At 66.0% G+C, this 114471-nt stretch carries 108 protein-coding genes and 1 pseudogene (1 of these 109 only partly in view); 44 read left to right on the forward strand and 65 right to left on the reverse strand.

The window, feature by feature from the left end:
• Positions 1–104 precede the first annotated feature (104 nt).
• From IB257_RS15710 to IB257_RS15750, 9 genes are all read left to right on the forward strand, one after another.
• Positions 105–1457 carry a class I SAM-dependent RNA methyltransferase gene (locus tag IB257_RS15710; RefSeq protein WP_370540113.1) on the forward strand — a complete coding sequence of 451 codons (1353 nt, stop codon included), beginning with the start codon at positions 105–107 and terminating at the stop codon, positions 1455–1457.
• A 246-nt stretch (positions 1458–1703) separates the two neighbouring features.
• Positions 1704–1892: a hypothetical protein gene (locus tag IB257_RS15715; RefSeq protein WP_006389355.1), complete on the forward strand. Its 189-nt coding sequence runs from the start codon at positions 1704–1706 to the stop codon at positions 1890–1892.
• A 129-nt stretch (positions 1893–2021) separates the two neighbouring features.
• The gene (locus tag IB257_RS15720; RefSeq protein ID WP_054450734.1) at positions 2022–2540 is read left to right on the forward strand and encodes an RDD family protein; all 519 of its coding nucleotides are present in this window, start codon (positions 2022–2024) and stop codon (positions 2538–2540) included.
• Positions 2541–2687: 147 nt separating this feature from the next.
• Positions 2688–3596, forward strand: a complete 909-nt coding sequence (locus tag IB257_RS15725) for a DUF2167 domain-containing protein (RefSeq protein WP_054450732.1) — start codon at positions 2688–2690, stop codon at positions 3594–3596.
• A gap of 144 nt (positions 3597–3740) precedes the next feature.
• On the forward strand, positions 3741–4613 hold the full coding sequence (locus tag IB257_RS15730) for a UDP-2,3-diacylglucosamine diphosphatase (protein WP_119450948.1): 873 nt from the start codon (positions 3741–3743) through the stop codon (positions 4611–4613).
• 127 nt (positions 4614–4740) lie between these two features.
• Positions 4741–6435: an acyl-CoA synthetase gene (locus IB257_RS15735; protein WP_119450949.1), complete on the forward strand. Its 1695-nt coding sequence runs from the start codon at positions 4741–4743 to the stop codon at positions 6433–6435.
• A 22-nt stretch (positions 6436–6457) separates the two neighbouring features.
• Positions 6458–6979 (forward strand): gamma carbonic anhydrase family protein, encoded by a 522-nt coding sequence (locus tag IB257_RS15740; protein ID WP_054450727.1) that lies wholly within the window; start codon positions 6458–6460, stop codon positions 6977–6979.
• Positions 6980–7052: 73 nt separating this feature from the next.
• Entirely contained in the window at positions 7053–7982 is a 930-nt protein-coding gene (gene hslO / locus IB257_RS15745) for an Hsp33 family molecular chaperone HslO (protein ID WP_054450725.1), read from the forward strand.
• A 91-nt stretch (positions 7983–8073) separates the two neighbouring features.
• Positions 8074–8808, forward strand: coding sequence for a pilus assembly protein (locus tag IB257_RS15750; protein ID WP_225588985.1), 735 nt, complete (start codon positions 8074–8076; stop codon positions 8806–8808).
• Positions 8809–8844: 36 nt separating this feature from the next.
• Here the strand turns inward: IB257_RS15750 and ftsB are convergent, their stop codons facing one another.
• The 4 genes from ftsB to IB257_RS15770 form a co-directional block, all read right to left on the reverse strand.
• On the reverse strand, positions 8845–9258 hold the full coding sequence (ftsB, locus tag IB257_RS15755) for a cell division protein FtsB (protein ID WP_054450721.1): 414 nt from the start codon (positions 9256–9258) through the stop codon (positions 8845–8847).
• A gap of 68 nt (positions 9259–9326) precedes the next feature.
• On the reverse strand, positions 9327–10613 hold the full coding sequence (gene eno / locus IB257_RS15760; protein WP_054450719.1) for a phosphopyruvate hydratase: 1287 nt from the start codon (positions 10611–10613) through the stop codon (positions 9327–9329).
• 4 nt (positions 10614–10617) lie between these two features.
• The gene (locus tag IB257_RS15765) at positions 10618–10902 is read right to left on the reverse strand and encodes a DUF1330 domain-containing protein (RefSeq protein ID WP_013392289.1); all 285 of its coding nucleotides are present in this window, start codon (positions 10900–10902) and stop codon (positions 10618–10620) included.
• 203 nt (positions 10903–11105) lie between these two features.
• Positions 11106–12758, reverse strand: coding sequence for a CTP synthase (locus tag IB257_RS15770; protein WP_054450715.1), 1653 nt, complete (start codon positions 12756–12758; stop codon positions 11106–11108).
• A 268-nt stretch (positions 12759–13026) separates the two neighbouring features.
• Here IB257_RS15770 and IB257_RS15775 point away from each other — a divergent pair, with 268 nt between their 5' ends.
• Positions 13027–13980, forward strand: coding sequence for a hypothetical protein (locus IB257_RS15775; RefSeq protein WP_225588986.1), 954 nt, complete (start codon positions 13027–13029; stop codon positions 13978–13980).
• Between the two features lie 72 nt (positions 13981–14052).
• Here IB257_RS15775 and IB257_RS15780 read toward each other — a convergent pair whose 3' ends face one another.
• The 9 genes from IB257_RS15780 to IB257_RS15820 form a co-directional block, all read right to left on the reverse strand.
• A complete protein-coding gene (locus tag IB257_RS15780; protein WP_192492558.1) occupies positions 14053–15843 on the reverse strand; it encodes an aminopeptidase P family protein in 1791 nt (596 codons plus the stop codon).
• Positions 15844–15857: 14 nt separating this feature from the next.
• Positions 15858–16682 (reverse strand): M55 family metallopeptidase, encoded by an 825-nt coding sequence (locus IB257_RS15785; RefSeq protein ID WP_054450710.1) that lies wholly within the window; start codon positions 16680–16682, stop codon positions 15858–15860.
• A 20-nt stretch (positions 16683–16702) separates the two neighbouring features.
• Entirely contained in the window at positions 16703–17797 is a 1095-nt protein-coding gene (locus IB257_RS15790; RefSeq protein ID WP_225588987.1) for a P1 family peptidase, read from the reverse strand.
• A 108-nt stretch (positions 17798–17905) separates the two neighbouring features.
• The gene (gene gsiD / locus IB257_RS15795) at positions 17906–18805 is read right to left on the reverse strand and encodes a glutathione ABC transporter permease GsiD (protein ID WP_054450707.1); all 900 of its coding nucleotides are present in this window, start codon (positions 18803–18805) and stop codon (positions 17906–17908) included.
• A gap of 7 nt (positions 18806–18812) precedes the next feature.
• Positions 18813–19733, reverse strand: a complete 921-nt coding sequence (gene gsiC, locus IB257_RS15800; protein ID WP_013392281.1) for a glutathione ABC transporter permease GsiC — start codon at positions 19731–19733, stop codon at positions 18813–18815.
• Between the two features lie 89 nt (positions 19734–19822).
• The gene (gsiB, locus tag IB257_RS15805; RefSeq protein WP_054450705.1) at positions 19823–21376 is read right to left on the reverse strand and encodes a glutathione ABC transporter substrate-binding protein GsiB; all 1554 of its coding nucleotides are present in this window, start codon (positions 21374–21376) and stop codon (positions 19823–19825) included.
• Positions 21377–21442: 66 nt separating this feature from the next.
• Positions 21443–23323: a dipeptide ABC transporter ATP-binding protein gene (locus IB257_RS15810; protein ID WP_192492559.1), complete on the reverse strand. Its 1881-nt coding sequence runs from the start codon at positions 23321–23323 to the stop codon at positions 21443–21445.
• A gap of 44 nt (positions 23324–23367) precedes the next feature.
• Positions 23368–24348, reverse strand: a complete 981-nt coding sequence (locus IB257_RS15815) for an isoaspartyl peptidase/L-asparaginase family protein (RefSeq protein WP_054450701.1) — start codon at positions 24346–24348, stop codon at positions 23368–23370.
• On the reverse strand, positions 24345–25220 hold the full coding sequence (locus IB257_RS15820) for a MurR/RpiR family transcriptional regulator (RefSeq protein ID WP_054450699.1): 876 nt from the start codon (positions 25218–25220) through the stop codon (positions 24345–24347). The genes IB257_RS15815 and IB257_RS15820 overlap by 4 nt, the downstream gene beginning before the upstream one ends.
• 189 nt (positions 25221–25409) lie before the next feature.
• On the opposite strand from IB257_RS15820, the gene IB257_RS15825 reads away from it, so the two are divergent.
• Positions 25410–25868, forward strand: a complete 459-nt coding sequence (locus IB257_RS15825; protein ID WP_054450697.1) for a GNAT family N-acetyltransferase — start codon at positions 25410–25412, stop codon at positions 25866–25868.
• 43 nt (positions 25869–25911) lie between these two features.
• On the opposite strand, the gene IB257_RS15830 is transcribed toward IB257_RS15825, so the two are convergent.
• The 3 genes from IB257_RS15830 to IB257_RS15840 form a co-directional block, all read right to left on the reverse strand.
• Positions 25912–26565: a CoA transferase subunit B gene (locus tag IB257_RS15830; protein WP_054450695.1), complete on the reverse strand. Its 654-nt coding sequence runs from the start codon at positions 26563–26565 to the stop codon at positions 25912–25914.
• Positions 26566–26576: 11 nt separating this feature from the next.
• Complete coding sequence (locus IB257_RS15835) at positions 26577–27275, reverse strand: CoA transferase subunit A (RefSeq protein ID WP_025137174.1); 699 nt, start codon at positions 27273–27275, stop codon at positions 26577–26579.
• 185 nt (positions 27276–27460) lie between these two features.
• Positions 27461–27910 (reverse strand): thioesterase family protein, encoded by a 450-nt coding sequence (locus IB257_RS15840; protein ID WP_054450693.1) that lies wholly within the window; start codon positions 27908–27910, stop codon positions 27461–27463.
• Between the two features lie 112 nt (positions 27911–28022).
• Here IB257_RS15840 and IB257_RS15845 point away from each other — a divergent pair, with 112 nt between their 5' ends.
• The 4 genes from IB257_RS15845 to IB257_RS15860 all read left to right on the forward strand — a co-directional run bounded on the left by IB257_RS15845 (position 28023) and on the right by IB257_RS15860 (position 32121).
• Positions 28023–29669 (forward strand): electron transfer flavoprotein-ubiquinone oxidoreductase, encoded by a 1647-nt coding sequence (locus IB257_RS15845; protein ID WP_054450691.1) that lies wholly within the window; start codon positions 28023–28025, stop codon positions 29667–29669.
• A gap of 74 nt (positions 29670–29743) precedes the next feature.
• Positions 29744–30604, forward strand: a complete 861-nt coding sequence (locus tag IB257_RS15850; RefSeq protein ID WP_192492560.1) for an NAD-dependent epimerase/dehydratase family protein — start codon at positions 29744–29746, stop codon at positions 30602–30604.
• A gap of 72 nt (positions 30605–30676) precedes the next feature.
• The gene (locus tag IB257_RS15855; RefSeq protein WP_175161941.1) at positions 30677–31780 is read left to right on the forward strand and encodes a cytochrome; all 1104 of its coding nucleotides are present in this window, start codon (positions 30677–30679) and stop codon (positions 31778–31780) included.
• On the forward strand, positions 31777–32121 hold the full coding sequence (locus IB257_RS15860; RefSeq protein ID WP_054450685.1) for an antibiotic biosynthesis monooxygenase: 345 nt from the start codon (positions 31777–31779) through the stop codon (positions 32119–32121). Before IB257_RS15855 ends, IB257_RS15860 begins: the two co-directional genes overlap by 4 nt.
• Before the next feature lie 9 nt (positions 32122–32130).
• Here IB257_RS15860 and IB257_RS15865 read toward each other — a convergent pair whose 3' ends face one another.
• The 5 genes from IB257_RS15865 to IB257_RS15885 are packed head-to-tail and all read right to left on the reverse strand — an operon-like array spanning position 32131 to position 38411.
• Entirely contained in the window at positions 32131–33906 is a 1776-nt protein-coding gene (locus IB257_RS15865) for an ABC transporter ATP-binding protein (RefSeq protein WP_175161939.1), read from the reverse strand.
• Positions 33903–34724 (reverse strand): ABC transporter permease, encoded by an 822-nt coding sequence (locus IB257_RS15870; RefSeq protein ID WP_192492561.1) that lies wholly within the window; start codon positions 34722–34724, stop codon positions 33903–33905. Before IB257_RS15870 ends, IB257_RS15865 begins: the two co-directional genes overlap by 4 nt.
• A gap of 7 nt (positions 34725–34731) precedes the next feature.
• Positions 34732–35676: an ABC transporter permease gene (locus tag IB257_RS15875; RefSeq protein WP_013392266.1), complete on the reverse strand. Its 945-nt coding sequence runs from the start codon at positions 35674–35676 to the stop codon at positions 34732–34734.
• Between the two features lie 6 nt (positions 35677–35682).
• On the reverse strand, positions 35683–37254 hold the full coding sequence (locus IB257_RS15880) for an ABC transporter substrate-binding protein (protein ID WP_054450680.1): 1572 nt from the start codon (positions 37252–37254) through the stop codon (positions 35683–35685).
• A 50-nt stretch (positions 37255–37304) separates the two neighbouring features.
• Complete coding sequence (locus IB257_RS15885) at positions 37305–38411, reverse strand: C45 family peptidase (protein ID WP_054450679.1); 1107 nt, start codon at positions 38409–38411, stop codon at positions 37305–37307.
• Between the two features lie 157 nt (positions 38412–38568).
• On the opposite strand from IB257_RS15885, the gene IB257_RS15890 reads away from it, so the two are divergent.
• Positions 38569–39450 carry a GntR family transcriptional regulator gene (locus IB257_RS15890; protein ID WP_054450677.1) on the forward strand — a complete coding sequence of 294 codons (882 nt, stop codon included), beginning with the start codon at positions 38569–38571 and terminating at the stop codon, positions 39448–39450.
• 159 nt (positions 39451–39609) lie between these two features.
• Complete coding sequence (locus IB257_RS15895; protein ID WP_125472906.1) at positions 39610–40944, forward strand: aspartate aminotransferase family protein; 1335 nt, start codon at positions 39610–39612, stop codon at positions 40942–40944.
• A 13-nt stretch (positions 40945–40957) separates the two neighbouring features.
• Here the strand turns inward: IB257_RS15895 and ltaE are convergent, their stop codons facing one another.
• The 6 genes from ltaE to IB257_RS15925 form a co-directional block, all read right to left on the reverse strand.
• The gene (ltaE, locus tag IB257_RS15900) at positions 40958–41968 is read right to left on the reverse strand and encodes a low-specificity L-threonine aldolase (RefSeq protein ID WP_119450962.1); all 1011 of its coding nucleotides are present in this window, start codon (positions 41966–41968) and stop codon (positions 40958–40960) included.
• Positions 41969–42006: 38 nt separating this feature from the next.
• Entirely contained in the window at positions 42007–42894 is an 888-nt protein-coding gene (locus IB257_RS15905) for a DMT family transporter (RefSeq protein WP_119450963.1), read from the reverse strand.
• Positions 42895–43047: 153 nt separating this feature from the next.
• Positions 43048–45027 (reverse strand): acetate--CoA ligase, encoded by a 1980-nt coding sequence (acs, locus tag IB257_RS15910; protein WP_054450671.1) that lies wholly within the window; start codon positions 45025–45027, stop codon positions 43048–43050.
• A gap of 217 nt (positions 45028–45244) precedes the next feature.
• Entirely contained in the window at positions 45245–46585 is a 1341-nt protein-coding gene (locus tag IB257_RS15915) for an MFS transporter (RefSeq protein WP_054450669.1), read from the reverse strand.
• Positions 46582–46989, reverse strand: a complete 408-nt coding sequence (locus tag IB257_RS15920) for a heme-binding protein (RefSeq protein WP_088139066.1) — start codon at positions 46987–46989, stop codon at positions 46582–46584. The genes IB257_RS15915 and IB257_RS15920 overlap by 4 nt, the downstream gene beginning before the upstream one ends.
• Positions 46986–48875 (reverse strand): propionate--CoA ligase, encoded by a 1890-nt coding sequence (locus IB257_RS15925; protein WP_192492562.1) that lies wholly within the window; start codon positions 48873–48875, stop codon positions 46986–46988. Before IB257_RS15925 ends, IB257_RS15920 begins: the two co-directional genes overlap by 4 nt.
• 287 nt (positions 48876–49162) lie before the next feature.
• On the opposite strand from IB257_RS15925, the gene IB257_RS15930 reads away from it, so the two are divergent.
• Positions 49163–49822: a C40 family peptidase gene (locus IB257_RS15930; protein ID WP_054450662.1), complete on the forward strand. Its 660-nt coding sequence runs from the start codon at positions 49163–49165 to the stop codon at positions 49820–49822.
• 156 nt (positions 49823–49978) lie between these two features.
• Here the strand turns inward: IB257_RS15930 and IB257_RS15935 are convergent, their stop codons facing one another.
• The 4 genes from IB257_RS15935 to IB257_RS15950 all read right to left on the reverse strand — a co-directional run bounded on the left by IB257_RS15935 (position 49979) and on the right by IB257_RS15950 (position 54339).
• Positions 49979–50302, reverse strand: coding sequence for a DUF2325 domain-containing protein (locus IB257_RS15935; protein WP_054451313.1), 324 nt, complete (start codon positions 50300–50302; stop codon positions 49979–49981).
• A gap of 193 nt (positions 50303–50495) precedes the next feature.
• Positions 50496–51440 carry a CysB family HTH-type transcriptional regulator gene (locus IB257_RS15940; RefSeq protein WP_054450660.1) on the reverse strand — a complete coding sequence of 315 codons (945 nt, stop codon included), beginning with the start codon at positions 51438–51440 and terminating at the stop codon, positions 50496–50498.
• Positions 51441–51534: 94 nt separating this feature from the next.
• On the reverse strand, positions 51535–53028 hold the full coding sequence (locus tag IB257_RS15945) for a CoA-acylating methylmalonate-semialdehyde dehydrogenase (protein WP_054450658.1): 1494 nt from the start codon (positions 53026–53028) through the stop codon (positions 51535–51537).
• A 93-nt stretch (positions 53029–53121) separates the two neighbouring features.
• Positions 53122–54339 (reverse strand): ABC transporter substrate-binding protein, encoded by a 1218-nt coding sequence (locus tag IB257_RS15950; protein WP_054450656.1) that lies wholly within the window; start codon positions 54337–54339, stop codon positions 53122–53124.
• A 223-nt stretch (positions 54340–54562) separates the two neighbouring features.
• Here IB257_RS15950 and IB257_RS15955 point away from each other — a divergent pair, with 223 nt between their 5' ends.
• Positions 54563–55483 (forward strand): LysR family transcriptional regulator, encoded by a 921-nt coding sequence (locus IB257_RS15955; protein WP_054450654.1) that lies wholly within the window; start codon positions 54563–54565, stop codon positions 55481–55483.
• A 51-nt stretch (positions 55484–55534) separates the two neighbouring features.
• Here IB257_RS15955 and lptF read toward each other — a convergent pair whose 3' ends face one another.
• Positions 55535–56638, reverse strand: a complete 1104-nt coding sequence (gene lptF / locus IB257_RS15960) for an LPS export ABC transporter permease LptF (RefSeq protein ID WP_054450652.1) — start codon at positions 56636–56638, stop codon at positions 55535–55537.
• A gap of 57 nt (positions 56639–56695) precedes the next feature.
• Between lptF and IB257_RS15965 the strand changes: the two genes are divergently transcribed.
• The 9 genes from IB257_RS15965 to IB257_RS16005 all read left to right on the forward strand — a co-directional run bounded on the left by IB257_RS15965 (position 56696) and on the right by IB257_RS16005 (position 65486).
• A complete protein-coding gene (locus IB257_RS15965; RefSeq protein ID WP_192492563.1) occupies positions 56696–58204 on the forward strand; it encodes a leucyl aminopeptidase in 1509 nt (502 codons plus the stop codon).
• Positions 58205–58226: 22 nt separating this feature from the next.
• Positions 58227–58691 carry a DNA polymerase III subunit chi gene (locus IB257_RS15970; protein ID WP_192492564.1) on the forward strand — a complete coding sequence of 155 codons (465 nt, stop codon included), beginning with the start codon at positions 58227–58229 and terminating at the stop codon, positions 58689–58691.
• A 46-nt stretch (positions 58692–58737) separates the two neighbouring features.
• Positions 58738–59136, forward strand: a complete 399-nt coding sequence (locus IB257_RS15975) for a hypothetical protein (protein ID WP_192492565.1) — start codon at positions 58738–58740, stop codon at positions 59134–59136.
• Between the two features lie 130 nt (positions 59137–59266).
• Positions 59267–59977 (forward strand): Bax inhibitor-1/YccA family protein, encoded by a 711-nt coding sequence (locus IB257_RS15980; RefSeq protein ID WP_054450644.1) that lies wholly within the window; start codon positions 59267–59269, stop codon positions 59975–59977.
• A 131-nt stretch (positions 59978–60108) separates the two neighbouring features.
• Positions 60109–61026, forward strand: a complete 918-nt coding sequence (locus tag IB257_RS15985; protein ID WP_192492566.1) for an aldo/keto reductase — start codon at positions 60109–60111, stop codon at positions 61024–61026.
• Positions 61027–61030: 4 nt separating this feature from the next.
• Positions 61031–62320, forward strand: coding sequence for an NTP/NDP exchange transporter (locus IB257_RS15990; RefSeq protein WP_175181239.1), 1290 nt, complete (start codon positions 61031–61033; stop codon positions 62318–62320).
• Positions 62321–62410: 90 nt separating this feature from the next.
• Positions 62411–63373, forward strand: coding sequence for a tripartite tricarboxylate transporter substrate binding protein (locus IB257_RS15995; RefSeq protein ID WP_054450638.1), 963 nt, complete (start codon positions 62411–62413; stop codon positions 63371–63373).
• Between the two features lie 31 nt (positions 63374–63404).
• Positions 63405–64385, forward strand: coding sequence for a succinylglutamate desuccinylase/aspartoacylase family protein (locus tag IB257_RS16000; protein WP_175181238.1), 981 nt, complete (start codon positions 63405–63407; stop codon positions 64383–64385).
• Between the two features lie 3 nt (positions 64386–64388).
• Complete coding sequence (locus tag IB257_RS16005) at positions 64389–65486, forward strand: pyridoxal-phosphate dependent enzyme (RefSeq protein ID WP_192492567.1); 1098 nt, start codon at positions 64389–64391, stop codon at positions 65484–65486.
• A 24-nt stretch (positions 65487–65510) separates the two neighbouring features.
• Here the strand turns inward: IB257_RS16005 and IB257_RS16010 are convergent, their stop codons facing one another.
• The 18 genes from IB257_RS16010 to IB257_RS16095 all read right to left on the reverse strand — a co-directional run bounded on the left by IB257_RS16010 (position 65511) and on the right by IB257_RS16095 (position 82360).
• Complete coding sequence (locus IB257_RS16010; RefSeq protein ID WP_054450632.1) at positions 65511–66419, reverse strand: LysR family transcriptional regulator; 909 nt, start codon at positions 66417–66419, stop codon at positions 65511–65513.
• Between the two features lie 18 nt (positions 66420–66437).
• On the reverse strand, positions 66438–67025 hold the full coding sequence (recO, locus tag IB257_RS16015; protein ID WP_054450631.1) for a DNA repair protein RecO: 588 nt from the start codon (positions 67023–67025) through the stop codon (positions 66438–66440).
• Positions 67018–67908 (reverse strand): GTPase Era, encoded by an 891-nt coding sequence (gene era, locus IB257_RS16020; RefSeq protein ID WP_054450629.1) that lies wholly within the window; start codon positions 67906–67908, stop codon positions 67018–67020. The genes recO and era overlap by 8 nt, the downstream gene beginning before the upstream one ends.
• Positions 67905–68666, reverse strand: a complete 762-nt coding sequence (gene rnc, locus IB257_RS16025) for a ribonuclease III (RefSeq protein ID WP_054450627.1) — start codon at positions 68664–68666, stop codon at positions 67905–67907. Before rnc ends, era begins: the two co-directional genes overlap by 4 nt.
• A 2-nt stretch (positions 68667–68668) precedes the next feature.
• Complete coding sequence (gene lepB / locus IB257_RS16030; protein WP_054450625.1) at positions 68669–69553, reverse strand: signal peptidase I; 885 nt, start codon at positions 69551–69553, stop codon at positions 68669–68671.
• A 22-nt stretch (positions 69554–69575) separates the two neighbouring features.
• Positions 69576–71369, reverse strand: a complete 1794-nt coding sequence (gene lepA, locus IB257_RS16035; protein ID WP_054450623.1) for a translation elongation factor 4 — start codon at positions 71367–71369, stop codon at positions 69576–69578.
• A gap of 199 nt (positions 71370–71568) precedes the next feature.
• Positions 71569–73062 carry a DegQ family serine endoprotease gene (locus IB257_RS16040; RefSeq protein ID WP_192492568.1) on the reverse strand — a complete coding sequence of 498 codons (1494 nt, stop codon included), beginning with the start codon at positions 73060–73062 and terminating at the stop codon, positions 71569–71571.
• 40 nt (positions 73063–73102) lie between these two features.
• On the reverse strand, positions 73103–74185 hold the full coding sequence (locus IB257_RS16045) for a MucB/RseB C-terminal domain-containing protein (RefSeq protein WP_054450619.1): 1083 nt from the start codon (positions 74183–74185) through the stop codon (positions 73103–73105).
• Complete coding sequence (locus tag IB257_RS16050) at positions 74185–74691, reverse strand: sigma-E factor negative regulatory protein (protein ID WP_054450617.1); 507 nt, start codon at positions 74689–74691, stop codon at positions 74185–74187. Before IB257_RS16050 ends, IB257_RS16045 begins: the two co-directional genes overlap by 1 nt.
• A gap of 12 nt (positions 74692–74703) precedes the next feature.
• On the reverse strand, positions 74704–75303 hold the full coding sequence (rpoE, locus tag IB257_RS16055; RefSeq protein ID WP_006389292.1) for an RNA polymerase sigma factor RpoE: 600 nt from the start codon (positions 75301–75303) through the stop codon (positions 74704–74706).
• Between the two features lie 492 nt (positions 75304–75795).
• Entirely contained in the window at positions 75796–77025 is a 1230-nt protein-coding gene (gene fabF, locus IB257_RS16060) for a beta-ketoacyl-ACP synthase II (protein ID WP_054450616.1), read from the reverse strand.
• 192 nt (positions 77026–77217) lie between these two features.
• Positions 77218–77457 carry an acyl carrier protein gene (gene acpP, locus IB257_RS16065; RefSeq protein WP_003813816.1) on the reverse strand — a complete coding sequence of 80 codons (240 nt, stop codon included), beginning with the start codon at positions 77455–77457 and terminating at the stop codon, positions 77218–77220.
• 215 nt (positions 77458–77672) lie between these two features.
• Positions 77673–78425 carry a 3-oxoacyl-ACP reductase FabG gene (gene fabG, locus IB257_RS16070; RefSeq protein WP_059374778.1) on the reverse strand — a complete coding sequence of 251 codons (753 nt, stop codon included), beginning with the start codon at positions 78423–78425 and terminating at the stop codon, positions 77673–77675.
• A gap of 4 nt (positions 78426–78429) precedes the next feature.
• Positions 78430–79365: an ACP S-malonyltransferase gene (gene fabD / locus IB257_RS16075; protein WP_054450614.1), complete on the reverse strand. Its 936-nt coding sequence runs from the start codon at positions 79363–79365 to the stop codon at positions 78430–78432.
• A gap of 98 nt (positions 79366–79463) precedes the next feature.
• Positions 79464–80450 (reverse strand): beta-ketoacyl-ACP synthase III, encoded by a 987-nt coding sequence (locus tag IB257_RS16080; protein ID WP_054450612.1) that lies wholly within the window; start codon positions 80448–80450, stop codon positions 79464–79466.
• Positions 80450–81517 (reverse strand): phosphate acyltransferase PlsX, encoded by a 1068-nt coding sequence (gene plsX, locus IB257_RS16085; protein WP_054450609.1) that lies wholly within the window; start codon positions 81515–81517, stop codon positions 80450–80452. The genes IB257_RS16080 and plsX overlap by 1 nt, the downstream gene beginning before the upstream one ends.
• A gap of 59 nt (positions 81518–81576) precedes the next feature.
• Positions 81577–81759: a 50S ribosomal protein L32 gene (gene rpmF, locus IB257_RS16090; RefSeq protein ID WP_013392223.1), complete on the reverse strand. Its 183-nt coding sequence runs from the start codon at positions 81757–81759 to the stop codon at positions 81577–81579.
• Between the two features lie 52 nt (positions 81760–81811).
• Complete coding sequence (locus tag IB257_RS16095; RefSeq protein ID WP_225588990.1) at positions 81812–82360, reverse strand: DUF177 domain-containing protein; 549 nt, start codon at positions 82358–82360, stop codon at positions 81812–81814.
• Between the two features lie 241 nt (positions 82361–82601).
• Between IB257_RS16095 and IB257_RS16100 the strand changes: the two genes are divergently transcribed.
• From IB257_RS16100 to IB257_RS16110, 3 genes are read left to right on the forward strand one after another with little or no spacing between them, the layout of a single operon-like run.
• Positions 82602–83204 carry a Maf-like protein gene (locus tag IB257_RS16100; RefSeq protein ID WP_192492569.1) on the forward strand — a complete coding sequence of 201 codons (603 nt, stop codon included), beginning with the start codon at positions 82602–82604 and terminating at the stop codon, positions 83202–83204.
• A complete protein-coding gene (locus tag IB257_RS16105; protein ID WP_119450973.1) occupies positions 83201–83911 on the forward strand; it encodes an SAM-dependent methyltransferase in 711 nt (236 codons plus the stop codon). Before IB257_RS16100 ends, IB257_RS16105 begins: the two co-directional genes overlap by 4 nt.
• Positions 83912–83914: 3 nt before the next feature.
• The gene (locus tag IB257_RS16110; RefSeq protein WP_175181237.1) at positions 83915–84700 is read left to right on the forward strand and encodes an N-acetylmuramoyl-L-alanine amidase; all 786 of its coding nucleotides are present in this window, start codon (positions 83915–83917) and stop codon (positions 84698–84700) included.
• Positions 84701–84712: 12 nt separating this feature from the next.
• Here IB257_RS16110 and msrQ read toward each other — a convergent pair whose 3' ends face one another.
• From msrQ to IB257_RS16130, 4 genes are all read right to left on the reverse strand, one after another.
• Positions 84713–85363: a protein-methionine-sulfoxide reductase heme-binding subunit MsrQ gene (gene msrQ, locus IB257_RS16115; RefSeq protein ID WP_192492570.1), complete on the reverse strand. Its 651-nt coding sequence runs from the start codon at positions 85361–85363 to the stop codon at positions 84713–84715.
• Between the two features lie 9 nt (positions 85364–85372).
• Positions 85373–86335 carry a protein-methionine-sulfoxide reductase catalytic subunit MsrP gene (gene msrP / locus IB257_RS16120; protein ID WP_175161954.1) on the reverse strand — a complete coding sequence of 321 codons (963 nt, stop codon included), beginning with the start codon at positions 86333–86335 and terminating at the stop codon, positions 85373–85375.
• A gap of 182 nt (positions 86336–86517) precedes the next feature.
• On the reverse strand, positions 86518–87168 hold the full coding sequence (locus IB257_RS16125) for an HAD family hydrolase (RefSeq protein WP_054450595.1): 651 nt from the start codon (positions 87166–87168) through the stop codon (positions 86518–86520).
• Positions 87169–87170: 2 nt separating this feature from the next.
• A complete protein-coding gene (locus IB257_RS16130; RefSeq protein WP_175181235.1) occupies positions 87171–88133 on the reverse strand; it encodes an RluA family pseudouridine synthase in 963 nt (320 codons plus the stop codon).
• Positions 88134–88634: 501 nt separating this feature from the next.
• Between IB257_RS16130 and IB257_RS31855 the strand changes: the two are divergent.
• Positions 88635–88682, forward strand: a pseudogene (locus IB257_RS31855) (hypothetical protein); the annotation flags it as partial.
• The gene (locus IB257_RS16135; protein ID WP_225589015.1) at positions 88666–91722 is read left to right on the forward strand and encodes an Rne/Rng family ribonuclease; all 3057 of its coding nucleotides are present in this window, start codon (positions 88666–88668) and stop codon (positions 91720–91722) included. The pseudogene IB257_RS31855 and the gene IB257_RS16135, both read left to right, overlap by 17 nt.
• Before the next feature lie 142 nt (positions 91723–91864).
• Here IB257_RS16135 and IB257_RS16140 read toward each other — a convergent pair whose 3' ends face one another.
• The gene (locus tag IB257_RS16140) at positions 91865–92761 is read right to left on the reverse strand and encodes a LysR family transcriptional regulator (protein ID WP_054450590.1); all 897 of its coding nucleotides are present in this window, start codon (positions 92759–92761) and stop codon (positions 91865–91867) included.
• Between the two features lie 175 nt (positions 92762–92936).
• Between IB257_RS16140 and IB257_RS16145 the strand changes: the two genes are divergently transcribed.
• Positions 92937–93872, forward strand: coding sequence for a dihydrodipicolinate synthase family protein (locus IB257_RS16145; RefSeq protein ID WP_054450588.1), 936 nt, complete (start codon positions 92937–92939; stop codon positions 93870–93872).
• A gap of 122 nt (positions 93873–93994) precedes the next feature.
• On the opposite strand, the gene IB257_RS16150 is transcribed toward IB257_RS16145, so the two are convergent.
• The 7 genes from IB257_RS16150 to argE form a co-directional block, all read right to left on the reverse strand.
• Positions 93995–95542, reverse strand: a complete 1548-nt coding sequence (locus IB257_RS16150) for a UxaA family hydrolase (protein WP_192492572.1) — start codon at positions 95540–95542, stop codon at positions 93995–93997.
• Between the two features lie 46 nt (positions 95543–95588).
• Positions 95589–96596, reverse strand: a complete 1008-nt coding sequence (locus IB257_RS16155) for a tripartite tricarboxylate transporter substrate binding protein (RefSeq protein WP_192492573.1) — start codon at positions 96594–96596, stop codon at positions 95589–95591.
• Positions 96597–96887: 291 nt separating this feature from the next.
• Positions 96888–97436, reverse strand: coding sequence for an acyloxyacyl hydrolase (locus tag IB257_RS16160; protein WP_054450583.1), 549 nt, complete (start codon positions 97434–97436; stop codon positions 96888–96890).
• A gap of 234 nt (positions 97437–97670) precedes the next feature.
• A complete protein-coding gene (accD, locus tag IB257_RS16165) occupies positions 97671–98546 on the reverse strand; it encodes an acetyl-CoA carboxylase, carboxyltransferase subunit beta (protein ID WP_054450581.1) in 876 nt (291 codons plus the stop codon).
• 35 nt (positions 98547–98581) lie between these two features.
• Positions 98582–99445 (reverse strand): tryptophan synthase subunit alpha, encoded by an 864-nt coding sequence (gene trpA, locus IB257_RS16170; protein WP_054450579.1) that lies wholly within the window; start codon positions 99443–99445, stop codon positions 98582–98584.
• A 10-nt stretch (positions 99446–99455) separates the two neighbouring features.
• Positions 99456–100655 carry a tryptophan synthase subunit beta gene (trpB, locus tag IB257_RS16175; RefSeq protein WP_054451311.1) on the reverse strand — a complete coding sequence of 400 codons (1200 nt, stop codon included), beginning with the start codon at positions 100653–100655 and terminating at the stop codon, positions 99456–99458.
• 131 nt (positions 100656–100786) lie between these two features.
• Complete coding sequence (gene argE / locus IB257_RS16180) at positions 100787–101938, reverse strand: acetylornithine deacetylase (RefSeq protein ID WP_054450578.1); 1152 nt, start codon at positions 101936–101938, stop codon at positions 100787–100789.
• 120 nt (positions 101939–102058) lie between these two features.
• Between argE and IB257_RS16185 the strand changes: the two genes are divergently transcribed.
• Entirely contained in the window at positions 102059–103372 is a 1314-nt protein-coding gene (locus IB257_RS16185) for an MFS transporter (RefSeq protein WP_059374811.1), read from the forward strand.
• Positions 103373–103412: 40 nt separating this feature from the next.
• On the opposite strand, the gene IB257_RS16190 is transcribed toward IB257_RS16185, so the two are convergent.
• On the reverse strand, positions 103413–105680 hold the full coding sequence (locus IB257_RS16190; RefSeq protein WP_054450575.1) for a bifunctional (p)ppGpp synthetase/guanosine-3',5'-bis(diphosphate) 3'-pyrophosphohydrolase: 2268 nt from the start codon (positions 105678–105680) through the stop codon (positions 103413–103415).
• A 105-nt stretch (positions 105681–105785) separates the two neighbouring features.
• On the opposite strand from IB257_RS16190, the gene IB257_RS16195 reads away from it, so the two are divergent.
• Both IB257_RS16195 and IB257_RS16200 read left to right on the forward strand, forming a co-directional pair.
• A complete protein-coding gene (locus IB257_RS16195) occupies positions 105786–106619 on the forward strand; it encodes a zinc-dependent peptidase (protein ID WP_125472677.1) in 834 nt (277 codons plus the stop codon).
• A complete protein-coding gene (locus IB257_RS16200) occupies positions 106616–107125 on the forward strand; it encodes an NAD(P)H-dependent oxidoreductase (RefSeq protein WP_192492574.1) in 510 nt (169 codons plus the stop codon). The genes IB257_RS16195 and IB257_RS16200 overlap by 4 nt, the downstream gene beginning before the upstream one ends.
• 94 nt (positions 107126–107219) lie before the next feature.
• On the opposite strand, the gene IB257_RS16205 is transcribed toward IB257_RS16200, so the two are convergent.
• Positions 107220–107570, reverse strand: coding sequence for a RidA family protein (locus IB257_RS16205; RefSeq protein ID WP_042796825.1), 351 nt, complete (start codon positions 107568–107570; stop codon positions 107220–107222).
• A 72-nt stretch (positions 107571–107642) separates the two neighbouring features.
• Positions 107643–108818, reverse strand: coding sequence for a nicotinate phosphoribosyltransferase (gene pncB, locus IB257_RS16210; protein WP_054450570.1), 1176 nt, complete (start codon positions 108816–108818; stop codon positions 107643–107645).
• Between the two features lie 156 nt (positions 108819–108974).
• Here pncB and fdxA point away from each other — a divergent pair, with 156 nt between their 5' ends.
• From fdxA to IB257_RS16245, 7 genes are all read left to right on the forward strand, one after another.
• Positions 108975–109298, forward strand: coding sequence for a ferredoxin FdxA (gene fdxA / locus IB257_RS16215; RefSeq protein ID WP_006389264.1), 324 nt, complete (start codon positions 108975–108977; stop codon positions 109296–109298).
• A gap of 49 nt (positions 109299–109347) precedes the next feature.
• The gene (locus IB257_RS16220) at positions 109348–110148 is read left to right on the forward strand and encodes a ferredoxin--NADP reductase (protein WP_054450568.1); all 801 of its coding nucleotides are present in this window, start codon (positions 109348–109350) and stop codon (positions 110146–110148) included.
• A 212-nt stretch (positions 110149–110360) separates the two neighbouring features.
• Complete coding sequence (locus IB257_RS16225; RefSeq protein WP_119450983.1) at positions 110361–111587, forward strand: polyhydroxyalkanoate depolymerase; 1227 nt, start codon at positions 110361–110363, stop codon at positions 111585–111587.
• Between the two features lie 175 nt (positions 111588–111762).
• Positions 111763–112407, forward strand: coding sequence for an electron transport complex subunit RsxB (rsxB, locus tag IB257_RS16230; RefSeq protein ID WP_175161909.1), 645 nt, complete (start codon positions 111763–111765; stop codon positions 112405–112407).
• The gene (gene nth / locus IB257_RS16235; protein WP_054450563.1) at positions 112404–113039 is read left to right on the forward strand and encodes an endonuclease III; all 636 of its coding nucleotides are present in this window, start codon (positions 112404–112406) and stop codon (positions 113037–113039) included. The genes rsxB and nth overlap by 4 nt, the downstream gene beginning before the upstream one ends.
• Positions 113040–113395: 356 nt before the next feature.
• A complete protein-coding gene (locus IB257_RS16240) occupies positions 113396–114169 on the forward strand; it encodes an ABC transporter ATP-binding protein (RefSeq protein WP_054450562.1) in 774 nt (257 codons plus the stop codon).
• A protein-coding gene (locus tag IB257_RS16245; RefSeq protein ID WP_013392192.1) for an ABC transporter ATP-binding protein crosses the window boundary here: on the forward strand, positions 114166–114471 show its start. Its footprint extends 405 nt past the window's final position; only the first 306 of its 711 coding nucleotides appear in the window; its start codon is at positions 114166–114168; its stop codon lies off the right edge, out of view. The genes IB257_RS16240 and IB257_RS16245 overlap by 4 nt, the downstream gene beginning before the upstream one ends.

Consider the following 114471-nt stretch of genomic DNA (forward strand, 5'->3'; position numbering starts at 1 on the left):
CGCCGGACCGCAAGCGCGCCGATAGCCCGCGCCGCGAGGCCGAGTCCGGCGGCCGCTCCGGCCGCGCCCCGCAGCGCGCGCCGCGCCTGCGCGACGACCAGTACATCGCGCCCGCGACGCCGGCGGGACGCTTCTACGACCCGTTCGAGGACGACGGCCCCGCGCCTGAGTACCTGCCCGAACCCGACCACGCACAGGAAGCGGATTTCGCCGAAACCCGCGACCATGGACATGACCGCGACGAAGGCCGTGGCAGGCGCGAGCCCGCCGTGGAGATCCGCAGCCGCCGTCCGCGCGAAACCCGCCAGGCGGAAACATTTCCCATCTTCGCCCCCTGCCCGCAAGGACTGGAAGAGGCGCTGACGGCCGAAATGCAGGCGCTGGGCTTCGAGGACGCCCAGGCCGGCCGCGCTGGCTGCTCGTTCACGGCCGATTGGGCCGGCGTGCAGCGCGCCAACCTGTATTCGCGCCTGGCCACCCGTATCCTGGTGCAGGTCGCCCATGCCGAGATTTCGCACGAAGACGACATCCTGGACCTGGCCCGCGACACTCCCTGGGAGCGCTGGTTCGGCGCGGAGCAGACCCTGCGCGTGGATACCTCGGCCATCAAGAGCCCGGTGCAAAGCCTGCAGTACTGCAATTTGCGCGCCAAGGACGGCATCTGCGACCGCCTGCGCGAACTGGAAGGCGAACGCCCCAGCATCGACACCGTGCGTCCGGACGCCCGCGTGCACCTGTTCCTGACCGGGCATACCGCGACGCTGTACCTGGACACCTCGGGCGAGTCGCTGTTCAAGCGCGGCTGGCGCCTGGACAAGGGCGAGGCGCCGCTGCGCGAGAACCTGGCCGCAGGCATGCTGGCGTTGGCGGGCTGGGATCCGGCCGCCCCGCTGCTGGATCCGTTCTGCGGATCGGGCACCATCCTGATCGAGGCTGCCTGGATCGCCCTCGGCGTGCCCCCGGGCATCTCGCGCCCGTTCGGCTTCGAACGCCTGCGCGGACATGACGCCTACCGCTGGCGCGACCTGAAGGACGATGCCCGCGCGCGCATCCTGCCGCAACTGGACGCGCCGCTGGTCGGCTACGACCTGGACCCGCGCGCGATCGAATTCGCCCGCAACAACGCCGAACGCGCCTGGCTGACCGAAGACTCGATCCGCTTCGAGGTCGGCGATGCCCGCCACGTCACGGCGCCCGCCGACCACGGCTGGATCGTCACCAACCCGCCCTATGGCGAGCGCATGGGGACCGAACAGGACGCGGATCTGTGGCGCGACTGGGCCACCTGCCTGAAGCGCAATTTCGCGGGCTGGCAACTGCACGTCATCACCAGCGACCTCACCTTGCCCAACCAGATGCGCTTGAAGCCCAAGCGCCGCGTGCCGCTGCACAACGGTTCGCTGGACTGCCGCCTGTTCGGTTTCGAGCTGGTCGCGGCCGGTTACCGCGACGCCTGAGCGCCCCTGCGCCCCGGGAGGTTCCGGCCCCCGGGCGCCCCCTTCCCCTTGAACAGCGCGTTGTAAAGGCGCCGCAACATGGCGCGCTTATCTTTGCTTATGGTTTTCCCCAGCACTGTTTGAGCGCATCATCGCACCAAGGTGTTGCCAATATGCACCAGGCACTTGCACAAATTCAGGGTTAACCCCTATAATTCGGGTTATCCCTAGTAGCTAAACAAACAGTGCAAGCCCGTGGAGGCTATTGTGATCAACCCGAACAACACCATCCGCCTGACCGACGAACTCGAGCGCCAACTGATGCTCCAGGCTATCGAAGAACAATTCCGTCCGCACCCGATGCGGGCGTTGGCCGCCGGCCTGCGTAAGCTGGCCCACGGCATCCGTGCCCTGGCTGGCAAGACGAGCGCCAAGAACGCGCACTCCGCCGCCTGAGCAAGGCCCAGGCTTACGGCCTGAACAGTTTTCCCCTTGGGGGCTGCATAGCCCCTTTTAAGACCCGCCCTTACCGGTGGGTTTTTTTTTGCCTTGGAAGGCATGGGCTTTGTCGGATAATAGCGACCCATGACGACCGACGCCCTCCTCGACCAGACCCCCAACCGGCTGCGCCGGTTCGCCTGCATGATGTACGAAGCCGTGCTGCTGTTTGGCGTGGTGTTCCTGGCTGGCTACCTGCTGGATACCCTGACCCAGAGCAAGAACGCGCTGGAATTGCGCGGCGCCCGGCAGGCCTGGCTGTTCGTCGCCATCGGAGCGTATTTCGTGCTGTGCTGGCGACGCCGCGGCCAGACCCTGCCCATGAAAACCTGGAACATCCGCCTGGTCGACCGCGACGGCAACACCCCGTCCACGACCCGCCTGATGTTGCGCTACGTCCTGGTCTGGCCTCTGGTGCTGGCCGGCGCGGCGGTCGTGTGGGCGGCCGCCAGCGCCACCGGCTGGCCTTCGATGGACATGTTCATCGTCGCCGCGCCCTTCACCATCTTCGTCTGGTCCTGGTTCGATCCCGACGGCCAGTTCCTGCACGATCGCATCCTGGGCACGCGGCTGCGCAACGCGCCGCGCCACAAGAAGGCCCGCTAGCCTGCGCTGGCAGCGTCAGCCGACCCGCCGCATACATTCTGCGACAAACGGCAACATCGTGCACCGAATTAGCCGTTTGCTTTCAGAAAGTTGAAAGTCGACCGCAAAGACAATGGGGCCCCTTTTTTCAGACGCCCTAGAACCATCATGCGCGCTTTCCTTTCCCGTGTTGCGCTGGCCGCCGCCAGCGCCCTGTTCCTGCTGCCCGCCGGCGCCCTGGCGCAGAACGCCGCCGCCCAACAGGAAATCGAAGCGGCCACCAAGGCCGCCTTCGCCGCTGCCCAGGAAGGGCCCGCCGACGTCAAACTGGGCGAGCAGGCGGTCGTGCATCTGCCCGAATCCATGTTCTTCGTGCCGCGCCTGCAGGCGGACCGGCTGATGGCGGCCTACGGCAACGGCAAGGATCCTTCCCTGCTGGGCGTGGTGATGCCCAAGAGCGACGATGACGATTGGGTCATCACCGTCAATTTCGACAAGGCCGGCTACATCAAGGACGACGACGCCAAGAACTGGAACGTCAACGAATTGCTGGACAGCCTGCGCGAAGGCACCGAGCAGTCCAACGAAGAGCGCAAGAAGCGTGGCTTCCCCGAACTGATCATGGACGGCTGGGTCGAGGCGCCGAAGTACGACAGCAACTCGCAGCGCCTGGTCTGGTCGGTCGCGGTCAAGCACAAGGGCGAAAGCGCCACCGAGAACCCCACCGTCAATTACAACACCTACGCGCTGGGCCGCGACGGCTACATCACGCTGGACCTGATCACGCAGAAGAGCATGGTGCCCAAGGACAAGACGGCCGTGCTGACCCTGCTGGACAACCTGAACTACGTCGAAGGCAAGCGCTACGCCGACTTCAACTCCTCGACCGACAAGGTGGCCGAGTACGGCCTGGCCGCCCTGGTGGCTGGCGTAGCGGCCAAGAAACTGGGCCTGTTCGCCGTGATCGCCGCCTTCCTGGCCAAGTTCGCCAAGGTCGGCCTGCTGGCCGCGGCCGCGCTGGGCGGCGGCATCTGGAAGCGCCTGCGGGCCAAGAAGGCCAACCCGCAGCAGCCCTGACCGCCGACTCCGGTCGCGGCCCCCCCGAACCCATGAACCCGATGCACGGCGGTCCGCCGTGCATCGCAGAACCTCGCCCGCCGTCACAACAGCGTCACGCAGCGTTCACGTTCCGGTCATCGCCGGATGGTTTCATTCCCAGGCATGAGCACAGCCCCTGGGAAAGCGACCGTGAACGAAATCCGCCCCGCGCACTGGCGCGCCCTCTGGATTTCCGATATTCACCTGGGCACCGCCGGGTGCAAGGCGGAATTCCTCCTCGACTTCCTGGACCACAACGATTCCGACACGCTCTACCTGGTGGGGGACATCGTCGACGGCTGGCAGCTGCGCAAGCACTGGCACTGGCCCCGGGCGCACAACGACGTCATCCAGCGCATCCTGCGCAAGGCGCGCAACGGCACCCGGGTCGTATTCATCCCGGGCAACCATGACGAATTCGCGCGCGAGTTCGCTGGCTATGCCTTCGGTGACATCGAGATCCTGGACGAGGACGTGCACACCACCGCCAAGGGGCAGCGCCTGCTGGTGCTGCATGGCGACCAGTTCGACGGCGTGATCCAGCACAGCCGCTGGCTGGCCCACCTGGGCGACGGGCTCTACCAACTGGCGCTGTGGATCAACCATCATTTCAATCGGCTGCGCCACCGCCTGGGACTGCATTACTGGTCCCTGTCGCAATACCTGAAGCACAAGGTCAAGAACGCCGTGTCCTTCATCACGGACTTCGAAGAGGCGCTGGCGGGCGAAGCCCGGCGACGGGGCCTGGACGGCGTGGTCTGCGGCCATATCCACAAGGCCGAACTGCGCTACGTGGGCGAGATCCTCTACTGCAACGACGGCGACTGGGTGGAGAGCCTGTCCGCCCTGGCGGAGACGCACGACGGCCAGCTCCAGTTGCTGGACTGGGCCACTGTCATGGCGGATCGCGAAGCCGATCCCGCCGCCCGGCCGCCCCGCTCGCTGACGCTGCCGGCCCTGCCCTCCGCACTGCGCCGCCAAGGCAAACACCCGTGATAACCCGTATGCGTCCCCGTTACGCAACGGGGATGTTGCAGTTCACGGCCCTCTAGGTCATGCTTGCATCTGGGGCAACGGGCCAACTTGACCCGTTCACGCTGCAACATGCTCACAACATAGGGCCATGAACGACCAATATCAGGCGCTCTACCAAACATTCCGCTGGCTGGTACCCACCCAGTTCAACATCGCGGAAGCGTGCTGCCACCGCTGGGCATCCAGCAGTCCGGATGCGCGGCGCATTGCCATCTACTACGAAGATGAATCTGGCAACCGCGAGGTCTGGACCTATGCCCGCCTGGCGGAAGCGGCCAATCAGCTGGCCAACGGCCTGGTGAAAATGGGCGTTGGGCGCGGCGACCGCGTGGGTGTGGTGCTGGGGCAACGGCCCGAGACCGTGGTGGCCCATATGGCCATCTACAGCGTCGGCGCGGTAGTGCTGCCGCTGTCCGCCCTGTTCGGCCCCGAGGCCCTGGAAAGCCGCCTGCGCGACTCCGAAACCCGGGTCGCGATCGTGGATTACGCCTCCAGCGCCAACCTGCTGGCCGTAAGCGACAACTGTCCCAACCTGCAGCAGATTATCGGCATCGGCTTCGCCGACGAACGCGTATTGCCCTGGCGCAGCCTGCTGGCGCGCCAACCCAGCGAATTCAAGATGGTCCAGACCCGTTCCTCGGACCCGGCCATCCTGCTCTATACCTCCGGCACCACCGGCGCCCCCAAGGGCGCGCTGCTGCCGCACAGCGTGCTGATCGGCAACCTGCCGGGCTTCGTGGCCTCGCAGGACTGGTTCCCCAAGCCCGCCGACGTGTTCTGGTCGCCGGCCGACTGGGCCTGGACCGGCGGCATGATGGACGCCCTTCTGCCCACCCTGTACTTCGGCCACCCCATCGTCGGCACGCGCGGCCGCTTCTCGGTCGAGCGCGCATTCGAGCTCCTGGAACGCTACCAGGTCACCAACACCTTCCTCTTTCCCACCGCGCTCAAGATGATGATGAAAGCGGTGCCGGAGCCGCGCGGCCGCTACCAGCTGGCCCTGCGTTCCATCATGAGCGCCGGCGAAAGCGTGGGCGAGACCGTCTTCGAATGGTGCCAATCGGCGCTGGGCGTAACGCCCAACGAAATGTTCGGCCAGACGGAAATGAACTACGTGGTGGGCAACAGCCAGAAGCGCTGGCCCGCCAAACCAGGCAGCATGGGCCGCCCCTACCCGGGCCATAACGTCGCGGTGCTGGACGAGGACGGCAAGCCGGTCGCACCCGGCGCCACCGGCGAGATCGCCGTAAACCGGCTCGACATCCATGGCTACCCGGATCCCGTGATGTTCCTGGGCTACTGGCGCAATGAAACCGCCACCCAGGCCAAGTTCAAGGGCGACTGGTGCCTGACTGGCGACCTGGCCAAGATCGACGCCGACGGCTACCTCTGGTACGCGGGCCGCGCCGACGACGTATTCAAGTCCGCCGGCTACCGCATCGGGCCGGGCGAAATCGAAAGCTGCCTGATCGGGCATCCGGCCGTGGCCAACGCCGCCGTCGTGCCCAAGCCGGACGCCGAGCGTGGCGCCCTGGTCAAGGCCTACGTGGTGCTGACGCCGGAGTTCGCGCAGCGCGACCGCAACGACATCATCGAGAACCTGCAGGAACATGTGCGCGAGCGCCTGGCCCCGTATGAGTACCCCAAGGAGATCGAATTCGTCGACGAGCTGCCCATGACCACCACCGGTAAAATCCAGCGCCGCATCCTGCGCCTGCGCGAAGAAGAGCGCTCGCGGATGACCGCAGCCATTACAGACGCGCCGCACGCCCCCAAGGCGTGACGCCGCAACCGGAGACCTAGGCATGCCCATATACCAGCTTGACGACCTGATTCCCCGCATCGACCCGGCGGCCTATGTGGCCGACAGCGCCGACATCATCGGCAACGTAACGCTGGAGGCAGGCGTCAGCATCTGGTCCAACGTGTCGATCCGCGGCGACAACGACGCCATCCTGATCAAGAGCGGCACCAATATCCAGGAAGGCAGCGTGCTGCACGTGGACGACGGCTGTCCCATGACCATCGGCCCCAACGTCACGGTAGGCCATCAGGCCATGCTGCACGGCTGTACCATCCATGAAGGCGCCCTCGTGGGCATGCAGGCCATCGTGCTGAACAATGCCGTCATCGGCCGCAACTGCCTGATCGGCGCCGGCGCCATCATTCCGGAAGACCGCATCATTCCCGACAACTCCCTGGTCATCGGCATCGGCAAGATCGTCCGCGAGCTCTCGGACGAGGAAATCGCCAATCTGCACAAGAACACCGCCCATTACGTGGCGCGCGGCCAACACTACAAGACCGCGCTGAAACGGATCGGCTGAGCGCCCCGGGGCGGCGCTTCGACCCTGCTGGCGGCAGGGGGAATAGACGGGCCTGATCGGCTAACATTCCTCCATGACCGATCAGCTCAAGAAATACCTTACCGAAGACCGCAGCGTCCGCATCCAGGCCGTGCGCCTGGACGCGACCTGGAAGGCCGTGCAGGCCAATCACGACTACCCTCCCGCCATCACCCACCTGCTGGGCGAACTGGTGGCGGCGTCCACGCTGCTGGCCGCCAACATCAAGTTCGACGGCTCGCTGGTGCTGCAGATCCAGGGCGACGGCCCCATTGCGCTGCTGGTGGTGGAATGCCGCAACGACCTGAGCCTGCGCGCCACCGTCAAGATGCGCGAAGGCCACGACGTGCCCAGCGACGGCAACATGCAAAGCCTGCTGAATCCGGGCGGCAACGGCCGTTTCATCGTGGTGCTGGATCCGCAGCGCAAGCTGCCGGGCCAGCAGGCCTATCAGGGCATCGTGCCCCTGCAGGGCGACACCGTGGCCGAAGCCCTGCAGCACTATATGAAAGCCTCCGAACAGCTGGATACCCGGCTGTGGCTGGCGGCCGACGCCGACCATGCCACGGGCATGCTGATCCAGCGCCTGCCCTACCACGGCGGCTCGGACGCGCCCGCTCTTACCGAGCAGAACGCCGCCGAAACCTGGGACCGCGCCTGCGCCCTGGCCGGCACCATCAAGCGCGATGAACTGCTGGCCACCGACATCGACACGCTGATCCATCGCCTGTTCTGGGAAGAAACCCTGGTGGCGTTCGATCCGCTGGCGGTGCGCTGGCACTGCCCCTGCACCCGCGAACGCGTGGCCAGCATGCTGCGCACGCTGGGCCAGGAAGAGATCAACAGCATCCTGGCCGAACGCGGCCAGGTCGACGTGGCCTGCGACTTCTGCGGCAAACCGTATAAGTTCGACTCCGTCGACTGCGCCACCTTGTTCTCGTCCGGCGCAGCTCCGGCCGCGGACGAACCTCCCACGGTGCACTGATCCACACCGGCGGCCTGGCCGCCGGGACGTTTCGATCACGCCGGCTTATCCTCATCGACAGGCGGCCATGCCTGCGCCAGACTGCGCAGCCATGACCGCCTTTTTTCATGCTCCCTCCTGCCGGCAACGCGGCGCCGCCGCCATCGAATTCGCGGTGGCGGGCGCCGTGGTGCTGCTGCTGGGCCTGCTGGCGATCGAAACGGCCCGCTGGCAGGGCGTGCGCCAGATGGCCTATCTGGCGCTGATGGAGGCGGGACGCGCCGGCGCCACCGGGCACGGCGATCCAGCGCGCATGCGCATGGCCTTTCTGCAGGCCCTGTTGCCGCGGTACGCCGATGCGCAGGGCCAGGCCGGCGCACGCCGCCGCCAGGAAGACGAGCAAGCCGAGCTGGCCGCCATTTCGGGTACCCACCCCTGGCGCATCGAAGTCCTGCTGCCCGACGAGCAATCGTTCCGCGAACACGCCCGCCCGGATCTCAAGGTACCCGCGGCGTCAGGCCTGCGCGCCATCGACAACGGCTACCAGGACCTGCAGCATGCGCGCCGGCCGCCGCAGCCGGGCGGCCAGACCATATTCCAGGCCAACACCTTGAAGCTGCGGCTGACCTATCTGCACAAGCCGTTGCTGCCGCCCTTGCGGGCGCTGCTGGCCGCGCTGGGCTCCGATCGCGGCAGCTATGCCGGAAACGCGCAGACCCGGGGCCTGTTGCCCCTGCACATGGAACTGGAAACGGAGATGCATTCGCACCCGGTGGATTGGGCACGCAGGACGCCGCAACCCGCCGGCATCGTGTACGGAGAGTGCCGCAGCGTGCGCTGCGGTTGAACGGAACGGGGAATGAACAGGAACGGCAGCCGGCGCTCAGTGCCGGGCGTTGGCCTGATTGGCGGGCTTGGGAGGCGTAGCCGCAGGGCGGGCCGCCGGCGCGCTGGCGCGCGCGGGGGTGGCCGGCTTGGCCGCGGCGTCGGCAGCCAAAGAGGCGCCGCCAGCCGGGGCCGGGGTGTTCTGCGGCAGGATGTGCACGAACACCTCGCCGTCGCGCATCATGCCCAGTTCGCCGCGGGCGCGTTCCTCGATGGCGCCGGAGCCGCCTTCGAGGTCACGCACTTCCGCTTCCAATGCGGCATTGCGCGCGCGCAGGCCTTCGTTGGTCTCGCGTTGCTCCGCCACCTGGCGTTGCAGATCCCAGACCTTGAACCACCCGCCCTTACCCAGCCACAGCGGGTATTGGATCAGGCCTAGCAGCACGAACAGCACCAGGAACAACAGGCGCATACGCGGGAACCCTCAGCAGTCGTGGCGTGGATGCGGCCCCGGGATTGCGCCTGGGGCCGCGCTTCTCATCAACGCAGGTTGTAAAAAGCTTCCAAGCCGGGATACGACGCGACTTCAGCCAGCTCTTCCTCGATGCGCAGGAGCTGGTTGTACTTGGCCATGCGGTCCGAACGCGACAGCGAACCCGTCTTGATCTGCATGGCGTTGGTCGCCACGGCGATGTCGGCGATGGTGGAGTCTTCGGTTTCGCCCGAACGGTGCGACACGACGGCGGTGTAGCCGGCGCGCTTGGCCATTTCGATGGCGGCGAAGGTCTCGGTCAGGGTGCCGATCTGGTTGATCTTGATGAGGATCGAGTTGGCGACGCCCTTCTGGATGCCTTCGCGCAGGATCTTGGTGTTGGTGACGAACAGGTCGTCGCCCACCAGCTGCACCTTCTTGCCCAACTGGTCGGTCAGGAGCTTCCAGCCTTCCCAGTCGTTTTCGGCCATGCCATCTTCGATCGAGATGATCGGGTACTTGTCGCACCAGGTGGCCAGCAGATTGGTGAACTCCTGCGAGGACAGCGAGATGCCGCCTTCGCCGGCCAGCGTGTACTTGCCGTCGCGGTAGAACTCGGAGCTGGCGCAATCCAGGCCCAGGGCGATCTGCGTGCCCGGCTCGTAGCCGGCTTCGGTGATGGCCTTCAGGATCAGCTGGATGGCGGCTTCATGGCTGGCCACGTTGGGCGCGAAACCGCCCTCGTCGCCCACTGCCGTGGACATGCCCTGGCCGTGGATCAGCTTCTTGAGCATGTGGAAGACTTCGGCGCCCCAGCGCAGGGCTTCGCGGAAGCTGCCTGCGCCCACCGGCAGAATCATCAGTTCCTGCAGGTCCAGCGTGTTGTTGGCGTGCGCGCCGCCGTTGATGACGTTCATCATCGGCACGGGCATGCTCATGGGGCCGCTGCCGCCGAAATAGCGGTACAGGGACAGGCCCGATTCGTCGGCGGCGGCGCGGGCCACGGCCATGGAGGCGGCCAGGATCGCGTTGGCGCCCAGGCGTTCCTTGGATTCGGTGCCGTCCAGCTCGATCAGGGTGCGATCGACGAAGGTCTGTTCCTGGGCGTCCAGGCCCATCAGGGCTTCCGAGATTTCCGTATTCAGGTTCTCGACGGCGCGCAGCACGCCCTTGCCCAGATAACGGCTCTTGTCGCCGTCGCGCAGCTCGATGGCTTCGCGCGCGCCGGTGGACGCGCCCGACGGCACGGCCGCGCGGCCCATGGCGCCGGACTCCAGCAGCACATCGCATTCGACGGTGGGGTTGCCGCGCGAATCCAGAATCTCGCGGCCGATGATATCGACGATAGCACTCATGACTTTACATTCCCTGAACGATAAACATATTCATGACAGCCGCGCCTTCGCGGGCATTGCGGGCGCGGCGGTACTGCCAGGAGTCGTAGAAAGCCTGGGCCGCGGTCATGGAGGGGAATTCCATGACGACGGTACGGCCAGGCTCACGGCCCTCGAGGTGCCTGGAATCGCCGCCGCGCACCAGGATCTTCGCATCGTACGCGCGCATTGCGAGCGTGGACAGACGCTTGTAGTCCTCGTACTGCGCGGGCTTGGTCACTGAGACGTCGGCGATGAGGTAGGCACTCATGGGATTCCTTCAGAGCAGTTGCGTTGGTTTCGGTCTGACGCCGGATACGGCGACGCCGCCAGTGTCGCGCAAGGCGGCCGGGCGACGCATATCCGATGCTAATTGGTTGTATCCGAAAGAAGCGCCGCCGTATAGGGCGGCGCTGAGGCGGCGGCCCGCGGTCCCGAAGATCCGCTTACGGAACTCCAGACCGCAGACGCGCATTACGCCTCCTGACCGCGGCGAGCCTTCTGCTCGATGGCGGCGCGGATATAGCTGGCGAACAACGGGTGGCCGTCACGCGGGGTCGACGTGAACTCCGGGTGGAACTGCACGCCCACGAACCACGGGTGGTCGGGCAATTCCATCATTTCCGGCAGGTTCTCGGTCGGCGTGCGGGCGCTGATCACCATGCCGGCTTCTTCCAGGCGCGGCACGTAGACGTTGTTGACCTCGTAGCGATGGCGGTGACGCTCGTTCACTTCGTCGCCGTAGATCGACTGCGCGCGGGTGCCCGGCTTGATCGGCACGCGCTGCGCGCCCTTGCGCATGGTGCCGCCCAGGTCGGACGACTGGTTGCGCTTTTCGACCTTGCCTTCGCGGTCCATCCATTCGGTGATCAGGGCCACCACGGGGTGCGGCGCCGAGGGATCGAATTCCGTGCTGTTGGCGCCGCCCAGGCCGGCGACGTGGCGCGCGAACTCGATCACGGCCAGCTGCATGCCCAGGCAGATGCCCAGGTACGGCACGCCGTTTTCACGGGCGTAGCGGATTGCGGCAATCTTGCCTTCGGTGCCGCGCTTGCCGAAGCCGCCCGGAACCAGGATGGCGTCCAGGTGCTTGAGCTGGTCGGTGCCGCGGGTTTCGATGTCTTCGGAGTCGATGTACTCGATGTTGATCTTCGAGCGCGTGTGGATGCCGGCGTGGACCAGGGCTTCCGTCAGCGACTTGTACGACTCGGTCAGGTCGACGTACTTGCCGACCATGCCGATGGTGAGCTGGTGCTGCGGGTGCTCCAGCGCCTCGACCAGATTGTCCCACATGGACAGGTCGGCCGGCGGCGGGGTCAGGCCCAGCGCTTCGCAGACGATGTTGTCCACGCCCTGCGCATGCAGCATCGCCGGGATCTTGTAGATCGAATCGGCGTCCCAGACGGAGATGACCGCGTCCAGGGGCACGTTGGAGAACATCGAGATCTTGGCGCGCTCGTCGTCCGGGATGCGGCGGTCGGCGCGGCACAGCAGCGCGTTCGGGTAGATGCCGATTTCGCGCAGCTTCTGCACCGAGTGCTGGGTCGGCTTGGTCTTGAGTTCGCCGGCCGACGCGATGAAGGGCACCAGCGTCAGGTGCACGAAGGCGGCGTTGTTGCGGCCCATGCGCAGGCTCATCTGGCGGGCGGCTTCCAGGAACGGCAGGGACTCGATGTCACCCACGGTGCCGCCGATCTCGACGATCGCGACGTCCGTGTTGCCGTTCCAGGCGGCTTCGGCGCCGCGGGCGATGAAGTCCTGGATTTCGTTGGTGATGTGCGGAATGACCTGGACGGTCTTGCCCAGGTAGTCGCCGCGGCGCTCCTTGCGGAGCACGGATTCGTAGATCTGGCCGGTGGTGAAGTTGTTCACCTTGTGCATGCGAGCCGAAATGAAACGCTCGTAGTGGCCAAGGTCCAGGTCGGTTTCGGCGCCGTCTTCCGTGACGAACACCTCGCCATGCTGGAACGGGCTCATGGTGCCCGGATCGACGTTGATGTACGGGTCGAGCTTCAGCATGGTGACTTGCAGGCCACGCGACTCGAGGATGGCGGCGAGCGACGCAGCGGCGATGCCTTTGCCCAGGGAAGACACCACACCGCCGGTGACAAATACGTATTTGGTCATCGTAATGAGCACCCGGGACGAGCGGGCGCGTGCGGGAAATTTGGATTATAGCCGGGAGGCGGAGCTTATTTGGGTTTTCCCCTAGCTCCGGGGCGTAACATTTGGCAGCACTCGAATCGCCGAAAGGGGCATCGCCTTGTGTGGCGCGGCGCAGCGCCGTGCTATGTTCGATCCCTATTTTTTTGCTTGCTGTTTTTTCTCAACACTCCCGCTTCCGCCGATGACCGATCCCGCCCGATCCTCCTACTCGCTCGCCTGGCGCCTTGCGTTGACCGCAGTTTTCCTGCGGCTTGCTTACTCGGCGCTGGTCCAGTCGTACAGCCTGCTGGCCCTGCCCCAGTTCGAGCAAATGCAGGAGATGTACACCCAGCCGCAGTTCCTGGCGCCGCTGCTGGTCCATATCGTCGCGGGCGCGGTGATCGCCGGATTGACCGCCTGGGGAGCCATGCGAGGCTGGCTGGCGCGCCATGACACCCAGGCGGTGACCGAGCCCCGCAAGCTGTTCGGCACCTTCATCGCGCTGTTTCTGCTTTACACCCTGGCCGTGGCGGCAGGCATCGCCTTCCTGCAGAACACGCTGATGCGCTTCGTCATGGACCACCGCGACGTGCTGCAGGAACGGCTCGGCTTCGGCATGATCGGGCAGTTTCTGGCCCTGAACATCATCACCAAGCTCGTGACCATCGTGCTTGAGATCATTGGCATCTGCGTCATCGTGCGCATTGCCGCCTGGACCGTGCAGCCTGCGGGCCCGGCTGGCGGCCCCGCCTATGAACGGCGCCATGCCGCCTGGACTACCGCGCTGACCGTGCTGGTCTGGCAACTGACTGTTTCGGTCTGGTTGGGCGGTTTCCTGCAGATGCAGGCTCAGGGCGCTGGCTGGACGGCGTACGCGCTGGGCTATCTGGTCCTGCCTGCGGCCCTGCTGGGGCTATGCACCCTGGTCTGCCTGAACATCCTGCCGCGCCCGATCGGCGCGGCCCGGTTCGGACGGGCCGTCGCCCACGGCACCATCGCCTTCTGGCTGGCGCAGGCGCTGAGCATAGGTTTGGGATTCCTGGCCGTCCGGGCGATGACCTGGGGACAACTGATGCGCGCGGCGGAGTCCCATGCGGCCGCCGGCCTGACGCTGCTGGCCTATGGCGCGCTGCTGGCCTTGGGCTGCCTGATCGGCAGGCTCGCACTGTATCCCCGCGCCAAGACGGCCACGCCGGCAAGCTGACCCGACTCCGCGCGAAGCAAAAGGCCGCGGGCATTGCGCCCGCGGCCTTTTTTCATGCACTCACGCAGCGGTTCAGATCGCGGCGGTGCGGCGCTCCAGCCAGGCCAGCGCCTCGCCTTCGACCAGCGGCGACAGGCGTTCGTACACCGTCTTGTGATAGTCGTTGAGCCAGGCGATTTCGTCGGCGCGCATCAGCGACGGCTCGATGCAGCGCGTGTCGATCGGGCACAGCGTCAGCGTTTCGAAGCACAGGAATTCGCCGAGTTCCGAGGTCAGCCAGGCGCGGTTGGCGACCAGGTTCTCGATGCGCACGCCCCAGCGGCCCGGGCGGTAGATGCCCGGCTCGTTGGAGGTGATCATGCCTGGCTCCATCGCCGTGTGCGGACCCGGCACGGCGCGGTAGGAAATGACCTGCGGGCCCTCATGCACATTCAGGAAGTAACCCACGCCGTGGCCCGTGCCATGGCCGTATTCCGCGCCGCCTTCCCAGATAGGGGCGCGCGCAATGGCGTCCAGCATGGGCGAAGGCGTGCCGCGCGGGAACGAGGCGCGCGACAGCGCGATCATGCCCTTGAGCACCAGAGTGAAATCCACCTTCTGGTCGGCGCTGGGCGAGCCCACCGCGACCACACGGGTGATGTCGGTCGTGCCGCCCAGGTATTGGCCGCCCGAGTCGATCAGCAACAGGCCGTCGCCTTCGATGGTGGCGTGCGATTCCTGGGTTGCGCGGTAGTGCGGCATCGCGCCGTTGGCGTTGAAGCCGGCGATGGTGGCGAAGCTGGGGCAGACATAGGCCGGCCGGCGCGCGCGCGCAGCGGTGATCTGCTCGTCGATGGTCAGTTCGGTGATGGCTTCATTGCCCAGCGCGCCTTCGAACCAGGCGAAGAACTCACAGAGCGCGGCGCCGTCCTGCGCCATGGCAAGACGTACGTTCGCCAGCTCGGCATCGGTCTTGCGGGATTTCAGCAACGTGGACGGATTGATGGCCTCGACGCGCGGCACGGCCGGGTCCATCGCATGGAACACGCCGCAGGTCACGCGGGCCGGATCGATCAGCAGCTTCTGATCGAGTTCCAGCGAGGCCAGCGCATCGGCGGCCTGGGCATATGCGGCGACTTCCACGCCATCGGCCGCCAGCACAGCACGCAGGGCGTCGTCGATCTTGCCGTCGGCCACGAACAGCGTGGCATGGTCCAGTCCGACCAGCGCGTGGCCGACGAACACCGGGTTGTAATCCACGTCCGCGCCGCGCAGGTTGAAGAGCCAGGCAATGTCGTCCAGCGTGCTGATGAAATGCACGTCGGCGCCATGCGTGCGCATGGCGGCGCGCACCTGCGCCAGCTTGTCTGCGCGGGTCACGCAGGCTTCGGGCGCCACATGTTCATAGATGGCGGCGCCGGGCAGCCCGGCGCGTTCCTGCCAGATGTCTTCCAGCAGATCCTCGCGGATTTCAAGGGCCGCGCCGGCCGAGGCCGCGGCCGCCGACAAGGCGCGGAAAGCGCCCAGGCCCAGCACCTGTCCGTCCACCCCGATGACCTCGCCCGCCTTGGCATTGGCCGCCAGCCAGTCCACATGGCCCGGCGTCGTGGCCAGCGCGATCTTCATCAACTGCACGCAGGTGCCGGCCAACTGGGCTTCGGCCTGCACCCAGTAGCGGCTGTCCACCCACAGGCCGGCGAAATCGGCCGTAACCACCAGCGTGCCGACCGAGCCCGTGAAGCCGGACAACCAGCGCCGTCCCTGCCAGCGCGCGGGCAGGTATTCGGACAGGTGCGGGTCCGAGGACGGAACGACATAGGCGGACAGGCCGCGGCGGCTCATGGCCTGCCGCAATTGGGCAATACGGGCGTCGGTGCTAGACATGGGGGATGGGATCCTTAGCGCAACATGAAAGACATGGCGGCCAGGCTGTTCAGCGTGCGGACGGCGGACTGCATGCTATCCGTGGTGAATCGCAAGGTCACGCCGTCCACGCGTTCCAGCGTGGGCCACATGCAGAACAGGTCGGCCAGGGCCGAGCTCTGCGTCTGCAACCGGCATTCTATAGGGGCGGGAATGCGGAAAGGAACCACTCCCCCTTTCTTCAAATTGCGCACGGCGGTTTCGGCGGCGGACGCAATCGCGCGGCGCGATGCCGCAGGCGACAGGGTCACGCCGCTGCCCTGCCCATGGGCCACCTTGGTCTGCACCCATTCGGCGCCCGGGAAGGTATCGCGGGTCTCCTCGATGAAGGCATCGTCGCCGGTGCCCAGGATGACGGGCACGCCCAACTCGCCCGCCAGCGCGCCGTACAGGCCGGCCTCGCCCAGCTCCATGCCGTTGATGAGCACGCGGGCGAAGGCGAAGCTGTTGATGGTGTGGGCCAGAATGCCGCGGCCCTGCGAACGCGAGTGGTAGCCGATCATGAAGACGGCGTCGCAGCCCTCTTCCAGGCCGCCCATCATGCCGAGGTAGCGCGGCTTGCCCAGCACCAGGCGGGCGCGCTCGTCCAGGCCGTCAGGCAGCAGGTTGCGAAAGCCGCCGTGCGAATCGTTGACCAGGATCTCTTCGGCGCCGCCAGCGATCGCGCCTTGCACGGCCGCGTTGGCCTCGGCGGTCATCCAGGCGCGGGCGCGCTCGTATTCGCCGTTGCCCGCGCGGACTTGTTCGGAATGAAAGACGCCGGCGACGCCTTCGATATCGGTGGAAATCAGGATCTTCATGGGATCAGCCTCGGAGGATTTCAGAATTCGGTTTCGGACAGCCACTGGCGCCACTGCGGCGCCGCGTCGCGGATCGCGGCGCGGTGGTTGCCGTCGCGCCCCGTCACGCCTTCGGCATGCCACAGCGCGGAAATGATGGCCTGTTCGCAGGCTTCGGCGGCGGCTTCGAACAAGGGATCGATGCGGGTCTCGTGCAGCATCGCCACCGCCGGCATGGGCTGCTCGGGCAGTTGCGGCACCGTATAGGCCGTGGAAAACGCCAGCGCGATGTCGCCGCTGCCATGGCCGTACACCGAACCGGTGCGGGCCAGCCCTGCCCCTGCCCGCAGCGACAGGCGGCGCAGCTGGCGCGAGTCCAGCGGCGCATCGGTCGCCAGCAGCAGGATGATGGAACCCTTCTCGGGCACGATGGCGGCGTTCTCGCCCGCCTGGGCCAGGCCGCTGTCCAGTTGCTGCGCCAGCCGGCGGCCGAAGGGCCTGCCCGCCACGGTCAGGTTGGGCAGGCGGCCGAAGTTCGCCAGCACCAGCGCGCCAACCGTGTATTGCGGTCCGGCCTGAATGGATGCCAGGCGCGAGGCCGAGCCGATGCCGCCCTTGAACGAGAAGCAGGACATGCCCCGGCCCGCGCCGACGGCGCCCTGCTCGAACGGCTTGCCCGCGGCGGCCAGCGCCTCGGCGTAGTGCGATTCCTGCACCGCCAGCGCCTGGATATCGTTCAGATAGCCATCGTTGCATTCGAAGACCAGCGGATTGACGGTAGCCATGCCGCGGCCAATGCCAGGGTTCGCTGCCACCGCGGTGCGGATCTGCGCATTGGCCACCGTTCCCACGCCAAACGTGTTGGTCAGGCCGATGGGCGTTTCCAGCACGCCCAGTTCCTGCACCTGAACCAGACCGGTGCTCTTGCCGAAGCCATTCAGCACGGTGGCGGCGGCCGGCACCTTGTCCAGATAGGGATCGCTGCCATGCGGGCGCACCACGGTCACGCCGGTCTGCAGCGGACCTTCGGCCAGCGTGCAGTGGCCGACGGTGACCTCGCCCACATCGCAGATCGAATCCAGCGGTCCCGAAGGCAGTACGCCGATGCGGGGGATGTCCAGCGCTTGTTTGTCCATGTTCGTTGCGTGTCGCCACGCTCCTGAATGTAAAACGCCGCCGCCCTGGGGCGACGGCGCAAAGATTCGCCCTCCACGCCGGCCCTCCAGGGAGGACCGGCGGCAGGATTACTTGCGGTCGATCTTGGGATCGAGCGCGTCGCGCAGGCCGTCGCCCAGCAGGTTGAACGCGAGCACCGTGAAGAAGATCGCCAGCGCCGGGAAGATCGCCACGTGCGGCGCGATCACCATGTCGGCGCGCGCTTCGTTCAGCATCGCGCCCCACTCCGGCGTGGGAGGCGAAGCGCCCATGCCCAGGAACGACAGGCTGGCCGCGGTGATGATCGAGGTGCCGATGCGCATCGTGCCGTAGACCACGATCGGCGAGATCGTGCCGGGCAGGATGTGGCGCATGATGATGGTCCAGTCGGACGCGCCCACGCTCTTGACCGCTTCGACGTAGGTCATCTGCTTGATCGACAGCGTGTTGCCGCGCACCAGGCGGGCAAACGCCGGCACGCTGAACACGGCCACGGCCACGATCACGTTGACCATGCTGGAACCCAGGATGGCGACCACGCCGATGGCCAGCAGCATGCCGGGGAACGCCAGCAGCACGTCGGAGATGCGCATCGTGATGCGTTCCCACCAGCCTTCGTAGTAGCCCGCCATCAGGCCCATGAAAGTGCCGACGACGGCGCCCATGGCGACGGACAGGAAACCCGCGGCCAAGGAGATGCGCGCGCCCATGATGATGCGGCTGAAGATGTCGCGGCCCAGCGAGTCCACGCCCAGCCAGTGGGTGGTGGAAGGTCCGGCGTTCAGGGCGTCGTAGTCGAAGAAGTTCTCCGGGTCGAACGGCACGATCCACGGCGCGAAGACCGCGACGACGACGAGCAGCAGGACGAAGATGCCCGCGCCGACGGCGAGCTTCTGCTTCTTGAATTTGCGCCAGAACTCGGTGGCGGGGGTGCGCACGTCGTTCTTGGGAGCGGCGGCGATGGTCGTGGCGGGTGTCGTATTGCTCATGGCCGCCTCACTTGTAACGGATGCTGGGATTGATGACGCCATAGAGCACGTCGACAATCAGGTTGATCAGGATGAATTCCAGCGAGAACAGCAGCACCAGGCCCTGGATCACCGGATAGTCGCGCTGGGTCACGGCGTCCACCAGCAGGCGGCCGAGGCCGGGCCAGTTGAACACGGTCTCGACCACGATGGAGCCGCCCAGCAGGAAGCCGAACTGCAGGCCCATCATCGTGACGACGGGAATCAGCGCATTGCGCAGCGCATGCTTGATCACGACGCGGCGCTCGGTCAGGCCCTTGGCGCGGGCGGTCCGCACGAAGTCTTCCTGGATGACTTCCACGAAGGAAGCCCGGGTAAAGCGCGCCATCACGGCCGCCACGGCGGCGCCCAGCGTGATGGACGGAAGTATGTAGTGTTGCCAGGTCGAGGCGCCCACGGTAGGCAGCCAACCCAGATTCACGGAGAAGACCTGCATCAGCATCATGCCCAGCGCGAACGCGGGGAACGAGATGCCGGACACCGCCAGCGTCATGCCGAGACGGTCGGGCCAGCGATTGCGCCATACCGCCGACACGATCCCGATGATCATGCCGAAGGTCACTGACCACACCATGCTGGCGAGCGTGAGCCACAGGGTAGGCATGAAACGGTCGGCGATTTCGGTCGAGACGGGGCGCTTGGTACGCAAGGAGGTACCCAGGTCGCCTTGCAGCATGTGGCTGAAATAGCGCACGAACTGCTGCGGCAGCGGCAGATCCAGTCCCAGTTCCTTGCGCACGAGCTCGACGGTCTGCTGGTCGGCCTCCTGGCCCGCGGCCAGTCGCGCCGGGTCGCCCGGAAGCATGTGCACAAACAGGAACACGACCACGGCTACCAGCAGCAGCGTGGGGATCATGCCCAAAAGACGTTTGACGATGTAGGTCAGCATTGAAATTCCTGCAACATCGGCGGGGACACCGCGCCCCCGCCGTATGTGGCCTTACAGGGGCGACTAGGCCCCGAGAGTTACTGCCAGATTTACTGCTTCAGATCGATGTCGCCGAACCAGAACGAGGTGTCCGGCTCAACGTACACGCCCGACAGGTTCTTCGACTTCACGTACAGGTTGTTCTGGGTCACCAGGAAGGCCCACGGGGCGTCCTTCCAGATGGTTTCCTGAACGTTCTTGTAGATCTCGGTCTTCTTGGCGCGGTCGGTCGTGGCCAGGGCTTGCTGGATGCCATCGTCCACCGACTTGTTCGAGTAATACGACACGTTGTTGAGCACCGGCGGGAACGCGGCGGTGGTCAGCAGCGGACGCAGGCCCCAATCGGCTTCGCCGGTCGAGGACGACCAGCCGGCGTAGTACATGCGGACCTTGGCGTCTTCAGGCTTCTGCACCTGTTGGACGCGCTGCACGCGCTGGCCCGATTCCAGCACTTCGACGGACACCTTGATGCCGACTTGCGCCAATTGCTGCTGCAGGAACTGCACCACCTTCACCGAGGTGCCGTCGTTATAGGCGGACCACAGCTGGCTTTCGAAGCCGTTGGGGTAGCCGGCTTCGGCCAGCAGGGCCTTGGCCTTCTTGATGTCGTACGGCCACGGGCCGGTCTTGTGCGCGTAGTCCACGCCTTGCGGCACGACGCCGTCGACGATGGTGGCATAGCCCGAGAAAGCGACCTTGGCCAGGGCTTCCTTGTTGATGGCGTAGTTGATGGCTTCACGCACCTTGACGTTGTCGAACGGCTTTTGCTGCGTGTTCATCGACAGGTAGCGCGCCATGATCGAGTTGTGGTGATCGACCACGTCCAGCTTGTCGTTCTTCTTCAGCACGGCGGCCTGCTCGAACGGCACCGGGAAGGCGAACTGCGCTTCACCCGTCTGCACCACGGCGGCGCGGGTGTTGTTGTCCGTCACGGTACGGAAGGTCAGGGTGTCGACCTTGGGGTAGCCCTTCTTCCAGTAGCCGTCGAACTTCTTGACCTTCAGGTATTCGGCCGGCTTCCATTCGACGAATTCGAAGGGACCGGTGCCCACAGGGTGGAAGCCGATTTCCTTGCCGTACTTGGCCAGCGCGGCGGGCGAGATCATCATGGCGGCCGGGTGGGCCAGCGCGTTGATGAAGGCCGAGAACGGCTTCTTCAGCGTGATCTTGACGGTCATCGGGTCGACCACTTCGGTCTTGTCGATGACGCTGAACTGGATGTAGCGCGACAGGCGGTTGTCCGGATTGGCCGGACGGTCGAAGTTGATCTTGACGGCTTCGGCGTTGAAATCGGTGCCGTCATGGAACTTCACGCCGGGACGCAGCTTGAAGGTGTAGACCAGGCCGTCTTCGCTGACGGTGTAGTCGGTGGCCAGGACCTTCTGGACCTTCAGGTCCTTGTCGAACTCGAACAGGCCTTCATAGTAGGCCTTGCCGGCCGCCTGGTTCAGCGTGCTGTTGGTGTTGTACGGATCGAGCGTTTCCAGCGCGATGGAGACGGCGAACGTCACGTCCTTGGCGGCATGCGCCAGCGGCGACGCGATCACGCCGAAGGCCAGCGCAGCGGCGGCCATCAGTTTGGTGGGGCGCAGAACTTTCATCATTGCAACTCCTGGTTCCAAAAAGGAATTAGGGGGTTTGGTGGAAGAAAAACAAGTACGACAACTGACTCAATACGCTCCGCCGACCGGATGCCGGGCGACGAAGTGATCCGTTCCGACCTGCACCAGCGGCTGCACCACGGGCTCGTCGCCGAGCTTGCGGATGGGGCTGGGGATTTCGTCGGACAACAGCGTGCGCTTCATGTGGCGGCGGGCCGGATCGGCGATCGGCACGGCGGACATCAGCTTCTTGGTGTAAGGGTGCTGCGGATTCTCGAAAATGGCGCGGCGCGGCCCGATCTCCACGATCTGGCCCAGGTACATGACGGCGACGCGGTGGCTGACGCGCTCGACCACGGCCATGTCATGCGAAATGAACAGGAAGGAAATGCCCATGTCGCGCTGCAGGTCGATCAGCAGGTTCACGATCTGCGCCTGGATCGACACGTCCAGCGCCGACACGGATTCGTCCGCGATCACGACCTTGGGGTTCAAAGCCAGGGCGCGCGCAATGCAGATGCGCTGGCGCTGGCCGCCCGAAAATTCGTGCGGATAGCGCTGCGCCATTTCCGCCGGCAGGCCCACGCGTTCCAGCAGTTCGGCCACGCGGCGCTCGGCATCGCGGCCACGGGCCACGCCGTGCACCAGCAGCGGCTCCATGATGGAAAAGCCGACCGTCACGCGCGGATCCAGCGAGGCGAACGGGTCCTGGAACACGAACTGGATGTCGCGGCGCAGGGATTGCAGTTCGGTGTTCTTCAGGCGCACGATGTCGCGGCCGCCGAAGCGGATCTCGCCGCCCTGGCTGTCGACCAGGCGCAACAGCGAGCGGCCGGTGGTGGACTTGCCGCAACCGGACTCGCCCACCAGCGACAGCGTTTCGCCGGGGAACAGGTCGAAGCTGACCTGCTCCACCGCATGCACGCGGCGCTGCACGCGGCTCATGATGCCGCCGCGCAGATCGAAGCGGGTGACCAGCTTGCGCACGCTCAGGATAGGCTCGCGCTTGGCGTCCGGCGCGGCGGGCGCGCTGACCGGAGCTGCCTCGGGCTGGGCCTGGCCTTCGGCCTGCAGCAGCGGGAAACGCGCGGGCAGGTCCGTGCCCTGCATGGCGCCCAGCTTCGGCACGGCCGACAGCAGCGCCTTGGTGTAGCGGTGCTGCGGCGAGGCGAATACCTGCTCGGACGGGCCTTCCTCGACCTTGTCGCCGCGGTACATGACCAGCACGCGGTCGGCCACTTCCGCGACCACGCCCATGTCGTGGGTGATGAACACCACGCCCATGTGCATTTCTTCCTGCAGCTGGCGGATCAGTTGCAGGATCTGCGCCTGGATGGTGACGTCCAGCGCGGTGGTGGGTTCGTCGGCGATCAGCAGCGCCGGCTTGCAGGCCAGCGCCATGGCGATCATCACGCGCTGGCGCATGCCGCCCGACAGTTGGTGCGGGTAGCGGTCCAGCACCGACTTGGCTTCCGGAATGCGGACCTGCTCCAGCATGCGCAGCGCCTCGGCGCGCGCGGCCGCGGCGTCCTTGCCCTGGTGCTGGCGGATCGATTCGGCGATCTGATCGCCGGCGGTGAAGACCGGATTCAGGGAGGTCATCGGCTCCTGGAAGATCATGGCCATGTCCGCGCCGCGCACACTGCGCATTTCGCGTTGGCTGGATCCGACCAGGTCCATCACGGAACCGTTGCGCCGCCGCAGGGCCATGCTGCCCTGGGCGATGCGCCCGCCGCCGTGCTCCACCAGACGCATGAGCGCCAGGGACGTCACCGATTTGCCCGAACCCGATTCGCCCACGATGGCCAGGGTCTCGCCCCGGTCCACATGGAACGACAGATTGCGCACGGCTTCGACCGTGCGCTCCGATCCCACGAAGCGCACCGTCAGGTCGTCGACCTGGACCACGCGGTTTTCCGGCAGCGCCAGGCTGTTTGCGCGATCAACCATCTCTTTTGATTCCCCAAATACTGAAAAAACGAACCCGCCGCCGCTTATCGGTAGATAGCGGTGACCGGCTTCTCGCCGACGCGGGCGTAACCCCGATACATGCCTTCCGTGTTGAACGGCAAGGCCACATTGCCCTGGGCGTCGACGGCCACCAGGCCGCCCTTGCCATCGATGGTGGGCAGCTTTTCATGCACGACGCGGTCGGCGGCCGCTTCCAGCGACGCGCCGCAATATTCCATCTGCGCCGCCACGTCATAGGCGGCGACCATGCGGATGAACATTTCGCCGGTGCCCGTGGTGGACACCGCGCAGGTCTTGTTGCTGGCATAGGTGCCGGCGCCGATCAGCGGCGCGTCGCCCACGCGGCCGACCTGCTTGTTGGTGATGCCGCCGGTCGAAGTGGCCGCGGCCAGGTTGCCCTGGGCGTCCACCGCCACCGCGCCCACGGTGCCGAACTTCTTGTCCGAGTCCAGCGGATCGGCCGGTGCGGGCTGGCCGCGCGCGACCAGCGCCTGGCCGTCATGGTCCAGCACCGCCGCTTCCGGCGTTTCGCGCTGCACGCGCAGCAGCTGTTCGCGGCGGGCTTCGGTGGAGAAGTAGGAGGGATCGACCAGTTCCACGCCTTCTTCCTTGGCGAAGGCTTCGGCGCCCTCGCCCACGAAGAACACGTGCTTGCTGTTTTCCATGACCTTGCGCGCGGCGAAGATCGGGTTGCGCACGCGGTGCACGCCGGCGATCGCGCCCGAGCGCAGCGTGGCGCCGTCCATGATGGCGGCGTCCAGTTCGTGGGTGGCGGCGCTGGTGAACACGGCGCCATGGCCGGCGTTGAACAGCGGACAGTCTTCCAGCAGGCGGACGGCTTCGGTCACGGCGTCCAGGGCGCTGCCGCCACGGGCCAGCACGGCCTGGCCGGCGGTCAGGATGGATTCCAGCGCGCTCAGGTACTCCTGTTCTTTCTCGGGCGACATGGCCGCGCGGGACATCGCGCCGGCGCCACCGTGAATCGCAATCACGGGTTGAATCATCGTTTACCTACTCCATGGATGAGCCACGGCATCACGGACTGGGTCACCCCAGCGGCGGCCGCGACGGAATTCTTGGCCCGATAGGCCACCGCGGCCGACAGGGCTTCGATCAGCCCCAGCGCAGCGGTTTCGGAATTGGGAATCAGCTGGCGCGCGGAATACGCATACAGCAACACGGAAGCCGTGGGCGCCAGCGGCGAGGTGGGCTTGTCGGTCAGCACCAGCACCGGCACGCCGGCCTGCTTGGCGGCGCCGGCCAACGTCACCGTGTCGGCCAGGTAGCGGGGAAAGCCGATGGCGATCACCAGGTCCTTGGACGTCATGCGCGCCATCTGGCGCGCCGCGTGCGACACGCCGCCGGGACCGGCCAGAGATTCGACGGAATGCAGATGCATGCACAGGCCGCGCTGCAGGAGGCCGGCCAGGAAGCCGCTGGCGCCGAAACCGATGATGAAAACGCGGTCGGCGGCCAGGATGGCCTCCACTGCCTGCTCGCAGGCGGCGGCGTCCAGCGACTGCAGGTTGCGCTGGGCATTGCGGATGTCTTCTTCCAGCGTAGCGGCGAAGATCTGCACGGCGCTGGCGGAATGCGCCAGCTCTGTGCGCAGCTTTTCCACCGGCTCCAGCGCCGCCTCGAAGCCGCGCGCGAGTTCGGCGCGGAACTGCGGATAGCCCGGCAGGTCCAGGGCGCGCGCGAAGCGGTTGGCCGTCGCCACCGACACTCCCACCGCCGCGGCGAACTCATCGATGGTCATGGTGGCGGCGCGGAACTGGTGCGCCAGCACGTACTCGGCCATCTTGTGCTGAGTACGGCTCAGCGCGGGCTGGGCCCGGGCGATCCGGTCAGCAATCGTGAGTGCGGCCTTGGTCATCGAGGGGGGAGATGTAGCGGGAGTTTATGTAAATCTGTTTACAAACAAATTTTAGAGAAGAAAATAGATTTTCATACTAAGGGTATACCCGTGAAAACATGTAACAGTGCATCGAATAAAACGGGGTCGGTTTGAGGTACGCTAAGGCCCGCCCTAATGGCCCCCACCCCGCCACACCGGATTGACGCTATGCCCGATTGGATCTGCAAGCCGCACCAGGAACTGACCGTGACCGAGATCTACGCGATCCTGCGGTTGCGCACGGAAGTCTTTGTCATTGAACAGAATTGCATCTTCCAGGACATGGATGGCAAGGATCTGATCGGGCAGACCTCGCACCTGATGGCCTGGCAGGACGGCAAGCTCGCCGCCTATTGCCGCATCCTGGATCCGTCGCTGAAGGACGGCCAGATCGAGATCGGACGCGTCATCACCGCCCCCTGGACCCGCGGCCAGGGCCTGGGCCACGAGCTGATCCGCCACGCGATGCAGGAAGTACGCCTGCGCTGGCCCGGCCGCGCCATGTACCTGGGCGCGCAGGCCCGACTGCGCAACTACTACGGCGGCCACGGCTTCGTGCAGGTCACCGAGGAGTACATCGAGGACGGCATCCCGCATGTGGGGATGCGGCTCGACGAAACGGCATAAAAAACGCCCCGGAGGGGCGTTTTTCATGGGTGCGGCGCAAGGATTACTTGACTGCCGACACGTCCAGCTTGGCCTGGGTCTTGGACTTGATCTCGTCCACCGTCACGCCCGGCGCCGTTTCCAGCAGCTTGAGGCCGTTTTCGGTGACTTCCATCACGCCCAGGTCGGTGATGATCAGGTCGACCACCCCCACGCCCGTCAGCGGCAGGTTGCATTCGGACAGCAGCTTGATGTCCTCGGTGCCGTCCTTTTTCTTGGCCACGTGCTCCATCAGGACCACGACGCGGCCCACGCCCGCCACCAGGTCCATGGCGCCGCCCATGCCCTTGACCATCTTGCCCGGAATCATCCAGTTGGCCAGGTCGCCCTTTTCGGACACCTGCATGGCGCCAAGAATGGCCAGGTTGATCTTGCCGCCGCGGATCATCGCGAACGAATCCGCCGACGAGAAGATCGAGGAGCCGGGCAAGGTCGTGACCGTCTGCTTGCCTGCGTTGATGAGGTCGGCGTCGACCTCATCGTCGGTGGGGAACGGGCCGATGCCCAGCAGGCCGTTCTCGGATTGCAGCCACACTTCCATGCCCTTGGGCACGTGGTTGGCCACCAGGGTCGGCAAGCCGATGCCCAGGTTCACATAAAAGCCGTCTTGCAGCTCGCGCGCGGCGCGTGCCGCCATTTCATCGCGGGACCATGCCATGTCTGTTCTCCTTAGGCCGGGCGAGTGGTGCGTTGTTCGATGCGCTTTTCGGGCGTGGCATTCAGCACGATCCGATGCACATAGATGCCGGGCAGATGGATCTGATCGGGATCCAGGCTGCCGGTGTCAACGATTTCCTCGACTTCGACCACCGTGAACTTGCCCGCCATGGCGACGTTCGGATTGAAGTTGCGGGCGGTCTTGCGGAACACCAGGTTGCCGCTGCGGTCGGCGATGTGCGCCTTGACCAGCGACACGTCCGGCACCAGCGAACGCTCCATCACGTACTGCTGGCCATCGAACTCGCGGATTTCCTTGCCGTCGGCGACGATGGTGCCCACGCCGGTGCGGGTGAAGAAGGCCGGGATGCCGGCGCCGCCGGCGCGCAGCTTCTCGGCCAGCGTGCCCTGGGGAGTGAACTCCAGCTCGAGTTCGCCGGACAGGTACTGGCGCTCGAATTCCTTGTTCTCGCCCACGTAGGACGCAATCATCTTGCGGACCTGGCGCGTATTGAGCAGCTGGCCCAGGCCGAAGCCGTCGACGCCCGCGTTATTGCTGATGCAAGTGAGATCCTTCACGCCCGAATCGCGCAGCGCGGCGATCAGTGCCTCGGGAATGCCGCAAAGGCCGAAACCGCCCACGGCAATCATCTGGCCGTCCTTGACGATGCCTGCCAGCGCCTCCTGGGCGCTTGCAAAAACCTTGTCCATCGCTCCAACTCCTAGTTAAGGTCGAACTTGAAGAGGGCGCGGCTGCCGACGCCGGTCCCAGCAACACCGTACGGAGTCCTGTGCGGCTGGCGCCTAGGGTGGCGCGCCCTTATTGCTTTTTTGATTTTGCGCTGATTTTACCGGCATGGCCGGCCAACGCACGCGCTATTTTGGCCGGCGCCGATTCAAGCCCCGGGCTTGAACATGGCGCCCAGCTTGGACAGCACCTCTTGCGGCCACGGGGCGGACGCATTGACCACATAGTCCATCCAGACTAGCACGTTGCGCGCGCGGGCATACGGACCGCCTTCGTCGCCCGCCTTCTCCAGCAGCAATTCGAATTCGGCGCTGGATCGGCCTATGCGCATGAGTTTGTGCGTCACGAGCACATTGGCGGGATAGGTCAGCGGCCGCAGAAAATCGCAGGACGCATGCGCCAGGATGAGCCCCTGATCTGCGGGGAGCGCGAAACCCGCGCCATAAAGTATCTGTATCCGGGCCTCTTCCATGAGGCGGAAATACATCGCATTGTTCAGATGATTCAGAGCGTCCGAGTCGCCCCACCGCAAAGGCAGTTCGACTTGATGGATATCTCCCACGGCCAGGATCCGCGCTGAGGTTTTGTCCGCGTTCACCAATTACTCCTGATGGCTAAAAGAAATACGAAGGCAACCATGGCCTCCGCCTGCAATACAATCGCCGATAATACTTCCAGCCATATATGGAATACATACGGGGAGCTTTGCAATGTCTGAACGCGAGTCGATGGAATATGACGTGGTCGTGGTTGGCGGTGGACCCGCCGGCCTGGCCACTGCTATCCGTCTTAAGCAGTTGGCCGCTGAGAAGAATCAGGAAATCGGCGTCTGCGTACTTGAAAAGGGCGCGGAACTGGGTGCACACATCCTGTCCGGCGCCGTCATGGACCCGCTGGCGCTGACCGAGCTCATCCCCGACTGGAAGGAAAAAGGCGCGCCCCTGAACGTGCCCGTCACGCATGACAAGTTCATGTTCCTGTCCGAGACCGGCGCGCGCACCACGCCCAACTGGCTGCTGCCGCCCTGTTTCCACAACGAAGGCAACTACATCGTCCGTCTGGGCGATGTCGTGAAGTGGATGGGCGAGCAGGCCGAGGCCCTGGGCGTGGACATCTTCCCGGGCTTCGCAGCCGTGGAAGTGCTGTACGACGAAAACGGCGCGGTCCGCGGCGTGGCCACCGGCGACATGGGCGTGGCCCGCGACGGTTCGCACACCGACCATTACCAGCCCGGCATGGAGCTGCACGCCCGCTACACCGTGTTCGCCGAAGGCGCGCGCGGCCAGTTGGGCCGCCAGCTGATCGAACGCTATAAGCTGGACGATGGCCGCAATCCTCAGTCCTACGGCATCGGCATCAAGGAAATGTGGGAAGTCGATCCGGCCCAATCCAAGCCCGGCCTGGTGATCCACACCGCCGGCTGGCCGCTGGACGCCGACACCTACGGCGGCTCCTTCCTCTATCACCTGGACAACAACCTGGTGGCGGTGGGCATGATCGTGGGCCTGGACTACGCCAACCCCTGGTTGTCGCCGTTCGACGAATTCCAGCGCTACAAGACGCACCCCGCCATCCGCGGCACCTTTGAAGGCGGCAAGCGCATCGCCTACGGCGCGCGCGCCATCACCGCGGGCGGCCTGCTGGCCCTGCCCAAGCTGACTTTCCCGGGCGGCGTGCTGGTCGGCTGCGAAGCCGGTTTCCTCAACGCCTCGCGCATCAAGGGCAGCCACGCCGCCATCAAGTCCGGCAAGCTGGCCGCCGAAGCCGCGTTCGACGCGCTGGTCGCTGACCGCCGCCAGGACGAGCTGGCCGCTTACCCCGCGGCCTTCGAGTCTTCCTGGCTGCATGCGGAACTGAACAAGGCGCGCAACTTCAAGCAGTGGTTCAAGAAGGGCCGCACCATCGCCACCGTGATGACCGGCGTCGAACAGCTGCTGCTCAAGGGCAAGATGCCCTGGACCCTGCGCCACAACAAGCCCGACCACGCCTGTCTGCAACCCGCATCGCAATGCGCGCGCATCGACTACCCCAAGCCCGACGGCAAACTGACCTTCGACAAGCTCAGCTCGGTGTTCATCTCGAACACCAACCATGACGAGAACGAACCCGTCCACCTGACGCTGAAGGATCCGTCCGTGCCAGTGCAGGTCAACCTGGCCAAGTATGGCGGCCCGGAATCGCGCTACTGCCCGGCGGGCGTGTACGAATTCGTCAAGGACGACCACGGCGAGGACCGCCTGCAGATCAACGCGCAGAACTGCGTGCACTGCAAGACCTGCGACATCAAGGACCCGACCCAGAACATCGTCTGGGTGGCCCCGCAAGGCGGCGAAGGGCCCGTGTACAGCGGCATGTAACGCTACCGGACGCCCGCGCCCGGCCACCGAAGGCGCCCCGCGGGGCGCTTTTTTTTCGACAGGCAGAACTCTCCATGACCGAACGCGTACTCCTTATCGGCTGCGGCGACCTGGGTCAGCGCGCGGCCCGGCGTTTCCTGGCGCGCGGCGACGAAGTCTACGCGCTGCGCCGCAATCCACCGGTCGGGGATGTGGCCGGCATCCGCTGGCTGCGGGGCGACATCTCCCGCGCCGACGGGCTGCCCGCCCTGCCCCCGGGTGTCACGCGGCTCATCCACCTGCCCGCGCCCGGCGCGCGCGAAGCCGCCGCCTACCGCGCGGTGTTCGTCGATGGCCTGAAACACGTGCTGGACGCGCTGGACGCCACACAGCTCAAGCGCGTCGTGTTCATCTCGTCCAGCGCGGTCTACGGCGAACACGAAGGCGGCTGGGTCGACGAAGACACGCCGCCCGCGCCGCTGGGCGTCAATGGCCGCATCCTGCTCGAGGCCGAAGCCGCGCTGGCGGCCCGCGGCCTGCCCTCGACCGCCTTGCGCCTGGCGGGCCTCTACGGCCCCGGACGCCTGCACTTGATCGAACGCCTGCGCCAAGGCGCGGCAGGCGCGCCGACCGCTCCCGAACACTGGGCCAACCGCATCCACATCGACGACGCGGCGGGGGCCGTGGTCCATCTGGCGCTGCTGCCCGACGTCGCGCCTGTCTACATAGGCTGCGACGATACGCCGCTGCCCCTGCACGAGCTCTATGCCGACCTTGCCAGGCTGATCGGCGCCCCCGCGCCGCGCGAGGCGCCGGCGCCGGCCAACGTCGGCAGCAAGAAGCTGAGCAACGCCCGCCTGCGTGCCAGCGGCTTCACCCTGCAATGGCCGGACTCGCGGCTCGGCTATGCCGCGCTGCTGGCGGCGGCAGGCAACCCGGACGCGCCGCAGGCATAGTTCGCCGCGCATCGAATCGTGGCCGTCAAGGCTGGCGGATACTGGCGGCCGTATCCATTACCGGCCATCGCCATGCATCCTGCCCATCCCCTGCAGGCGGTCACTCACCCCGACCCCTACCCGTACTACGCCGCGCTGGCGCGCGAGCGGCCGCTGTATCGCGAGGCGGCGCTGGACCTGTGGGTGGCCAGCCATCCGGACGCGATAGCGGCCATCATGCAGCATCCGGCCGCGCGCGTGCGCCCGGCCGCGGAGCCCGTGCCCAAGGCGCTGTGTCCAGGCCCGGCGGGCGAACTCTTCGGCCGCTTCGTGCGCATGAACGACAGCGCAACGCACACGCAGGTGAAGGCCCTGCTGAGCGCCTACCTCCGCGAACAATCGGCGCGGCCCTGTACGCCCGCGTGTCCCGATCCCGGCCCCCTGGACGCCGCCGCCGTCGACCGTTACCTGAGCGCCGCGCCGGTGCATGCGCAAGCCGCCTTCCTGGGGCTGCCGCCTGACCTGTATGCAGATTGCGCCGCCGATATTGCGGCGTTCCTGTCCGCGCTGCCCGCCGCCGCAGCGGCGGATCGCATCGAAGCGGGACACGCCGCAGCGCAGCGCCTGCAGACACGCCTGGAATCGCATCTGCAAGCCCCCGACGCCGCGCCGGCCCTGCGCCGGCTGCGCGAAGACGGCGCGCGGGCGGAGATAGCGCCCGCGGTGCTGGCCGCCAACCTGGCCGGCCTGCTGTTCCAGTCCTGCGAGGCGGGCGCCGGCCTGCTGGGCAACGCCATCGTCCTGGCCGGACGGCGCGGCCTGCGCGCGGATCTCACGGACGCTGCGGCGCTGGCACTGGTGGACGACGTGGAACGCAGCGACCCGCCGTTGCACAACACGCGGCGCTTTCTCGCCGCGGGCATGGACGTCTGCGGCTTGCGCATCGAAGCCGGCCAGACCGTGCTGCTGGTGCTGGCCGCGGCTGCCACGGTGCAACCCGAGGCGCACTGGACTTTCGGCGCTTTCGGGCATGCCTGCCCGGGCCGCCTTCCGGCCCGCCTGCATGCGGCGGGCGCGCTCACTCGCCTGCTGCGCGCAGGCCTGGATGCCGCGGCGCTGGCGGCCCGTTTCCGTTACCGGCCGCTGCCCAACGCGCGCGTGCCGCAGTTTGATTTTTCCGAGGAACAAGCACCATGATCGCAGTGATATTCGAAGTCGAACCCGCCCACGGCAACCCCGATCCCTATCTGCACATCGCCGCCAGCCTGATCGACGAGCTGAAGGCCATTGATGGCTTCATCTCGGTCGAACGTTTCCAGAGCCTGAGCGATCCGGGCAAGCTGCTGTCGCTGTCGTTCTGGCGCGATGAAGCGGCGGTCCAGCGCTGGCGCACGCTGGAGTCGCACCGCCGGGCCCAGGAAGCCGGGCGCGGCGGCGTCTTCGCCAATTACCGCCTGCGCGTGGCGCAGGTGCTGCGCGACTACGGCATGAACCAGCGCGACGCTGCGCCCGTCGACAGCCGCGAGCGGCACGGCTGAGGCCCCACCTCAGGCCCCGGCCGCGGCTGCCGCCAGCGCCACCCGGTGGGTCGCGCCCGATTCGAGTACCGCCGTCATTGCGGGCAGGCCCGGCGCGGACGAGGGATCGAAGTAATCGGCCTCGTCGCGGCCCGGGCCCGCCGGCAGGTCGCGCACTTCCACGCGAAAGCCCTCGGTCCGGTTGCCGCGCAGTTCCGGCACCGCCTGCAACAGGCGGCGCGTGTAGGGATGCGTGGGCCGGTCGAACACTTCGTCGCGCGTGCCTTCTTCGACGATATGGCCGCGCAACATCACCACCACGCGGTCGGCGATCTGCTCGACCACGCCCAGGTCATGCGAGATCAGCAGGCAGGCAAAGCCGTGTGAACGCTGCAGCGACATCAGAGTCTCCAGCACCTGCTTCTGCACGGTGACGTCCAGCGCCGACACTGGCTCGTCCGCGATGATGACCTCGGGCCGCAGCACCAGCGCCCGCGCGATGGCCACGCGCTGGCGCTGGCCGCCGGACAGCTCGTGCGCATAGCGCTCGGCGTAGTCCTCGCCCAGGCCCACGTCCCGCAACGCGTCGGCCACGCGCTTGCGGCGGATGTCCGCCGTCATGCCGGCTTCCAGCCGCAGGCCCTCCCCCACCAGGTCGCCGATGGTCATGCGCGGATCCAGCGATGAATAGGGATCCTGGAACACCATCTGCACCCGCCGGCGCGCCGCCTGCCACGACTGCCCCGAACCGCCCGCGGGCAAGGCCTGGCCGTCCAGTTCGATGCGCCCCTGGGCCTGCGGCACCAGTCCCAGGATGGACATCATGACCGTGGTCTTGCCGCTGCCCGATTCGCCGACGATGGCCAGCGTTTCCCCCGGCGCCACCGCGAACGTCGCGCGGTGCACGGCGCGCACCGCGCGCTTGCGGAACCAGCCCTCGCGGACCGAGTAGTCGATCGCCAATCCGTCCACCTGCAGGATGGGCGCCGCTTCGACGGCAGGCCGGGCCGGACCGCGCTTGGGCAACGCGTCCAGCAGGCTGAGCGTGTACGGATCCGCCGGCCGCGACAGCACCTCGGCCACCGGCCCGGTCTCGACCGCCCGGCCGCGGCACATCACCAGCACGCGCTGCGTGTACGCGGCCACCAGCGCCAGGTTGTGGCTGATGAAGATCAGCGCCGTGCCCTGCTCGCGCGTCAGTTCGCACATCAGGTCCAGCACTTCCTTCTGCACCACGCAGTCCAGCGCGGTGGTGGGTTCGTCCGCGATCAGGAGGCGCGGCTTGAGCAGCATCACGCCCGCCAGCAGAATGCGCTGGCGCATGCCGCCGGAGAATTCATGCGGATAGCGCTTCATGCAATCCTGCGCGTCGCGCACGCGCACCCGCTCCAGCATCCGGACGGCTTCGTCCCAGGCCTCGCGGCGCGCCATGCCACGGCGCAGAACCAGCGCCTCGATCAGTTGTTCGCCCACGCGGAACGCCGGGTTGAGCGACACCATCGGCTCCTGGAACACCATGCCGATGCCGGTGCCGCGCTTCGCCAGCCAGTCGCGCGGCGCCTGCTGCAACAGGTCCTGGCCTTCGAACAGCGCCTGTCCGCCGGTGATGCGCGCCGAATCGGGCAACAGGCCCAGCAGCGTCTTGCCGATCAGCGTCTTGCCGCTGCCGGACTCACCGACGATGGACAGCGATTCGCCTGCGTGCAGATCGAATGACACCCGGTTCACCACCGGCGCGGCGTCGCGCTTGCCCGGAAAGCGGATCTCCAGGTCGCGCACGGACAGCAAGGGTTGCGCAGCGCTCATGCCATCACCCCCCGCATGCGCGGATCCAGCAGATCGCGCACCGCATCGCCCAGCAGATTGATGCCCAGCAGGCTCAACGAAATCATGGCGCCCGGAAACACCGCCAGCCAGATGGCCTGGTCCATGGCGTTGCGGCTTTCGGACAGCATGCCGCCCCAGGTGGCCAGCGGCGGCGGCACGCCCAGGCCCAGGAAGCTCAGCGCGCTTTCCGCCAGCAGGGCGGAACCGAAGATCGAGGTCGCGAAGATCAGCAACGGCGGCAGGCAGTTGGGCAGTACGTGGCGGAACACGGTCCATAGGCCCCCATGGCCGGTGGCGCGCGAGGCAATGACGAAATCGCGCTGGCGCAGGGACAGCGCCGCGCCGCGCGCGATGCGCGACACCGACGGCGCATACGCCAGGCCCAGCGCCAGCACCACGCCCCATTTGGACGGCCCCAGCACGGTCATGATCCCGAGCGCGAGCAGGAGGCCCGGAAACGCCATCAGCGATTCCACCAGCACGGTGATGCCGCGATCGACCCAGCCGCCCGCATAGCCGGCCGTGACGCCTATCGTCGTGCCCAGGAGCAGCGCCAGCAGCACGGAAAACACGCTGACCGCCACGCTGACCCCCGCGCCCGCCATCAGCCGCGACAGCACGTCGCGGCCGAATTCATCGGTGCCCAGCCAGTACTCCGCCGACGGCGGCGAAAAGCGCGCCAGCAGATCGCCTTCCAGCGGATCGTGCGGCGTGTACACCAGCCCGACCAGGGCCAGCAGCACGACGCCCCCGACCAGCGCGCCGCCCAGGACGGCATTGGTATGTTTAAAGCCCATGATGATCCTATTGAAGCTTCACGCGCGGGTCGAACAGCGGATACAGCAGATCCACCACCAGGTTGACCGCCACGTACAAGAGCGCGATGAACAGCAGGCAGCCCTGCACCACGGGGTAGTCCCGCGCATAGATGCTTTCCACCAGCAGCCGCCCGATGCCCGGCAGCGTGAACACGGTCTCGATCACCGCGGCGCCCGACAGCAGATGGCCCAGCATCAGGCCGATCACCGTCAAGGTGGGCCCGAACGAATTGGGCAGCACATGGCGCAGCATGACGCGCTTTTCCGGCAGGCCCTTGGCGCGCGCATGCGCCACGTATTCCAGCCGCAGCGTCTCGATGGTGCTGGCGCGCATCATGCGCGTGATGGCCGCGATTTCCGTCAGCACGATGGCGCAGACCGGTAGCACCAGATACCGAGCAGCGCCCAGTCCGCCCTGGGCGATGGATTCGAAGCCATACACCGGCAACCAGTTCAGCTTCACGCCGAACAGCCAGATCAGCAGGATGCCGACCCAGAAGCTGGGCATGGACACGAACAGGATCGAGGTCGACACGATGGCGGTGTCGGCGCGGCGGTTCTGGCGCCAGGCGGCCACCATGCCGGCGGGCACCGCCACCAGGCAGGCCAGCAGCGTGGCGGTCAGCACCACCTGGGCCGTCACCGCAAAATGCGTCAGCACCAGATGCATCACGGGTTCGCGCCGCGCGATGGACATGCCCAGGTCGCCCTGCAGCGCGTTGCCCACCCAGATCAGGAACTGCTCGCCTACAGGACGGTCCAGCCCTAGCGCGTGGCGCATTTCCGCCAGCAGCGCAGGGTTGTCGATATCGCCCAGCATCAGCGACGCAGGATCCCCGGGGATCGCGCGTATCAGCGCGAACACGAGCACCGTGACGACGATCACGGTGGGCACCGACGCCGCGATGCGCTTGAGTAGATAGCCCAGCACGGCGCCTCAGTTCTTGGTCACGTTGAAGAAACGCGGCTTGCGCAGCGGCCAGCCGGTAAAGCCCTGCAGCTTGCTGGAAACGACCACATAGCCGGGCTTGTTGTAGTACATCAGCAGCGGCGTGTCGCGCAGCATCAGGGCATGCAGCTTGTCGAAGGCCTGCTTACGCACGGCAGGATCGGATTCGGCTTCTATGCCTTCCAGGATGGCCGCGGCCTCCGGACTTTCCCACTGGGCCATGGGCGTTTTGGACTTATCGCCGATCACGTCGCGGAACATCAGCGCCGGCTCCGTGCGCGCGGAATACGCGAATGCCATCAGCTGGAACTTGCCTTCGCGGAAGTTGGTCACCTGGGTGCCCCATTCCAGCATGTCCAGCTCGGCCTTGATGCCGGCCTTGCCCAACAGCTGCTGCGTCACCACCGCGACGCGGTACAGGTAGGGATAGCGCTTGTTGGCCTGCAGCTTCAGGGGCTCGCCGCGGTAGCCGGCGGCATCGAGCAGGCGCTTGACCTCTTTCAGGTTCTTCTCGTAGCCGGCGCGGTCGGCCTCGGAGTAGTAGACGCTGGCCGCGGGCACCAGGGACGGGTTATAGGCCGCCTGGCCGTTATTCAAAGCCTTGGCGATGCCGGGAAAGTCCAGCGCCAGCGCGATGGCGCGGCGCATGTTCACATCCGACAGCAAGGGCGCGCGCGTCTGCATCAGCAGGTTGACGGTGTCCAGGCCCTGCTCGGTGACGATGTTCCAGCGCGGGTCCTTGGCCGGCAGATTGTCTTCGTCCGCGTTGTAGGCGTCGACCTGCCCCGCCATGAGCGCCGCCTTCTGCGCGGCCGCATCCGGAATCACCACGAAGCGCACATTGGCCCGCGCCACTTTCTTGCCGGCCATGCCGCTGGGCGCTTCCTCGCGCGGCTTGTAGCCGGCGTACGGCGTCAGCAGCAGGTACTGTTCCTTCTTCCATTCCGCCAGCACGTAAGGACCGGTGCCGATGGGCCTGGCCCACTTGCCGTCGGCGTCGACGCTCTTGGCGCTCAGCACCGGCATCGGGCACTGCACGCTGGCCATCTGGTCCAGGAACAGCGCGTAGGGCTGCTCCAGCCTGAACACCACGGTGGCCGGATCGGGCGTCTCCACCGCCACGACCTTGGCGCCCTTGCTGCCGTCGTAGAGGTTCTTGCAGGAGTACTCGGACTGGGCGCCGTTGAGGTAGTCGTAGGTCCATTTGACGTCGGCCGAGGTCATGGGCGTGCCGTCATGGAAGGTGACGCCCTGGCGCAGCTTGAAGGTATAGGCGCGCTTGTCGTCGGACAGCGTCCAGCTGTCGGCCAGCATGGGGGCCACGCTCATGTCGGCGCGCAGCGCCACCAGGGACTCCACCACGTGCGCCAGCACGTTGTCGGTGGAAGTGTTGCGGGACCGCCCGCCGGGCAGCGTGGTCGGCGTGCCCGACCCTTCGGCGTAGCGGATTTCTGGCGCGGCGGCCTGCGCCCGCACGGCGGCGGGCAGAGCGGCCACGGCGGCGGCCAGCGCGGCGGACAACAGCAGCGCGTTCTTGGCGCGCGTAGCATGCGAATTCATAGGGATCACTCCAGGCGCGGCGCTCGCCGCATACGGGTCTGGGGGCCGGCTCAGAAGAGCCGGTACTCCGCGAAGTTGCGTCCTTCGTAGGGCTTGCGCGCGATCCACATCACGCCGCTGGCCGGCTCCATCAAGGTGGTGGCCACCGTAGCCGAGATGCTGTCGAAACTGGCCGGCTTGGGCGAACGCAGCACGCCGTCGGGCGCGGCGAAGTCGTCGGCCAGGATGCGCTTGACCGTGTCCCAGTCGATGCCGCCCGTGGCGCGCGCCAGCATGTCCTGCACACGGCGCTGGCGGTAGATCGAATCCGGATTGGCCGCCAGCCCTTTGTCGAACAGCTTGGCGCGCGCGGGCGGGCTGATCCAGTGGTTGGCATGTACCAGCAGGCCGTCCTCGGGGGTGATCCAGAAGATTTCGTCGGGCGAGCATTCCAGGTCGACCGCCTCGCCCTGCGCCTGCGCCAGCATCAGGTTGTTGGAGCAAAAGCGGCGCGAGGCCCACAGCACCTTCATGGCGTTGCAGATGTTGCTGGCTTCCAGCATCTTGCGCCGCACCAGCACCAGCGGCACCTCGGCGGGGCGCTGATAGTCGTGTTCGCAAGACAGGAAATTGCCGGACAGGGAAACGCCCGCGCTGTTGAAACCGTGGCGCGCGAGGCTGCCGGCTTCCGTGAACACCAGCAGGTCGGGGCCGTCTTCGCGGCGCATGCGCAGCACGATGCCGGTGTCCACGCATTCCTCGCGCCAGTCCCAGTTATGGGCATGCATGAGCTTGCCGCCGGCGGCGGCCTCGGGCAGCACGACCAGGCCGGTGCAGCCATCGTCCAGCCCCTTGCGGGCGCGGCCCAGCTCGGCATGGCCGAACATCATTTCGGTGCGGCAGTTGATGACCACCACATCCTCCAGCGCCTGGCCCGATCCGTCGGCGATGCCGCGCAGCTCTTCCAGGTAGGCCGCGTCATAGTCGCCCACCACCGGCACCATGGCGGCGGCCAGTTCCTTCAAGCGGTCCGCGGCAACGCCGCGCCGCTCCAGCTGCCCGCGGTAGAGGGCCACGCTGCGCGCCACGCGCTCGGGGACGGCGGCGCCATGCTGGCGGCCCCGCTCGTATGGGCTGCCCTGTACATCGACCAGGGGGAAGGGGGTGGGCAAAGTCACGGCTCAAGGCTCCGGAGCAAGGTTCAAGACGGGCAAATTTTGTACTAATATAAGAAAAAGTTCAATACAAGGGTTTCCCCGGGGCCACTATCGCGAACGTTGCGCGCGTAGCTCTCCGGTACCATTCCGACTCCGTCGCCCTTCGCGCCCATCCTTCATGTCCAACGCCGCTCCCGCCCGCCCCACTCCGCTGCAAGTCGACCTGGCGCGCCTTATCGCGGAAGACATCGTGGCCCGGCGCCATGCGCCCGGCGACCACCTGTCCGAGGAAACGTTGGCCGCGAGCTACGAGGTGTCGCGCACGCCCGTGCGCGGCGCGCTGAAGCTGCTGGCCGCGCAGGGCCTCATCACGCACCGCCCCAACAGCGGCTACACGGTAGCGGCGCATGCGGCGGCCGCGCCCCCCGCCATCGAGGGCGCCGGCCCCACCCAGGACGAGCTATACCGGCGCCTGATCGATGACCGCGCCTCGCGCGAGCTGCCGGAAACCTTTACCGAGCGCGACCTGCAACAGCGCTATCCAGCGCCGCGCAGCGTGCTGACCAAGACCTTGTTGCAGCTCTCCGCGGACGGCCTGATCGAGAAGCGCAAGGGCCATGGCTGGCAATTCGCGCCGTCGCTGGAAAACCGCGACGCGCTCAACGAGAGCTACCGCTTCCGCATGACGATCGAATGCGCCGGCCTGCTGGAACCCACGTTCCGCCTGGACCGCGAGGCGCTGGCCCGCATGCGCGCCGCGCATGAAGCGCTGGCCGCGCGCAGCGACGCCGACATCTCGGCCACCGAGTTCTTCAATCTCAACGCCTCGTTCCACGAAATGCTGGCCCGCTTCTCGGGCAACCGCTACATCCTGCAGGCGGTGCAGCAGCAGAACCAATTGCGCCGGCTGGAAGAGCATGCCGCGTTCTACCGCGACGCGCGCTTCATCAACTCCAGCAGCGAACACCTGCAGATCATCGACGCGCTCGAGGCCGGCGACCAGGAGTGGGCTTCGCAGCTCATGCGGCGCCACTTGAAGACCTCGCTGCAAGTGTCCTGACACCCTTTCCGCTTTCATTCATCCGCCAGCCCGCCGTCGCGGGCCCTCCGCACGCATGGCGTCCGCGTTGCGGCGTACCTTCGGGTCTTCTTGTATTGTATTTATCAATTGATTAATACAAAATAGAAAGCCCAAATATCTCTTCATGCCGGAACACCCATGCCATCGTCAGCGCCTCATCCCACTCCCGCCATCAACGCCGAAGCCTATTGGATGCCCTTCACCGCGAACCGCCGGTACAAGCGCGCGCCCGTGCTATTCAGCGCCGCCGAGGGCATGCACTACATCCGGCCGGACGGACGCCGCGTGCTGGACGGCATTGCGGGCCTGTGGTGCGTGAACGCCGGACACCGCCGTCCGGAAATCGTCGAGGCCATCGCCCGCACCGCCCATGAACTGGACTACGCGCCGTCGTTCCAGATGAGCCATCCCCTGGCCTTCGAGCTGGCCGAGTCCTTGCGCCAGGAAGCGCCCGCCGGGTTCTCCAACGTGTTTTTCTCGAACTCCGGATCCGAAGCGGTGGACACCGCGCTGAAGATCGCGCTGGGCTATCACCGCGCGCGCGGACAGGGCCAGCGCGTGCGCCTGATCGGGCGCGAGCGCTCGTACCACGGGGTGGGGTTCGGCGGCCTGTCGGTGTCGGGCATCGCCGGCCACCGCAAGCCTTTCGGCAATCTGCTGCCCTACGTGGACCATCTGCCGCACACCTATGACCGCAGCCAGATGGCCTACACGCGCGGCCAGCCGGACTGGGGCGCCCACCTGGCCGATACGCTGGAGCGCATCGTCGCGCTGCATGACGCCTCCACCATCGCAGCCGTCATCGTGGAACCCGTGGCGGGCTCGACCGGCGTGCTGGTGCCGCCCAAGGGCTATCTGCAGAAGCTGCGGCAGATCTGCGACGCGCACGGCATCCTGCTGATCTTCGACGAAGTGATCTGCGCCTTCGGCCGCATCGATGGCGCGTTCGCCTCATCGCACTTCGGCGTCACGCCCGACATCATCACCAGCGCCAAGGGGCTGACCAACGGCGCCATCCCCATGGGCGCCACGCTGGTGCAGCAGCATGTCTACGATGCGTTCATGCAGGGGCCGGACAGCGCCATCGAGCTGTCGCATGGCTACACCTATTCCGGCCATCCCGTGGCCTGCGCCGCCGGCCTCGCGACCCTGGACATCTGCCGCCGCGAAGGCCTGTTCCAGCGCAGCCGCGAACTCTGGCGCTATTGGGAAGACGCGGCGCACAGCCTGAAGGGACTGCCGCACGTAGTGGACATCCGCAACATCGGCCTCCTGGCCGCCATCGAACTCGAACCGCTGGAAGGCAAGCCCGGCCAGCGGGCGTACGCCGTGCACCAGGCCTGCCTGGAACGCGGCTGCCTGATCCGTTCGGCGGGCGACACCATGCTGTTGTCGCCCCCGCTCATCATCGAGCGCGCGCAGATCGACGAATTGTTCTCGGTCTTGTCGGATGTGCTGCGCGCGGACGCCTGAGCGCCCGCCCCGCTTATGCCAGGTGCCGGGTCACCGCCTGGACCACCTGCCGCACGTCCGCGGCGGACACGTCCAGGTGCGTGACCAGGCGGGTCGGGCCGCCATACACAGCCCGCATCTGGATACCGTCAGCCGCCAGCTTGGCGGTGAGTTCATCGCAGCGCGCGGGCTCGAATTCCGCGAACACCATGTTGGTGTCCTGGCTCAACACCTTTACGCCCGGAATGGCGCGCAGCCCTTCTGCCAGCAGCCGGGCGTTCTCGTGATCTTCGGCCAGGCGCTCCACGTTGTGCTCCAGCGCATACAGGCAGGCCGCGGCCAGCACGCCAGCCTGGCGCAAACCGCCGCCCAGCATCTTGCGCCAGCGGCGGGCGCGGGCGATGAGTTCGACGCTGCCGACCAGCACCGACCCCACGGGCGCGCCCAGGCCCTTGGAAAAACAGATGGACACCGTGTCGAAAGGCGCGCACAGGTCCGCCACCGGCTTGCCGCTGGCGACGGCCGCGTTGAACACGCGGGCGCCGTCCAGATGCGTCGCCAGGCCATGCTGGCGCGCCCAGTCGGTCGCGGCCTGCACGTAGCTGGCCGGAATCAGCTTTCCGTGGAAAGTATTCTCCAGCGCCAGCAAGCGGGTGCGGGCGAAATGCGCGTCGCCCTCGGGCTTGAGCGCCGCGGTCAACTTGTCCAGCGGCAAGGAGCCGTCCGCCGCATGTTCTATGGGCTGCGGCTGGATGCTGCCCAGCACGGCCGCCCCGCCCCCTTCGTACTTATAGGTGTGCGCAAGCTGGCCCACCAGGTACTCGTCGCCGCGCTCGCAATGGGCCATCAGAGCCCCCAGATTGCTTTGCGTGCCAGAGGGGAAAAACAGCCCGGCCGCCTTGCCCGTGCGCTCGGCAACCGCCTCCTGCAGGCGGATCACGGTCGGGTCATCGCCCATCACGTCATCGCCCAGGGGCGCGCAGACCATGGCCTGCAACATGGCTGCGGATGGCCGGGTGACTGTGTCGCTACGCAGATCGATCATGGAAAATCCCAGGATAGGAAAAGGAATATGGAAAGCGCTTATTCGGCGCGCGCCGCCGGCGCCGCGCGGCTCACTACCCAGATGCCGGCCAGGATCAGCGCCATGCCGCCCAGCTCAGCCGCGGTAGGCTGCTCGGACAGCAGCGCCCAGGCGAACAGCATGGCCACGACTGGCACGCCCAGGCTGGACAGGCCTGCGATCGACGCCGGCACCAGTCGCACCACCAGCAGCCACAACAACCAGCCCGCGGCGGTCGCGATCAGCACGATGTAGGCCATGCCGGCCCAAAGCTGCCAGCCCCACTGGGCCGGCATCTGCGGCACCAGAAAGGCGACCGGCGTCATGACCAGTCCGCCCAGCAGCATCTGCCAGGCGGTGAATGTCATCACATCGGGCGCGTGCCGCTCGAACATGCGCTTGGACAGCACGGTGCCCACGCCCCAGCACAGGCCGCTGCCCAGCCCCAGCAACACGGGCCGGATATCGCCCAGGCCGTTCCAGGGTTCGACGAAGCAGACCAGCCCGATGGCGGCCAGCGCAATGCCCACCCCATGCCGCGCCGTGGGACGTTCGCCCAGCAGCCACCACGCGAAGAGGATCACCCAGAACGGCATCGTGTACGCCATGAGCGAGACCTTGCCCACGCCGCCCGACACCAGCGCCGTCTGTACAAACCCCTGGAATCCGGCCGTCTGCGTCAGGCCGATCAGCAATGTCAGCTTCCAGGGCGGCATCGCCAGCGGCCGCCGCATCGCGATGGCCAGCGCGAACAGCACCAGGCCGCCCGAAACGTAGCGCAGCGCCACGAAGTCGAAGGGACCGATGTAGGGAACGATCAGTTTCATCGCGATCCAGCTGCCCGCCCAGACCAGGATGGTGCTGAACATCAGGGCTAGCCCTGCTCGATCGAAACTGCTGCGGCTCACTGGCACGGCTCCGTGGGAAAAAATTCTGGGCGCGAAAAAGCAAATACGCCCGTACCGGCAGTTCCGATACGGGCGTATGACATTATGCGCCTGCCTTGCCTCCCGCGGAGGCTGCAGGCGGGCCGTTCCCGTCCATCAAGCGGACGGGAAGGATCACAGCGACTTGGCCAACTGATCCAGGATGGCCGGATTCTCCAGCGTGGAAACGTCCTGCGTGATTTCCTCGCCCTTGGCGACCACGCGCAACAGGCGGCGCATGATCTTGCCCGAGCGGGTCTTGGGCAGGTTGTCGCCGAAGCGGATGTCCTTGGGCTTGGCGATGGGGCCGATTTCCTTGGCCACCCAGTCGCGCAGCACCTTGGCGATGGCTTGCGCCTCTTCGCCTTCCGGACGCGAACGCTTGAGCACCACGAAGGCCACCACGGCTTCGCCCGTCGTGTCGTCCGGACGGCCCACCACCGCGGCTTCCGCCACCAGTTCGTGCGCCACCAGCGCGGACTCGACTTCCATCGTGCCCAGGCGGTGGCCGGACACGTTCAGCACGTCGTCGATGCGGCCCATGATCCAGAAATAGCCGTCGGCATCGCGCTGCGCGCCGTCGCCGGCCAGGTAGTAGCCGCGCAGTTCCGAGGGAAAGTAGCTCTTCTTGAAACGCTCCGGGTCACCCCAGATGTTGCGGATCATGGCGGGCCACGGACGCTTGATGACCAGGAAGCCGCCATTGCCCTGCTCCACGTCGCCGCCGGTCTCGTCGACGATGGCGGCGGCGATGCCCGGCAGCGGCAAGGTGCAGGAACCCGGCTTGGTCGGCGTGGCGCCAGGCAGCGGCGTGATCATGTGGCCGCCGGTCTCGGTCTGCCACCACGTGTCCACGATGGGGCAACGTTCGCGGCCGATGTTCTTGTGGTACCACATCCAGGCTTCGGGATTGATGGGCTCGCCCACCGTGCCGATGATGCGCAGGCTGTCCAGGTCGTAGTTCTGCGGATGCGCTTCGGGCGCGGCCTCGGCGGCCTTGATCAGCGAGCGGATCGCGGTGGGCGCGGTGTAGAAGGTGGTGACCTTGTGGCGCGCGATCATGTCCCAGAAGCGGCCGGCGTTGGGATAAGTCGGCACGCCTTCGAACACCACCTGCGTCAGGCCGGCGGCCAGCGGACCGTAGGTGATGTAGGTGTGGCCGGTGACCCAGCCCACGTCGGCCGTGCACCAGTACACGTCGTCCTTGCGGGCGTCGAAGGTCCACTTCACCGTCAGCAGCGCCCACAGCAGGTAGCCCGCCGAGGAATGCTGCACGCCCTTGGGCTTGCCGGTGGAGCCGGAGGTATAGAGGATGAAGAGCGGATGCTCGGCGTTGACCGGCACGGGTTCGCAGGTGTCGGGCTGGCCGGCTTCGACGTCGTGCATCCAGAGGTCGCGGCCTTCGTTCCATTGCACTTTGCCGCCGGTGCGGCGGTACACGATGACCTTGCTCACGGCCTCGCAGCCGCCCATGGTGAAGGCTTCTTCGACCGCGGGCTTCAGCGGTATGGTCTTGCCGCCGCGCACCTGCTCGTCGGCGGTGATGACCAGCGACGCGCCCACGTCCATGATGCGCTCCTGCAGGCTCTTGGCCGAGAAGCCGCCGAACACCACCGAGTGCGTCACGCCCAGGCGCGCGCAGGCCTGCATGGCCACCACGGCTTCGATCGACATGGGCATGTAGATGATGGCGCGGTCGCCCTTCTTGTAGCCCAGCGCCTTCATGCCGTTGGCGAAGCGGCAGACGCGCGCCAGCAGTTCGCGATAGCTGACCTTGTTGACCTTGCCGTCGTCGGTTTCAAAGATGATGGCGGTCTTGTCGGCATTGCCGTTGGTCAGGTGCACGTCCAGACAGTTGGCCGACACGTTCAATTCGCCATCGCCGAACCAGCGGTAGAACGGCGCGTCCGATTCGTCCAGGACCTGCGTGAACGGCTTGGTCCACTGCAGGTTGTCGCGCGCCTGCCCGGCCCAGAATCCGTCGAAATCGTTTTCGACCTGCGCGCACAGCGCGTTGTAGGCCTCCATGCTGGGAATCGCGGCGCCTTCTGCAGCGCGCTCGGGCGGCGGGAACACCCGGGTTTCCACCAGTACGGACTCAATAGCGTTCGACATGATCTTTGTCTCCAATCGGTAATTCTGTTTGTTTGTGCCGCTTGTTCATTACCCAACCGCAACCGTATCGCCGCGCTCTTACGGGCACCTTACGCAAAATGCGGGCCGGAGCCCGCGGCGCAAGGCCGGCGCCGGGTAATCAAGGCGTGCCGCCGCGCTCTCGACGCGGCGGCACCGGACAGTCCATAAGGATAGCAGCCTGCGCGAACGGCGCGCCTCAGGCGGCGCGCCGTTCCAGCCCGCGCTTCACGTCCACGCGCGACAAAAGGATGAGGCCGCCCACGAAGAACAGGCCGGTCACCAGGATCGCAAGCCGGTGGTTGCCGTGCGTGGCCCAGGTCACCAGGCCGTAGGTCAGCGGACCGATCACCGCGGCCAGTTGCACCGCGAAGGTCCACAGCGAGTAGAACTCTGCCAGCCGGCCGGCGGGCGCCAGCGCGCCGGTCATGGCGCGGCCCGCGCTCTGCGTGGTGCCCATGCACAGCCCGGCCAACGTGGCCGCGACCCAGAACACGGGCGCGGTCACGGCGGCGTAGGCCACCAGCACCATCACGATCCAGCCGCACAGCGTCAGGGCCAGCGCCGGCTTATGGCCGATGCGGTCCTGCACGTAGCCGAACGAAAACGCGCCGGCCGCCGCGCCGATGTTTACGGTGAACACCAGCAGCATGATCTGCGGCGTGGTGAAGCCCATGACCTCCGAGGCATAGACCGCGGCCAGCGTGATCACCACCGAAATGCCCGCCTGGTAGCAGGCGATGCACATGAGCAGGCGGCGGAACTCCGGAAAATGCTGCCCGGTTTCGCGCCAGGCATAGGCCAGGCGCTTGAGCATGTGCAGCGCCTCCTGCTTGCCAGCCTGCGGCTTCGCGCGTTCGCGCAGCAGGAAGAAGGATGGCAGCGCCGCCAGCGCGAACACCGCGCACGTGACCACGATGACCCACGGCACGAAATGCTCGGCCGTCTCGCCACGCCCCTCGGCCAGCGTCACGACCACCAGCGACAAGCCCAGCGTGAGCATGCCGCCGCAATAGCCGAAGCTCCAGCCCCAGCCCGAAACGCGGCCCAGCGCGGAGGGCCGCGCGAGTTCCGGCAGGAAGGCCGCGACCACGGATTCGCCAACGCAATAGCAGTAGTTGGAAATGACGATGGCGGCCAGCGCCAGCCAGACGTCCCCGGGCCCGGCCTGCGTCAGCACCAGCGTAGCGGCCACGCAACCCACCGTGCTCGAAAACAGCAGGCGGCGCTTGCTGGCGCGCGCATCGGCGCGGGCGCCCAGCGTGGGCATGGTCAGCATGATGAGGAGGTAGGACAGCGACAGCGCCGCGGTCCAGGCCAGCGTGGCCCAGGGCGCGCGCCCGCCGACCACACCGACGAAATAGGTGCTGAACACCGCCGTGAGGATCACGGTGGTGTAGCCGGAATTGGCGAAGTCGTACATGGCCCAGGCCCAGACCTCGCGTTTGGCCACGCCGGGATTCAGGGGGCCGTCGCCCCCTGCTCCAGCGTTCTGCGCGGATGCGCCGGCCGGCGCATCCGACGGCTCGCCGTGGCTCATAGGCCCAGGGCGGCGATGCCAGCTTGAGCGATCAGCGCATCTTCGGTCGACTTCACGCCCGACACGCCGACGGCGCCGACGACATGGCCATTCGCCACGATAGGGACGCCGCCTTCCAGCATGCCTTCGAGGAGCGGCGCCGACAGGAACGAATAACGCCCGTTATTGATGATCTCTTCGTAGATCCGCGATTCGCGGCAGCCCATGGCGGCAGTCTTGGCCTTGGCCGGCGCAATATGGGAAGAAATCGGCGCCACGCCATCCAGGCGCAGCATGCCCATCAGATGCCCGCCATCGTCGACAACGGCAATGGCGACCGCCCATTTGTTCTGCAGGGCGTGTGCTTCGGCCGCAGCCAAGATCTTCTTGACGTCTTCGGCGGCCAGCACGGGTTTGGTATTCATTGCAGCGACTCCTTTATTTGTTCCAGGGCGGTGGGATCTTCTATGGTGGTCAGATCGCCGGGATCACGTCCTTCGCATACCGCGACGATCGCGCGGCGCAGGACCTTGCCGGAACGGGTCTTGGGCAATGCGCCCACGAACCGGATCCTGGCGGGCCTAGCCACCGCTCCCAGCTGCTCTTCCACCAGCCGCATGATATCGCCTTCCAGGCGCTTTGCCCCTTCCTCGGTTTCGGCTCCGGCGGGATTCTTGAGCACGGCGAACGCCATCGCAACCTGGCCCTTGAGCGAGTCCGCCACGCCCACGACCGCGCATTCGGCAATCGCGTTGTGGCTATTGACGGATTCCTCGATCTCGCGCGTGCCCAGGCGGTGGCCCGCCACATTGATCACATCATCCGTGCGCCCCAGGATGAACCAGTAACCATCGGCGTCCACCAAGCCCCAGTCGAAGGTCGAATACACCTGGCGGCCGGGAATGGAGGTGAAGTAGGTCTGCACGAAGCGCTCGTCGTCGCCCCAGATGGTGGACATGGCGCCCGGCGGCAGCGGCGGCACGATGGCCACCACGCCTTTCTGGTCGGGGCCCAGATCCTCGCCCGTGGACTCGCTGACGATGCGCGCGTCAAAGCCATATACCGGGAACGACGGGCTGCCGAAGCGCGTCGGGACCTTTTCCACGCCAGGCTGGGCCGACAGGATCGGCCAGCCCGATTCCGTCTGCCAGTAGTTGTCGATGATGGGCTTGCCCAGGCCGCCCGAGATCCATTGCGCGGTCGGCTCGTCCAGCGGTTCGCCCGCCAGATAGACCGCACGCAACGAGGACAGGTCGTGGCGCTTGAGCAGCTCCGGATCCTGGCGCTTGAGCACGCGCACCGCGGTCGGCGCCGAGAACAGGGTGTTGACGCCGAACTCCTCCACCAGCTTCCACAGGATGGCGCCGTCCGGACGCACCGGGGTGCCTTCATACAGCACCGTCGCCTGCCCGCCGATCAGGGGGCCGTAGATGATGTACGAATGGCCCACCACCCAGCCGATGTCGCTGGTGCAGAAGAAGGTGTCGCCGGCGCGGCCGTCGAACAGGTATTCCATGGACGAGGCCAGCGCCACGGCATAGCCGCCGGTATCGCGCTGCACGCCCTTGGGCTTGCCGGTGGTGCCGGAGGTATAGAGGATATAGCTGGGCTCCGAGGACTCCAGCCATTCCACCGGCACCCGCGCGCCCAGGTGGCGCTGGCGCAGCGTCTCGTAATCCAGGTCGCGTCCTGCGACGGGTTCGAACGGCGCCAGGCCGCGGTCGAACACCACCACCGAGGCCGGCGGCGTCTTGGCCAGCGCCAAGGCACGGTCCAGCAGCGGTTTGTAGGGCACGACCTTGCCGCCGCGCGAACCGCCGTCGGTGCAGACCACCACTTTGGGCGCCGCGTCGTCGATGCGCTGGGCCAGATTGACCGAGGCGAAGCCGCCGAACACCACCGAATGCACCGCGCCGATCCGCGCGCACGCCAGCATGGTGAACACGGCTTCCGGCACCATGGGCATGTACAGCAGCACCCGGTCGCCGCGCCCCACCCCAAGCTCCTTGAGCATGGCAGCGGCGGCGTTGACCTCTTCGTACATTTCCTGGCGCGTGTAGACGCGCTCGCGGTCGACCTCGGTGGACACCCAGATCAGGGCCGGCGTTTCAGCCTGGGTCGGCAGCCAGCGGTCGACGGCGTTGTAACAGAGATTGGTGCGCCCGCCCGTGAACCACTTGGCGAACGGCGGCCGGGAGAAGTCCAGCACGGACTCGAACGGCGTCTCCCAGTGGATGCGGCCGGCCTCTTCCCGCCAGAACGCGTCGCGGTCATGTATCGAGCGGTAATGGAAATCCCGGGTTTTTTGCATTTATGTCTCCTGTTATCTTTCTTAGGCCTTAAGGCTGATTGATTTCTTCTCTGATCCTTCGGTCATTCTGGTAGGCAAACCTTGCACGAGGCTTGCCGCAAGTCAAAATGTTCTACCAAATGTCCACGCTGCATGGACATTAACGCCGGTTTCGTAACTAACTGGTCTTAAAAGTTTGGTAGAATCCCCGCGAAGTTGTAGAACAATGTTGATTTTGCTGACATCTCGGCCACATTCACGGCGAATTCCGTGTTTTTTGCCGTTATCTGCAAATCACCCCCAGGCGCATGCATCGACACTCCAACCACGCGAGACTGAATTCATCCTCCGGCCAAGCAACTCGCGGTCTGCGCTTGCTGGCGTTGGTTGCATGCGTGGTGGGTCTGGCAGGTTGTGCCGCTACAAATCAAAAGTCAACCGCCCATACGTCCGAGATTGACCCCTACGAGACGGAATGGGTCGCCACCTCCGATGATCCCATCGGCGTACTGGTAAGCCAGAAATTCAAGCGCGAACGCCAGAAGACCCACTCCGGCGTCAGCAGCGACAACGCCCTGGTCAGCGAAGCCCTGAACCATCTGGGCATCCGCTACCGCTTCGGCGGCAATTCCCCCGATACCGGATTCGACTGCAGCGGCCTGGTGACCTACACCGCCGAACGTTCGCTGGGCCTGAAGCTGCCCCGCAACGCCGCCGAGATGGCGCAGCAAGGCGTCTCGGTCGCCAAGAACGAACTGAAGGCAGGCGACCTGGTCTTCTTCAATACGCTGGGCCGCCGCTACTCGCACGTGGGCATCTACCTGGGCGACGACCGCTTCGTGCACTCGCCCAGCGCTGGCGGCGTGGTCCGCGTCGAAAACATGACCATGGCCTACTGGTCCAAGCGCTACAACGGCGCGCGCCGCCTGGACAACAGCCTGATGGCGTCCGCCCGCGCCTCCAACTGACACATTCCCAGGATAGCCGCCAGGCTCTCCCCGCTACAAGCAAAACGCCGCCGGACTTTCCAGTCCGGCGGCGTTTTTCCATCTCTTCGCGGCGCTTTGGGCCGCAGGCCGTTTCGGCCTCCCCAGTTTTTTGTTTGGCGGCAGCAGACCGTGTCTTCAGTGCACAGAGCCAGCCCGCTGGCACAGGCCGCATTGCTGCAGGGCCTGCTGCATGCTGCATACCGAACGCCGACAAGCGACGACCCGGATGCCGCCACGTTGCGCGGCGTTGCGGAAGGTTTTCATGACGTTGTGACCCAGGAAGTCGGTCAGCAGGATGACCAGCTGGGTGCCCGAGGGCAGTTGCAACGTCTTCTTTTGATGCGAGGGATCACGCCCGCTGATGTGGTGCGTGATCGAAATATTGTGCCCTTTGAGCAGATCCGGGATGTTGCCAAGGCGGTCGGCGCCCACTACCACTGCACTTAATCCTGCCGTCATGATGAACCTCACTGGGTCGTTGAGACTGGATGTAATGATAATGATTCCTATTTTTTAGTCAACTCAAATGAGATCAGTTCTTATTTAATTATTTTTATGAGCCCATGAAAAGGGATAGCGCGGACCGCGACGCATCAAGAAAAAAGGCGCGCCGCCCAATGACGCCGCGCCTCTCGCCCCGTGAAACGGATGCCTACTTGGGCGTGCCCTGCACCGCTTCGGTCACCACCGCGCGGGTCAGCGAAGGCGCCAGCATCTCCAGGAAGGTGTAGACGTAGTCACGCAGGAACACGCCTGCCTTCACGCCGACGCGGGTCGTATGCGTGCCGAACAGATGGCCCACCGGCAGGCCCACCAGGTTGCTGTCGCGGCGCGGATCGTAGGCTACGCCGGCGATGATGCCAATGCCCAGGCCCACGTCGACATAGGTCTTGATGACGTCGGCGTCGATGGCTTCCAGCACGATGTCGGGGTGGATACCCTGGTTGGCGAAGATCTCATCGATGGTGCTGCGGCCGGTGAAGGCGCGGTCGTAGGTCACGATGGGATACTCGGCCAGCTGCGCCAGCGACAGGCGCTTGGCGGCGCTGGAGGTCAGTTCGGCCAGGGGATGGTCCGGGCGCACCACCACGGTGTGTTCCCAGGCATAGACCGGCAAGGTCGCCAGGCCCGGCGTCAAGGCCAGCGACTCCGTCGCCAGGGCCAGGTCGGCCTGCTCATGCAGCACCATTTCGGCCAGTTGCGCCGGGCTGCCTTCGGCCAGCGACAGGTGCACCTTGGGGAATTGCTTGCGGAACGCGGGAATCACGCGCGGCAGCAGATAGCGCGCCTGAGTGTGGGTGCAAGCGATGACAAGGCCGCCTTCGTCGCGGCGCGCGAACTCGTCGCTGACCTTCTTCAGGTTGTCCACTTCGCGCATGATGCGGTCGATGACCTGCGACACCGCCAGGCCGGGCTTGGTCAGCCCCTTGATGCGCTTGCCGTGCCGTTCGAAGATCTTGATGCCCAGTTCGTCCTCGAACTCGATGATCGCCTTGGAGACGCCGGGCTGCGAGGTATAGAGCATCCGGGCGGCTTCGGTCAGGTTGAAGTCGCGCCGGATGGTTTCGCGGACAAAACGAAATTGCTGCAGGTTCATGAATTGGCCCCTGTTAGACGGGCCAATTATAAGTAATAAGGATGCCTCGTTATATAACTTATTTATATAAGCTTACATGCAAGGCGTCCCCAGTTCAGCGCATCGAGATCGTGGTGTTCACGCTCTTGGCATGGGCCGACCAACGCGCCGTGACGGTCTTGGTCTGCGTCCAGAACTGCACGGCCTGCTTGCCGTTGGGGCCCAGGTCGCCCAGTTTGGAGCCGCGCGAGCCGGTGAAGCTGAACCAGGCCACCGGCACCGGGATCGGCACGTTGATGCCGACCTGGCCGACGTCGATGTTGTTCTGGAAGTAGCGCGCCGCGCCGCCATCCTGGGTGAACAACGCCACGCCGTTGCCGTTGGGATTGCGGTTGATGAACGCAACCGCGTCCTCCAGCGTTTCCACGCCCACCACGCACAGGACCGGCCCGAAGATTTCCTCGGTGTAGATGGTCATGTTTTCGGTAACGCCGTCGAAAATCGTCGGGCCCACGAAGTTGCCCTGCTCAAAGCCGGCGACCTTCAGGCTGCGGCCGTCCAGCAGCAGCTTGGCGCCTTCATCCACGCCCTTCTGGATCAGGCTTTCGACGCGCTTCTTGGCGTTGGGCGAAACGAGAGGGCCGAGATCCGCTTCGCGGTCCATGCCGGAATTGACCTTGAGCTTCTTCGAGCGTTCGACGAAGTCAGGCAGCCAGTTGCGGGCTTCGCCCACCAGCACGGCCACGGACGAGGCCATGCAACGTTGGCCGGCCGCGCCGAAGGCGGCGCCCACCAGCTGGTTCAGCGCGACCTCGGGATCGGCGTCCGGCAGGATCACGCAGTGGTTCTTGGCGCCCATCATGGACTGGCAGCGCTTGCCGGCGGCGGAGGCACGGTTGTAGATCTCGGTGCCGACGCGGGTCGAACCGATGAACGAGACCGCCTTGATGTCGGGGTGTTCGCACAGGCCGTTGGCGGTTTCCGGGCCGCCGTGCACCACGTTCAGCACGCCCGGCGGCAGGCCGGCTTCCAGCGCCAGTTGCGCCAGGAACAGCGAGGACGTCGGATCCTGCTCGGAAGGCTTGAGGATGAAGGTGTTGCCGCAGGCCACGGCGATCGGGAACATGAAGCAAGGCAGCATGACCGGGAAGTTGAACGCGGTGATGCCCGCGCACACGCCCAGCGGCTGGATCAGCGTATAGACGTCGATGCCGGAAGCGGCATTCTCGGCGTACTCGCCCAGTTGCAGGTTGGCGATGGAGCATGCGTGCTCCACCACTTCCAGGCCGCGGCCGACTTCGCCCTCGGCGTCCGGCAGGGTCTTGCCGTGCTCGCGGGTAATCATTTCGGCCAGCTTGCCGGTATTGGCGCGCAGCAGTTCCTGGAACTTCAGCATGACGCGCATGCGAGCGCCCTGCCCGCTGTTGCGCCAGGTCTTGAAAGCCTCCTTGGCGTTGGAGACGGCCAGGTCCAGTTCTTCGCGCGTGGCGAAGGGCACCTTGGCAACGACCTCCTGGGTAGCGGGATTGATCACGTCCCGCCATTCGGTGGTTTTGGACTGCACGAGCTTGCCGCCGATCAATAGCGGAACGCGGGGGACTTCACTCATTTGATGCTCCTCACACTGCATGGTCGATGCGGATGGAATCCGCATACATGGATGGTGAGGCGCCGGCGGCAAGGGCCTGCCGGCGCCCCGGGTTTACTTCTTGACCAGCGGGCAGCTCGAATCCGCCAGCGGCTGGAAGGCTTCGGCGGCCGGAATGGTGGCCACCAGCTTGGAATAGTCCCAACCGCCCTTGGACTCGGACGGCTTTTTCACTTCATACAGGTACATGTCGTGGATCACGCGGCCGTCGGGACGGATGGACGCGTTGCGCATGATCGGATCCTCGATGGGCAGCGCGCGCATCTTGTCCGCCACCACCTTGCCGTCGGTGCTGCCGGAAGCGGCGACCGAGCGCAGGTAGTGCCGCACGCTGGAGTACACGCCGGCCTGCGTCATGGTGGGTTTCAGGCCGCGGAACGCTTTCTCGAAGCGCCCGGACCACTGGCGCGTGGCGTCGTCGTAATCCCAGTAGAAGCCGTCCACGTACGACAGGCCCTGGGCGCTTTCCAGGCCCAGCGCGCGCAGGTCCGACAAGAAAATCAGCAACGAGACCAGGCGCTGGCCGCCGGCCACGATGCCGAATTCGCGCGCTTGCTTGACCGCGTTGACCGTGTCCTGGCCGCCGTTGGCCAGCGCCACGACCTGGGCCTTGGAGGCCTGCGCCTGCAGCAGGTAGGACGCGAAGTCCGGCGCGTTCAGGGGATGGCGCACGCTGCCGGCGACGGTGCCGCCCAGCGCTTGCACGGCCTTGGCCGTGTCGGCTTCCAGCGAGTGGCCGAAGGCGTAGTCCACGGTGATGAAGTACCAGGATTTGCCGCCTGCCTTTACCGTGGCCTTGGCGCCGCCCGCGGACTGCGAGTAGGTATCGAACATCCAGTGGAATCCCACCGGCGAGCATTCCTTGTTGGTCAGCGCCGTGGTGGCGGGACCGGAGAACATCACCACCTTGTTCTTTTCTCGCGCAATGCCCTGCACCGCCAGCGCCACCGCGGAGTTGGTCAGGTCGGCGATGGCGGTGACGCCGTCGCGGTCGAACCATTCGCGCGCTTTGGCCGCGCCCACGTCGGCCTTGTTCTGGTTGTCCGCGGACACCAGCTCGATCTTCATGCCCTTGCATTCCGCGGCCAGGCAGTCGTCGATGGCCAACTGCGCCGCCGCCACCGAACCAGGCCCACCCATGCCGGCGTAGGTGCCAGACATGTCCGTCAGAATGCCGATCTTCACTGGCGGCTTATCCGCCGCCTGCGCCTGGCCGACCAATGCGGCGCCCAGACACAAGCCTACGGCCAGCCCGCGTGCGTGCAATTTCATGGATTTGTCTCCTGAGTTTTATTCGTTATGGCGCCGTCTACGCGGCCTGCGGTCCCGGGGTTCAGGCCCCGGAGAGCCTGGCGACAGGCCCCAAGCCCGCCGACCCAGTGTAGATGTGTGAAAATCAACAAGCAACACTAGAAATGCACATTCCTTGTGCATTCATGCACAAGGAAAATTTGCCCGGCGGCGCAGCGCGCAGCCGGGCCTGGAGAGCCGGAAAGTGCTTGATTGGGACAGCCTGAGATATTTCCTGGAAGTGGCCCGCACCCAGCGGGTGAGCGCCGCGGCGCGCAAGCTCGGGGTCGAGCACACGACCGTGTCGCGGCGCATCCGCGCGCTGGAAGCTGAGCTGGACACCCTGCTATTCGAAAAGTCGCGCGGCGCGGGCTTCGTGCTGACCGAAGACGGCCAACGCCTGTTCGTCCATGCCGAACAGATGGAGAGCACGGTGCATTCCGCCCGCGAAAACCTGTCGGGCATCGGCCAGGCGCTGTCGGGGCACTTGCGCATCGGCGCCACCGAGGGCTTCGGCAGCTATGTGCTGACGCCGTTGGCGGCGGACTTCCAGCGGCGCTATCCGCACATCACGCTGGACATCCTGCCGGTGCCGCGCTTTGTCAGCCTGTCCAAGCGCGAAGCCGACCTGGCCATCACCATCGAGCGCCCCCAGCGCGGCCCCTATGTGTGCAGCAAGCTGTGCGACTACACGCTGCGCCTGTACGGCACGCCCGGCTATCTGGCCAGCCATCCGCCGATCCGCGAGCGCGCGGACCTGGCCGACCACACCTTCATCGGCTACGTCGACGAACTGCTGTTCAGCGAGCGGCTGCGCTATCTGGAAGACCTGCTGCCCGCCAGCAAGGTGGTATTGCGCAGCACCAGCGTGGTGGCGCAATACCACGCCGCGCTGCAGGGCCAGTCGCTGGCGATCCTGCCCTGCTTCATCGCCGCGCAGGACCCGCGGCTCACGCCCGTGCTGGCGGACGAGGTCGAGATCACGCGCTCGTTCTGGATGTATTGCCATGAAGACCTGCGCAAGCTCAAACGCGTGACGGCCCTGTGGGAGTTCATTCGCAAGTCAGTGCTGAAGAACGCCGACCTGCTGGCCGGCAAGGGCGGCACGATGAAGTACCTGCCCTGAAAAAGCCGCGGCCCGCGCTGGGCGGGCCGCAAGGCGCTGGATGTGCCGGCGTCAGGCGCTGTTCTTGGGCGCTTTCACACGCAAGCGCCGCATCAGCAGGAAGACCGTCAGCATCGCCACCAAGGCATGGATCGCCCACACGCCCACGCCAAAGCTGAGCTTGCCGTTGGAGATCCAGGCGCGCGACAGGTTCATCAGGTTCATGTAGAGCAGGCCCACCAGGCCGGCGATGAGCAGGTCGCCCGAACGTCCCAGGCGCGGGTTGACGGCGCCGAGCGGAATCGCCAGCAACGCCAGGTTCAGCGCGGCCAGCGGCAACGAGACCCGCCACATCACTTGCGACCAGCTGCTATTGGTGTTGTCCGCAATCAATTGCGAGGTCGTGCGCGCCTTGGCGGAACGCTCCGCGTTGGCGCGCGCTTCGGCCACGGGATCGCCGCCCGACTTGCTTTCGAGGCGCAGGCCATACTTGTCGAAGTGCACCAGCCGGATCTCGGGCGTGCCCGGCTTCAGGTCATAGCGATGGCCTTCGCCCAGCACCAGGAAGCGGTCGCCGTTGGGCATGGTTTCGCTATGGGCCTTGCTGGCGGTCAGCACGCTGAGCCATTCGGGACCATTTTCGCGCGCGAATACGTTGCCCAGTTCATCGCTGGGCTCCAGCGGATCTTCGGCGAAGAACACGCGGTTGCCGCCGGACGATTCCGCGAACTGGCCGGCCGTGACCTTGGACAGGTCGGAGCGCTGCTCGAAGCGTTCGTGGTATTCGCCGATCTGGCGGTACGCCCAAGGCGCCGCCACCAGCGTCAACCCCGCCACCGCCAGCGCCACGGGGATGGCGACGCGCAGCACAGGCCGGAACCAGTCGGCCAGCGAGAGGCCGCTGGCGAACCACACCACCATTTCCGATTCACGGTAATTGCGCGTGACGGTGGTGAGGACCGCAATGAAGACGGAGACCGCGAGAATGGTCGGCAATGCGGTGATGGTCGACAGCGCGGCCAGCACCACCACGACGTCCGCCCCGATGTTGCCGCCCGCTGCTTCACCGAGCAGGCGCACGAGCAACACGCTGAGCCATACGATGAGCAACGTGGAAAAGACAACGCCAGCGTGACTGGTGATCTCGCTGACGACAGAGCGTTTGAATAGAGACATGGGAGAATATGCGGGATAATCGACCGCATTCTACACAGACGTACACGGGAAACCCTCATGGAATTTAGCACACAGACCACTGCTTCCCTGCACCAAGTCAAGACCGCCGCCCTGGCCGTCGGGGTCTATGCGGAAGGCGTGTTGAGCCCCGCCGCCGATCTCATCGACCGCGCTTCCAATGGCGCGGTGCGTTCGGTGGTCAAGGCCGAGTTCCGCGGCCGCGCCGGCTCCACGCTGACCCTGCGCAACCTGCCCGGCGTGTCCGCGCAGCGTGTGGTGCTGGTGGGCCTGGGCAAGCAGGAAGAATATTCTGCCCGCGCCCATGCCTCGGCCGAGCAGGCCTTCGCCGCGGCTTGCGTATCGGCGCAGCTGGCTGAAGGCGTGTCCACGCTGGTCGCCAATCCGATCGCCGACGTGGCTGTCATCGCGCGCGCCCGCAGCGCCGCCATCGCAGCCGGCAACGCCACCTATCATTACGACGCCAGCTTCGGCAAGCCCGACCGCGACGCCCGTCCCAAGCTCAAGAAGATCGTCCAGGTCGTCGAGCGCGCCGACGCGGCCCAGGCCCAGAAGGGCCTGCGCGAAGGCGGCGCCATCGCCAACGGCATGGACCTGACCCGCACGCTGGGCAACCTGCCCGGCAATATCTGCACGCCGACCTACCTGGGCGAGACGGCCAAGCGCCTGGCCCGCGAGTTCAAGTCGCTGAAGGTGGAAGTGCTGGACCGCAAGCAGGTCGACGCGCTGGGCATGGGCTCGTTCCTGTCGGTCGCGCGCGGCTCCGAGGAAGCGCTGCGCTTCATCGTCCTGCGCCATGCCGGCAACAAGGCCGCCAAAAAGACCGCCAAGGGCGCGCAAGGCCCCATCGTGCTGGTCGGCAAGGGCATCACCTTCGATGCCGGCGGCATCTCGCTCAAGCCCGCCGCCACCATGGACGAAATGAAGTACGACATGTGCGGCGCCGCCAGCGTGCTGGGTTCGTTCCGCGCCCTGGCCGAACTGGAGCTGCCGCTGGACGTGGTGGGCCTGATCCCGGCTTGCGAAAACCTGCCCAGCGGCAAGGCCAACAAGCCGGGCGACGTCGTCACCAGCATGGCTGGCCTGACCATCGAAATCCTGAACACCGACGCCGAAGGCCGCCTGGTGCTGTGCGACGCACTGACCTACGCGGAACGCTTCAAGCCGTCCGCGGTGATCGACATCGCCACCCTGACCGGCGCTTGCGTGGTGGCCCTGGGCAACGTCAATAGCGGCCTGTTCTCCAAGGACGACGCGCTGGCCGATGCGCTGGCCGCGGCCGGCCGCCAGTCGCTGGACACCGCATGGCGCATGCCGATGGACGACGCCTACCAGGAACAGCTCAAGTCCAACTTCGCCGACCTCGCCAACATCGGCGGTCCTCCGGCGGGCGCGGTCACAGCGGCCTGCTTCCTGTCGCGCTTTGCCACCTCGTACCGCTGGGCCCACCTGGACATCGCCGGCACCGCCTGGCGCGGTGGCAAGGACAAGGGCGCCACCGGCCGCCCCGTGCCGCTCCTGATGCAGTACCTGCTGGACCAGGCTTGAAACGGCAGCAACGGAACCCGGCATGACGCGCATCGACTTCGCCTTCGGCGCGCCCGACCGCTTGCGCACCGCCTGCCAGGTGGTGCGCAAGCGCTACCTGGCACGGCAGCGGCTGGTGGTGTACTGTAGGGATGGCTCCCGGCTGGCCGCGTTCGACCGCATGCTCTGGGCCTTCGACGACACTTCTTTCGTGCCGCACGTGCTGGCCAACGATCCGCTGGCGGGCGAGACTCCTGTAATTCTCACTGCCGGCGATCCGCAACAGGCCGCGGCCGCGGCGGGCCAGGGCGGACAGCCCCAGCCGTCCTGGCTGCTGAACCTGGACCTCGACTGCCCTCCGGGTTTCGAAGCCTTCGAGCGCCTGCTTGAAATCGTCTCGGACGACCCCGACGACAAGCAGGCCGCCCGCCAGCGCTGGCGGACCTACCTGGCCGCGGGCCACACGCCGCAAAGCCGCGACCTCAGCCGCCAGCAGCCGGACGGCTGAACGCGCCGGCCTTGCGGCGCGCCACCTCGATCACCCGGGAGCCATCATGCCCTCTCGCCACGCCGACCCCGGCATCCCTACCCTGACCCAGCGGGCCGAGCCCGCGCTCTACCCGCCGGCGTCCCCGCACGACGCGGACATGCCCGTGCTGACCGACCTGGCCGACGATGGCACGCAGGGTCATGACGACGACGCCTTTCCGCTACTGACGGAAGTGGCGGACGACGCAGATGCGTCCCCTGATATCATTCCGCCGGCAGCCGCCGTCCTGGCTGCGCCTCCCGCGGCGCCGGACGCCACGGTCCTGAGCGCCCGCCTTCAGGCCGAGGTCGAGCAGCTGATGCGCGAAGCCCTGGCCGAGGCCATCGAACAGATCCAGGCCCGCATGGACGCGGAATTGCCGCGCATCGTCGCCAGGGTGCTGCAGGACGTCAGGCCGGGTTGACCCGTCTGGAACCTATTTCGCGCCTCTGGTCTAATCCTAGGCAGAACTGGATTCTTCAGGGAACTGTAAGGTATCCTTCCCATCTAAGCCTTCTAGGCAACCATTACTCTGCCGCACACAGGAGTTCTCAATGAACGAATATCGTCCGTCCCCTTTTAACCGTTCCGGCGCCGTAGCCGGCGCGCCGGGCGAGGTCGCGCGCAACCAGGTGCTGCGCAACACCTATTGGCTCTTGGCGCTCTCGCTGATCCCGACCGTGCTGGGCGCGGCCGTCGGCATGTACACCGGCATCAACCGCATCATGGGCGCAAGCCCCGGCCTGTCCGCCATCGTGTTCCTGGTGGGCGCGTTCGGCCTGATGTTCGCGATCGAAAAGAACAAGAACAGCTCGCTGGGCGTGGTCCTGCTGCTGGCCTTCACGTTCTTCATGGGCGTGATGCTGTCGCGCCTGCTGGGCTTCGTCATGGGCATGAGCAACGGCTCGCAGCTGGTCATGACGGCCTTCGGCGGCACCGCGATCGTGTTCGGCACGATGGCCACGCTGGCCACCACCATCAAGCGCGACCTGTCGGGATTGCAGAAATTCCTGTTCATCGGCGCGGTCGTGATCCTGGTGGCGGCCCTGGCCAACATCTTCCTGCAACTGCCCGCGCTGATGCTGACCATCTCGGTCCTGGCCATCGTCATCTTCTCGGCCTTCATGCTGGTCGACCTGCAGCGCGTGGTCAACGGCGGCGAAACCAACTACGTGTCCGCCACGCTGGCCATCTACCTGGACGTCTACAACGTCTTCTCGAACCTGCTGATGCTGCTGGGCATCTTCGGCGGCAACCGCGAGTAATCGCAACGCTGCCAAACCGGCACAAAGAGCCTACATTCACGTGTGGGCTCTTTTTTTACCTTGGGCCTGCATTCACGTGTAGGCCCTTTTCTTTGCCCCTCCCGGGCGCCCTTTCCCGCTGGAGCCACGCCATGCCCGACCGCCGCCGCTTCCTCCAGACCGCTGCCGCCGCCGCCCTGACCGGGCCGGCCTGGACGGCCCGCGCCCTCAGCGTGGTAACTCCCATGCACAGGCGGAACATACCCGCCTCCGGCGAGGCGCTGCCTGTGATCGGCCTGGGCACCGCCGACACCTTCAACGTGTCCCCCGCCGACAAGGCCGCCATGGCGCCGCTGGCGCAGGTGCTGGATACGCTGCTGCAGAAGGGCGGCAAGCTGATCGACACCGCGCCCAGCTACGGGCAGGCGGAAGCGGTCACCGGCGCGCTGCTGGCGCGCGACGGCGGCTTACGAGCCAGGACCTTCCTGGCGACCAAGATCAGCACGCAGGGCCACGAGTCGGCCATGCGCCAGGTGCGCCAATCGCAACGGGCGCTAGGCAGCGACAAGTTCGACCTGGTACAGGTGCACAACCTGATCGACACCGCCAACCAGCTGGCGCTGCTGCGCGAACTGAAGCAGCAAGGCGTGATCCGCTATCTGGGCATCACGCACTACACCGACCATGCCCACGACGAACTGACCGAACTGGTCGAACGCGAAAAGCCCGATTTCCTGCAGATCAACCTGTCCGTAGCCGACCGCAGCGCCGAAAAACGCCTGTTGCCCGCCTGCCAGGCCCACGGCGTCGCGGTGCTGATCAACCGCCCATTCCAGGACGGCGCGCTGTTCCGCCGGGTCAAGGGGATGGCGCTGCCCGAGCTGGCCGCCGAGATCGATTGCGGATCCTGGGCGCAGATCTTCCTGAAGTTCATCATCGGCCATCCCGCGGTCACCGCCGTCATTCCCGCCACTTCCAAGCCGGCCAACATGGCGGACAACGCGCAGGCCGGCTTCGGGCCGCTGCCGGACGCCGCCATGCGGGAACGCATCGCCGCGCTGCTGGCCTGACGCCATGGCGTCCGCCCCCGGCAGCTTGCCAGGCCGCGCCGCGCAGGCCTTGGGCATTCCGCAGGAAGAACTGGCGCCGGCAGCCTGCGGCTTCGCGTTTTTCTTCTTTCTGTTCTGCGGCTATTTCATGCTGCGGCCGATACGCGAGACCATGGGCATCCAGGCGGGCGTCGACCAGCTGCAATGGCTGTTCACCGCGACCTTCATCGCCATGCTGGCCGTGGTGCCGCTGTTCGGCTGGCTGTCGGCGCGCGTGCCGCGCGCCATGCTGGTGACCTGGGTCTATGCCGCCTTCGCGCTCAGCATGGCCGGCTTCGCCGCCCTGCTCCATCTGCGCCCCGGCAGCGTCTGGGCGGCGCGCAGCTTCTACGTCTGGCTGTCGGTCTTCAACCTGTTCGTCGTCTCCATCGCCTGGAGCCTGATGGCCGACGTATTCCGCATGGAGTCCGCCAAGCGCCTGTTCGCGCTGATTGCCGCGGGCGCCAGCGCCGGCGGGCTGGCAGGCCCGCTGTTGGGCGGCCTGCTGGCCGGCGCGCTCGGTCCGGCCGGCCTGTTGCTGCTGTCGGCGCTGCTGTTGACCGCCACCCTGCCCCTCAAGCGCTGGCTGCTGCGCTGGCGCGCGGCCCACCGCGAGGATGCGGCCTCGGACGACATGCGCCGACCGCTGGAAGGTTCGATCCTGGCCGGCCTCTCGCGCATCTTCCAGTCACCTTACCTGCTGGGGATTTCGCTGCTGGTAATCCTGCTGGCCACGCTCAACACGTTTCTCTACATGGAGCAGGCGCGGCTGGTGGCGCATGCCTTTACCGACACGGCCCAGCGCATCCGGGTCTTCAGCGCGCTGGACTTCACGGTACAGGCGCTGTCGCTGCTATCGCAGCTCTTCATCACCGGACGCGTGGCCACGCGTCTGGGGCTGCGCTTCCTGCTGACCGCCGTGCCGCTGACGATGACGGCCGCTTTCCTGGCGCTGGCGGCCTTTCCCGTCTTCGGCGTGCTGGCCGCGGCCATGATCGTGCGCCGGGTCGGCGAATACGCGCTGATCCGGCCGGGGCGCGAAATGCTGTTCACCGCAGTCTCGCCCGAAGACAAGTACAAGACCAAGAACGTCATCGACACCGTGGTCTACCGCGCGGGCGATGCGGCCAGCGGCTGGGTCAAGGCGGGCGTGGACATGCTGGGCTACGGCCCGGCGCTGATCGCCGCGCTGGGCGCCCTGTGCGCGCTGGCGGCCGCCGCCGTGGGCCACGGGCTGGGACGGACCGCCGACCGGCGCAATGCGGACAGGTCTTAGGTTTTATTGAACATCCATCTCATTGAAACAAACGTATTCCCCAGGCCGCGACCGCACAATGGCGCAGCTCTCAATGCCTGGGGAAACGTCATGAAACGCACCGCCTGTCTTGCCGCCGTGTTGCTAAGCCTGGCCGCGCCCGCCGCGCTGGCCGCCTATCCGGAACGCGCCATCACCCTGATCGTGCCGGCCGCAGCGGGCGGCAACGCCGACATCACCGCGCGCCTGGTGGGCCAGGAAATGAGCCGCCAGCTGGGCCAGCCCGTGGTCGTGGAGAACCGCGTCGGCGCGGGCGGCCGCATCGGCACCCAGGCCGTGGCGCGCGCGCCGGCCGACGGCTACACCATCGGCTATGCCCACGTCGGCACGCTGGTGCTGCACCGGTTCCTGTTCAAGCAGCAGCTCTACGACCTGGACCGCGACATCGCCGCCATCGGGCTGGTGGCCGAAACGCCCAACGTCATCGTGGTGAACGCGTCCTCGCCCTATCGCGACCTGAAGGGGTTCATCGAGGCCAGCCGCGCCCAGCCGGAGCGCCTGACGATGACCTCCGCCGACCCGGGCACCACCAGCGAGGTCGGGGTCAAGCTCTTCATCGCCCAGACCGGCGCCGCCGTGCGCCAGATCCCGTACAAGGCCACGGCCGCGCAGTTGTCCGACCTGCTGGGCGGCCATGTCGATTCCATGATGGAAAACCTGCCGCCACTGATCGGCAACCTGAAGGATGGCCGCTTGCGCGCGCTGGCGGTCACGACCAAGACCCGCGCCGCCTCCAATCCGGACGTGCCGACGGTGGCGGAGCAAGGGTATCCCGACTACGAGCAATCGGCCTGGAGCGCGCTGGTCGCGCCCGCCGGCACCCCGCCCGAGGTCATCGCGCGGCTGAACGCGGCAATGAACGCTGCGCTGCGCTCGGACGGCGTCAGCAAGGAACTGCGCAGCCGCTCCCAGGAACCGCTGGGTGGCACGCCGCAGGACGTACAGAACCAGATACGCAAGGAGCTGCCCAAATGGGAAGGCATCATCAAGGCCGCCGGCACGACGCTGGATTGAACCGGATCGTCACATCAGCAGGAGCCGCCGCATGGCCACGGTAAGCCGCGAGGACTTTTCCTGCGCCGCGGCGACCAACGCGTCGGCCTACCGGCGCGTCACCATACCGATGCTGCGGATCGAGGCGGGGCCTGGCCCCGCCGTTGCCTTGATGGCGGGCGTGCATGGCGACGAATGGGAAGGCCAGGCCGCCATCCTGGAGCTGTGGCGCCTGCTGCCCGGCATCCTGCAACGCGGCACGGTCTACCTGCTGCCCGCGGCCAACGCCGAGGCCTCGCTGGCGGGCACGCGCCTGTCGCCGTCCGACGGCGGCAACCTCAACCGCGCTTTCCTGGGCGCCCCCGCGCGCGGCTACACGGAAAGCGTGGCCGCCGCGCTGGAAGCCCGGCTGCTGCCGCGCATACAGGCGCTGGTGGACGTGCACAGCGGCGGCGCGTCGCTGCGCTACCTGCCCTCGTCGGTCATCACGCGCTACGGCGACGACGCCTACGACGAACGCCTGCCCGCCCTGGCGCGAGCCTTCGGGCTGCCCGATTGCATGTACTTCCGCGGCACGGAGTCCGGCTCCATGCCGGCCGCCGCCAGCCGCCATGGGGTGCTGCGCCTGAGCGCCGAGATCGGGGGCGGCCGCGAAACCAGCCAGGCGCTGGTCGACCGCTGCCGCGACGGCCTGCTGGGCTGCCTGGGCGAGCTCGGCCTCCTGCCCGACCGCCCGCCCGCGCGCCGCCCCGAGGTCCGCCTCTATGACCTGGACGCTCCCGCCGCCACCCTGCGCGCCAGCGAGGCTGGCGTGTTCGTGCCCGCTGTCGAACTGGGACAACTGGTCAATGCGCGCCAGCGCATCGGCCAACTGCTGGAACCCGCCCGACCCGACATGGCGCCGCGCGCGCTGACCAGTCCGCAGGCCGGCACTGTCGTATGCCTGCGCGCCATCGCCCGCAGCGACGACGGCGATTGCCTGCTGCAAGTCGCGCCCGCCCTTCCCCTCGATTCCCTTGCCTCGAAGTATTGACCCATGCAGATGAACCCTAGCTTGTCCGGCCTGCGCTGCATCCGTTGCGCCAGCCTGTGGCCGCCGGCCGATTACCCCGAAGGCTGCCCCAGCTGCCTGGAAGCCGGCCACCCCGCCAGCCTGGAGTGCCTGTACGAACCCTCGGCCGACGGCGTCATGCCCCTGCCGGTGCTGGACGCCGTCACGCTGGGCGAAGGCGCCACTCCCTGCCTCGCCGCGCCCGCGCTGGCGCAGACCGAAGGCGTGGGCCAGCTCTGGCTGAAATGCGAAAGCGCCAACCCCACCGGCAGCCACAAGGACCGCATGGCGGCCCAACTGGTGTCGCGCGCGCGCCTGGCCGGCGCCACCCGCGTGGCGGCCGCCTCCAGCGGCAATGCCGGCGTCTCGCTGGCCGCCTATTGCGCCGCCGCGCGGCTGGAAGCCGACATCGCCATCACCACCAACTGCCCGCCCTTGCAGCGCGAGGCCATGCAGCGCTTCGGCGCCCGGCTGACCGCCTTCGAGGACAGCCTGAGCCGCTGGCCCCACGTCGAGGACCTGTGTCGCAACCACGGCGCCTTCGCCGGCACGAACTATCTGAATCCGCCCGTGGGCACCCACCCCTACGGCGTGGAAGGCTACAAGCCCATCGCGCAGGAGATCCTGGAAAGCTGCGGCGTGCCCAGCGACATCGTGGTGCCCACCGCGCGCGGCGATCTGCTGTGGGGCATCTTCCTGGGTTGGCAGCATCTGCTGCAAACCGGCCGCATCGCGCGTTTGCCGCGCCTGCATGCGGTGGAGCCGTACGCCCGCCTGTCGCGCGCGCGCGCCACGGGCGACGCGCGCAAGCAATGGGACGGCGTGACGGACCAGTATTCGATCGCGGGCAGCACCAGCACGCTGCAATCGCTGGAAGCCTTGACGCGTTCCGGCGGCACGCCGGTGGAGATCTCGGACGCCGCGGCCGCGCAAGCGCAGCAGCGGCTGGAACGCATCGGCCTGGCGACCGAGCTGTCATCGGCCGCGGCGCTGGCTGCCGTGTCGCGGCTGCGGCGCTCGGGCTTGTTGGATGCGGAGTCGTCCGTGGTGTTGATCGTGACCTCGGACGGGCGCCGCGGCTAGCGCCCCGGGGCCGGCTTCGGCGCGCTAGACGCCAAAGCTTTCCACCAGCGGCGCCAACGCGCCGCGCAGGCAGGTCGCCCAGAACTTGCCCGCCTCGGACAAGGGGCGGCTGCCATGCAGGATCATGTGGCACTCGAAATGCACCGGCGCGGCCAGCGGGCGATAGCACAGGCCCGCCGCCGCCATGCCGACTGCCGTGGCCGGGTTGGCGATGCCCACGCCATGCCCCGCCAGCGCCAGTTGGCACACGGTGCTGGAATAAGGCGTCTCGATGGCCACCTTCAGGCTCTGCCCCGCTTGCGCCAACAGCGCGTCCAGGCGCTTGCGCGAGCCGTCCTCGGCGTTCAGCGCGATCACGTCGGCGTCGGCCAGGTGCGAAAAATCCACTTGCTCCAGCCGCGCCAGCGGATGCCCCTTGGGAAAAACCGCCACGGCGCGCAAACTGGCCAGCCGGTGGCCGCGCAAGCCTTCGAGTTCGGATTCGTCGGCCACAGCTGCCAGGTCCAGCTCGCCCGACACCACCATGTCGCGCAAGGTATTGGAATCCCGGATCTGCAGATACAGGCCGGTATCAGGATAGCGCTCGCGAAAGCGAGCAATAGTGTCGCTGATGATGGCGCCGCTATAGGCATGGATGCAGCCAATGCGCAGCCGCGGCTGCGCCGCGCCGCGGATGGCGCGGATCTTGCGGCCCAGGCTTTCCAGCCCGACGTTCAGGCGGCGGATTTCTTCATACAGCAGGGTCGCCTCGGGCGTGCGCTGCATGCGCTGGCGTACGCGCTCGAACAGACGCAGCTCGATGCTGGCTTCGAGCGCGGCCAGGGTCGCGCTGACGGTGGCGGGCGACACGTCCAGCCGTCTGGCAGCGGCGGTGACGCTTTCCGTTTCATAGACGGTGCGGAAGGTCTCGACCTGCTTGAGCGTGAAGGTCATGGCCGGATCGCGCTGCGCTCAGATGCGTTGCAGGTCCAGCAACACGCGGCGGGTCGACAAGGGACGGCCCGCCAGGATTTCGGCCAGCCGTTCGCGCAGGTCGCGGCGCAGGGCCGGCTCGATCGCCGGGTCGTCGAAATCGGGAGGATCCTCGTCCACGCCATAACCGGTTTCGCGCAGCAGCGTCCATTCGAAGCGGCGCAGCGCGCCCGCGGCGCGGGTGCCGCCGGACAACTGCTGCAAGGCGAAGTCGTAGGCGTCGAACAACAGCGGATGGGCGTCTTCGCGCGGCAGCAGCCGCAGCAGCAGTTCGTTCATATACCAGGCCGACATCAGCGCGGTGCCGGTCAGCGGCCGGATGCCCGCGATCTCGGCGCGCGTCAGCGTCTTGACCTCGCCATTGCCGGTCCACGACAGCAGCAGCGGCTGGAACGCGGACAACACGGGACGCAGGACGGAATACGGGCGCTTCGCGCCCTTGGCGACCATGGCCACACAGCCGTGATCGCGTGAGAAAGTCTGAACGATGAGGGAGGTTTCACGCCACGCGGTGGCGTGCAACATGTATCCGGGGCGATCCTGGACGCGAGGCGCCCGTCTACTCATAGCCCAGATCGCGGAGCGCACCCTCGCGGTCGGACCAGCCCTTGCGCACCTTGATGTAGACCTCCAGGTGCACCGGCTTGTCCAGCAGCTTGGCGATGTCCTGCCGCGCCTCCGTGGCGATGCGCTTCATGTGCATGCCGCCCGCGCCCAACAGGATGGGCTTGTGGCTGTCGCGCTCGACCACCACGCAGGCATTGATGCTGGCGCCCTTGCTGGTCTCTTCCCATTGCTCGATGACGACGGTACAGCCGTAAGGCAGTTCGTCGCCAACCAGGCGGAAGATCTTCTCGCGCACCAGTTCGGCGGCGATGAAGCGCATGGGGCGGTCGGTCAGCGTGTCTTCCTCGAACATCGGCTCGCCTTCCGGCAGGCGCGACGCGATTTCTTGCAACAGCTGATCCAGCTGCTGGTTCTTGGTGGCGCTGACGGGCACCACGGCGCCGAACGGATGCAGCGCCATGATCTTGGACACGAAGGCGAACAGGTCGTCGCGGTTCTTCAGTGCGTCGATCTTGGAGACGACCAGGATGGTGCGTTCCGGCGCGGGCAAAAGCGGCAGCAGCTTGGCGTCGCCCTCGGACCATTTGCCGGCTTCCACCACATGCACCACCACGTCCACGTCGGCCAGGGCCTGCGTGACCACGCGGTTCATCATGCGGTTCATGGCGCCGCCATGGCGGGTCTGGAAACCCGGCGTATCGACGAATACGAACTGCTCGTGCTCGCGCGTCAACACACCGTGGATGCGGTGGCGCGTGGTCTGCGCCTTGCGCGACACGATGGAAATCTTGGAACCGATCAGGGCGTTCGTCAGGGTGGACTTGCCCACGTTGGGGCGGCCCACGATGGCGACGAAGCCGGTACGAAAAGGGGTATCGCTCATTTAGTCTCTTGAGCCACTGCCACCGGCAGCGACAATTGCGCGGTTTTGCGCGCCTTGCCCGACTTGCGGGCAGCCTTGGTCGCCGGGCTGACGGCCAACGCGGCCTCCAGCGCCAGCTTGGCCGCCGATTGCTCGGCGGCGCGGCGGCTGGCGCCGGGCGCCATCACCTTGATCTCGAGCGCCGGAATGGCGCACTCGACTTCGAACTGCTGGCTATGGGCCGCGCCATGCGTGGCCACCACCGTGTACACCGGCAGCGCCAGCTTGCGGCCCTGCAGGAATTCCTGCAGCAAGGTCTTGGCGTCCTTGCCCAGGGTCTTGGGATCGACCGAAGCCAGCACCGGCTGGTACTGGCGCACGATCACGCGACGGGCGGCGTCGAAACCCGCGTCCAGGAACACGGCGCCGAACAGGGCTTCGACCGTGTCCGCCAGGATGGAAGGCCGGCGGAAACCGCCGCTCTTCAATTCGCCTTCGCCCAGACGCAGGTATTGCGACAGTTCCAGCCGCTGGGCGATATCCGCCAGCGAGGCCTGCTTGACCAGATTGGCGCGCAGGCGCGACAGATCGCCTTCGTCGATTTTGGAATAACGCTCGAACAGCATCGCCGCAACGACAAAGTTCAGCACGGAATCCCCAAGGAATTCCAGGCGCTCGTTGTGGCGCGCACCGTGGCTGCGGTGCGTCAGCGCCTGTTCGAGCAATGCCGAATCACTGAAGTGGTGATCCAGGCGGTTTTCTAGCGTGGCTAGCGACATAATCAGTTGAACCGGCCGATGCGGCTGAGATCGCTGAAATTCATCCAGATGAAGAACGCGCGGCCGACGATATTGGCTTCCGGTACGAAGCCCCAGTATCGGCTGTCGGCGCTGTTATCCCGATTATCGCCCATGGCGAAAAACTGCCCCTCGGGTACTTTGCAGCGTACCCCATTACGGCTGTATTGGCAGTTCTGGCGGTTGGGAAATTGCCACATCGGGCCATACTCCTGCGGCTTGCCCTCATCCAGCAGGATTTTGTGCTCAACGTCGCCCAACTTCTCTTTATATTGCGCAATATATGACACACGATCCGGCTCGAAGTAGTCGCCGTCGCGCTCATGCGGCACCAATTCGCCGTTGATGTAGAGCTTTTTGTCCAGGTAGGCGACCTCGTCGCCCGGCAGGCCGACCACGCGCTTGATGTAGTCAACGTCCGGATCCACGGGGTAGCGGAACACGAACACGTCGCCGCGCTGGGGCTTGCCCACCTCGATGATCTTCTTGTCGATGACCGGCAGGCGCAGGCCGTAGCTGAACTTGTTCACCAGGATCAGATCGCCCGATTGCAGGGTCGGCAGCATCGAGCCCGACGGAATGCGGAACGGCTCGACCACGAACGAGCGCAGCATGAACACGAACAGGATGACGGGGAAGAAGCTGACGGCGTATTCGATCCACCACGGCATGCGGCGCGCGGCGTCGCCGGCTTCGCGGCGCAGGCGCTCGGCTTCCTGGGCGTCGCCGACCAGGGCCGTATCGTATTGCGCCATTGCCGCCTGGGCCCGGCGTTCGCGGCCCTTGCGCAGCACTGCCAGATCAAGCACCCAGATAATGCCGGTCAACACCAGCAAAACAAAAAGAATCAGGGCAAAGTTCCAACTCATCAGCTAACCGCCTTTTCGGGTTCTATTTGTCTTCCACTTGCAGGATGGCCAGGAACGCCTCCTGCGGAATTTCCACGCTACCCACCTGCTTCATGCGCTTCTTGCCGGCCTTCTGCTTTTCCAGCAGCTTCTTCTTGCGCGAGATGTCGCCGCCGTAGCACTTGGCCAGCACGTTCTTGCGCAGCGCCTTGACGTTTTCACGCGCGATGATTTCGGCGCCGATGGCGGCCTGGATCACCACGTCGAACATCTGGCGCGGAATCAGGCCGCGCATGCGCGTGACCACGTCGCGGGCGCGATGGCGCGCGTTGCTGCGGTGGACGATCACGGCCAGCGCGTCGACGCGGTCGTTGTTGATCAGCAGGTCCACGCGCACCACGTCGGCCGAGCGGTACTCCAGGAACTCGTAGTCCATCGAAGCGTAGCCGCGCGACACCGACTTCAGCTTGTCGAAGAAGTCCAGCACGATCTCGGCCAGCGGGATCTCGTACACCAGGTGCACCTGGCGGCCGTGGTAGCTCATGTTGACCTGCACGCCGCGCTTGTTATTGCACAGCGTCATGACAGGACCCACGTAGTCCTGCGGCATGAACAGCGTGACCTTCACGATGGGTTCGCGGATGTCGGCGATCTTGCCGATTTCCGGCATGCGCGACGGGCTTTCCACGGTGATCACGGAACCGTCGCGCTGTTCGACCTCGTACACCACCGACGGCGCGGTGGTGATGATGTCCATGTCGAATTCGCGCTCCAGGCGCTCCTGCACGATTTCCATGTGCAAAAGACCCAGGAAGCCGCAACGGAAGCCGAAGCCCAGCGCCTGCGACACTTCCGGCTCGAACATCAGCGCGGCGTCGTTCAGCTTGAGCTTTTCAAGCGAATCGCGCAGCTGGTCGTATTCGGAGCTTTCCACGGGGTACAGGCCCGCGAACACCTGCGGCTTCACTTCCTTGAAGCCGGGCAGCGGTTCGGCTGCAGGCTTGTTGGCCAACGTGACGGTATCGCCCACCTTGGCGTCTTCCAGCTGCTTGATGCCGGCGATGATGAAGCCCACTTCGCCCGCCGACAGATGCGGACGCTGTTGCGACTTCGGCGTGAACACGCCGGTCTGCTCGCAAAGGTGGGTGGCGCCGGACGCCATCAGCAGGATCTTGTCCTTGGGCTTGAGCACGCCGTTGATGATGCGCACCAGCATCACCACGCCCACGTAGTTGTCGAACCACGAATCGATGATGAGGGCCTGCAGCGGCGCGTCGGGATCGCCCTTGGGCGGCGGCACGCGGGCCACGACCATTTCCAGGATCTCGTCGATGCCCATGCCGGTCTTGGCGCTGGCCAGCACCGCCTGCGAGGCGTCGATGCCGATCACATCCTCGACTTCCTGGCGGGCGCTGTCGGGATCAGCCTGCGGCAGGTCCATCTTGTTCAGCACGGGCAGCACTTCCACGCCCAGCTCGATGGCGGTGTAGCAGTTGGCCACGGTCTGCGCTTCCACGCCCTGCGAAGCGTCCACCACCAGCAGCGCGCCTTCGCAGGCCGACAGGGAGCGGCTGACTTCATACGAGAAGTCCACGTGCCCCGGGGTGTCGATCAGGTTCAGGTTGTAGACCTTGCCGTCCTGCGCCTTGTAGTGCAGGGCCGCGGTCTGGGCCTTGATGGTGATGCCGCGCTCGCGTTCGATTTCCATGGAATCGAGGACCTGCGCCGACATCTCGCGATCCGCCAATCCGCCGCAGCGCTGGATCAGGCGATCGGCCAGGGTCGATTTGCCGTGATCGATGTGGGCAATGATGGAGAAGTTGCGAATATGCTGCATGCTTGAAGTTATAAGGGACGGAACACTCGGCACTGGGCCGGAAGACACCGCCGCCGGAATACGCACGGCTGACGAGGAGGGTGCCAACGGGCCTGGCCCGGGCAAAACAAGGGGGCGCCATGCGCCCCCTCTTGCGGCAACCAGGCATTTTAGCCGGTCTTGCGCCTTTTTTCTGCGGACTCGGAAGACGGGCCCGGCATTACTTCGATGCCGGCACCGCCACCCACTGCGTCTGGTCGCCGCGGCGCACCAGCAGCCCTGCGGCGCGGCCCTTGTCCAGCTTGGCCACGAGTTCGCCGAACTGCTTGGCGCCCGTGACGTCGGTGTCGTTCAGGGCCAACACGATGTCGCCTTCCTGCAGGCCGGCCTTGGCCGCAGCGCCTTCGGCCACCTTGACCTGGACGCCGCCCTTGATGCGCAGCTTCTTCTGCACGTCGGCCGGCACGTCGACCACGCCCAGACCCAGCGCATTGGTGACTTCCGGGACTGGCGGCGCGCCCTTCTTGCTGGCGCCCGCGGCCTTCTCGGTCGGGATCTCGCCCACCTTGACCGTCAGCGTCAGGTTCTTGCCCTTGCGCCACACTTCCATGTCGGCGCGCGTGCCCGGCTTGGTTTCGCCCACGATGCGGGGCAGGTCGGACCAACGCTTGATGGGTTCGCCGTTGAACTTGAGGATCACGTCGCCCGGCTGCACGCCTGCCTGCTCGGCAGGACCATCGGCTTCCACGCTGCTGACCAGCGCGCCTTCGGCCTTGGGCAGGCCGATGGCTTCGGCCACGTCCTTGCCCACTTCGCCGATCTGCACGCCGACGCGGCCGCGCGTGACCTTGCCGGTAGCGCGCAACTGGTCCACCACGCGCATGGCTTCGTCGATCGGAATGGCCAGCGAAATGCCCATGAAGCCGCCGCTGCGCGAAATGATCTGGGAATTGATGCCCACCACCTCGCCTTGCAGGTTGATCAGCGGACCGCCCGAGTTGCCCGGGTTGACCGCCACGTCGGTCTGGATGAACGGCAGGTATTCGCCGGTATCGCGGCCGATGGCGCTGACGATGCCGGAGGTCACGGTGGAATCCAGGCCGAACGGCGAACCGATGGCCAGCACCCACTGCCCCTTCTTCAGCTTCTTGGGATCGCCGATCACCAGCGGGGTCATGGTCATGTCCTTGGCTTCGATCTTGATCAGCGCCACGTCGGTGCGCTCGTCCGTGCCGATGACCTTGGCCTTGAACTCGCGGCCGTCGGTCAGCGTGACGTAGATGTCCGTCGCGTCCACCACCACGTGGTTGTTGGTCAGGATGTAGCCGTCATCGGAAATGAAGAAGCCGGAACCCACGCCGCGCGGCACGGTGCGCTCTTCGGGCTGGGATGGCTGCGGACGCTGACGCGGCGAGGGGCCGGGCTGAGCGCCGCCGCCGGGCGGCTGAAATTCGGGGCCGAAGAACCAGCGGAACAGTTCATAGGGATCATTGCCGCCGCCGGGGCCCATGCCGCGCACCGGCACCGTGGCCGTGGTGCGGATGTTGACGACCGCGGGGTCGGCCTTTTCGACAATGCTAGTGAAATCAGGCAGCGTCACCGTCGGCGCCTGGGCGACGGCGGCAGGCACATAGGCGCCGGCCAACATGACGCTGGCCGCGGCCGCCACCAGAAAGCGCCGGAAAAAAGCATTCGACACTGTCATTGCTTTCATAAGTGTTACTCCGAAATTGCTGCTTGCCACACCCGGCCGATCACTTGGACTCGGCCCCGGGGGCTGCTGCCGCAGGCGCGGCGGGCACATATTCAGTGGCTTGCGCCAGCTGCTCCAGCGTCGCGATGGGCACTTCGCCCACGGCGGTCAGCCAGAAATCAGCGATGCGCGTGCCATAGACCGTGATCGCCCCGCGCTGCGCGGCGCCGTGGGGAGGACGGTGGCCGCGCTGGCTGTCGTAGGGTTCGATGAACACGGAAATGGCCGCCAGTCCGTCGGACAATACCATCTGGTTGACCGTAATGCCCTTCCCCATCGAACGGGCCACCTGCATGACGGCCTTGAAGCCCTTGGGCGCCGGGATGCGCCACCCCTGGGCAGCCAGATCCACCGGTTTCATCGAGGGTTCCAGCACCTTCCAGTCGCGCGTGCTCCAGCGCGAGCTCAGCAACTGGGGATCGACTTCCGAGCCCAGCCGCAGCGAGGTGAAGGACACCTGCTCGACCACGCCGCGGGCGGCGTTCAGCGTCTGGGCCTTGAGCAGCAGATTGGTTTCGACGTCCGCGCACAGCCGGTAGCCGTAGCGCAGCTTGTCCAGCGGCTCGATCGTGATCAGGCGGCATTCGCGCCCGGCCACGCGGTGCAGCGCGGACTCGGCGTGGATCTTGTAGTGCTCGGACAGGTTGGCCGCGTCGCCCAGCAGCAGACCGGGGAAGCGGTCGCCTCGGCGGCGCTCCAGCAACACGGTCTTGCGCTCGGGCAGCAGACACTGCACGTCTTCGTTGTGACGCAGGTACTCGCGGGGCTGGCCGTCGAGGATTTCCAGGCGTTCGCGTTCACCGGTGCCGTCCACCACGTGCACCAGGCGCGAAGACTGGATCGTTTCGCCCTGCTGGTACATGAAGACGCCCGCGTAGTCCTGCTTGCGGGCGGCTTGTTGGATGCGGGTCAGCAGCTGGACCACGTCATCGGTGACGGCGGGCGCGGCATCGGCCGCGCGCGCGGGTTCGTGCGCAGCCAGGAAAGCGGTCAAAAGCGTGGCGGCAAACCAGCCGGCGCGGTGGGCCTGCAGCGTGGCGGCCCGGCCCAGCACCGGCCAGCGCGATGGAAGCACCAACGCCATCAGCGCCCCACCCCGGTGTCAAAGGACACCTGACGCACGGCGCTCGGGCCAGCCATCTGGCGATGCGCTTCCAGGTAGTCGCGCAAGCCCGAATCGTCGGCAGCCGCGGCGGGCGAGCTGGCATCGGCCAGTACCCGGACTTCGGTCGCCGGTTCGCCGGTCAGGTAAGGCTGCGCCACCCAGGCGACGGTCGCCACGGCAGCGGCCACCGCCAGGCCGGACAGGCCGACCCGCAATGGCGAGCGGCGCCGAGGCGCCGCAACAATGGGCAATTCCGCGTCCAGCGCCCGTGCCAGGCGGGCCTGGAAGGCCGCGCTGGGGGTCAGCGCCAGATCGGCGTTGCGCAGGGAATCACCGATCAGATGATAGGTGTCCCAGGTCTCGCGCCCCTCGCGGGACAACAAGCCGGGAAAGATGTCGTCGGATTCCTCTCCGTCCATCCAGGCGGAAACCGACTCCTCCCAGGAGGACTCGGCGATCACAACGGATTTGGCTGCTGTTTGCATGACTGCCACTCCTTACCAGCGACGCTCGGCATCGGTGCCTAGCAACGGACGCAACTTGGTGGCGATGGCTTCACGCGCACGAAAAATGCGGGAACGCACCGTACCTATCGGGCAATCCATGCTCTGGGCGATGTCTTCGTAACTCATACCTTCGATTTCACGCAGGACAATTGCGGTACGCAATTCTTCCGGCAATTCCTCAATAGCCGCGTTCACCGTCTCGGCGATTTCGCGGCTGGCGACCATGGATTCCGGCGTGCTTATATCGGTTAGGTTGTCGGTTTCGTTAAAAGTTTCACCGTCTTCCGTTTCTATCGCATTGGGCGCGCTGGGACGCCGGCCCTGCGAGGCCAGCCAGTTGCGCGCCGTGTTGATGGCGATCCGGTACAACCAGGTGTAAAAGGCGCTCTCCCCACGGAATTGGGGCAAGGCGCGGTAGGCCTTGATGAAAGCCTCCTGGGCCACGTCCTCGATTTCCGCGGGGTCGCGGATCATGCGGGCCAGCAGACGGAGAATCTTGCGCTGGTACTTGAGCACCAGCAGGTCGAAAGCCTTCTTGTCGCCCCGCTGGACGCGCGCGACAAGCTCGGCGTCGACTTCGCGCTCGCTCATGACGCCTCCCGCAGGCTGGGCGCCGGACGGGCAGGCCGCGCCGCGCCGGCCAGCAGGCACAGGCGCCGCCAGGACTCGGGGCGCAACGTCCGCTGCCAGACGGTGAGGGTGATTGTGCTGTTGGTAAAGGCCGTACTCCCGGTGGACAAGGGCTGCAAAGTGAGCGTCAGCCAGCGGGGACCACGCTGTTCTCGCAACAGCCTTGCGTCCTGCCAGCCTTGCGGCAGGCGTACCTGCCAGCTCCCTGCCCCGGCTGCCGCGCGCAACGCGGATACGGGGGACAGGCTGCTCCGTGCCGAGTGTAACAGCCCGGCCAGCACAAGCAGGAGCGCAATCGCCGCGCCCGCTGCCCATGCCATGCCGTGCCAGGACGCCGCCGTCAGCACGCTGGCGCCAGCCGCGGCCAGCGCCAGGCCAAAAAGCGCCGTGGCGCTTCCTGGCCGCCTGACGGGCACGCGAAACGCCCAGCGTTCCCCGAGCGCCTCTTCCAAATCAGACCCGGCGAACGGCCATCGAGCCGTTGGTGCCGCCGAAGCCGAACGAGTTGGACAGGCCGACATCGATCTTCATCTGCCGCGCCTCATTGGCGCAGTAATCCAGATCGCATTCCGGATCTTGATTGAAGATGTTGATCGTGGGCGGCGACACCTGGTTGTAGACCGCCAGGGTGGTGAACACCGCCTCGATACCACCGGCCGCGCCAAGCAGGTGCCCGGTCATGGACTTGGTCGAATTGACCACCAGCTTCTTGGCGTGATCGCCGAAAGCCAGCTTCAAGGCGTCGGTTTCGTTCTTGTCGCCCAGGGGCGTCGAGGTGCCATGCGCGTTGACGTACTGCACGTCTTCGAGGTTCAGGCCGCCGTTGCGCAGCGCATTCACGATGCCGCGACGCGGACCGTCCTTGTCTGGAGCCGTGATGTGGTGCGCATCGGAACTCATGCCGTAGCCCACGAACTCGCCGTAGATGCGCGCGCCGCGCTTCTTGGCGTGTTCGTACTCTTCCAGCACCAGTACGCCCGCACCCTCGCCCAGTACGAAGCCGTCACGATCGCGGTCCCAGGGACGCGAAGCCGTCTGAGGATCGTCATTGCGGGTCGACAAGGCGCGCATCGCGGCAAAACCGCCGATGCCCAGCGGCGACACGGTGGACTCGGCGCCGCCGGCAACCATGACGTCGGCATCGCCGTACTCGATCAGACGCGCAGCGTCGCCGATGCAATGCAGGCCGGTGGTGCAGGCCGACACGACTGCGTAGCTCGGACCCTTCATGCCATATGCGATGGACAAATGACCGGAGATCAGGTTGATCAGCGAACCCGGCACGAAGAACGGCGAAATGCGGCGCGGACCCTTGGCCAGGTATTCAACCTGCGTTTCCTCGATACGCGGCAGACCGCCGATGCCCGAGCCCACGATCACGCCGATGCGTTCCGCGTTGGCTTCGGTGACTTCCAGGCCGCTGTCGCGCCATGCCTGCATCCCGGCGGCCAGGCCGTAATGGATGAAGGTATCCATCTGGCGGGCTTCCTTGGCCGAGATATAGGTGCTGATGTCGAAGTCTTTGACTTCGCCGGCAATATGCGTGGTGATGGCCGAGGGATCGAAACGGGTGATGCGGCTGATGCCAGAACGTCCGTTGACGATATTGTCCCAAGCGGTGGTCAAGTCGTTCCCGACGGGAGAAACGATACCCAGGCCAGTGATGACGACACGTCGCTTCACGGATGACTCCTCAAACAGACAAAAGAAAGGCGGTTTTCGGGATGCGCTGCACGTGCGGCCCACGCGAAAGCGGGTCGGGCATTACTACGCCCTTCCCGCATGCGGACCGCACGGCAAATTCCTGAAACCGCCCCGATTTTCCGGCTGGCTGCGACGGACGTCGCGAGGCAACCAGAAGGGTAAAAGCCCAGCTTACTGCTTGCCGTGCGAATTGATGTAGTCAATCGCTTGTTGCACGGTCGTGATCTTTTCGGCCTCTTCGTCGGGGATCTCGGTCTCGAATTCGTCTTCGAGCGCCATGACCAGTTCGACCATGTCGAGCGAATCGGCACCGAGGTCGTCAAGGAAGGAGGATTCGTTCTTGATCTCGGCTTCGTTGACGCCAAGTTGTTCAGCGACGATCTTCTTGACGCGCTGTTCGATGCTTTCCATGCAGATCTCCAATTGGGAAAAATCCCGCGAATTATAGCCAAGCGCGGAGTTTTGCGACGCCTGGCCGTGACAAAAATAACACCGCGCACTTGATCTGTCGCCGGGAATGGCGCAGGAAACCGGTGTGCGGCGTTTCCGGTTGAACCTCGCGTTGCCTCGCCGTTTGTGCCCGGCGGCGGCATGGCGGAACTGGCCGCCTACGCGCGATTCGTGACTTATTGCATGTACATCCCGCCGTTGACGTGCAGGGTGGTGCCGGTAATGTAACCCGCCTGCGGCCCGGACAAAAACGCCACGGCGTGGGCGATGTCGGCAGGCGAACCCAGGCGGCCCAGCGGAATCTGCTGCAGCAAGGCCGCAGTCTGATTTTCGCCCAGCGCGCGCGTCATGTCGGTATCGATGAAACCGGGCGCGACGCAGTTCACGGTGATGTTGCGGCTGCCCAGTTCACGCGCCAGGGCGCGCGACATGCCTGCCACGCCGGCCTTGGCCGCGGCGTAGTTGGCCTGGCCCGGGTTGCCGCTGGAACCCACCACGGACGTGACGTTGATGATGCGTCCCCAGCGGGCCTTCATCATGCTGCGCAGCACGGCGCGCGACAGGCGGAAAACCGAAGCCAGGTTGGTATCGATGACAGCCGACCAGTCCTCATCCTTCATGCGCATCGCCAGCGTATCACGGGTGATGCCTGCGTTATTGACGAGGATGTGGGGACCGCCGCCCTCCTTGCCCAGCGCGTCGATCAGCGCATCGCAGGCAGCGGCGTCGGTCACGTCCAGCACCACGCCGCGGCCGCCCAGGGGCGCCAGCGCTTCGGTGATGGCGGCAGCGCCCGATTCGGACGTGGCGGTGCCGACGACGGTGGCGCCGCGCGCAGCCAGTTCCTGGGCGATGGCGCGGCCAATGCCACGCGTGGCGCCGGTCACCAGCGCGATCTTGCCCTGCAGTTCGATCGAGGTGTTGTCCATGTTCTTAATTTCCGTTGACGGCGGCCAACGCTGCTTCAAGCGAAGCAGGATCGGTAATGGCCATGCCCGTGAGTTCGGGATCGATGCGCTTGGTCAGGCCGGCCAGCACCTTGCCGGGACCGCATTCGATGACGTGCGTGACGCCTTGCGCCTTCATCGCGCGCAGGGTTTCGACCCAGCGCACAGGATGCCATGCCTGGCGCACCAGCGCATCCCGGATTGCATCGGGTTCGACAGGCGAAGCCACGTCGACGTTGTTGATCACTTGCACCTGCGGCGCGGACACGGTCACGCCGGCCAGCGCGCCGGCCAGCACGTCTGCGGCGGGCTTGAGCAGGCTGGAGTGGAACGGCGCGGACACCGGCAGCAGCAGCGCGCGCTTGGCGCCTGCGGCCTTGGCCAGTTCGCAAGCGCGTTCGACCGCGGCCTTGTGGCCTGCGATCACGACCTGCGCGGGCGCGTTGAAGTTCACGGCCTCGACAACCTCGCCCTGGGCGGCGGCTTCGCAGGCCGCGCGCACGGCGTCGTCGTCCAGCCCCAGGATGGCGGCCATGGCGCCGGTGCCTACCGGCACGGCGGCCTGCATGGCGTCGGCGCGCACGCGCACCAGGCGCACGGCATCTTCAAGCGCGAGCGAGCCCGCGGCCGTCAGCGCGGCGTATTCGCCCAGGCTGTGGCCGGCCACGACGTCGGGCTTGCGGCCGCCAGCAGCGCACCAGGCCGCGTAGAACGCAGCGCCAGCGGTCAGCATGGCGGGCTGGGTGTTGGTGGTCAGGTTGAGCTGTTCCGCAGGGCCTTGCGCGATCAGCGCGCCCAGGTCCTGACCCAGCGCCTGCGAGGCGCGCGCCACGGTGTCCGTGACGGCCGCGACGCCGGACCAGGCGTCCAGCATGCCGACAGCTTGGGAACCTTGGCCAGGAAAGACAAAAGCGATTTTCATGTTTGACCGTTTGGATTGATTCAGTGTCTGTGTGGAATGCCAGGCACATCGTTCCGGCGGCCGCGGCGCCGAGCGCCACGCCGCGCCGGAGCGCGCCCTTACATGCGGGCCAGTACCGAGCCCCAGGTGAATCCGCCGCCCACGCCTTGCATCAGGATCAACTGGCCCGGCTTGACGCGGCCGTCGCGGCGCGCGGCATCCAGGGCCAGCGGCACGCTGGCTGCAGAGGTGTTGGCGTGGCTGTCGACGGTGACGACGACCTTCTCGACCGGCACGGCAAGCTTGCGCGCCAGGAAATTCAGGATGCGCACGTTGGCCTGGTGCGGGATCAGCCAATCGACGTCGGCGATCTCGACGCCCGCTTCGGCGCAGGTGTCGCGCGCGGAACGGTCCAGCACGGTAACGGCCTGCTTGAACACGGCCTGCCCGTCCATGCGCAGGAACGGATCGCCGGTCACGTCGCCATAGGCTACGTTGCCCGCAGCGTTCAGGATCTTGGCCTGGCTGCCGTCGGCGTGCAGTTGCGCGGCCAGGATGCCAGGCTTGTCGGAAGCCTTGAGCACCACGGCGCCGGCGCCGTCGCCGAACAGCACGCAGGTGGAGCGGTCGTTCCAGTCCAGGATGCGCGAGAAGACTTCAGCGCCGATGACCAGCGCGCAACGCGCACGGCCGGCACGGATGAAGCTGTCGGCGGTGGTCATCGCATAGACGAAACCGCTGCACACGGCCTGCACGTCGAATGCCGCCGAACCCTTGGCGCCGATATTGGACTGCACGATGCAGGCGGTGCTCGGAAACACGAAGTCCGGCGTCGACGTGGCCAGGACGATCAGGTCGACCTCGGAGGCGTCCACGCCGGCATCGGCAAGCGCGCGGCGCGAGGCCTCGGTCGCCAGGACGCTGGTGGTCACGCCGCGCTCGGCCAGATGGCGCTGGCGGATGCCGGTGCGCTCGACGATCCATTCGTCGGAGGTGGCGATGTCGCGCGTCGCCAGCTCCGCCGCCAGTTCGTCATTCGAAACCACGCGTTCCGGCAGGAAGCTGCCGGTGCCCGCGATCACGGAATATTTCATTGCGGTATCCATCAAGCGGTGTCCCCAGCCACGTTTGGCGACGACACCGAGGGGCCTTCGCCAGATTGAACGCGCTTGGTAATCTGAGCGACCGTCTCAGCGGTGCGCTCCAGCAGTTTACTCACTACGGCTTCACGGGCGCGCTGCAACGCAAATCCATAGGCGTAGACGTCCGCGGAACCATGGCTCTTGATGACCACGCCGCGCAAGCCCAGCAGCGCGGCGCCGTTATAGCGCCGGTTGTCGACGCGGGTGCGCAGGCGGTTGAGCACCGGCTTGGCCACCGCGCCAGCCAGCAGCGTGATCAGATTGCGTTTGAACTCTTCGCGAATGACGCTGGACAACATCTTCGCCAGCCCTTCGACGGACTTGAGCACGACGTTGCCGACGAAACCGTCGCAGACGACGACGTCGACCGTGCCTTTGAATATGTCATTGCCTTCCACGTTGCCGTAGAAGTTGAGCGGGCTGCTGCGCAGGAGCTCGGCGGCTTCCTTGACGACTTCGTTGCCCTTGATGACCTCTTCGCCGATGTTGAGCAGGCCCACCGAGGGGCGCTCGCGATGGTCCACCGCCTGCGACAGCGCGGCGCCCATGATGGCGAATTGAAGTAGATGCTCGGCCGTGCAGTCCACATTCGCGCCCAGGTCCAGCACCGTGGTGGCGCGGCCCGTCTGGTTCGGAATGGACGTGGCGATCGCGGGGCGGTCTATGCCGTCCAGCGTCTTGAGCACATAGCGTGAAATGGCCATCCACGCGCCGGTATTGCCCGCGGAAACGCAGGCGTCGGCGCGCCCGTCCTTGACGGACTGGGCGGCCAGGCGCATGGAGGAGTCTTTTTTGCGGCGCAGGGCGACCTCGACCGGGTCGTCCATGGTGACGACTTCGGAAGCCGCCACGATCTCAATGCGATCACGCGCCACGCCGCGGTGCTCGGAGAGCGCCGCTTCGATGGCGTCGGGAAGCCCGACCAGCAATAGCCGGGTATCCGGAAATTGCCGGGCGAACTCGATCGCAGCCGGAATCGTGACGGGCAGACCGAAGTCTCCGCCCATACAGTCTATGGCGATGCGTATCACGGGTGCCAGGTATCAGCGCTCAGCCGAAATGGTCCGAGTACGAGTTCGGCCCGGGGGCCTTATTCGTCGGCCTTGGTCTTCAGGACCTTGCGGCCGCGGTAGAAGCCGTTGGGGCTGATGTGGTGACGCAGATGCGCTTCGCCCGTGTTGGGTTCGATCGCGGTCGGCGGGTTCACCAGAAAATCGTGCGAGCGGTGCATACCGCGCTTGGACGGGGACTTCTTGTTTTGTTGAACGGCCATGATGACTCCTAGAAACGGGGCGCATTGTACGCGATGCGGCCCGATGTTGATCTCAATCTTTGTGCTTCAGTTGTTCCAGCACCGCAAACGGCGACGGACGCTTGACAGCGGGCTCCTCGGGAGAAGCTTCGCCGACCTTGGCCAGCGCGCCCGGGCATACATCATGCTTGGGCACATACGGAACGCTCAGAATGAGCTCATCTTCGATCTGGGCCAGCAGATCAAAATGATGCGAACCCACCACCTTTTCAGGCAGGTTGGACACAAAACCATTTCCTTCTTCGTCCTCGTCGTCCTCGCCGGATGGATCCCCGTAGGAAGCATCGTCGTCGAGATCGGCTTCGGACTTGACCAGCTGCAAAAGGACTTCGCTGTCGATCGGATACACGAACGGCTCGTTGCACCGTTGGCACACCAGCACCGGATTCGCCTGCACATGGATATGCAGTAGCGGCCGGCCCATCAGCAGGCCGGTTCTACCCATTTCGCCGCGCACGGACCACGTCACGAGTCCGGCATCGCCCTGCGGTTGTTCGGGCAGCCCGTCAACCACGCGCGTAAGCCGCACAAGAGGTATGGTTCCTTGCGCTTCCTTGCCCATCTGGGCAAATGCGTATGCATCGATGCGCTTGATGTTCAGTCCTTTGCATTCGCGGGGCTGTTCACAGAGCCCGAACTCGCGGGTTTAAAACCCCGGGGGTTTAAACCCCGGAAAACCCAGAACCCATGATTTTGCCGAGACCGCCAAGCTTCGCCACCGGCTTGCTCGCGCGCCCATTCATGCAAAAATCCCGCAAAACGTTAGATAATACTGTGACTTACGCCTTAACGTCAAATATCGCATGCCTTCCAAGCCCAGCCTGATCCTCGCGTCCAGCTCGCGTTACCGCAAAGAACTGCTGTCCCGCCTGCGCCTGCCTTTCACGGCGATTTCCCCCGATGTAGACGAAACGCCACACTCCGGCGAAACGCCCGAAGCCCTGGCGCTGCGCCTGTCCGTGGCCAAGGCCATGGCGGTCGCGGCCAATTACCCCGGCAGCATCGTGATCGGCTCGGACCAGGTGGCCACCATCGACGGACAGCCCATCGGCAAACCGGGGGATTTCCCGCGCGCATTGGCGCAATTGCGGGCCCTGTCGGGTCAAATCGTGGAATTTCACAGCGCCTTGGCGGTCACGGACGGCCAGCGGGTGGAAAAAGCCGACATCGTCACGCGCTGCCGTTTCCGCCAGTTGCCGGACCGCGCGATCGAAGCCTATCTGCGCGCCGAAGAACCCTACGATACCGCAGGCAGCGCCAAGGCGGAAAGCCTGGGCATCGCCCTGATGGAAAGCATCCAGAGCGACGACCCCACCGCCATCATCGGGCTGCCGCTGATCGCACTGACCGGCATGCTGGCGCAGTTCGGCCTGGATCCGCTGGACGCCCCCGGAGCATCCGCATGAGCGGCGCGCTGCACCTGATCCCGGTCGGCCTGGGTGAAGCCCCGCCCGAGCGCTGGCTCCCCGCCGAGGTCCGCACCCTGGCAGGCCAGCTGGACACCTACATCGCCGAAAACGCCAAGACCGCGCGCGCCTTCCTCAAGCTGATCGGCACAACCCGGCCACTGCAGGAAATCACCATCCACACCCTGAACGACAAGGTAGACGCCGCCCAGATCAAGGCCTGGCTGGAACCGGCGCTCAAGGGCGCGGAAATCGGCCTGGTCTCCGAGGCGGGCTGCCCCGCGGTCGCGGACCCGGGCGCCAAGGTCGCGGACGCCGCGCACCGCCTGGGCATCACGGTAAAACCCTGGGTCGGCCCCTCTTCCATCCTGCTGGGCCTGATGGCCAGCGGACTGGACGGCCAGCGCTTTGCCTTCCATGGCTACGCGCCGGTGGACCCCGCGGAACGCGCCAAGCAGCTGCGCGCCTGGGAGCAGCACTCGGCCAAGCACAACCAGACCCAACTGCTGATCGAGACCCCCTATCGCAACGCCGCCATGTTCGCCACGCTGCTGGCCAGCCTGAAGGGCGACACCAAGCTGTGCGTGGCGCGCTCGGTCACGACCGCCGACGAATGGATCGTCACCCGCAGCGTGGCCGACTGGAAAAAGCAGCCGGCGCCCCAGCTCGACAAGCTGCCGACGCTATTCCTCTTCCTGGCGCGCTGATCCATGCGCCGCCTATTCCTTGTGCCGCTTGCCGCGGCCATCCTGGCGGGATGCGCCGCGCGCGGCCCCGCCGGCCTGGACCTGGACACCTCGATCACCGCGGTCAGCCAGGCCAGCCGGGTACGCAGCATCGTGCTGCACTACACCAGCGTGGACAACGCCCGTTCCATGGAATTGCTCTCCAAGGGCAAGGTCAGTTCGCACTATCTGGTTAACGACGCCGGCCGCGTCTACCGGCTGGTCGACGAGAACCGCGCCGCCTGGCATGCCGGCGCCAGCTCCTGGTATGGCAACATCGCCATGAACAGCACGTCCATCGGCATAGAAATCGTCAACCCAGGCTGGACGGAGGGCTCTGACGGCAAGCCTGTCTGGCATCCGTACAACGACCAGCAATTGCGCGCACTGACCATATTGCTGCGCGATATTGCGCAACGGCATGGCGTCACGCCCGAGAACATCGTGGGCCACAGCGACATCGCGCCCCAGCGCAAGGTGGATCCCGGCCCTCTTTTCCCGTGGAAGACGTTGGCCGAGGCGGGAATCGGGCGCTGGTACGACGAGACCGGAGCCGCCGAACACCTCGCGCGCCTTCAGGTCCAGGGCATCCCGGATGTCGCATGGTTCCAGAAACAGCTGGCACGGTTGGGCTATGCGTGTCCACAGGACGGCACACTGAGCCCGGCCACCATCGGCGCGCTGGCAGCCTTTCAGATGCACTACCGGCCGACACTGTACGACGGCCAGCCGGACGCGGAGACTGCCGCCATCATGCTGGCGATGCTGTAGGGACGCGCAGCGCTACCGCCTGCCGCGCAACCAGGCGACCAGCCGCCAGCCCAGCAACAAGGCCAGCACGACGGCGTACAAGGCGGGCTGCGTCAGGTCGTTCTTGCCGGCCTTGTGCCACCAATAATGCAGCACCGCCAGCAGGCCGATGGCATAGATGGCGCGGTGCAGGCTTTGCCAGCGCTTGCCCAGCTTGCGCATGGCCCACTGCGTGGAGGTAGCCGCCAGAGCGGCCATCAGCACGAACGCCGCAAATCCCACCATGATGAAGGGGCGTTCGCCGATATCGCGCAGCATGCCCGCCGGATCGAAGCCGCGATCCCACCAGACCCAGGCCATGAAGTGCATGGATCCATAGAAAAACGCGAACAAACCGCACATGCGCCGCAGACGCACCAATGCCGGCTGGCCAGTCAGCCGGCGCAGCGGCGTGATGGCCAGGGTCACGAGCAGGCAGACCAGGGTCCAGGTGCCCGATGAACGGGTCAGGAACTCGACCGGGTTCGCCGTCAGCCCGTTATTCACGCCCAGCCAGATCCAACGCGCGAACGGCGCCAGCCCCAGCAGGAACAGGAACGGTTTGAAGCGCCCCACAGTCTTGGCGGAAAGCTGGGTCTTGCGCGGCGGCGTGGCCGGAGCCACCTGCGGAGTGCCGTCAGGCATGGAATCGCCTCAGTAGTTCGCCTTCAGGTCCATCCCCTGGTAGAGCGACGCCACCTGTTCGGCATAACCGTTGAACATCAAGGTCTTGCGCTTGGGGGAGAACAGCCCGTCCTCGCCAATGCGGCGTTCCGTGGCCTGGCTCCAGCGCGGATGAGGCACCTCGGGATTCACATTGGCGTAAAAGCCGTACTCCTGGGGCGCGGCCTTGATCCACGACGACACGGGCGGCTTTTCGACCAGGCGGATCTTGACCAGGGACTTGGCCGACTTGAAACCATACTTCCAGGGCACCGCCAACCTGAGCGGCGCGCCGTTCTGGTTCGGCAGCACCTTTCCGTAGACGCCGAACACCAGCATGGCCAGGGGATTCATGGCTTCGTCGATGCGCAGGCCCTCCACATAAGGCCATTCCAGGATCGCGGCGCGCACGCCCGGCATGTTCTCGCGCTGCACGGCGGTGACGAATTCCACGTACTTGGCATTGCCCGTGGGTTCGACCTGCTTGAGCAGCGCCGACAGCGAATAGCCCATCCACGGAATCACCATGGACCAGCCCTCGACGCAGCGCAGCCGGTAGACGCGTTCTTCCATCGGCGCCAGCTTGAGCAGCTCTTCGATGGAAAAGGTGCGCGGCTTGCCGGCTTCGCCCTCGACGCTCACGCTCCAGGGGCGTGTCTGCAATTTGCCGGCATTGGCGGCCGGATCGCCCTTATCCACGCCGAACTCGTAGTAGTTGTTGTAGGAGGTGACGTCGGCCAGCGTCGTCTGCTTGTCCATGACGCTCAAGGCGGGGTTGAGCTTGCCCGGCAGAACGCCGGCCTCCTGGGCGTGCGCGCTGCGCATGGCCCACCCCGGCAGGCCTGCGGCGGCCGCGACCAGCCCCGCGCGCAGCATCAGTTCGCGGCGCGAACGCCAGACGTCCTCGGAGGTGATCTCGGACGGAAGAATATCGTCGGGCTTGCGTATCAACATCATGGTCTCCGGTGTAGCGCCCGCAGGATCATGGACGCGCCCTGCGCAAGCCATGGACGCCGCGCCGCCCCATGATATTCCGCGGCAGCCGGCGCTTGCGGGTATTTCCTATAGACCCGCGCGTACGGCGGGCGTTCCGCGCCCGGACTGCGCACGCCCGGAGAATCCCGGGCGCCAGGTCGCTAGATACGAGGCAGCAGCCATTCGCGCACCTTCGGCACGCTGTCGAGCACCGCCTGGGGCGAACAACCCTCAAGTTCCTTCAGGGTATGTGCGCCATAGGTCACCCCCAGGCCATGCACGCCGGCATTGATCGCCATCTGCAGGTCGTGCGAGGTGTCACCCACCATCACGACGCGGTCCGGATCCACGTCCAGCTCCTGCATCAGCTCGTGCAGCATCGCCGGATGCGGCTTGCTGAAAGTTTCGTCGGCGGTGCGCGTGGCATCGAACAGCGGCCCCAGGCCGGTCGCGGCCAGCGCGCGGGTCAGGCCCACGCGGCTCTTGCCGGTAGCCACCGCCAGGCGCACGTTCTGCCCGGCCAGTTCGGCCAAGAGTTCCTGCACGCCCTCGAACAGGCGCAATTCCGGATCACGCAGCAGATAGTGCGTGCGGTAGCGCTCCAGGAAGCGCGGCAGCATCGCCTGCGTCAGTTCCGGCACCGCGCGGCGCAGGGCGCTTTCCAGGGACAGGCCTATCACCCAGCTGGCATCGGATGCCGAAGGCACCGCCAGCTCCAGGTCGCGGCAGGCGCCCTGGATGGCGGCCACGATGCTGTGCGTGGAATCCATCAGGGTGCCATCCCAGTCAAAAACGACCAGCGAATACGACATAATCAGACCGACTCCAGTTGTTTCAGTATTTTCCGGCAAGCTGGGGGCAGCTCGGCGGTAAGCGTCAGGGACTCGCCCGTCACCGGGTGGGCCAGGGTCAATTGGTGGGCGTGCAGGAACATCCTGCCAAAACCCATGCGCGCGAACTGCGCCCGTACTTCGTCGTGGCCGTACTTGTCGTCGCCCACGATGGGGAAGCCGCTGGCGGCCAGGTGCACCCGGATCTGATGGGTGCGACCGGTACGCAATTCGGCGTCGACCAGACTATAGCCACCAAAACGCTGCTTGAGCGTGACGATGGTGTGCGCCGACTGGCCGTCCGGATCGACCTTGACCCGGCGCTCGCCGGACTGGGTGGTCCACTTGGACAGCCCCAGCTTGATGTGCTGGCGGTCATTGACCCAATCGCCCTCGACCAGGGCCAGGTAATGTTTGTCCCCTTTTCCTTCGCGCAGCATGGCGTGCAACGCCAGCAGGGCGCTGCGCTTCTTGGCCACCATCAAGAGACCCGAGGTCTCCCGGTCCAGGCGATGGACCAGTTCCAGGAACTTGGCGCCGGGCCGGGCCGCCCGCAGCTGTTCGATCACGCCGAAGGACACGCCGCTGCCGCCATGGACCGCCACGCCGGCGGGCTTGTCCACGACAAGCAACGCCTCGTCCTCGAACACCACGGGGAATTCGGCGCCAGGCACCGGCCGGGGCTTGCCCGGGTCGGGCAGCCGCAGTGGCGGAACGCGGACCACGTCGCCCTCGGCGACGCGGTAGTCGGCCGAAGTGCGTCCCTTGTTTACCCGCACTTCGCCGCCGCGTATGGCCTTGTAGATATGGGTTTTGGGGACGCCCTTGCACAGGCGCGCAAGGTAGTTGTCCAGACGCTGGCCGGCATGCTCGGCATCGACTTCCACCATCCGGACGGCAGGGGGAGCTTTAGAGAGGGAAAGCGAGGGGGAAGTTTCTTTGCGCATTGCGAAAAGCGACATATAATCGGGACAGCCTAAAGGGGCTGAACTAGCCGCCTGACGTAGAGATGCAACGTTACGCAACTCCGTCGAGCGCGCGGGCCGCCATTGTACTGCCTGCTCATTCAACCCCCGGGGTCATTTGGTCGCCGGCGCAACCGCGCCCTGCCGGATAGTGGTGTGGCATTCATTTTGCCCGCTGTCCCAGCAGGTCCGTTGCATGCCGCAAGCGGCTCTGAAGCACCGCAAGAATCGTCGCATATTTAAAGCACCAGCTGCGCGTGGGCAACCAATCCGACCGCAACTGCCGTTCACAGCACTTTTCCGTCAAACCACATTCAGTGAAGCTGACCCTCCTGCTGACAGAACCCCGAGCCCCACGGCTCGACGTGCCCGCCTGACCCGCGGCGGATACGCCTGGGCGCCGCCCAGGTACGGTCCGCAACTCTTGCCCGCTTCAGCCCGCAGCCCGAGTGACCCGAGGTCACGCGCCGATATCGGCGCGTCATGACAACGGAGAACCCCTCTCATGAAGCGCATGCTGTTCAATGCGACGCATCAGGAAGAATTACGCGTCGCTATCGTCGATGGGCAAAAACTCATCGACCTCGACATCGAGACTGCCGGCCGCGAACAACGCAAAGGCAATATCTACAAAGGTGTCATCACCCGGATCGAACCCGGCCTCGAAGCTTGCTTCGTCAACTACGGTGAAGACCGTCACGGTTTCCTGCCTTTCAAGGAAGTGGCCCGCAGCTACTTCAAGGAAGGCGTGGACGTCCGCAGCGCCCGCATCCAGGACGCCCTGCGCGAAGGCCAGGAACTGATCGTCCAGGTTGAAAAGGAAGAGCGCGGCAACAAGGGCGCCGCCTTGACCACGTTCATCTCGCTGGCCGGCCGCTACCTGGTCCTGATGCCCAACAATCCCCGTGGCGGTGGCGTTTCGCGCCGCGTCGAGGGCGAGGACCGCCAGGAACTGCGCGACACGATGGAGCAGCTCGATCTGCCCCAGGGCATGAGCATCATCGCCCGCACCGCCGGCATCGGCCGCAACGTCGAAGAGCTCCAGTGGGACCTGTCCTACCTGTTGCAGCTCTGGACCGCGATCGACGGCGCCGCGCGCGACAACTCCGCGCCGATCCTGATCTACCTGGAATCCAGCCTGGTCATCCGGGCCATCCGCGACTACTTCTCCCCGGAAATCGGCGAGATCCTCATCGATACCGACGAGATCGCCGACCAGGCCACGGCTTTCATGAGCGTGGTGATGCCGGACAACGTCCAGCGCGTCAAACGCTACCGCGACGATATCCCCCTCTTCTCCCGTTTCCAGATCGAACACCAGATCGAAACGGCGTACTCGCGCACGGTCACGCTGCCCTCGGGCGGCGCCATCGTCATCGACCACACCGAAGCCCTGGTTTCCGTGGACGTCAACTCGGCCCGCTCCACGCGCGGCGCCGACATCGAGGAAACCGCGCTGCGCACCAACTCGGAAGCAGCCGATGAAGTGGCCCGCCAGTTGCGCCTGCGCGACCTGGGCGGCCTGATCGTCATCGACTTCATCGACATGGAGGACAGCAAGAACCAGCGCGCCGTCGAACAGCGCCTGCGTGACGCCCTCCACTTCGACCGCGCCCGCGTCCAGATGGGCAAGATTTCGCGCTTCGGCCTGATGGAACTGTCGCGCCAGCGCCTGCGTCCCGCCCTGAACGAAGGCTCGCACATCACCTGCCCGCGCTGCAACGGCACCGGCGTGATCCGCGACGCCGAGTCCAGCGCCCTGCATGTGCTGCGCCTGCTGCAGGAAGAGGCCATGAAGGAAAACACCGCCGCCGTGCACGCCCAAGTGCCGGTCGACGTTGCGACCTACCTGCTGAACGAAAAGCGCGCCGACATCACCAAGATGGAAGCCCGCCTCAAGGTCAACCTGATGCTGATCCCCAACAAGCATCTGGAAACGCCGCACCACCACATCGAGCGCCTGCGCCACGACGATCCGCGCCTGGAAGAACTGAAGACCAGCTTCGAACTGGTTGAAGCCCCGGCCACGGACGCCCCCTGGCAGCCGCGCGAGCACGAAATCAAGTCGCGTCCGGAAGCGCTGGTCAAGGGCATCACGCCCTCGCAGCCCGCTCCGGTTTCGACCCCGGCTCCCGCTGCGCCGGCTCCCGCGCCGGCAGCAACCGGCGGCCTGGGCGGCCTGTTCAAGCGCCTGTTCGGGTGGCTGGGCGGCAGCTCCGAAGCGGCCAAGCCCGCTCCCGCTGCCCAGGAAGACAGCGCCAAGCGCGCCAGCTCCGGCCGCGGCAAGGGCCGCAGCAGCCATGACGGCCAGGAACGCCGTGGAGAACGCCATGGTTCGGACCGCAACCGCAACCGCCGCGGCGAATCCCGCGGCGAAGGCGCCGAGGGCAGCGAAGGCGGCCGCCACCACGTCCGCGGCAACCGCCGCGCCGAGGGCGAGCGCCAGGAACGCGGCGACCGCAACAACCGCAACGACGCCCGTGGCGAACGCGACACCCAGGCTGCGCAAGCTGCCCTGGCGTCCAACCGCCCCGAGCAAGCCGTGGAAGCTGGCGGCGAGGACAGCGGCGCCGGCCGCAACCGCCGCCGCGGCCGTGGCCGCAATCGCCGCGAGGAAGGCCAGTCCGACGCCCCGATGAGCGAACAGGAAAGCATGGTCGCCGCCCTGGCGCAGACGGTCGCCACCGCCCTGCCCGAAACCAAACCGGCTCCTGAAGCCGCCGCGGTGACCGCCGAGGCCGGCGAAGCCGAAGCCGTGCTCGAACAGACCGCCGATGGCGTACCCGCCGTGGAAGGCGCCGAAGGCGCCGCCGATCCCGAGCGCAAGCGCCGCCGCCGCCGCAGCCGCCGTGGCCGCCGCAGCCAGGAAGAAGCTGGCTTGGCCGGCAGCGACGACCAGCAGGAAGATGGCGCCGACGACGACAGCATCGAACAGTCGGAAGAAGCCGCTGCCCAGCCCGCCGTGACCGCTGCGCAAACCGAGGAACCTGCCGCACATGTCCAGGCCGCTCCGGCGCAAGCCCAGCAGCCCGAAACCACGACAGCCGAGCCCGTCCAGGTTGCCGCTGCTCCGGTTGAAACCCAGCCGGCTGCGCCCGTGCAGGCCCAAGCCGAGCAAGCCGTCGAACCCGTGGACCAGCCCGTGCAGACGGCTGCCGCCGAAGTGACCCAGCCGGTGTCCGTGCAGGCCGCGAGCGAGGTTTCCGCCCCCGCAGCGACCGAGCCGGCGCCGGTGGAAGCCGCCGCCGTCGAACCCGTGGTTGCTCCCGCCCCGGCACCGGTCGCCCCGGTTGCTCCGGCCGCGCCTGTCGCACAGGAAGCGGCTGCCGCGACGCCCGCAGCCAGCCAGCCCATCGTGGTGCCGGCTGTCGCCCCGTCGGCCAAGGCCCAGGCCCTACACGACGTGGTGAATGCCGCCGGCCTGCAGTGGGTGGAGACCGATCCGGACCGCCACGCCCAGACCCAGCTGCGTATCGCCGCTGCGCACACGCCGGTCCGCCTGGGCCGCGAGCGCAAGCCGGTCGCGCCCGTTTCCAACGAGCCGCTGGTTCAGGTCGAAACGCGCCACTAAACCGCAGGCCCGCAAGGGCTTGCGACTGGCAGCACATCGCACCCCGTACGCTGGATACCGATCCAGCGTACGGGGTGTTTTTCATGGTGGGTCCGCAGGCCAGCGACGCCCCGCGCGATTCGCAGCGCGCCCCCTCGGCCGCTCACTCGTCCTCTATCGGCTCCGCGGGCAGGTTCAAAGCCAGGCCGGCCTCTTCGACGAACGCTTCCGCCAACGCCGAATGCGGCATATGCCGGGCCCAGATGATCCCCATGCAGCGCAGAGGCGCGCGCCCCGGCAGCGGCACTCGCTTGACGCGCCGGCTGTCCACCCAATCCGGCGCCCAATCGGGTACCAGCGACACGCCCAGCCCTTCCGACACCATGCAGGCGATGCCCATCAGGCCGTCGACCTCCAGGCGCTCGCGCGGCACGATGCCGTGCTGGCGCAGATACTGGTCCGCCAGCCGGCCGCCCCAGACGTTGCGGTCATAGCGTATGAAAGGCTGCGTGCTCATCAGCTCGTGGGCGTCATTGCTCACGGTATCGGGCGGCGCCAGCACCACCAGAGGCTCTTCCGCCACCAATTTCCAGGCGTAGCCTTTGGACAGGTTGAATTGCGGCTTGACGATGAAGGCCGCGTCCAGGTCGCCGTTGATCACCCGGTGGTACAGGTGATTGGAGGTGCCTGGCTCCACGAAAACGGCCAGCTTGGGCAGGCGCCGGTACAGGCGCGCCAGCACGGTGGGCATGATACCCGTCAGCGCCGACACCGACACGCCCAGCCTCAACTCGCCCAAGGGCGCGTCGTCGCTGGCGCTGGCCCGCAGGTCGCGCACTTCGCGCAGCACGCTGCGGGCTCGTTCCAGCACTTTCAGGCCCGCTTCGGTCGCCTTGACGCTGCGGCCCACGCGCTTGATGAGCGTGGCGCCCAGCTCTTCCTCCAGGGTGCGCACCCGCGCCGCAATGGCAGCGGGGGTCAGGTCCAGCCGGCGCGCGGCCTCCGCCAGCGATCCGCATTCGACCACCGACACAAAGCTCTGCACATATCGCGTATCCAAAGCGTCCCCCCTCTTTTTCTGCAGGCATGGTTTGCGCCAGGGCAAACCACAACAATTTTATGGATTGAAGCAATTAAACAGCAGATGTTCACTGGCCGCTTCGGTGCCAGAATCAGACGTTGCCGCTGCGCCCCGTGGCGCGTCCTTTTCATTCATCAGAAAACGAGTAGAGACAATGAGCACCCAAGCCAGCATTCCCGGCGTTTTTTCTCCGGTCCTGACGCCATTCGACGCAGCCTATCGCCCGGCGCTGGGACGCTATGTGAAGCACTGCCGCTGGCTGCGCGAACAATCCGTCGGGCTGGCCATATTCGGCACCAACTCGGAAGCCAACTCGCTCGCCCTGTCGGAAAAGCGCAGCCTGCTGGACGCGCTGCTGGAAGCGGGCGTGGAACCGTCGGCGCTGATGCCCGGCACGGGCGCCTGCGCGCTGCCCGACGCGATCGAGTTGACACGCCACGCCGTGCGCAGCGGCAGCATGGGCGTGCTGGTCCTGCCCCCCTTCTATTACAAGGGCGTGAGCGACGAAGGCCTGTTCCGCTACTACGCCGAACTGATCGAAGGCGTGGGCGACGACCGGTTGCGCATGTACCTGTATCACATCCCTCCCGTGAGCCAGGTGCCGCTGAGCCTGGACCTGATCGACCGCCTGCTCGACCGCTATCCCGGCCAGGTCGCCGGCGTAAAGGACAGTGGTGGGGACTGGAACAACACGGCGGCCATGATCGAACGCTTCGCGCCGCGCGGCTTCAAGGTCTACGCGGGCAGCGAAGCCTTCCTGCTGCAGACCCTGCGCGCGGGCGGCGTGGGCTGCATCACCGCCACCGGCAACGTCAATCCGGGCCCCATCGTCGCCCTGCAGCAGCGCTGGCAGGAAGCCGACGCCGACGCTCGCCAGGCCGGTCTGAACGCGACCCGCAACGTGTTCGGCAAATTCCCCATGATCCCCGCGATGAAGGCCGCGATTGCCTGGAAATCCGGCGATCCGGCCTGGGCGACGGTACGCCCGCCCCTGGTGGAACTGAACGCTGAACAGCGCACCGCCTTGCAGGCCGCCCTGGATGAGAACGGCTTCGACATGCCCGGCGCGCAGACCCTGGCGGACAACTAGCGCCCAATCCCGCGGGCGCTAGTTGTCCGCGGGATTGAACAGCGCAATATCCGCAGCACGAAGCGCCCCGGCGCACGGCGACCTGAAGCCGTGCGCCGGGGCGCTTCTTTTGGCGGTGCCGCTCAGCTCACCACGCCGATGTTCCAGGGCACGAACTCGTGATCGCCCAGTCCCAGCAGCTCGCTCTTGCTGCGCGTGCCGGAGGCCACCAGCAGGATTTCCTCGAAGATGCGCTGCGCCACTTCCTGTAGCGTCGCGGTGCCGTCCAGGATGTCGCCGCAATTGACGTCCATGTCCTCCGTCAGCCTTTCATACATCGGCGTATTGGTCGCCAGCTTGATCGAGGGCACGGGCTTGGCGCCGAACATCGAACCGCGCCCGGTGGTGAAACAGATCATGTTGGCCCCGCCGGCGATCTGTCCGGTCGCGGACACGGGGTCGAAGCCCGGCGTGTCCATGAACACCATGCCGGGCTGGCGCACCGCCTCCGCGTAGCGGTAGACCTCCATCAACGCCGTGGTGCCGCCCTTCATCGAAGAGCCCAGCGACTTCTCGAAGATGTTGGCCAATCCGCCCATCTGGTTGCCCGGACTGACCTTGCCGTTGATCTGCACGTCGCGCCCCGGCGAGTACTCTTCCTTCCACCAGCGGATGCGCTGCACCAGCTTTTCGCCGACCTCGCGGTTGCGGGCGCGCGCGGTCAAGGTGTGCTCCACGCCATAGATCTCAGGCGTTTCGGACAGGATGGCGGTGCCGCCGTGGCGCACCAGGATGTCCATGGCCGCCCCCAATGCGGGATTGGCGGTGATGGACGAAAAGCCGTCCGAACCGCCGCATTGCAGGCCCACCGTCAGATGCCTCGCCGGCACCGGCACGCGCTCGACCCGATTGGCCTCGGGCAACAGCGCCTGCACCGCGGCGACGCCCGCCTCGATGGTTTTGCGCGTGCCGCCGGTCTCCTGCATGATGAAAGTCTTCAACCGCGCGCCCGCCTCCAGGCCCTGGTCCTTGAGCAAGGCATCCAGCTGATTGCGCTCGCAGCCCAGCCCGACGATCAGCACGGCGGCGAAGTTGGCGTGACAGGCGTAACCGCCCATCGTCCGGCGCAACAAATCCATGGGTTCGCCGGACATTTCCATGCCGCAGCCCATGCCATGGCTCAACGCCACCACGCCGTCCACATTGGGATAGGCGGCCATCAGCTGCGGCGTGAAAGCTTCGGCAATGCGATGCACCACCGTCGCCGAACAGTTGACCGTCGCCATGACCCCGATGTAGTTGCGCGTGGCGACCTGTCCGTTGGCGCGCACGATGCCGAGAAAGCGCGCCTGCTCGGACTCGGGCAGGACCGGCGTCGCCACGTAATCGCGGGCGTGCGCGTAGTCCCGGTCGAACTCCTGGAAGTCCATGTTGTGCGAATGGACGTAGGTGCCGGCCGGAATGTCGCCCGCTGCAAAGCCGATGCAGACGTTGTACTTGAGGATGGGCTCGCCGGCGCGCAGGTCGCGCGCCGCGATCTTATGCCCTGCCGGGATCTGGCTGCGGCTGACGATGCCTTCGGAGGGTACGGCCATGCCTATGCCGATGGGCACGCGCGCCACCACGACGTTGTCCGCGGAATGCAGCCGGATGACGGGGCCGGCTGCACGTTTTTCAGTGAAATCGATCATGTCTGGATCTCGTAGGGATAAAGGCTCGCCCGCGCGGGCTGGACGCCTATTCGGGTTTGATGCCTATGTCGCGGATCAGCACCGACCAGCGCGGCAGCTCCGAACCCACGAAACGCGTGAAGGTATCGGAATCGCTGCCCACCACCGTGAAGCCCTGCTCGCTGAGCTTGGCCTGCATATCGTTCTGCTGCACGGCGGCGCGGATGGAATCGGAAAGCTTGGCCACCACGGGCTTGGGCGTATTGGCCGGCGCGAACACGCCATACCAGGTCGACACTTCGAAGTCCTTGAACCCGGACTCGGCCAGGGTCGGGATTTGCGGCGCCTTGGGGTCGCGCTTCAGGCTGGTAATGGCCAACGGCCGGACCTTGCCCGATGCGATGTGAGGCAAGGCCACAGGCAGATTGGCGAACATGTACGGCACGTGCCCGCCCAGCACGTCGGCCATGGCGGCCGATTCGCCCTTGTACGGCACATGCGTCACCTTGGTGCCCACCATGTGCGCATACAGCTCGCCGGCTATGTGCTGCGGGCCGCCCTGGCCGGACGAGGCATAGCTCATTGCGCCATCGCCGGCCTTGCGGATCTGCTCCGTCAGCTCCTGTACGGTCTTGGCATCCACCAAGGCTGGATTGACCACCAGGATCAGCGGCATGGTCACGATCTGCGATACCGGCGCAAAGTCCTTCTCGGGCTTGAAGGGCAAGGACGGGAACAGCGAAGGCGCCACCACCATGGTGGACTGCGAACCCAGGAACAGCGAGTAGCCATCGGCAGGCGAACGGGCGACGTTGTCGGCGGCGATGGTGCCGGTGGCGCCGGCCCGGTTTTCGACCACCACCTGCTGCCCCAGGCTTTCTGCCATCTTGGCGCCGACCAGGCGCGCCACGATGTCCGCGCCGCCTCCCGGGGCAAAGCCCACGACCATGCGCAGCGGCTTGTTAGGAAACTCCTCGGCCATGGTGGCGGATGAGCCGCAGAAAAGCGCGAGGCCCAGGCCTAGGGCTACCGTCATGCGCGTCAGGGGACGCGCGGGCGTACAGGGGGTGTTCATGCGTTGGTCTCCGTATGCCATCGTCGCGCCCCTCCCCGGCCGCAGCCAAGCGTGCCGGGAAGCGGAGCCGCGCGGCGGCTCGTTGTGTGTTGTGCAGTGCCAGAGCATTCTGGCGATTGCACTCCCTACCAACAAGTATGTATACGCAGCGTCAGAACATAATATTTTTGAGGTATCAAATTGGACTTGCCGCAACGCAGCACAGCAGCCCAAAAAAAATCCACCCCTGAGGGTGGATCTGTCTGTGCAGCGGGCCCTTGGGGCCGCGCCACGCCCACATACATGGCGTGATCAGAACTGGTAGGTGTACGTCAGTTGCACCACGTCCAGGCCCGGGTTCGGGCGCTTGATGCTGGCGTTCGAGAAGTGCGAATAGCGCAGGCCGATGCGATTGTTCGGCGTCACGAGAAAGCCCATGCCGATGTGGTCGCCAAACTGGAAAGCGGTGCTGATGTTCTCGTCGGCGAAACGCGTGCTGGAGAAGAGCGTGGCGCCAATACCCGCTTCAATGTAGAAGCGTTCGCCGGTCCACCAGCGGAACATCGGGATGGCATTGAGCTGCCAGACATGGCCCGGGGAGCGCGAGCCGCTCGCCTTCCAGTACGACGCGCCGAGTTCGGGCGTCAGGTCCAGCCGGCCCCAGTTGCCACCGAACTGGTAGGTCCAGACCGAAGCCGTTTCGTAGTTGATCGTCAGGCGCTGATAGTGGTCTCCAATGCCGTAATGCACGCTGACGCCGCCCTGAGTACCCTCGGACGATTGGGCGCTTGCCAGCGACGCGGTTGCAGCCAGGGCAAGTCCCACAAGGCCGGTAAGCATCTTCTTCTTGGTCAACTGCATTGGAAAACTCCGTAGATTTCAAACCTAGTACGCAACATAGCAAAATCCGGGCCGGAAGGCTCAAGCTTTGTCGCACGCAGGCAACATCGCGGATGGAAAACACTGTTCCGCAAATTGTTCGTCATATGCGGCCCCGGGGCCGCATATGACAATGCCGCCGGAAGCCCTGGGCTGCCGGCGGCATCTTGGCGCTGTTCGTCTGGCCCGTCCCCTCAGGCGCAGGCCGGGGCAAACTCAGGCCGTAACCACGTCCGCCGGTTGATTGGTCAGCAAGGCCAGCAGGCGGGCGATTTCCTCGCGCAGCTGGCGGCGGTCCACGACCATGTCGATGGCGCCCTTCTGCAGCAGGAACTCGGCGCGCTGGAAGCCTTCCGGCAGTTTTTCGCGCACGGTCTGTTCAATCACGCGCGGGCCGGCAAAGCCGATCAGCGCCTTGGGTTCTGCGATGACCACGTCGCCCATGAAGGCGAAGCTGGCTGACACGCCGCCCATGGTGGGGTCGGTCAACACGCTGATGAACGGCAGGCCGGCCGCCGACAGGCGGGTCAGCATGGCATTGGTCTTGGCCATCTGCATCAGCGACAGCAGGCTTTCCTGCATGCGCGCGCCGCCCGAGGCAGCCACGCAGATGAAGGGCGTCTTGTTGTCCAGCGCGGCCTGGGCGCCGCGCGCGAAGCGCTCGCCCACCACCGAGCCCATGGAGCCGCCCATGAATTCGAATTCAAAGCAGGCCAGCGTTGCGGATACGCCGCGGATCGAACCGCTCATGACCACCAGCGCGTCGGTTTCGCCGGTCTGCTTGACCGCTTCCTGCAGACGCTCGGGGTACTTGCGGGTGTCCTTGAACTTCAGCGTGTCGACCGAACGCGTGGTCTGGCCGATCTCGACGCGGCCCTCGACATCCAGCAGCGAGTCGATGCGGGCACGGGCCCCGATGCGCATGTGGTGGTCGCACTTGGGGCAGACGTGCAGGTTGGCCGCGAGGTCTTCGCTGTACAGCACCGATTCGCACGACGGGCATTTCACCCATAGGCCTTCGGGAACGCGGCGGGGGCCGCTTTCGCTGGTTTTATTGATGCGAGGAGGCAGGAGTTTTTCGATCCAGCTCATTGATTATTCATCCCGTATGAGGTCACGCCCGCCGCTCAGGCCGACGCGCTTGCTCGTTTTACTTGATCCAGCGCTTGCCGGATGGTGCGCAGCCAGCCGCTGGCGGCGGTGACTGCGGCGTCGGTTTTCTGGGCCGCGGGGGCATTCGCCGCCGCCTGCTCCATGGTTTCAATCAGTTTGCTGCCGATCACGACGGCATCCGCCGCGCGCGCCACGCGTTGGGCGCTTTCGGCGTCGCGGATGCCGAAGCCCACGCCCACCGGAATGTCGCGCACGTGGCGGCGGATCACGGCCAGGCGCTCGGCAACGTCGTCAGTGTTGAGCGAGCCCGAACCCGTGACGCCCTTGAGCGACACGTAGTACACGTAACCCCGCGCCACTTCGGCGACGGCCTTGATGCGCGCTTCCGTGGACGTGGGCGCCAGCAGGAAGATGGGCGCAATGCCGTGCCCGCCCAGCGTGGCGGCGAACTCGACGACTTCTTCGGGCGGATAGTCCACCACCAGCACACCGTCCACGCCCGCCTGCTCGGCGCGACGCGCGAACTCGGCCTGGCCCATGCGTTCGATCGGGTTGGCATAACCCATCAACACCACCGGCGTGGATGCGTCGCGCTGGCGGAATTCAGCCACCAGCTCCAGCACGCGGGCCAGGCCCACGCCTTGCGCGATGGCGCGGTCGGCGGCGCGCTGGATCACCGGGCCGTCGGCCATGGGATCGGAGAACGGCACGCCCAGTTCGATGACGTCGGCGCCGGCCTCGACCAGCGCATGCATCAGGGGAACGGTCGCGGCGGGCGAAGGATCGCCGGCGGCAATGTAGGGAATCAGCGCCGCGGCGCGGCCGGATTCGGCGGTGCGCGCAAAAGCGGCGGCAATGCGGTCGATGCGAGTGGTCATGGACAGGGCCTCAGAGCTCGATGCCGGCCTGTTCGGCCACGGTATGCATGTCCTTGTCGCCACGGCCCGACAAGTTGACCAGGATGACGGCGTCGCGCGGCAGCGTGGCGGCCATCTTCACGGCTTGCGCGATGGCGTGCGAGGACTCCAGCGCGGGCATGATGCCTTCGATGCGGCAGCAATCGTGGAAGGCCTTGAGGGCTTCCGCGTCGGTGATGCCGACGTACTCGGCGCGGCCGGAGTCCTTCAGCCAGGCATGTTCCGGGCCCACGCCGGGATAGTCCAGGCCGGCGGAGACCGAATGCGTTTCCTGAACCTGGCCGTCGGCGTCCTGCATGACATAGGTGCGGTTGCCGTGCAGCACGCCCACCTGGCCCGCGGCCAGGGAAGCGGCATGGCGGCCGCTGTCCATGCCCTCGCCCGCCGCCTCGACGCCGATCAGGCGCACATTTTCGTACGGAATGTAGGGATGGAAGATGCCCATGGCGTTGGAGCCGCCGCCCACCGCCGCCACGACGTAGTCGGGCTGGCGGCCGGTGGCCTCGGGCATCTGCGTCAGGCATTCGTTGCCGATGACGGTCTGGAAATCGCGCACCATGCGGGGATAGGGGTCGGGACCCGCCACCGTGCCGATGATGTAGAAGGTGTTTTCGATGTTGGTGACCCAGTCGCGCATGGCTTCGTTCAGCGCGTCCTTCAGGGTGCGCGAACCGGACGTGACCGGCACCACCGTCGCGCCCAGCAGCTTCATGCGGTAGACGTTCGAGGCCTGGCGGCGGACGTCTTCGCTACCCATGTAGACCACGCATTCCATGCCGTAGCGGGCCGCCACCGTGGCGGTGGCCACGCCGTGCTGGCCGGCGCCGGTTTCGGCGATGACGCGCGGCTTGCCCATGCGCTTGGCCAGCAAGGCCTGGCCGATGCAGTTGTTGACCTTGTGGGCGCCGGTGTGGTTCAGGTCTTCACGCTTGAACCAGATCTGGGCGCCGCCCACCATTTCCGACCAGCGGCGTGCGTGGTAGACCGGGCTGGGCCGGCCGACGAAATGCTTGAGTTCGTAGTTGAACTCTTCCTGGAAGGCGGGGTCGACACGGTAATGGTCATAGGCCGCGCGCAGCTCGTCGAGCGCGTGCATCAGCGTTTCCGCCACGAAAACACCGCCATAAGGGCCAAAATGGCCCTGGGCATCCGGAAAGTCGTAAGGTTTCACCAAGCATCTCCCCCGGGTATCGCGGCAGGCCACTGCCGGCCGCAAATCCGGTTTGCAACCCGTCATTTTACCTGACGCCGGCAGCGGCCGGGGGCAACGCCCCAGCCGCCCCGGGAACCGTCAGCCTGCCCTCAGAGCGACTGCCCCAGGCGGCGCAGGAAGGTGTCGCAGGCGGCCAACTGGTCCAGCGCGACGTACTCGTTGGGCTTGTGGGCCTGTTCGATATGGCCGGGGCCGCAGACCACGGTGGGGATGCCGATGCCCTGGAACAGGCCAGCCTCGGTGCCGTAGGCAACCTTGCGGGTGGCACGGTCTTCGGTCAGGGCGCGCACCAGCTGGGTGATGGCGGCTTCCTCGGACGCTTCCAGGGCGGGCGCGGCCGCGCCCGTCTCGATTTCGATGCTGGCGCCGTCGAATTCGGCCTTCATGCGCGGCAGGAGCTCTTCGCGCACGTATTTTTCAACTTCTGCCTGGATCTCGTCGGGCTGCATGCCGGGCAGGTTACGGAATTCGTAGGTGAATTCACACAGTTCGGGGATGGTATTGACCGCGATGCCGCCCCGGATCTGGTTGGTGGTCATCGTGGAGAACGGCACATCGTAGAACTGGTCGTAGGGGCCGTTGGCCTTGAAGCTGTCGGCCAGGTCGCGGATGCGGCAGATCAGGCGGGCGGCATATTCGATGGCGTTGCAGCCGCGCGGGGTCAGCGACGAGTGCGCCGCCTTGCCGTGCACCTTGCAGCGGAACAGGTTGATGCCCTTGTGCGCCACCACCACCTGCATGCCGGTGGGCTCGCCCACCACGCAACCTTCGGGGCGGATGCCGCGTTCGTGCAGGTCGGCCAGCATGTAGGGCGCGCCGGCGCAGCCGACTTCCTCGTCATACGAGAACGCCAGGTGCATCGGCTTCTTGCGCGGCATGGCCAGGAATTCCGGCACCATTGCCAGCGAGCTGGCGATGAAACCCTTCATGTCGCAGCTGCCGCGGCCATAGAGCAGGCCGTCCTTTTCGACGAGCTTGAACGGATCCGTGCTCCATTCCTGGCCGTCGACCGGCACCACGTCGGTGTGGCCGGACAGCACGATGCCGCCCTGCATGCCGCCGTCCTGGGCGGGCAAGGTCGCGAACAGGTTGGCCTTGGTGCGCTCCGGATTGTGCGCCAGCCATGCGTCGACGCCCTGGCCCTTGAGCCAATCCCGGACGGTTTCGATCAGGGCAAGATTGGAATTGCGGCTGGTGGTGTCAAAGCCAACCAGCGTTTCCAGCCAGGTGCGCGCGTTCATGTCACTACTCTCTTGGGGAAAAACAGGAGTGTAAGGCCAGCGCGCCTCCGCGTCTCGGCGTGGTCCGGCGCGCGAAGCGCCTAGAATGTCGCCCGGTTAGGCAAACCCCAAGGAGAAACCGTGCAGCACAAAGCAGTTCCCACACGCAACATCGTGGCGGCAGTAATAGGCAATGCCCTCGAATGGTATGACTTCCTGGTGTTCGCGTTCATGACGCCGATCATCTCGAAGCTGTTCTTCCCCACCGACCCCAGCGTTCCCGGCAGCGAGCTGAACGCCATCCTGATGACCACCGCCATTTTCGGCGTCGGCTTCTTCATGCGCCCCGTGGGCGGCATCATCCTTGGCCTGTACGGCGACAAGAAAGGCCGCAAGGCCGCCATGGTCATGGTGACCTCGCTGATGGCCGTGTCGATCGCGCTGATCACCGTGGCCCCCACCTACCACGCGGCCGGCATCCTGGCCCCGATCTTCATCCTGATCGCTCGCCTCTTGCAGGGCTTCTCCGCCGGCGGCGAATTCGGCACCTCGACGGCGCTGCTGATCGAGATGGCGCCCAACGGCAAGCGCGGCTTCTACGGTTCCTGGCAGATGGCCGGCCAGATGCTGGCGCTGCTGATCGGCGCGGCCTGCGGCACGCTCATCACCGAGTTCTTCACCCCGCAACAGATCGCCGACTGGGCATGGCGCCTGCCGTTCGCGTTCGGCCTGGTCATTGTCCCCATCGCCATCTATATCCGCCGCAACGTCGATGAAACCGACGCGTTCAAGCAGATCAAGGAAGAAGAGCGCCAAGCCGCCGCCCGCGGCGACGTGCAGCGCCTGAGCCTGGGCCAGATGCTGAAGACGCATACCCGCGAAGCGCTGATCGGCGTGGGCCTGGTCGTGACCGCGACCGTGTCCATCTACATCACCTTCACGTATCTGGTGACCTACTCCACGCAGATCCTGAAGCTGCCGCTGAACCAGACCTTCCTGGTGCAGATGGCGGGCGCGGCGCTGATGGTGCTGCTGACGCCCTTCATGGGCGCCTGGTCCGACCGCATCGGCCGCCGCCCCCTGGTGATCGGCTCGCTCATCGGCTACCTGATCGTCCTGTATCCGCTGTACTACTGGCTGTCGGACGCGCCGTCCATCGGCCGCCTGCTGGCCGTGCAGGTCGTGGTCTGCCTGTTCGTGTCGGCATTCTTCGGCGTGTTCAGCACGGTGATGGCGGAACTGTTCCCCGCGCGCGTGCGCTCGGTGGGCCTGTCCCTGGCCTACAACGTGGCCGTGATGATCTTCGGCGGTTTCGCACAGTTCATCGTGACCTGGCTGATCAAGACCACCGGCTCGCCGATGGCGCCCGCCTATTACGTGATGTTCGGCGTGGCGCTGGGGCTGATCGCCGCGTTCTACATGCGCGACCGCGCGCACGAAGAGCTGGACAACTGAGTCCTGCTCCCGCCCGGGCCGCCCGGCCCGGGTTTCCCGCCTAGCGGCGTGTCGCCGACGACACGCCCGGCACTTCGGCCAGGGCGTCCAGCGCGCGCGACAGCGATTCCCCGCCGCGCACTTCCACCGTGAACACCATATGGGCCAGCGACTGCTTGCTCTGTGTGTTCACGCCCACCACGTTCAGGCGCAGCCGCGCAAAGACTTCGGACAGGTCCCGCAACAGGCCGGAACGGTCGTGCGCGCGCACACTGATGTCCACCGGGTAGAACGTGTCGGCGGTTTCGCCCCAGGCCACCTCGATGACGCGCTCCGGCTCTCGCGCGGCCAGCGCCAGATAGCTGTGGCAATCGCTGCGGTGGATCGACACCCCGCGTCCGCGCGTGACAAAGCCGGCGATCGGATCGGGCGGCGCCGGACGGCAGCAGCGCGCCAGCTGCGTCAAGAGCGACCCCACCCCCACCACCAGCACGCCGCTCTTGCCGCTTTTCTCGGCGCTGCCGGCGCTGGCATGGCGCAAGGCGGCCGGCTGCGGCTCGACGACCGGCCCGGGCTGCTGGAACAGGGTGTCGATCTGCCGCAGGCTGAACTCTTCCTTGGCCGCCGCCACGTACAGGTCGTCGGCGCGGGCGAATCCCAGGTTCTGCGCCAGCTGTTCCAGATTGACGGCAGTCTTGCCCAGCCGCTGCAATTCCTTTTCGACCAGCGCCTGGCCCTGCGTGATGCGCTGCTGCAATTCGATCGCGTTGAACCACATGCGCACCTTGGCGCGGGCCCGCGGACTGGCCAGAAAGCCCAGCTGCGGGTTGAGCCAGTCGCGCGACGGCCCGCCGGACTTGGCGGAGATGATCTCCACGGTCTGGCCGGTGGACAGATGGGTCTGCAGCGGCACCATCTGCCCGTCGACGCGGGCGCCGCGGCAACGGTGGCCAAGGTCGGTGTGCAGGTGATAGGCGAAATCGACCGGCGTGGCGCCGGCGGGCAGTTCGATCACGCGCGCCTGCGGCGTCAGCACGTAGATGCGCTCATCGGTATGGGCCGGCGCCGCCGCCGGGCCGCGCTGCCTGCCCGATGCCGGCTTGGCGGGCGCGGGCTGGGCGGGTTCGCCGCCGCCCTCGACATCGCTGTTCCAGGCCAATAGCTGCCGCATCCACGCCAGTTGCCGGTCGTATTCGCTGGAGGCCGCCACCTGGCCGCCCTTGGCGCCCGCTTCCTTGTAGCGCCAATGCGCGGCCATGCCGTATTCGGCGAACTGATGCATCTCGCGCGTGCGGATCTGCACTTCGAAGGGACGGCCGTCGTCGTCGGCCACCACCGTGTGCAGCGAGCGGTAGCCGTTGGGCTTGGGCCGCGAAATATAGTCGTCGAATTCTTCCGAGATCGGCGTCCACATTTCGTGCACCATGCCCAGCGCCGTATAGCAGGCGCGCACGTCGTCAACGATGATGCGCAGCGCGCGCAGGTCGTACATCTGCGAGAAATCCAGCCGCTTCACGCGCATCTTGTTCCAGATGCTGTAGATGTGCTTGGGCCGGCCGCTGACCTCGGCCTCGACGCCCGCCTTGGCCAACCCCGTCTGCAGGCGTTCGATGGCGCCGGCGATGAAGGCTTCGCGCTCCACCCGCTTTTCTTCCAGCAGGCGGGCGATCTGTTTGTACTTGTCGGGCTCCAGGAAGCGGAACGCCAGATCCTCCATTTCCCACTTGATCTGCCAGATCCCCAGGCGGTTCGCCAGCGGCGCATACAGGTCCAGGGTTTCGCGGGCGAAATCGGTGGAGCACGGCGCCTTGCTTTCCGCGTGCCAGCGCAAGGTGCGCAGGCGCGAGGCCAGCCGCATCAGCACGATGCGCAGGTCGGCCGCCATGGCCAGCAGCATCTTGCGCTGCATTTCCTTTTGCGAGCCGCTTTCGGCGGCGGCGTCGCTCGCCTGCCGCGCCACCACGCCCAGGCGCAGCAGCGCGCGCGTGCCCTGCACCAGCCGCGCGATCTCGGGACCGAAGGCGGCCGCGACCGGATCGCTGCGCAGGGACGGCGCGGGCGCCATCAGGTCGGTCGGCAAGGCAGCCAGCAACGCCGCGGCGCGGGTGGCGGCATCGGTATGCAAGGCCGCCAGGATGCGGACCACGCCCGCGCCGTGTCCGGCCAGGGGTTCGCCGGTCAGCGCCTGCTGCCCTTCGAAACGCGGTTCGGCCCAGGCCACGGCCTGGTCGATCAGCGCCACGCCCTCGGCATCCAGGCCGGCGCCTACCTCCTGGCGCCAGGTAGCGTCGAAAGGCGTAGGCGCGTCGGGAACAGGCGGGGCGGACATGACGGACGGCAGGCGGATGTAGTTTGATATCCCGACACTCTACACTAGGGTTTGTAGACACCAAAAGAAGCCGCTAGCCCCGGCATATGGAAGGAACCGAAGCTTATGTTGCGCTGGCTCAAGGGCCGGGGCGCCCGCCCCTCCGCGGTGGCCGAAATGCAGGCCCGCATCTCCCCGGAACTGTGGCAACAGGTGCTGGACGCCCACCCGTTCCTGGCGGCATTGAAAGCCGATGAAGCGGCCCAGTTGCAGGCGCGTTCGGCCTGGCTGCTGGCCAGCAAGCACATCAACGGCGCGCAAGGACTGGAGGTCTCGGACTTCATGCGCCTGAGCATCGCGGCCCAGGCCAGCCTGCCCATCCTCAACCTGGCGCCCGAACTGTATGAAGGCTGGGACGAGATCATCGTGTACCCCGCCAGCTTCCGCATCCCGCGCTCGCGCCAGGACGATGACGGCGTGGTGCACGAATACCTGGAGGACGCCGCCGGCGAAGCCTGGGAAGGCGGGCCGCTGGTGCTGTCCTGGGAAGACACGCAGTTCTCCGACGGCGGCTTCAACGTGGTCATCCACGAGTTCGCCCACAAACTGGACCTGCGTTCGGGCTATGCCGACGGCATGCCCTCGCTGGCCGCGCACCCCGAACTCAAGCCACAGGCCTGGCGCCGCATCCTGGACGACAGCCTGGACCGCTTCATCGCTGCCGTGGACGCGGTCGAGGCCGCCATCCCGCATGATGTGGATCCGGAAAGCGAGGCCGCCGACGCCTGGTACGGCCAACTGCCGATGGACCCGTATGCCGCCACCGACGAAGCCGAGTTCTTCGCGGTCAGCTCGGAACATTTCTTCGTGGATCCCTACCCCATGCACGAAGCGTTGCCGCAATGGTATGGGCTGCTGCGGACCTACTACCGGCAGGATCCGCTGGAACGCTACGCATGAAACAGCTGCTGATCGTGTGGCATTCGCGCACCGGCGCCGCGCGGCAGATGGCCGAAGCCGCTGCGCGCGGGGCGCGCGCGGCCGCCGCGCAACTGGAACAGACGGCAGACCTGGACGTGGTCTTGCGGCGCGCCGCCGACACGCAGGCCGAAGAAATGCTCGCCAGCCAGGCCTACCTGTTCTGCGCCCCCGAGAACCTGGCCTCGCTGAGCGGCGAGATGAAGGAATTCTTCGACCGCAACTATTACGCGGTGCTGGACCGGATACAAGGCTTGCCCTACGCCTGCGCCATCAGCGCGGGCAGCGACGGCGCGGGTGCGGCGCGGCAGGTCGAGCGCATCTGCACGGGCTGGCGGCTCAACGCGCTGGCGCCGGCGCTCATCGTCAACATGGGCGCGCAGACGGCGCAGCAGATCCTGGCGCCCAAGATCGTGGCCGGCGCGGATATTGCGAAATGCGAGGATTTGGGCGGCCTGCTGGCCGCGACGCTGTTGCTCGGGCAGTAGCCGGCACAACGCGGGATGATGAGACGGGTGGCGCACGCGCCAGCCCGCCCCGTGCACGCATCAGGCGCCCGGGGCGCCCGACGCGGCAGGCGTCTTAGACGGCAGCCGTCACGACGATTTCGACCTTGTAGTCCGGATTGGCCAGGCGGGCTTCGACGGTGGCGCGCGGAGGCGAATTGCCGTCGGCGACCCAGGCGTCCCAGGCCTTGTTCATGCCATCGAATTCCTTCATGTTGGCCACGTAGATCTGGGCCATCAGGATCTTGGTCTTGTCGGTGCCGGCTTCGGCCAGCAGGCGGTCGATCGTGGCGAGCACCTGTTCGGTCTGGCCGGTGATGTCCAGCGTGGAATCGTCCGGCACCTGGCCGGCCAGGTACGCGACGCCGTTGTACACGGCCATGTCGGACAGGCGCTTGGCCACGTGGAAGCGCTTGATGCTGCTCATGAATAGTCCCCTAGATTCGAGTGGGTTGGGTGGAACGATACTGAAGAACCCGCAATTTACCCCGAGCCGCCGTCAGGCGGGGGGCAGCTGGAATACCTGGCGCAGATAGGCCAGGTAGGCCGGATCGTCGCACATGGTCTTTTCCGGCGCGTCGGACACCTTGGCCACCGGCTGGCCATTGCAGCGGACCATCTTCATGACGATCTGCAGGGGCTCGTGGCCCAGGTCGTTGGTCAGGTTGGTGCCGATGCCGAAGGACACCTTGCAGCGACCGGAAAACTGGCGGGCCAGCTCGATGGCGCGCGGGAAAGTCAGCGAATCCGAGAACACCAGCGTCTTGGCGCGCGGATCCACGCGGTTCTTGCGGTAGTGCTCGAGCAGGCGCTCGCCCCAGACGAAGGGATCGCCCGAATCATGCCGCGCGCCGTCGAACAGCTTGCAGAAATACATGTCGAAATCACGCAGGAAGGCATCCATGCCGTAGACGTCCGACAGCGCAATGCCCAGGTCGCCACGGTATTCCTTGGCCCAAACCTCCAGCGCGTACACCTGCGAATCGCGCAGCCGCGGACCCAGCGCCTGGCAGGCTTGCAGGTATTCGTGGCCCATCGTGCCCAGGGGCAGCACTTCGTGTTGCTTGGCCAGCAGCACGTTGCTGGTGCCGGCGAAATGCACGCCCATCTGCGACTTCATGGTGGACACGATTTCTTCGTGCCAGATCTTGGAAAAGCGGCGCCGCGTGCCGTACTCAGCCACGCGGAAATCGGCCAGCGCCGGATCGTCCAGCACCAGGTGCATCTTGGACTGCAGGCGCTTGCGGCCCTCTTCCCAGTCGGGATTCTTGCGGGTGTTGCGGAAATAGACCTCGTTGACGATGGCCAGCACCGGGATCTCGAACAGGATCGTATGCAGCCAGGGGCCTTTGACCTCGATGCTGATTTCGCCCGGCCCATCGCCCACGCCGATGTGAATGCAGCGCTCCGGCAGATGGAACAGTTCGAGGAAATCGACGAAGTCGCTTTTGATAAAGCGCAAGCCGCCCAGATATTTAAGTTCGTCCTCGGTGAAGCGCAACTGGCATAGCTGATGCACTTCCTCGCGGATTTCGTCCAGGTAGGGACGCAGGTCGACCCCGGGCGTGCGGCATTTGTAACGGTACTCGACCTGGGCAGCGGGAAAATGATGCAGAACCACCTGCATCATGCTGAATTTATACAGATCGGTGTCGAGCAGCGAAGTGATTATCATGATGGCGCGTTTCGTTTCGCGACACCATAGCATAGAGCTCCCGCTGTTCAGGGCGAAGGGCCACTATGTCAATACGGGTATTGCCGGCACATCGGCGCGGCATTGGGTAAAATCCGCCCAACAAGACACAAAAGCCGCCGCTCCCGGAGTTCCTGAATGACCCACGTTGTCACCGAAAACTGTATTAAGTGCAAGTACACCGACTGCGTAGACGTGTGCCCGGTGGACTGTTTTCGTGAGGGTCCGAACTTCCTCGTGATCGACCCTGACGAATGCATCGACTGCGCCGTCTGCATCCCGGAATGCCCGGCCAATGCCATCTACGCCGAAGAAGACGTGCCGCAGGACCAGTTGAATTTCATCGCCCTGAATGCCGAACTCTCGCCCGAGTTCGCCAGCATCAGCCGTGCCAAGAAGCCCCTGCCCGACGCCGACGAATGGAATGGCAAGCAGGACAAGCTGCAATACCTGGAAAAATAATCCGCGAACGCCGGCCCCGCCCTGGCGGCCGGCCTCGCGCGATGTACCGATGACCGACGACTCCAAATACACGCGCCAGACCGTTACCCACGTCCACACCTGGGTGCCTGACAAGCTGTTCTCCGTGCGCGTGACGCGCGACGACGCGTATACGTTCCAGCCGGGCCAGTTCGCCCGGGTCGGTCTGCCGGAAGCCGGCGCCTCGGAAGGCGAACCCACGCTGTGGCGCGCCTATTCCATGGTGTCGGCGCCGCACGAACCCTGGCTGGAGTTCTATTCCATCGTGGTCCCCGAAGGCCTGTTCAGTCCGCGCATGGCGCGGCTGCAGCCTGGCGACTCGCTATATGTGGAAAAGACGCCCTACGGATTTCTGACCCTGGAGCGCTTCGCGCCGGGCGGCGATCTTTGGCTGCTGGCCTCGGGCACGGGCCTGTCTGCCTACCTTTCGATCCTGCGCGACCCGGCAGTCTGGCGGGCCTACCGCCGCATCATCCTGGTGCACGGAGTGCGCACCGCCGCGGAGCTCGCCTACCGCACCGAAATCGAATCCTGGCGCAACCAGCCGGCGCTGGCCGAGTTCTTCGCGGCGGATCCGCAGAAACTCGTCTACCTGCCCATCGCCACCCGCGAAGCCCTGCCCGGCATGCCGCAGGAACGCCTGACCACGCTGATCGCCGACGGCCGCCTGGAGCAGCTCGCAGGCCAGCCGCTGGACCCCGAGCAGGCCAAGATCATGCTTTGCGGCAATCCCGACATGCTGGCCGACGCCCGCAAGCTGCTGGGCGAACGCGGCTTCAAGCCTGGACGCCGCGGCATCCCCGGCAACCTGGCAGTGGAAAACTACTGGTAGCTTCGGTCCGTCCGACTTAGTGCATAAATCCTTCTTTTGGTATGACAGCACGTTGTAAAAAGCGCCCTAAACTGGTGCTCAATGGGTATTGGGTCGCTTTTTAGCAACAGATTTGCTTTTTTTGTCGGCGTTTCTTCAGGCTGTTTAGAAATATCGTTAGTGCCCGGAGCAATAATCGGGACACACGCACGACCCAGAAGGACTTTTCTCAAATGCTGTATCAATTGCACGAAATGCAGCGCGCCTTCCTGACTCCGTTCGCTGCATTTACGGACGCCGGTTCCCAGCTGTTTTCCAGTCCCTACAGCCCTCTCGCCTATACCCCGATCTCCCGCCAGATGGCAGCCGGGTATGAGCTGATGACCCGCATCGGCAAGGAATACCAGAAGCCTGCCTGGAACCTGCCCACCACCGAAATCAACGGCAAGTCCGTCCGCGTCATCGAAGGCGTGGCCATCGACAAGCCGTTCTGCCGCCTGCTGCACTTCCAGCGCGATGTCCGCCACACGGGCCGCGACGATCCCAAGGTCCTGCTGGTGGCGCCGCTGTCCGGCCACCACGCCACCCTGCTGCGCGACACCGTGCGCGCCCTGCTGCCGGCCCACGACGTCTACGTCACCGACTGGGTCGACGCCCGCATGGTGCCGCTGTCGGCCGGCCCGTTCCATCTGAACGACTACGTGCGCTACGTGCAGGATTTCATCCGCCACCTGGGTCCGGACGTGCACGTGATTTCCGTGTGCCAGCCGACGGTGCCGGTGCTGGCCGCCGTCTCGCTGATGGCCTCCGCCAACGATCCCTGTCAGCCGCGCAGCATGGTGATGATGGGTGGTCCCATCGACCCGCGCCAGTCGCCCACGCAGGTCAACCGCCTGGCCACGACCAAGCCCTACAGCTGGTTCGAGAACCAGGTCATCCATCCGGTGCCGCCGCGCTATCCGGGCGCGGGCCGCAAGGTCTACCCGGGTTTCCTGCAGCACGCGGGGTTCATGGCCATGAACCCCGACCGCCACATGAAGTCGCATTACGACTTCTACCTGGACCTGCTGCGCGGCGACGACAGCGACGCCGAAGCGCACCGCCGCTTCTATGACGAATACAACGCCGTGCTGGACATGCCGGCCGAGTTCTATCTGGACACGATCCGCATGGTGTTCCAGGAGTTCCAGTTGCCCAACGGCACCTGGGAAGTGGACGGCAAGCTGGTGCGTCCGGCGGACATCAAGAAGGTCGCCCTGCTCACCATCGAAGGCGAACTGGACGACATCTCGGGCCAGGGCCAGACGCGCGCCGCCATCAAGCTGTGCAAGAACATCCCGGCCGAGCGCAAGACGCACTACACGGCGCCCAACTGCGGCCACTACGGCATTTTCTCGGGCCGCCGCTGGCGCGAAATGATCTGTCCTAAAATTGCCGAATTCATCCGGCAATCTGCGTAGGATGGGTGTAGCGCGAGTCAAGCCGGACTAGAATCCGGACCTCCGACGCGCGCAACCCATCAAACAGCGGTGACTGGAAATCTCAGCGCTGTTTGATGGGTTGCGCGCGATTCGCGTTTGGGGTCCCTGATTCCTGCCTTTCGCGCCCCCGTCCCACGATTTCATCTTCACATCCATGTCCTGTCGCTCATTGGCCGACCGCATCGATGCCTTGCTACCCCAGACGCAATGCACCAAGTGCGGATACGACGGCTGCCGGCCCTATGCCGACGCCATCGCGGACGGCTCCGCCCCGATCAACCGCTGCCCGCCCGGCGGCGACGACGGTATCGCCGCGCTGGCGGTCCTGCTCGATACCCCCATCCTGCCGCTGGACGCCGCCCGCGGCGAACCCGGCCCGCTGCTGGTCGCGCGCATCGACGAAGCGCACTGCATCGGCTGTACGCTGTGCATCCAGGCCTGTCCCGTGGACGCCATCGTGGGCGCCAACAAGCATATGCATACCGTGCTGGCCGACTGGTGCACCGGCTGCGACCTGTGCGTGGCGCCCTGTCCGGTCGATTGCATCCAGATGGTGCCGGCAGGTCGCGCCTGGAATTCGCAGGATGCTGCCATCAGCCGCCAGCGCCACCGCAGCCATCTGGCACGCACCGAGCGCCTGGCTGCCGACAACGCGCGCCTGATGGCGCCCGAAGCGGCTGCCGCGCCCAGCGCTTCCGCTCCCGCCGCCGACGAGGCGCGCAATGAGGACCGCAAGCGTTCCGCCATTGAATCCGCGCTGGCCCGCGCCCGGGCCCGCCGCAACCCCACTCAATCATGAACGCAGCCAAACGCCGAGAGATCTTCGCCCGCCTGCAGGCCGCCAACCCGCATCCGACCACCGAGCTCGAATACGACACGCCGTTCCAGTTGCTGATTGCCGTGCTGCTGTCGGCGCAGGCGACCGACAAATCGGTCAACATCGCCACGCGCAAATTCTTCCCCGCTTACGGCACGCCGCAAGCCCTGCTGGCGCTCGGCGAAGAAGGCTTGGCCGACTACATCAAGACCATCGGCCTGTATCGCACCAAGGCGAAGAACACCATCGCCACCTGCAAGATCCTGATCGAGCAGCACGGCGGCGAAGTACCGCAGACTCGCGAAGCGCTCGAAGCCCTGCCCGGCGTTGGGCGCAAGACCGCCAACGTGGTGCTCAACACGGCGTTCGGACAACCCACGATGGCGGTGGACACGCACATCTTCCGCGTGTCGAACCGCACCGGCATCGCGCCCGGCAAGAATGTGCTGGAAGTCGAACAGAAACTCGAAAAGTTCGTGCCGCGCGAATACATGCAGGACGCTCACCACTGGCTGATCCTGCTGGGCCGCTACGTCTGCGTGGCGCGCAAACCCAAATGCCCACAATGCGGCATTTCCGATCTCTGCGAATTCAAGCAGAAGACGCCTGCCTGACGGCGCGTTAGCTTACGCGCCGACACGGCATTCGGTGCACGCAAATCGGGTTTTCCCTCCCTCTCAAATCCATCAGGCGTTGATGACGATCAACGCATATTTGCTGCATTGCATTTCCATTATGGAAAGCCTTTATTCCCTTGTGGCGCAAGCATTGTCGGCCTGCCGACAATTGCCCATTCCGCACTGCAAAACCTATGACAAACCCTCATGGAATTTTGATAAATAGGTGCGCATACTCGCCGGCAACTCATAAGAAAACTGCGATTTCCTGAACAGTTTTCCGGACCCTGCGGGGGCCTGGCGCAACGACGGCAGGTGGAGACCGAAATAAATACAACGCCGGTGCAGCGAACATGGACGACACGATCCTGGAGACAAAAGGCCTCACCAAGGAATTCCGCGGATTCGTCGCGGTCAATGGGGTCGATTTGCGTATCAAGCGGGGCGAGATTCATGCCTTGATCGGGCCGAACGGCGCCGGCAAGACCACTTGCTTCAACCTGCTTACCAAGTTTCTTTCTCCCACGTCGGGAAGCATCAAGTTCAACGGTATCGACATTACCGGCGAGCGGCCCGCGCAGATCGCGCGCCGCGGCGTGATCCGTTCATTCCAGATCTCGGCGGTGTTTCCGCACCTGACCGTGCTGGAGAACGTGCGCATCGGGCTGCAGCGCAGGACCGGCCTGTCGTTCCACTTCTGGAAAAGCGACAGGCAGCTCGCCGTGCTGAATCAGCCGGCACGCGACCTGCTGGAGCAGGTGGATCTGGGCGCCTTCGCCAACGAAACCACCGTAAACCTGCCCTATGGCCGCAAGCGCGCGCTTGAAATCGCCACCACGCTGGCGATGGAACCCGAGCTGATGCTGCTGGACGAACCCACACAAGGCATGGGCCACGAGGACGTGGACCGCGTCACGCAACTGATCAAGCGCGTCAGCGCCGGACGCACCATCCTGATGGTGGAACACAACATGAATGTCGTGTCCTCCATCGCCAACACCATTACTGTGCTGGCGCGCGGCAGCGTGCTGGCCGAAGGATCGTACGCCGAAGTCTCCCGCCATCCGGCCGTGATGCAGGCTTACATGGGCACCACCGACGGCGAACTTCAAGGAGCGCACGCATGAGCACCCCGGCACTGGAAATTTCGGGCCTGCAGGCCTGGTACGGGGAATCGCATATCCTGCACGGCGTGGATATGCGCGTTGGACAAGGCGAAGTGGTCACGCTGCTCGGACGCAACGGCGCCGGGCGCACCACCACCCTGCGGGCCATCCTGGGCCTGACGGGATCGCGCAAGGGCTCGGTGCGCATCCATGGCACCGAAGCCATCGACCTGCCCACCTACAAGATCGCCCATCTGGGCGTGGGCTATTGCCCCGAGGAACGCGGCATCTTCGCCAGCCTGTCCTGCGAAGAAAACCTGCTG

The sequence above is a fragment of the Achromobacter sp. ACM03 genome (assembly GCF_014851665.1).
Classification (GTDB): domain Bacteria; phylum Pseudomonadota; class Gammaproteobacteria; order Burkholderiales; family Burkholderiaceae_B; genus Achromobacter; species Achromobacter aegrifaciens.

Coding starts and splice junctions, on each gene's coding strand:
- IB257_RS15720 (WP_054450734.1), top strand. CDS start 2,022: ATGACGACCGACGCCCTCCTCGACCAGACCCCCAACCGGCTGCGCCGG.
- IB257_RS15725 (WP_054450732.1), top strand. CDS start 2,688: ATGCGCGCTTTCCTTTCCCGTGTTGCGCTGGCCGCCGCCAGCGCCCTG.
- IB257_RS15730 (WP_119450948.1), top strand. CDS start 3,741: ATGAGCACAGCCCCTGGGAAAGCGACCGTGAACGAAATCCGCCCCGCG.
- IB257_RS15735 (WP_119450949.1), top strand. CDS start 4,741: ATGAACGACCAATATCAGGCGCTCTACCAAACATTCCGCTGGCTGGTA.
- IB257_RS15740 (WP_054450727.1), top strand. CDS start 6,458: ATGCCCATATACCAGCTTGACGACCTGATTCCCCGCATCGACCCGGCG.
- hslO (WP_054450725.1), top strand. CDS start 7,053: ATGACCGATCAGCTCAAGAAATACCTTACCGAAGACCGCAGCGTCCGC.
- IB257_RS15750 (WP_225588985.1), top strand. CDS start 8,074: ATGACCGCCTTTTTTCATGCTCCCTCCTGCCGGCAACGCGGCGCCGCC.
- ftsB (WP_054450721.1), bottom strand. CDS start 9,258: ATGCGCCTGTTGTTCCTGGTGCTGTTCGTGCTGCTAGGCCTGATCCAA.
- eno (WP_054450719.1), bottom strand. CDS start 10,613: ATGAGTGCTATCGTCGATATCATCGGCCGCGAGATTCTGGATTCGCGC.
- IB257_RS15765 (WP_013392289.1), bottom strand. CDS start 10,902: ATGAGTGCCTACCTCATCGCCGACGTCTCAGTGACCAAGCCCGCGCAG.
- IB257_RS15770 (WP_054450715.1), bottom strand. CDS start 12,758: ATGACCAAATACGTATTTGTCACCGGCGGTGTGGTGTCTTCCCTGGGC.
- IB257_RS15780 (WP_192492558.1), bottom strand. CDS start 15,843: ATGTCTAGCACCGACGCCCGTATTGCCCAATTGCGGCAGGCCATGAGC.
- IB257_RS15785 (WP_054450710.1), bottom strand. CDS start 16,682: ATGAAGATCCTGATTTCCACCGATATCGAAGGCGTCGCCGGCGTCTTT.
- IB257_RS15790 (WP_225588987.1), bottom strand. CDS start 17,797: ATGGACAAACAAGCGCTGGACATCCCCCGCATCGGCGTACTGCCTTCG.
- gsiD (WP_054450707.1), bottom strand. CDS start 18,805: ATGAGCAATACGACACCCGCCACGACCATCGCCGCCGCTCCCAAGAAC.
- gsiC (WP_013392281.1), bottom strand. CDS start 19,733: ATGCTGACCTACATCGTCAAACGTCTTTTGGGCATGATCCCCACGCTG.
- gsiB (WP_054450705.1), bottom strand. CDS start 21,376: ATGATGAAAGTTCTGCGCCCCACCAAACTGATGGCCGCCGCTGCGCTG.
- IB257_RS15810 (WP_192492559.1), bottom strand. CDS start 23,323: ATGGTTGATCGCGCAAACAGCCTGGCGCTGCCGGAAAACCGCGTGGTC.
- IB257_RS15815 (WP_054450701.1), bottom strand. CDS start 24,348: ATGATTCAACCCGTGATTGCGATTCACGGTGGCGCCGGCGCGATGTCC.
- IB257_RS15820 (WP_054450699.1), bottom strand. CDS start 25,220: ATGACCAAGGCCGCACTCACGATTGCTGACCGGATCGCCCGGGCCCAG.
- IB257_RS15825 (WP_054450697.1), top strand. CDS start 25,410: ATGCCCGATTGGATCTGCAAGCCGCACCAGGAACTGACCGTGACCGAG.
- IB257_RS15830 (WP_054450695.1), bottom strand. CDS start 26,565: ATGGCATGGTCCCGCGATGAAATGGCGGCACGCGCCGCGCGCGAGCTG.
- IB257_RS15835 (WP_025137174.1), bottom strand. CDS start 27,275: ATGGACAAGGTTTTTGCAAGCGCCCAGGAGGCGCTGGCAGGCATCGTC.
- IB257_RS15845 (WP_054450691.1), top strand. CDS start 28,023: ATGTCTGAACGCGAGTCGATGGAATATGACGTGGTCGTGGTTGGCGGT.
- IB257_RS15850 (WP_192492560.1), top strand. CDS start 29,744: ATGACCGAACGCGTACTCCTTATCGGCTGCGGCGACCTGGGTCAGCGC.
- IB257_RS15855 (WP_175161941.1), top strand. CDS start 30,677: ATGCATCCTGCCCATCCCCTGCAGGCGGTCACTCACCCCGACCCCTAC.
- IB257_RS15860 (WP_054450685.1), top strand. CDS start 31,777: ATGATCGCAGTGATATTCGAAGTCGAACCCGCCCACGGCAACCCCGAT.
- IB257_RS15865 (WP_175161939.1), bottom strand. CDS start 33,906: ATGAGCGCTGCGCAACCCTTGCTGTCCGTGCGCGACCTGGAGATCCGC.
- IB257_RS15870 (WP_192492561.1), bottom strand. CDS start 34,724: ATGGGCTTTAAACATACCAATGCCGTCCTGGGCGGCGCGCTGGTCGGG.
- IB257_RS15880 (WP_054450680.1), bottom strand. CDS start 37,254: ATGAATTCGCATGCTACGCGCGCCAAGAACGCGCTGCTGTTGTCCGCC.
- IB257_RS15890 (WP_054450677.1), top strand. CDS start 38,569: ATGTCCAACGCCGCTCCCGCCCGCCCCACTCCGCTGCAAGTCGACCTG.
- IB257_RS15895 (WP_125472906.1), top strand. CDS start 39,610: ATGCCATCGTCAGCGCCTCATCCCACTCCCGCCATCAACGCCGAAGCC.
- ltaE (WP_119450962.1), bottom strand. CDS start 41,968: ATGATCGATCTGCGTAGCGACACAGTCACCCGGCCATCCGCAGCCATG.
- acs (WP_054450671.1), bottom strand. CDS start 45,027: ATGTCGAACGCTATTGAGTCCGTACTGGTGGAAACCCGGGTGTTCCCG.
- IB257_RS15915 (WP_054450669.1), bottom strand. CDS start 46,585: ATGAGCCACGGCGAGCCGTCGGATGCGCCGGCCGGCGCATCCGCGCAG.
- IB257_RS15920 (WP_088139066.1), bottom strand. CDS start 46,989: ATGAATACCAAACCCGTGCTGGCCGCCGAAGACGTCAAGAAGATCTTG.
- IB257_RS15925 (WP_192492562.1), bottom strand. CDS start 48,875: ATGCAAAAAACCCGGGATTTCCATTACCGCTCGATACATGACCGCGAC.
- IB257_RS15930 (WP_054450662.1), top strand. CDS start 49,163: ATGCATCGACACTCCAACCACGCGAGACTGAATTCATCCTCCGGCCAA.
- IB257_RS15935 (WP_054451313.1), bottom strand. CDS start 50,302: ATGACGGCAGGATTAAGTGCAGTGGTAGTGGGCGCCGACCGCCTTGGC.
- IB257_RS15940 (WP_054450660.1), bottom strand. CDS start 51,440: ATGAACCTGCAGCAATTTCGTTTTGTCCGCGAAACCATCCGGCGCGAC.
- IB257_RS15945 (WP_054450658.1), bottom strand. CDS start 53,028: ATGAGTGAAGTCCCCCGCGTTCCGCTATTGATCGGCGGCAAGCTCGTG.
- IB257_RS15950 (WP_054450656.1), bottom strand. CDS start 54,339: ATGAAATTGCACGCACGCGGGCTGGCCGTAGGCTTGTGTCTGGGCGCC.
- lptF (WP_054450652.1), bottom strand. CDS start 56,638: ATGTCTCTATTCAAACGCTCTGTCGTCAGCGAGATCACCAGTCACGCT.
- IB257_RS15965 (WP_192492563.1), top strand. CDS start 56,696: ATGGAATTTAGCACACAGACCACTGCTTCCCTGCACCAAGTCAAGACC.
- IB257_RS15970 (WP_192492564.1), top strand. CDS start 58,227: ATGACGCGCATCGACTTCGCCTTCGGCGCGCCCGACCGCTTGCGCACC.
- IB257_RS15975 (WP_192492565.1), top strand. CDS start 58,738: ATGCCCTCTCGCCACGCCGACCCCGGCATCCCTACCCTGACCCAGCGG.
- IB257_RS15980 (WP_054450644.1), top strand. CDS start 59,267: ATGAACGAATATCGTCCGTCCCCTTTTAACCGTTCCGGCGCCGTAGCC.
- IB257_RS15985 (WP_192492566.1), top strand. CDS start 60,109: ATGCCCGACCGCCGCCGCTTCCTCCAGACCGCTGCCGCCGCCGCCCTG.
- IB257_RS15990 (WP_175181239.1), top strand. CDS start 61,031: ATGGCGTCCGCCCCCGGCAGCTTGCCAGGCCGCGCCGCGCAGGCCTTG.
- IB257_RS15995 (WP_054450638.1), top strand. CDS start 62,411: ATGAAACGCACCGCCTGTCTTGCCGCCGTGTTGCTAAGCCTGGCCGCG.
- IB257_RS16000 (WP_175181238.1), top strand. CDS start 63,405: ATGGCCACGGTAAGCCGCGAGGACTTTTCCTGCGCCGCGGCGACCAAC.
- IB257_RS16005 (WP_192492567.1), top strand. CDS start 64,389: ATGCAGATGAACCCTAGCTTGTCCGGCCTGCGCTGCATCCGTTGCGCC.
- IB257_RS16010 (WP_054450632.1), bottom strand. CDS start 66,419: ATGACCTTCACGCTCAAGCAGGTCGAGACCTTCCGCACCGTCTATGAA.
- recO (WP_054450631.1), bottom strand. CDS start 67,025: ATGAGTAGACGGGCGCCTCGCGTCCAGGATCGCCCCGGATACATGTTG.
- era (WP_054450629.1), bottom strand. CDS start 67,908: ATGAGCGATACCCCTTTTCGTACCGGCTTCGTCGCCATCGTGGGCCGC.
- rnc (WP_054450627.1), bottom strand. CDS start 68,666: ATGTCGCTAGCCACGCTAGAAAACCGCCTGGATCACCACTTCAGTGAT.
- lepB (WP_054450625.1), bottom strand. CDS start 69,553: ATGAGTTGGAACTTTGCCCTGATTCTTTTTGTTTTGCTGGTGTTGACC.
- lepA (WP_054450623.1), bottom strand. CDS start 71,369: ATGCAGCATATTCGCAACTTCTCCATCATTGCCCACATCGATCACGGC.
- IB257_RS16040 (WP_192492568.1), bottom strand. CDS start 73,062: ATGAAAGCAATGACAGTGTCGAATGCTTTTTTCCGGCGCTTTCTGGTG.
- IB257_RS16045 (WP_054450619.1), bottom strand. CDS start 74,185: ATGGCGTTGGTGCTTCCATCGCGCTGGCCGGTGCTGGGCCGGGCCGCC.
- IB257_RS16050 (WP_054450617.1), bottom strand. CDS start 74,691: ATGCAAACAGCAGCCAAATCCGTTGTGATCGCCGAGTCCTCCTGGGAG.
- rpoE (WP_006389292.1), bottom strand. CDS start 75,303: ATGAGCGAGCGCGAAGTCGACGCCGAGCTTGTCGCGCGCGTCCAGCGG.
- acpP (WP_003813816.1), bottom strand. CDS start 77,457: ATGGAAAGCATCGAACAGCGCGTCAAGAAGATCGTCGCTGAACAACTT.
- fabG (WP_059374778.1), bottom strand. CDS start 78,425: ATGGACAACACCTCGATCGAACTGCAGGGCAAGATCGCGCTGGTGACC.
- fabD (WP_054450614.1), bottom strand. CDS start 79,365: ATGAAAATCGCTTTTGTCTTTCCTGGCCAAGGTTCCCAAGCTGTCGGC.
- IB257_RS16080 (WP_054450612.1), bottom strand. CDS start 80,450: ATGGATACCGCAATGAAATATTCCGTGATCGCGGGCACCGGCAGCTTC.
- rpmF (WP_013392223.1), bottom strand. CDS start 81,759: ATGGCCGTTCAACAAAACAAGAAGTCCCCGTCCAAGCGCGGTATGCAC.
- IB257_RS16095 (WP_225588990.1), bottom strand. CDS start 82,360: ATGGGCAAGGAAGCGCAAGGAACCATACCTCTTGTGCGGCTTACGCGC.
- IB257_RS16100 (WP_192492569.1), top strand. CDS start 82,602: ATGCCTTCCAAGCCCAGCCTGATCCTCGCGTCCAGCTCGCGTTACCGC.
- IB257_RS16105 (WP_119450973.1), top strand. CDS start 83,201: ATGAGCGGCGCGCTGCACCTGATCCCGGTCGGCCTGGGTGAAGCCCCG.
- IB257_RS16110 (WP_175181237.1), top strand. CDS start 83,915: ATGCGCCGCCTATTCCTTGTGCCGCTTGCCGCGGCCATCCTGGCGGGA.
- msrQ (WP_192492570.1), bottom strand. CDS start 85,363: ATGCCTGACGGCACTCCGCAGGTGGCTCCGGCCACGCCGCCGCGCAAG.
- msrP (WP_175161954.1), bottom strand. CDS start 86,335: ATGTTGATACGCAAGCCCGACGATATTCTTCCGTCCGAGATCACCTCC.
- IB257_RS16125 (WP_054450595.1), bottom strand. CDS start 87,168: ATGTCGTATTCGCTGGTCGTTTTTGACTGGGATGGCACCCTGATGGAT.
- IB257_RS16130 (WP_175181235.1), bottom strand. CDS start 88,133: ATGCGCAAAGAAACTTCCCCCTCGCTTTCCCTCTCTAAAGCTCCCCCT.
- IB257_RS16135 (WP_225589015.1), top strand. CDS start 88,666: ATGCTGTTCAATGCGACGCATCAGGAAGAATTACGCGTCGCTATCGTC.
- IB257_RS16145 (WP_054450588.1), top strand. CDS start 92,937: ATGAGCACCCAAGCCAGCATTCCCGGCGTTTTTTCTCCGGTCCTGACG.
- IB257_RS16150 (WP_192492572.1), bottom strand. CDS start 95,542: ATGATCGATTTCACTGAAAAACGTGCAGCCGGCCCCGTCATCCGGCTG.
- IB257_RS16155 (WP_192492573.1), bottom strand. CDS start 96,596: ATGAACACCCCCTGTACGCCCGCGCGTCCCCTGACGCGCATGACGGTA.
- IB257_RS16160 (WP_054450583.1), bottom strand. CDS start 97,436: ATGCAGTTGACCAAGAAGAAGATGCTTACCGGCCTTGTGGGACTTGCC.
- accD (WP_054450581.1), bottom strand. CDS start 98,546: ATGAGCTGGATCGAAAAACTCCTGCCTCCTCGCATCAATAAAACCAGC.
- trpA (WP_054450579.1), bottom strand. CDS start 99,445: ATGACCACTCGCATCGACCGCATTGCCGCCGCTTTTGCGCGCACCGCC.
- argE (WP_054450578.1), bottom strand. CDS start 101,938: ATGAACGCGCGCACCTGGCTGGAAACGCTGGTTGGCTTTGACACCACC.
- IB257_RS16190 (WP_054450575.1), bottom strand. CDS start 105,680: ATGTCCGCCCCGCCTGTTCCCGACGCGCCTACGCCTTTCGACGCTACC.
- IB257_RS16195 (WP_125472677.1), top strand. CDS start 105,786: ATGTTGCGCTGGCTCAAGGGCCGGGGCGCCCGCCCCTCCGCGGTGGCC.
- IB257_RS16200 (WP_192492574.1), top strand. CDS start 106,616: ATGAAACAGCTGCTGATCGTGTGGCATTCGCGCACCGGCGCCGCGCGG.
- IB257_RS16205 (WP_042796825.1), bottom strand. CDS start 107,570: ATGAGCAGCATCAAGCGCTTCCACGTGGCCAAGCGCCTGTCCGACATG.
- pncB (WP_054450570.1), bottom strand. CDS start 108,818: ATGATAATCACTTCGCTGCTCGACACCGATCTGTATAAATTCAGCATG.
- fdxA (WP_006389264.1), top strand. CDS start 108,975: ATGACCCACGTTGTCACCGAAAACTGTATTAAGTGCAAGTACACCGAC.
- IB257_RS16220 (WP_054450568.1), top strand. CDS start 109,348: ATGACCGACGACTCCAAATACACGCGCCAGACCGTTACCCACGTCCAC.
- IB257_RS16225 (WP_119450983.1), top strand. CDS start 110,361: ATGCTGTATCAATTGCACGAAATGCAGCGCGCCTTCCTGACTCCGTTC.
- rsxB (WP_175161909.1), top strand. CDS start 111,763: ATGTCCTGTCGCTCATTGGCCGACCGCATCGATGCCTTGCTACCCCAG.
- nth (WP_054450563.1), top strand. CDS start 112,404: ATGAACGCAGCCAAACGCCGAGAGATCTTCGCCCGCCTGCAGGCCGCC.
- IB257_RS16240 (WP_054450562.1), top strand. CDS start 113,396: ATGGACGACACGATCCTGGAGACAAAAGGCCTCACCAAGGAATTCCGC.